The organism is Nocardioides sp. CCNWLW216, assembly GCF_037120545.1.
Taxonomy (GTDB): Bacteria; Actinomycetota; Actinomycetes; order Propionibacteriales; family Nocardioidaceae; genus Nocardioides; species Nocardioides lianchengensis.
The window spans coordinates 108693-221500 of record NZ_JBBBBJ010000009.1 but is presented as its reverse complement, the minus strand read 5'-3'; the positions used below and the strand labels follow the sequence as shown (position 1 = coordinate 221500).

Annotated in this window: 112 protein-coding genes and 3 tRNA genes (1 of these 115 only partly in view); 61 read left to right on the top strand and 54 right to left on the bottom strand. The window is 71.9% G+C overall.

From position 1 onward, the window contains the following. Positions 1–262, top strand: partial view of an NAD-dependent protein deacetylase gene (locus V7S47_RS19680; protein WP_336563149.1) — the final stretch only. Its footprint begins 557 nt before the window's first position; the window shows 262 of its 819 coding nt (coding positions 558–819); the start codon falls outside the window, past its left edge; the stop codon is at positions 260–262. A gap of 133 nt (positions 263–395) precedes the next feature. On the opposite strand, the gene V7S47_RS19675 is transcribed toward V7S47_RS19680, so the two are convergent. Further along, positions 396–1082 (bottom strand): metal-dependent transcriptional regulator, encoded by a 687-nt coding sequence (locus tag V7S47_RS19675; RefSeq protein ID WP_336563148.1) that lies wholly within the window; start codon positions 1080–1082, stop codon positions 396–398. 60 nt (positions 1083–1142) lie between these two features. Here V7S47_RS19675 and V7S47_RS19670 point away from each other — a divergent pair, with 60 nt between their 5' ends. From V7S47_RS19670 to V7S47_RS19660, 3 genes are read left to right on the top strand one after another with little or no spacing between them, the layout of a single operon-like run. Next, a complete protein-coding gene (locus tag V7S47_RS19670) occupies positions 1143–2486 on the top strand; it encodes a cryptochrome/photolyase family protein (RefSeq protein ID WP_336563147.1) in 1344 nt (447 codons plus the stop codon). Further along, on the top strand, positions 2486–3169 hold the full coding sequence (locus tag V7S47_RS19665) for a hypothetical protein (RefSeq protein ID WP_336563146.1): 684 nt from the start codon (positions 2486–2488) through the stop codon (positions 3167–3169). Before V7S47_RS19670 ends, V7S47_RS19665 begins: the two co-directional genes overlap by 1 nt. A gap of 24 nt (positions 3170–3193) precedes the next feature. Beyond that, entirely contained in the window at positions 3194–4771 is a 1578-nt protein-coding gene (locus V7S47_RS19660) for a glycoside hydrolase family 13 protein (RefSeq protein ID WP_336563145.1), read from the top strand. Between the two features lie 164 nt (positions 4772–4935). Here V7S47_RS19660 and V7S47_RS19655 read toward each other — a convergent pair whose 3' ends face one another. The 7 genes from V7S47_RS19655 to flgN form a co-directional block, all read right to left on the bottom strand. Then, entirely contained in the window at positions 4936–5397 is a 462-nt protein-coding gene (locus tag V7S47_RS19655; protein WP_090857465.1) for a MarR family winged helix-turn-helix transcriptional regulator, read from the bottom strand. Beyond that, the gene (locus tag V7S47_RS19650) at positions 5394–6986 is read right to left on the bottom strand and encodes an MDR family MFS transporter (protein ID WP_336563144.1); all 1593 of its coding nucleotides are present in this window, start codon (positions 6984–6986) and stop codon (positions 5394–5396) included. Before V7S47_RS19650 ends, V7S47_RS19655 begins: the two co-directional genes overlap by 4 nt. A gap of 137 nt (positions 6987–7123) precedes the next feature. Then, complete coding sequence (csrA, locus tag V7S47_RS19645) at positions 7124–7366, bottom strand: carbon storage regulator CsrA (protein WP_090857458.1); 243 nt, start codon at positions 7364–7366, stop codon at positions 7124–7126. A 10-nt stretch (positions 7367–7376) separates the two neighbouring features. Next, positions 7377–7778 carry a flagellar assembly protein FliW gene (fliW, locus tag V7S47_RS19640; protein ID WP_211752966.1) on the bottom strand — a complete coding sequence of 134 codons (402 nt, stop codon included), beginning with the start codon at positions 7776–7778 and terminating at the stop codon, positions 7377–7379. Positions 7779–7798: 20 nt separating this feature from the next. Further along, positions 7799–8692 (bottom strand): flagellar hook-associated protein FlgL, encoded by an 894-nt coding sequence (flgL, locus tag V7S47_RS19635; RefSeq protein WP_090857451.1) that lies wholly within the window; start codon positions 8690–8692, stop codon positions 7799–7801. Then, positions 8692–10011, bottom strand: a complete 1320-nt coding sequence (gene flgK / locus V7S47_RS19630) for a flagellar hook-associated protein FlgK (RefSeq protein ID WP_336563143.1) — start codon at positions 10009–10011, stop codon at positions 8692–8694. Before flgK ends, flgL begins: the two co-directional genes overlap by 1 nt. Beyond that, a complete protein-coding gene (gene flgN, locus V7S47_RS19625) occupies positions 10011–10487 on the bottom strand; it encodes a flagellar export chaperone FlgN (protein ID WP_090857445.1) in 477 nt (158 codons plus the stop codon). The genes flgK and flgN overlap by 1 nt, the downstream gene beginning before the upstream one ends. A 417-nt stretch (positions 10488–10904) precedes the next feature. On the opposite strand from flgN, the gene V7S47_RS19620 reads away from it, so the two are divergent. From V7S47_RS19620 to V7S47_RS19450, 35 genes are all read left to right on the top strand, one after another. Continuing rightward, positions 10905–11825: a sigma-70 family RNA polymerase sigma factor gene (locus V7S47_RS19620; RefSeq protein ID WP_336563142.1), complete on the top strand. Its 921-nt coding sequence runs from the start codon at positions 10905–10907 to the stop codon at positions 11823–11825. Positions 11826–11943: 118 nt separating this feature from the next. Beyond that, entirely contained in the window at positions 11944–13137 is a 1194-nt protein-coding gene (locus V7S47_RS19615; protein WP_090857439.1) for a flagellin N-terminal helical domain-containing protein, read from the top strand. 73 nt (positions 13138–13210) lie between these two features. Further along, positions 13211–14563: a flagellar filament capping protein FliD gene (fliD, locus tag V7S47_RS19610; RefSeq protein ID WP_336563141.1), complete on the top strand. Its 1353-nt coding sequence runs from the start codon at positions 13211–13213 to the stop codon at positions 14561–14563. Positions 14564–14637: 74 nt separating this feature from the next. Next, positions 14638–15024 carry a flagellar export chaperone FliS gene (gene fliS / locus V7S47_RS19605; protein WP_090857589.1) on the top strand — a complete coding sequence of 129 codons (387 nt, stop codon included), beginning with the start codon at positions 14638–14640 and terminating at the stop codon, positions 15022–15024. 1 nt (position 15025) lies between these two features. Continuing rightward, entirely contained in the window at positions 15026–15376 is a 351-nt protein-coding gene (locus tag V7S47_RS19600; RefSeq protein ID WP_090857432.1) for a hypothetical protein, read from the top strand. 206 nt (positions 15377–15582) lie between these two features. Next, a complete protein-coding gene (locus V7S47_RS19595) occupies positions 15583–15966 on the top strand; it encodes a response regulator (protein WP_090857429.1) in 384 nt (127 codons plus the stop codon). Continuing rightward, the gene (locus V7S47_RS19590; RefSeq protein WP_090857425.1) at positions 15963–16445 is read left to right on the top strand and encodes a chemotaxis protein CheX; all 483 of its coding nucleotides are present in this window, start codon (positions 15963–15965) and stop codon (positions 16443–16445) included. The genes V7S47_RS19595 and V7S47_RS19590 overlap by 4 nt, the downstream gene beginning before the upstream one ends. A 25-nt stretch (positions 16446–16470) precedes the next feature. Next, positions 16471–16839 (top strand): response regulator, encoded by a 369-nt coding sequence (locus V7S47_RS19585; RefSeq protein WP_090857422.1) that lies wholly within the window; start codon positions 16471–16473, stop codon positions 16837–16839. After that, entirely contained in the window at positions 16836–17333 is a 498-nt protein-coding gene (locus tag V7S47_RS19580) for a hypothetical protein (protein ID WP_336563140.1), read from the top strand. Before V7S47_RS19585 ends, V7S47_RS19580 begins: the two co-directional genes overlap by 4 nt. Before the next feature lie 218 nt (positions 17334–17551). Then, a complete protein-coding gene (flgB, locus tag V7S47_RS19575; RefSeq protein WP_090857419.1) occupies positions 17552–17926 on the top strand; it encodes a flagellar basal body rod protein FlgB in 375 nt (124 codons plus the stop codon). Further along, on the top strand, positions 17926–18318 hold the full coding sequence (locus V7S47_RS19570) for a flagellar basal body rod protein FlgC (RefSeq protein WP_336563139.1): 393 nt from the start codon (positions 17926–17928) through the stop codon (positions 18316–18318). The genes flgB and V7S47_RS19570 overlap by 1 nt, the downstream gene beginning before the upstream one ends. After that, on the top strand, positions 18318–18671 hold the full coding sequence (gene fliE / locus V7S47_RS19565) for a flagellar hook-basal body complex protein FliE (protein ID WP_090857413.1): 354 nt from the start codon (positions 18318–18320) through the stop codon (positions 18669–18671). The genes V7S47_RS19570 and fliE overlap by 1 nt, the downstream gene beginning before the upstream one ends. Positions 18672–18673: 2 nt before the next feature. Continuing rightward, complete coding sequence (gene fliF / locus V7S47_RS19560; protein WP_336563137.1) at positions 18674–20242, top strand: flagellar basal-body MS-ring/collar protein FliF; 1569 nt, start codon at positions 18674–18676, stop codon at positions 20240–20242. Beyond that, positions 20239–21255, top strand: a complete 1017-nt coding sequence (gene fliG, locus V7S47_RS19555; RefSeq protein ID WP_090857408.1) for a flagellar motor switch protein FliG — start codon at positions 20239–20241, stop codon at positions 21253–21255. Before fliF ends, fliG begins: the two co-directional genes overlap by 4 nt. Further along, entirely contained in the window at positions 21239–21937 is a 699-nt protein-coding gene (locus V7S47_RS19550; protein WP_336563136.1) for a FliH/SctL family protein, read from the top strand. Before fliG ends, V7S47_RS19550 begins: the two co-directional genes overlap by 17 nt. Continuing rightward, positions 21934–23271 (top strand): FliI/YscN family ATPase, encoded by a 1338-nt coding sequence (locus V7S47_RS19545; protein WP_336563135.1) that lies wholly within the window; start codon positions 21934–21936, stop codon positions 23269–23271. The genes V7S47_RS19550 and V7S47_RS19545 overlap by 4 nt, the downstream gene beginning before the upstream one ends. Continuing rightward, entirely contained in the window at positions 23268–23735 is a 468-nt protein-coding gene (locus tag V7S47_RS19540; protein ID WP_336563134.1) for a flagellar FliJ family protein, read from the top strand. Before V7S47_RS19545 ends, V7S47_RS19540 begins: the two co-directional genes overlap by 4 nt. Beyond that, positions 23732–24721 (top strand): transglycosylase SLT domain-containing protein, encoded by a 990-nt coding sequence (locus V7S47_RS19535; protein ID WP_336563133.1) that lies wholly within the window; start codon positions 23732–23734, stop codon positions 24719–24721. The genes V7S47_RS19540 and V7S47_RS19535 overlap by 4 nt, the downstream gene beginning before the upstream one ends. Beyond that, positions 24721–25947, top strand: a complete 1227-nt coding sequence (locus V7S47_RS19530; RefSeq protein ID WP_336563132.1) for a flagellar hook-length control protein FliK — start codon at positions 24721–24723, stop codon at positions 25945–25947. The genes V7S47_RS19535 and V7S47_RS19530 overlap by 1 nt, the downstream gene beginning before the upstream one ends. Positions 25948–26000: 53 nt before the next feature. Further along, positions 26001–26450 (top strand): flagellar hook capping FlgD N-terminal domain-containing protein, encoded by a 450-nt coding sequence (locus V7S47_RS19525; protein ID WP_336563130.1) that lies wholly within the window; start codon positions 26001–26003, stop codon positions 26448–26450. Positions 26451–26503: 53 nt separating this feature from the next. Further along, positions 26504–27358, top strand: coding sequence for a flagellar hook-basal body complex protein (locus V7S47_RS19520; protein ID WP_090857386.1), 855 nt, complete (start codon positions 26504–26506; stop codon positions 27356–27358). Positions 27359–27505: 147 nt separating this feature from the next. After that, positions 27506–27808, top strand: coding sequence for a flagellar FlbD family protein (locus V7S47_RS19515; RefSeq protein WP_336563129.1), 303 nt, complete (start codon positions 27506–27508; stop codon positions 27806–27808). Continuing rightward, entirely contained in the window at positions 27808–28581 is a 774-nt protein-coding gene (locus V7S47_RS19510) for a motility protein A (protein ID WP_336563128.1), read from the top strand. Before V7S47_RS19515 ends, V7S47_RS19510 begins: the two co-directional genes overlap by 1 nt. Position 28582: 1 nt before the next feature. After that, the gene (locus tag V7S47_RS19505) at positions 28583–29575 is read left to right on the top strand and encodes a flagellar motor protein MotB (RefSeq protein WP_336563127.1); all 993 of its coding nucleotides are present in this window, start codon (positions 28583–28585) and stop codon (positions 29573–29575) included. After that, positions 29575–30018: a flagellar basal body-associated FliL family protein gene (locus tag V7S47_RS19500; protein ID WP_090857375.1), complete on the top strand. Its 444-nt coding sequence runs from the start codon at positions 29575–29577 to the stop codon at positions 30016–30018. The genes V7S47_RS19505 and V7S47_RS19500 overlap by 1 nt, the downstream gene beginning before the upstream one ends. A gap of 80 nt (positions 30019–30098) precedes the next feature. After that, positions 30099–31061, top strand: a complete 963-nt coding sequence (locus V7S47_RS19495; RefSeq protein WP_090857372.1) for a flagellar motor switch protein FliM — start codon at positions 30099–30101, stop codon at positions 31059–31061. A gap of 5 nt (positions 31062–31066) precedes the next feature. After that, on the top strand, positions 31067–32017 hold the full coding sequence (fliN, locus tag V7S47_RS19490) for a flagellar motor switch protein FliN (RefSeq protein WP_336563157.1): 951 nt from the start codon (positions 31067–31069) through the stop codon (positions 32015–32017). Positions 32018–32023: 6 nt separating this feature from the next. Beyond that, positions 32024–32749 carry a flagellar biosynthetic protein FliO gene (locus V7S47_RS19485; protein WP_336563126.1) on the top strand — a complete coding sequence of 242 codons (726 nt, stop codon included), beginning with the start codon at positions 32024–32026 and terminating at the stop codon, positions 32747–32749. Continuing rightward, positions 32746–33633: a flagellar type III secretion system pore protein FliP gene (fliP, locus tag V7S47_RS19480; protein ID WP_336563125.1), complete on the top strand. Its 888-nt coding sequence runs from the start codon at positions 32746–32748 to the stop codon at positions 33631–33633. The genes V7S47_RS19485 and fliP overlap by 4 nt, the downstream gene beginning before the upstream one ends. A 9-nt stretch (positions 33634–33642) precedes the next feature. Then, complete coding sequence (fliQ, locus tag V7S47_RS19475) at positions 33643–33912, top strand: flagellar biosynthesis protein FliQ (protein ID WP_090857364.1); 270 nt, start codon at positions 33643–33645, stop codon at positions 33910–33912. A 25-nt stretch (positions 33913–33937) separates the two neighbouring features. Further along, positions 33938–34705 carry a flagellar biosynthetic protein FliR gene (locus V7S47_RS19470; RefSeq protein ID WP_090857362.1) on the top strand — a complete coding sequence of 256 codons (768 nt, stop codon included), beginning with the start codon at positions 33938–33940 and terminating at the stop codon, positions 34703–34705. Between the two features lie 6 nt (positions 34706–34711). After that, positions 34712–35872, top strand: coding sequence for an EscU/YscU/HrcU family type III secretion system export apparatus switch protein (locus V7S47_RS19465; RefSeq protein WP_336563124.1), 1161 nt, complete (start codon positions 34712–34714; stop codon positions 35870–35872). Between the two features lie 78 nt (positions 35873–35950). Then, a complete protein-coding gene (flhA, locus tag V7S47_RS19460; RefSeq protein ID WP_090857356.1) occupies positions 35951–38017 on the top strand; it encodes a flagellar biosynthesis protein FlhA in 2067 nt (688 codons plus the stop codon). After that, on the top strand, positions 38014–38283 hold the full coding sequence (locus V7S47_RS19455) for a hypothetical protein (RefSeq protein ID WP_336563123.1): 270 nt from the start codon (positions 38014–38016) through the stop codon (positions 38281–38283). Before flhA ends, V7S47_RS19455 begins: the two co-directional genes overlap by 4 nt. A 10-nt stretch (positions 38284–38293) precedes the next feature. Further along, entirely contained in the window at positions 38294–39058 is a 765-nt protein-coding gene (locus V7S47_RS19450) for a class I SAM-dependent methyltransferase (RefSeq protein WP_336563122.1), read from the top strand. Between the two features lie 281 nt (positions 39059–39339). Here V7S47_RS19450 and V7S47_RS19445 read toward each other — a convergent pair whose 3' ends face one another. Genes V7S47_RS19445 through V7S47_RS19435 form a run of 3 tightly spaced genes read right to left on the bottom strand, consistent with a single transcriptional unit; the run spans position 39340 to position 43620 of the window. Beyond that, entirely contained in the window at positions 39340–41274 is a 1935-nt protein-coding gene (locus V7S47_RS19445) for an ABC transporter ATP-binding protein (RefSeq protein WP_336563121.1), read from the bottom strand. Next, positions 41271–43007 (bottom strand): ABC transporter ATP-binding protein, encoded by a 1737-nt coding sequence (locus tag V7S47_RS19440; protein WP_336563120.1) that lies wholly within the window; start codon positions 43005–43007, stop codon positions 41271–41273. Before V7S47_RS19440 ends, V7S47_RS19445 begins: the two co-directional genes overlap by 4 nt. Before the next feature lies 1 nt (position 43008). Beyond that, positions 43009–43620 carry a TetR/AcrR family transcriptional regulator gene (locus tag V7S47_RS19435; RefSeq protein ID WP_336563119.1) on the bottom strand — a complete coding sequence of 204 codons (612 nt, stop codon included), beginning with the start codon at positions 43618–43620 and terminating at the stop codon, positions 43009–43011. A gap of 74 nt (positions 43621–43694) precedes the next feature. On the opposite strand from V7S47_RS19435, the gene V7S47_RS19430 reads away from it, so the two are divergent. Then, positions 43695–44399 (top strand): hypothetical protein, encoded by a 705-nt coding sequence (locus tag V7S47_RS19430; protein WP_336563118.1) that lies wholly within the window; start codon positions 43695–43697, stop codon positions 44397–44399. Here the strand turns inward: V7S47_RS19430 and V7S47_RS19425 are convergent. Next, positions 44386–45321, bottom strand: coding sequence for a DMT family transporter (locus tag V7S47_RS19425; RefSeq protein ID WP_336563117.1), 936 nt, complete (start codon positions 45319–45321; stop codon positions 44386–44388). The two genes, V7S47_RS19430 and V7S47_RS19425, sit on opposite strands and share 14 nt — an antisense overlap. Between V7S47_RS19425 and V7S47_RS19420 the strand changes: the two genes are divergently transcribed. Beyond that, complete coding sequence (locus tag V7S47_RS19420; protein WP_336563116.1) at positions 45320–46711, top strand: aminotransferase-like domain-containing protein; 1392 nt, start codon at positions 45320–45322, stop codon at positions 46709–46711. The genes V7S47_RS19425 and V7S47_RS19420 overlap by 2 nt on opposite strands. Positions 46712–46714: 3 nt before the next feature. Here the strand turns inward: V7S47_RS19420 and pdxH are convergent, their stop codons facing one another. Beyond that, the gene (pdxH, locus tag V7S47_RS19415; protein ID WP_336563115.1) at positions 46715–47377 is read right to left on the bottom strand and encodes a pyridoxamine 5'-phosphate oxidase; all 663 of its coding nucleotides are present in this window, start codon (positions 47375–47377) and stop codon (positions 46715–46717) included. 75 nt (positions 47378–47452) lie between these two features. Between pdxH and V7S47_RS19410 the strand changes: the two genes are divergently transcribed. Next, entirely contained in the window at positions 47453–48556 is a 1104-nt protein-coding gene (locus tag V7S47_RS19410; protein WP_336563114.1) for a citrate synthase 2, read from the top strand. A 15-nt stretch (positions 48557–48571) separates the two neighbouring features. Here the strand turns inward: V7S47_RS19410 and V7S47_RS19405 are convergent, their stop codons facing one another. The 3 genes from V7S47_RS19405 to V7S47_RS19395 are packed head-to-tail and all read right to left on the bottom strand — an operon-like array spanning position 48572 to position 50242. Continuing rightward, positions 48572–49129, bottom strand: coding sequence for a hypothetical protein (locus V7S47_RS19405; protein ID WP_336563113.1), 558 nt, complete (start codon positions 49127–49129; stop codon positions 48572–48574). Positions 49130–49166: 37 nt separating this feature from the next. Further along, positions 49167–49760, bottom strand: coding sequence for a hypothetical protein (locus tag V7S47_RS19400; protein WP_336563112.1), 594 nt, complete (start codon positions 49758–49760; stop codon positions 49167–49169). Continuing rightward, the gene (locus V7S47_RS19395; RefSeq protein ID WP_336563111.1) at positions 49760–50242 is read right to left on the bottom strand and encodes a GNAT family N-acetyltransferase; all 483 of its coding nucleotides are present in this window, start codon (positions 50240–50242) and stop codon (positions 49760–49762) included. The genes V7S47_RS19400 and V7S47_RS19395 overlap by 1 nt, the downstream gene beginning before the upstream one ends. A gap of 113 nt (positions 50243–50355) precedes the next feature. On the opposite strand from V7S47_RS19395, the gene serC reads away from it, so the two are divergent. Then, positions 50356–51474 carry a phosphoserine transaminase gene (serC, locus tag V7S47_RS19390; RefSeq protein ID WP_336563110.1) on the top strand — a complete coding sequence of 373 codons (1119 nt, stop codon included), beginning with the start codon at positions 50356–50358 and terminating at the stop codon, positions 51472–51474. A 57-nt stretch (positions 51475–51531) separates the two neighbouring features. Here the strand turns inward: serC and V7S47_RS19385 are convergent, their stop codons facing one another. Genes V7S47_RS19385 through V7S47_RS19370 form a run of 4 tightly spaced genes read right to left on the bottom strand, consistent with a single transcriptional unit; the run spans position 51532 to position 55265 of the window. Continuing rightward, positions 51532–52032 carry an O-acetyl-ADP-ribose deacetylase gene (locus V7S47_RS19385; RefSeq protein WP_442945366.1) on the bottom strand — a complete coding sequence of 167 codons (501 nt, stop codon included), beginning with the start codon at positions 52030–52032 and terminating at the stop codon, positions 51532–51534. Beyond that, on the bottom strand, positions 52029–53033 hold the full coding sequence (locus V7S47_RS19380) for a DNA topoisomerase IB (protein ID WP_336563107.1): 1005 nt from the start codon (positions 53031–53033) through the stop codon (positions 52029–52031). Before V7S47_RS19380 ends, V7S47_RS19385 begins: the two co-directional genes overlap by 4 nt. A gap of 35 nt (positions 53034–53068) precedes the next feature. Then, complete coding sequence (locus tag V7S47_RS19375) at positions 53069–54064, bottom strand: hypothetical protein (RefSeq protein WP_336563106.1); 996 nt, start codon at positions 54062–54064, stop codon at positions 53069–53071. Beyond that, positions 54057–55265: a class I SAM-dependent methyltransferase gene (locus V7S47_RS19370; RefSeq protein ID WP_336563105.1), complete on the bottom strand. Its 1209-nt coding sequence runs from the start codon at positions 55263–55265 to the stop codon at positions 54057–54059. Before V7S47_RS19370 ends, V7S47_RS19375 begins: the two co-directional genes overlap by 8 nt. 165 nt (positions 55266–55430) lie before the next feature. On the opposite strand from V7S47_RS19370, the gene V7S47_RS19365 reads away from it, so the two are divergent. The 8 genes from V7S47_RS19365 (at position 55431) to V7S47_RS19330 (ending at position 65624) form a co-directional block, all read left to right on the top strand. After that, complete coding sequence (locus V7S47_RS19365; RefSeq protein ID WP_336563104.1) at positions 55431–56672, top strand: glycoside hydrolase family 5 protein; 1242 nt, start codon at positions 55431–55433, stop codon at positions 56670–56672. A 162-nt stretch (positions 56673–56834) separates the two neighbouring features. Further along, the gene (locus V7S47_RS19360) at positions 56835–57080 is read left to right on the top strand and encodes a hypothetical protein (protein WP_336563103.1); all 246 of its coding nucleotides are present in this window, start codon (positions 56835–56837) and stop codon (positions 57078–57080) included. Beyond that, on the top strand, positions 57077–59200 hold the full coding sequence (locus V7S47_RS19355; RefSeq protein ID WP_170867069.1) for a glycosyltransferase: 2124 nt from the start codon (positions 57077–57079) through the stop codon (positions 59198–59200). The genes V7S47_RS19360 and V7S47_RS19355 overlap by 4 nt, the downstream gene beginning before the upstream one ends. Beyond that, positions 59200–60927 (top strand): hypothetical protein, encoded by a 1728-nt coding sequence (locus tag V7S47_RS19350; protein WP_336563102.1) that lies wholly within the window; start codon positions 59200–59202, stop codon positions 60925–60927. Before V7S47_RS19355 ends, V7S47_RS19350 begins: the two co-directional genes overlap by 1 nt. Further along, positions 60924–61919: a hypothetical protein gene (locus V7S47_RS19345; protein ID WP_336563101.1), complete on the top strand. Its 996-nt coding sequence runs from the start codon at positions 60924–60926 to the stop codon at positions 61917–61919. The genes V7S47_RS19350 and V7S47_RS19345 overlap by 4 nt, the downstream gene beginning before the upstream one ends. Next, complete coding sequence (locus V7S47_RS19340) at positions 61916–63064, top strand: hypothetical protein (RefSeq protein ID WP_336563100.1); 1149 nt, start codon at positions 61916–61918, stop codon at positions 63062–63064. Before V7S47_RS19345 ends, V7S47_RS19340 begins: the two co-directional genes overlap by 4 nt. Further along, positions 63064–64515, top strand: a complete 1452-nt coding sequence (locus tag V7S47_RS19335) for a substrate-binding domain-containing protein (protein ID WP_336563099.1) — start codon at positions 63064–63066, stop codon at positions 64513–64515. The genes V7S47_RS19340 and V7S47_RS19335 overlap by 1 nt, the downstream gene beginning before the upstream one ends. Beyond that, positions 64515–65624, top strand: coding sequence for a hypothetical protein (locus V7S47_RS19330; protein ID WP_336563098.1), 1110 nt, complete (start codon positions 64515–64517; stop codon positions 65622–65624). Before V7S47_RS19335 ends, V7S47_RS19330 begins: the two co-directional genes overlap by 1 nt. A gap of 6 nt (positions 65625–65630) precedes the next feature. On the opposite strand, the gene V7S47_RS19325 is transcribed toward V7S47_RS19330, so the two are convergent. Together V7S47_RS19325 and V7S47_RS19320 are read right to left on the bottom strand one after the other, a co-directional pair. Then, positions 65631–66521 carry an NUDIX hydrolase gene (locus tag V7S47_RS19325; RefSeq protein ID WP_336563097.1) on the bottom strand — a complete coding sequence of 297 codons (891 nt, stop codon included), beginning with the start codon at positions 66519–66521 and terminating at the stop codon, positions 65631–65633. Continuing rightward, on the bottom strand, positions 66521–67756 hold the full coding sequence (locus V7S47_RS19320) for a geranylgeranyl reductase family protein (RefSeq protein ID WP_336563096.1): 1236 nt from the start codon (positions 67754–67756) through the stop codon (positions 66521–66523). Before V7S47_RS19320 ends, V7S47_RS19325 begins: the two co-directional genes overlap by 1 nt. Positions 67757–67835: 79 nt before the next feature. On the opposite strand from V7S47_RS19320, the gene V7S47_RS19315 reads away from it, so the two are divergent. Beyond that, complete coding sequence (locus tag V7S47_RS19315) at positions 67836–69833, top strand: GAF domain-containing sensor histidine kinase (protein WP_336563095.1); 1998 nt, start codon at positions 67836–67838, stop codon at positions 69831–69833. 139 nt (positions 69834–69972) lie between these two features. Here V7S47_RS19315 and V7S47_RS19310 read toward each other — a convergent pair whose 3' ends face one another. The 18 genes from V7S47_RS19310 to V7S47_RS19225 form a co-directional block, all read right to left on the bottom strand. Continuing rightward, positions 69973–73851: a DNA-directed RNA polymerase subunit beta' gene (locus V7S47_RS19310; RefSeq protein ID WP_090857271.1), complete on the bottom strand. Its 3879-nt coding sequence runs from the start codon at positions 73849–73851 to the stop codon at positions 69973–69975. A 76-nt stretch (positions 73852–73927) separates the two neighbouring features. Further along, positions 73928–77392, bottom strand: a complete 3465-nt coding sequence (gene rpoB, locus V7S47_RS19305; protein ID WP_336563094.1) for a DNA-directed RNA polymerase subunit beta — start codon at positions 77390–77392, stop codon at positions 73928–73930. A 237-nt stretch (positions 77393–77629) separates the two neighbouring features. Next, on the bottom strand, positions 77630–78415 hold the full coding sequence (locus V7S47_RS19300; RefSeq protein ID WP_336563093.1) for a J domain-containing protein: 786 nt from the start codon (positions 78413–78415) through the stop codon (positions 77630–77632). Continuing rightward, complete coding sequence (locus V7S47_RS19295) at positions 78412–79077, bottom strand: hypothetical protein (RefSeq protein ID WP_336563092.1); 666 nt, start codon at positions 79075–79077, stop codon at positions 78412–78414. The genes V7S47_RS19300 and V7S47_RS19295 overlap by 4 nt, the downstream gene beginning before the upstream one ends. Then, complete coding sequence (locus V7S47_RS19290) at positions 79074–80357, bottom strand: MCE family protein (protein ID WP_090857261.1); 1284 nt, start codon at positions 80355–80357, stop codon at positions 79074–79076. The genes V7S47_RS19295 and V7S47_RS19290 overlap by 4 nt, the downstream gene beginning before the upstream one ends. Beyond that, entirely contained in the window at positions 80354–81766 is a 1413-nt protein-coding gene (locus V7S47_RS19285) for an MCE family protein (RefSeq protein WP_336563091.1), read from the bottom strand. The genes V7S47_RS19290 and V7S47_RS19285 overlap by 4 nt, the downstream gene beginning before the upstream one ends. Continuing rightward, positions 81763–82902 carry an MCE family protein gene (locus V7S47_RS19280; protein ID WP_336563090.1) on the bottom strand — a complete coding sequence of 380 codons (1140 nt, stop codon included), beginning with the start codon at positions 82900–82902 and terminating at the stop codon, positions 81763–81765. Before V7S47_RS19280 ends, V7S47_RS19285 begins: the two co-directional genes overlap by 4 nt. Continuing rightward, complete coding sequence (locus V7S47_RS19275; protein WP_336563089.1) at positions 82899–83891, bottom strand: MCE family protein; 993 nt, start codon at positions 83889–83891, stop codon at positions 82899–82901. Before V7S47_RS19275 ends, V7S47_RS19280 begins: the two co-directional genes overlap by 4 nt. Next, on the bottom strand, positions 83888–84928 hold the full coding sequence (locus V7S47_RS19270; protein WP_090857251.1) for an MCE family protein: 1041 nt from the start codon (positions 84926–84928) through the stop codon (positions 83888–83890). The genes V7S47_RS19275 and V7S47_RS19270 overlap by 4 nt, the downstream gene beginning before the upstream one ends. Further along, positions 84925–86196, bottom strand: a complete 1272-nt coding sequence (locus tag V7S47_RS19265; protein ID WP_336563088.1) for an MCE family protein — start codon at positions 86194–86196, stop codon at positions 84925–84927. The genes V7S47_RS19270 and V7S47_RS19265 overlap by 4 nt, the downstream gene beginning before the upstream one ends. Before the next feature lie 5 nt (positions 86197–86201). Beyond that, a complete protein-coding gene (locus V7S47_RS19260) occupies positions 86202–87029 on the bottom strand; it encodes an MlaE family ABC transporter permease (RefSeq protein WP_090857245.1) in 828 nt (275 codons plus the stop codon). 4 nt (positions 87030–87033) lie between these two features. Continuing rightward, positions 87034–87819: an MlaE family ABC transporter permease gene (locus tag V7S47_RS19255; RefSeq protein WP_090857242.1), complete on the bottom strand. Its 786-nt coding sequence runs from the start codon at positions 87817–87819 to the stop codon at positions 87034–87036. 8 nt (positions 87820–87827) lie between these two features. After that, positions 87828–88781, bottom strand: coding sequence for an ABC transporter ATP-binding protein (locus V7S47_RS19250; protein ID WP_336563087.1), 954 nt, complete (start codon positions 88779–88781; stop codon positions 87828–87830). A 363-nt stretch (positions 88782–89144) separates the two neighbouring features. Then, on the bottom strand, positions 89145–89537 hold the full coding sequence (rplL, locus tag V7S47_RS19245; protein ID WP_090857237.1) for a 50S ribosomal protein L7/L12: 393 nt from the start codon (positions 89535–89537) through the stop codon (positions 89145–89147). Between the two features lie 80 nt (positions 89538–89617). Next, positions 89618–90259 carry a 50S ribosomal protein L10 gene (gene rplJ / locus V7S47_RS19240; protein WP_090857234.1) on the bottom strand — a complete coding sequence of 214 codons (642 nt, stop codon included), beginning with the start codon at positions 90257–90259 and terminating at the stop codon, positions 89618–89620. Positions 90260–90498: 239 nt separating this feature from the next. Beyond that, entirely contained in the window at positions 90499–91437 is a 939-nt protein-coding gene (locus V7S47_RS19235) for a D-2-hydroxyacid dehydrogenase family protein (RefSeq protein WP_336563086.1), read from the bottom strand. Between the two features lie 58 nt (positions 91438–91495). Next, a complete protein-coding gene (locus V7S47_RS19230; RefSeq protein WP_336563085.1) occupies positions 91496–92077 on the bottom strand; it encodes a hypothetical protein in 582 nt (193 codons plus the stop codon). 79 nt (positions 92078–92156) lie between these two features. Beyond that, the gene (locus tag V7S47_RS19225; protein WP_336563084.1) at positions 92157–94715 is read right to left on the bottom strand and encodes a LuxR C-terminal-related transcriptional regulator; all 2559 of its coding nucleotides are present in this window, start codon (positions 94713–94715) and stop codon (positions 92157–92159) included. A 93-nt stretch (positions 94716–94808) separates the two neighbouring features. Between V7S47_RS19225 and V7S47_RS19220 the strand changes: the two genes are divergently transcribed. Beyond that, entirely contained in the window at positions 94809–96515 is a 1707-nt protein-coding gene (locus V7S47_RS19220; protein WP_336563083.1) for a hypothetical protein, read from the top strand. A 231-nt stretch (positions 96516–96746) separates the two neighbouring features. Further along, a complete protein-coding gene (locus V7S47_RS19215; protein ID WP_336563082.1) occupies positions 96747–98255 on the top strand; it encodes a LuxR C-terminal-related transcriptional regulator in 1509 nt (502 codons plus the stop codon). Between the two features lie 130 nt (positions 98256–98385). Here the strand turns inward: V7S47_RS19215 and rplA are convergent, their stop codons facing one another. From rplA to V7S47_RS19190, 5 genes are all read right to left on the bottom strand, one after another. Next, positions 98386–99099 (bottom strand): 50S ribosomal protein L1, encoded by a 714-nt coding sequence (gene rplA, locus V7S47_RS19210; protein WP_090857228.1) that lies wholly within the window; start codon positions 99097–99099, stop codon positions 98386–98388. A gap of 93 nt (positions 99100–99192) precedes the next feature. Then, complete coding sequence (rplK, locus tag V7S47_RS19205; RefSeq protein WP_336563081.1) at positions 99193–99621, bottom strand: 50S ribosomal protein L11; 429 nt, start codon at positions 99619–99621, stop codon at positions 99193–99195. Positions 99622–99889: 268 nt separating this feature from the next. Beyond that, positions 99890–100768: a transcription termination/antitermination protein NusG gene (nusG, locus tag V7S47_RS19200; protein ID WP_336563080.1), complete on the bottom strand. Its 879-nt coding sequence runs from the start codon at positions 100766–100768 to the stop codon at positions 99890–99892. Between the two features lie 79 nt (positions 100769–100847). Further along, positions 100848–101108 carry a preprotein translocase subunit SecE gene (secE, locus tag V7S47_RS19195; RefSeq protein ID WP_170867066.1) on the bottom strand — a complete coding sequence of 87 codons (261 nt, stop codon included), beginning with the start codon at positions 101106–101108 and terminating at the stop codon, positions 100848–100850. Between the two features lie 53 nt (positions 101109–101161). Beyond that, positions 101162–101234 (bottom strand) — tRNA-Trp (locus V7S47_RS19190). Between the two features lie 262 nt (positions 101235–101496). Between V7S47_RS19190 and V7S47_RS19185 the strand changes: the two genes are divergently transcribed. The 6 genes from V7S47_RS19185 (at position 101497) to V7S47_RS19160 (ending at position 106953) form a co-directional block, all read left to right on the top strand. After that, positions 101497–102408: a MetQ/NlpA family ABC transporter substrate-binding protein gene (locus V7S47_RS19185; RefSeq protein WP_336563079.1), complete on the top strand. Its 912-nt coding sequence runs from the start codon at positions 101497–101499 to the stop codon at positions 102406–102408. Between the two features lie 102 nt (positions 102409–102510). After that, positions 102511–103542, top strand: a complete 1032-nt coding sequence (locus V7S47_RS19180; RefSeq protein WP_336563078.1) for a methionine ABC transporter ATP-binding protein — start codon at positions 102511–102513, stop codon at positions 103540–103542. Then, the gene (locus V7S47_RS19175; RefSeq protein WP_090857212.1) at positions 103542–104210 is read left to right on the top strand and encodes a methionine ABC transporter permease; all 669 of its coding nucleotides are present in this window, start codon (positions 103542–103544) and stop codon (positions 104208–104210) included. The genes V7S47_RS19180 and V7S47_RS19175 overlap by 1 nt, the downstream gene beginning before the upstream one ends. Before the next feature lie 26 nt (positions 104211–104236). Next, a complete protein-coding gene (locus V7S47_RS19170) occupies positions 104237–105451 on the top strand; it encodes a pyridoxal phosphate-dependent aminotransferase (protein WP_090857564.1) in 1215 nt (404 codons plus the stop codon). Further along, complete coding sequence (locus tag V7S47_RS19165) at positions 105452–106483, top strand: adenosine deaminase (RefSeq protein WP_336563077.1); 1032 nt, start codon at positions 105452–105454, stop codon at positions 106481–106483. It begins immediately after the preceding gene. Next, entirely contained in the window at positions 106480–106953 is a 474-nt protein-coding gene (locus V7S47_RS19160) for a DUF4190 domain-containing protein (protein ID WP_336563076.1), read from the top strand. Before V7S47_RS19165 ends, V7S47_RS19160 begins: the two co-directional genes overlap by 4 nt. A gap of 7 nt (positions 106954–106960) precedes the next feature. Here the strand turns inward: V7S47_RS19160 and V7S47_RS19155 are convergent, their stop codons facing one another. The 7 genes from V7S47_RS19155 to V7S47_RS19125 form a co-directional block, all read right to left on the bottom strand. Then, positions 106961–107989: a UDP-N-acetylmuramate dehydrogenase gene (locus V7S47_RS19155; protein ID WP_336563075.1), complete on the bottom strand. Its 1029-nt coding sequence runs from the start codon at positions 107987–107989 to the stop codon at positions 106961–106963. Further along, the gene (locus tag V7S47_RS19150; RefSeq protein WP_336563074.1) at positions 107982–108365 is read right to left on the bottom strand and encodes a MaoC/PaaZ C-terminal domain-containing protein; all 384 of its coding nucleotides are present in this window, start codon (positions 108363–108365) and stop codon (positions 107982–107984) included. Before V7S47_RS19150 ends, V7S47_RS19155 begins: the two co-directional genes overlap by 8 nt. Then, positions 108362–108763, bottom strand: a complete 402-nt coding sequence (locus tag V7S47_RS19145; RefSeq protein ID WP_090857197.1) for an FAS1-like dehydratase domain-containing protein — start codon at positions 108761–108763, stop codon at positions 108362–108364. Before V7S47_RS19145 ends, V7S47_RS19150 begins: the two co-directional genes overlap by 4 nt. 91 nt (positions 108764–108854) lie before the next feature. Continuing rightward, a complete protein-coding gene (gene rpmG, locus V7S47_RS19140; RefSeq protein ID WP_017932999.1) occupies positions 108855–109025 on the bottom strand; it encodes a 50S ribosomal protein L33 in 171 nt (56 codons plus the stop codon). Between the two features lie 47 nt (positions 109026–109072). Beyond that, positions 109073–109146 (bottom strand) — tRNA-Met (locus V7S47_RS19135). Between the two features lie 52 nt (positions 109147–109198). Then, positions 109199–109271, bottom strand: a tRNA-Thr gene (locus tag V7S47_RS19130). 58 nt (positions 109272–109329) lie between these two features. After that, a complete protein-coding gene (locus V7S47_RS19125; protein WP_336563073.1) occupies positions 109330–110742 on the bottom strand; it encodes an amidase in 1413 nt (470 codons plus the stop codon). Between the two features lie 17 nt (positions 110743–110759). Here V7S47_RS19125 and V7S47_RS19120 point away from each other — a divergent pair, with 17 nt between their 5' ends. Then, complete coding sequence (locus V7S47_RS19120; RefSeq protein WP_336563072.1) at positions 110760–111650, top strand: alpha/beta hydrolase; 891 nt, start codon at positions 110760–110762, stop codon at positions 111648–111650. On the opposite strand, the gene V7S47_RS19115 is transcribed toward V7S47_RS19120, so the two are convergent. Further along, complete coding sequence (locus V7S47_RS19115) at positions 111639–112331, bottom strand: LrgB family protein (RefSeq protein WP_336563071.1); 693 nt, start codon at positions 112329–112331, stop codon at positions 111639–111641. The two genes, V7S47_RS19120 and V7S47_RS19115, sit on opposite strands and share 12 nt — an antisense overlap. Continuing rightward, entirely contained in the window at positions 112328–112672 is a 345-nt protein-coding gene (locus V7S47_RS19110) for a CidA/LrgA family protein (protein ID WP_336563070.1), read from the bottom strand. The genes V7S47_RS19115 and V7S47_RS19110 overlap by 4 nt, the downstream gene beginning before the upstream one ends. Positions 112673–112808 lie beyond the last annotated feature (136 nt).

Genomic DNA, 112808 nt, shown 5'->3' with positions numbered 1-112808 from the left:
GGTGTTCTTCGGCGAGAACGTCCCCGCCCCGCGGGTCGAGCGCTGCTACGCGGCAGTCGACGCGCTGGTCGACGCGGGCGGCGCGCTGCTGGTGGCGGGATCCAGCCTGACGGTGATGAGCGGGTTCCGGTTCGTCCGCCGCGCGGCCAAGGCGGGGACGCCGGTGGTGATCGTCAACCGCGGCGCGACCCGCGGCGACGAGCTGGCGACGTACCGCATCGACGTGGGGTGCAGCGAGTTCCTCAGCGCGTTGGCGCCATGACCGCGGCGAGCTCGCGGAGCAGCTCGACGACGTCGTCGACCTCGAGCGGGCGGGCGGCGGGGGCGTTCTCGACCAGGTGCATGCCGTCTCAACGACGGCCCGTCCCGGAGGTCATCCGAGGCCCTGGAGAGGTCTAGACCCGCTTCACGAAGATGTGGTCGGCGGCCTCGGGCACGATCTCGGCGGTCTCGCCGCCGGAGCCCACCAGCACGCCGGCCGCCGTGGAGACCACGGTGACGGTCTTGTCGGGCAGCGCGCCGACCCGGCGCATGGCGCTCATCAGCACCTCGTCCTTCTGCATCTCCTCGGAGATCCGGCGGACCAGGACCCGTCCCTCCATCGACCCGGCCGCCTTCGACAGCGGCTCGACGTCGGCCATGAACTCCTCGCCGATCTCGCTCTGGCCCAGCTCGGCCAGCCCCGGGATCGGGTTGCCGTACGGCGACTCGGTCGGGTGGTCGAGCAGCTCCAGCAGACGCCGCTCGACGGTCTCGGACATCACGTGCTCCCAGCGGCAGGCCTCCTCGTGGACCAGCTCCCACTCGAGGCCGATGACGTCGGTGAGCAGCCGCTCGGCCAGGCGGTGCTTGCGCATCACGCGCATCGCGAGCCGGTGGCCCTCGTCGGTCAGCTCGAGGTGGCGGTCGCCCTCGATGGTGAGCAGGCCGTCGCGCTCCATCCGGGCCACGGTCTGCGACACCGTCGGTCCGCTCTGGTGCAGCCGCTCGGCGATCCGGGCCCGCAGCGGGACGATGCCCTCCTCGACGAGCTCATAGATCGTCCGCAGGTACATCTCGGTGGTGTCGATCAGGTCGCTCACGCTGGTCATTGTGTCCCATGACAGGTGAGCGCTCCCAGTCCGATGGGAACCTGGACGGCGATGCCTTCCGTGATGTGGTTCCGCCGTGACCTGAGACTCGCCGACAACCCCGCCCTGCTCGACGCGGCCGAGGGCGGCGAGGTGCTCCCCCTGTTCGTGCTCGACCCCGCGCTCTGGGGTCCGGCCGGGCCCAGCCGGCGCGCCTACCTCGGCGCCTCGCTCCGCTCCCTCGACGCCTCGCTGCGGCAGCGGCGGGCCGGACTGTCGGTGGTCCGGGGCGACCCGGTGCGCCGCGTCGTCCTCGCCGCGAAGGCGGTCGGCGCGAGCCGCGTGCACGTCGCGGCCGACTACGGCCCCTACGGGCGCGAGCGCGACGCGCAGGTCGAGGAGGCGCTGGCCGGGGCCGGGATCGAGCTGGTCCGCACCGGCTCGCCGTACGCCGTGGCGCCGGCGCGGGTCACCAACGGCAGCGGCGAGCCGTACAAGGTCTTCACGCCGTTCTCGCGGGCCTGGGCCGAGCACGGCTGGCGCGACCCGGTCGACGCCCCGACCGGGGTCTCGTGGCTCGCGCTCGACCAGGACACGACCGAGATCCCCGACCCGGCGCTGCCGTCGGGGCTCACCCTGCCCGAGGCCGGCGAGGCGGCGGCGCGGCGCGCCTGGTCCGACTTCCTCGACGGCCCGGTCGAGACGTACGCCGAGGACCGCGACCGCCCCGGGGTCGAGGGGACGTCGCGGATGTCGCACCACCTGAAGTACGGCGAGATCCACCCGCGCACGATCCTGAAGGACCTCGCCGGCCTGCGCAGCCGGGGCGCGCAGGTCTACCGCACCGAGATCGCCTGGCGGGAGTTCTACGCCGACGTGCTCTTCCGGCGGCCCGACTCGGCCCGTGACTACTACAAGCCCGAGTTCGCCCGGATGACCTACGACGAACCCGCCGACCAGTTGGTCGACTGGCAGGAGGGCCGCACCGGCTTCCCCATCGTCGACGCAGGCATGCGCCAGCTGCGCGAGACGGGCTGGATGCACAACCGGCTGCGGATGATCGTCGCCAGCTTCCTGGTCAAGGACCTGCACGTCGAGTGGCAGCACGGCGCCCGGCACTTCCTGCACTGGCTGGTCGACGGCGACCTGGCCTCCAACAACCACGGCTGGCAGTGGACCGCCGGAAGCGGCACCGACGCCTCGCCGTTCTTCCGGGTCTTCAACCCGACCTCCCAGGGCCGCAAGTTCGACCCCGACGGCGCCTACGTCCGCCGGTTCGTACCCGAGCTCGCCGACGTCGCCGACCCGCACGATCCGTCCGCCGACGACCGCGACCGGGTCGGCTACCCGCACCCGATCGTCGACCACGGCGACGAGCGCAAGGAGGCGCTGGAGCGCTGGGAGCGGATCCGGTGATGGGCGACCTGGTGATCCCGGCCCGCTTCCGCGGACCCGCCCGCTCCGGCAACGGGGGCTGGTCGGCGGGCGCGCTGGCGTCGTACGTCGACGCGCCGGTCGTGACGGTCCGCCTCCGGCGGCCGCCGCCGCTGGACAGCCCGTTGACGGTCGGTGAGCAGGACGGGTGGACCGTCGCCACCGCCGGGGCCGACCTCGTCCTCCAGGCCCGACCCGGGGGCGCGCTCACCCCTGTCGCGCCCGTGGAGCCGAGCACCGCCCGGGCCGCGGAGGCGTCGTTCCCGGGGCTGAGCAGCCACCCGTTCCCGGGCTGCTTCTCCTGCGGCACCGAGCGCGGGGTGGGTGACGGGCTCCGGATCTTCCCCGGGCCGGTCGGCCCCGATCGCGTGGCCGCGACCTGGACCCCGGACCACGACGTGGACCTGCCGGTCACCTGGGCCGCCCTCGACTGCGCGGGCGCGTGGGCGGCGGGCATGGCCGAGCGCGCCATGGTGCTCGGCGAGTTCACCGCCCGGGTCGACCGGCTTCCCGTGGCGGGCGAGGAGCACGTGGTGCTCGGGGAGCACCGGGCCACCGACGGCCGCAAGGTGTTCACCGCGACCTCGGCGTACTCCTCGGATGGGGAGCTCGTCGGGACGACGGAGGCGACCTGGTTCCTGGTCGACCCCGACGCCTTCAACTGAGGGTCGCCTGGTTACCTGGGGACCATGACTTCCCCCGAGTGGTGGCGCCACGCCGTCACCTACCAGGTCTACGTCCGCAGCTTCGCCGACCACACCGGAGACGGCATCGGCGACCTCGAGGGCATCGCCGACCGGCTCCCCCACCTGCGCGACCTTGGCGTCGACGCCCTGTGGATCACGCCGTTCTACACCTCGCCCCAGAAGGACCACGGGTACGACGTCGCCGACTACACCGACGTCGACCCGCTGTTCGGCAGCCTGGCGGACGCCGACGCGCTGACGACCCGGGCGCACGAGCTCGGCCTGAAGGTGATCGTCGACCTGGTCCCGAACCACACCTCCTCGGCCCACACCTGGTTCCAGCAGGCGCTCGAGGCCGGGGCGGGGAGCCCCGAGCGGGCGCGCTACCTCTTCCGGGACGGCCGCGGCACCGAGGGCGTCGAGCCGCCGAACAACTGGCAGTCGGTCTTCGGCGGGCCGGCCTGGACCCGGGTCGCCGACGGCCAGTGGTACCTCCACCTCTTCGACTCCTCCCAGCCCGACCTGGACTGGCGCAACCCCGAGGTCGGGGACATGTTCGAGGACGTCCTGCGCTTCTGGCTCGACCGCGGGGTCGACGGCTTCCGCATCGACGTCGCGCACGGCCTCGTGAAGGAGGAGTCCCTGCGCGACCAGGTCGTCCCCGAGGGCGAGGCGCTCGGCAGCGGCGCCCCCACCGGTGAGTCGATGGTCGAGCGCACGCTGCGCGACGAGCCGATGTGGGACCAGCCCGAGGTGCACGACGTCTACCGGCGCTGGCGCCGCGTCCTCGAGGAGTACGACGGGGACCGGATGCTCGTCGCCGAGGCCTGGACCCAGACGCCCGAGTCGATGGCCCGGTTCGTGCGGCCCGACGAGATGCACCAGGCCTTCAACTTCTCCTGGCTGCTCGCGCCCTGGTCGGCGACGTCGTTCGCCGACGTGATCACCGGGACGCTCGAGGCCGTCGCCCCGGTCGGCGCCTCGCCGACCTGGGTGCTGTCCAACCACGACGTCGTCCGTCACCCCACCCGCTACGGCGGCGGCGCCGTCGGGCTGGCCCGGGCCCGCGCCGCGACGCTGACCATGCTGGCGCTGCCCGGGTCGTCGTACCTCTACCAGGGCGAGGAGCTCGGCCTGGAGCAGGTCGACGTGGCGGAGGAGAACCGGTCGGACCCGAGCTGGTTCCGCACCGGCGAGGTCGGCCGCGACGGCTGCCGGGTGCCGATCCCGTGGTCGGGCGACGCGTCGCCGTACGGGTTCGGGCCGAGCGGGCAGCCGTGGATCCCGCAGCCCGACGACTGGGGTCCGCTGACCGTGGCCGCCCAGACCGGCGACCCGGGCTCGACGCTCGAGTTCTACCGTGCGGCGCTGGCGGCCCGCCGTACCTTCGCGACGACGGCGGGCGACGACGTCGAGCTGCTCGACGCCGGCGACGACCTGCTCGTCGTACGACGGGGGCCGGTGACGGCCGTCCTCAACTGCGGGGCCGAGACCGTGCCGCTGCCGGAGGGCGAGGTGCTGGTCGCCAGCGGCCCGCTCGAGGGCGGGCTGCCGCCCGACACCGCGGTCTGGCTGCAGTAGCGCAAGTGTCCCGAATCGGAAGTTCGCAGGCAGCCTCCGCGCCCTGAGCACGCACCTCGCTGCGTTGTCGTCACTCGGAGTGACCCGTCACGCCGTCGCTCCTCCGCCTGGCGAGGCACACACTCAGAGCACGGTTGCTGCGAGCGAACTTCCGACTCAGGACACTAGGCGTTGAGGGTCGCGTTGTAGCGCCCCAGCACCAGGGCGAACTGCTCCAGCTCGTCCTCGGACCAGTCGCCCAGCTTCTCGTCGAGCCAGCGGCGCCGGTCGGCCGAGACCGCCTCGAGCCGGCGGACGGCGTCCTCGCTGGCCGAGACCAGCGAGGCCCGGCCGTCGGCCGGGTCGGGCGTCCGGTCGACCAGCCCGAGCTCCTCGAGGTGGCCGACCTGACGGCTGATCGCGCCCTTGTCGATGTCGAACGCCTCGGCCATCGCCGAGGAGCGCATCGGCCCCTGGGAGGCGAGGTAGCCGAGCATCAGGTACGACGCGGGCTGCAGCTGGGGGTGCACGGCCTGGGAGCGCTCGCCGATCACCCGGCGCACCCGGCGGATGAGGACGCCGACCTCCTCCTCGAGGGTGCGCAGGTGCTCGGCTCGCCGGGTGTCCTGCTCGGTGGAGACGGTCATCGGGTCTGCAGCTCCTCCGTCGCCTCGGGGGCGACCTCGTCGGCCAGGGCGACCGAGGTCCGCAGCGGGACCTCCTTGATGAACATGATGCACACCAGGGCCACGAGGGCGCAGGGCATCGCGATCAGGAACAGCTCGCCGATCGAGGCGCCGAAGGCGTGCTCGAAGACGCCACGGACCGGAGCGGGCAGCGTGCTCAGGTCGGGGATGTCGTGGCTCGAGTGCCCGTCCGAGGCGATGCCGAGGCCGGTGAGGCCGCTGGTCACCTTGTCGGCGACCTGCACGCTGAGCAGCGCGCCGAGCGCGGAGACGCCGATCGAGCCGCCCATCGAGCGGAAGAACGCCACCACCGAGCTGGCCGCGCCGAGGTCGCTGGCCGCCACGTTGTTCTGCACCGACAGCACCAGGTTCTGCATGGTGGCGCCGAGGCCGATGCCGAGCACGGCCATGAACAGGCCGACCAGGGCGAGGTGGGTCGTCTCGTCGACGGTGCCCAGCAGGCCGAGGCCCACGACGACCAGGACCATGCCGCCGACCAGCCAGCGCTTCCACAGACCGGTGGCGCTGATGATCCGACCGCTCACGATGCTGGAGACCAGCAGGCCGCCGACCATCGCGATGGTCATCAGGCCGGCCTTGGTGGGCGACATGCCGCGGGCGAGCTGGAAGTACTGGCTGAGGTAGACCGTCGAGCCGAACATCGCGACGCCGATGAACACCGACGCGAGGGTGGCCAGGCTGATGGTGCGGTCGGCGAACAGCCGCATCGGGATGATCGGCTCGGTCGCGACGCGGAGCTCGACGTACACGGCGGCGGCGAGGATGGCCAGACCGAGGACGACCAGCAGGATGCTGGTGCCGGAGGTCCAGGCGTACTCGTTGCCGGCGAGCGAGACCCAGACGAGCAGCAGCGAGACGCCGCTGATGATCAGGCTCGCGCCGAGGTAGTCGATGCTGACCGGGCGCTTCACGACCGGCAGGTGCAGCGTCTTCTGCAGCAGGACGAAGGCGCCCAGGGCGAAGGGCAGGCCGACGAAGAAGCAGCCGCGCCAGCCCAGCGGGCTGTCCACGATCAGACCGCCGATGAGCGGGCCGCTGACGGTCGCCACCGCGAAGACGGCGCCGATGTAGCCGGAGTAGCGGCCGCGCTCGCGCGGGCTCACCATCGAGGCGATGACCACCTGGACCAGCGCGGTCAGGCCGCCGACGCCGAGCCCCTGGATGACCCGGGCGCCGATCAGCACCGACATGCTCGGCGCGAGCGCGGCGACCAGCGAGCCGGCGGAGTAGATCACCAGCGCCGACTGGACCAGCAGCTTCTTGCTGAACAGGTCGGCGAGCTTGCCCCAGATGGGCGTGGTCGCGGTCATCGAGAGCAGGGTCGCCACGACCACCCAGGTGTAGCCGGTCTGGCTGCCGTCCAGGTCGGTCACGATCTTCGGCAGCGCGTTGGTGACGACGGTGCTGGAGAGCATCGCGACGAACATCGCGAGCAGCAGGCCGCTGAGGGCCTCCATGATCTCGCGGTGGCTCATCTGCCCCGGCACGGAGACGTGCGGGGCGATGACGGGGTCGACCGGGTGGGTCACGGAGGAAGCTCGATTCATGCTGAGTAAAAGGTTGACGATCTCAACTTTATTCCTCAGCGGTTGCCCCCGTCAACAAATGGGTCGTCCCCGGCCCCGGCAGATGCCGACGACCGGGGACGACCGGAGGTACGACGGGCTCAGTCCTCGCTGGAGCGGTCCTTCAGAGCCTGCGTGAGCGAGGCCACCGTCTCCTCGCTGGGCGAGGCCGCGGTGCGGTTGCTCTCCTCGAGCTCCTGCAGGAGCTCGGCCCGGTTGACGGCGACGGACCGGGGCGCGTCGATGCCGATGCGGACGACGTCGCCACGGACCTCCAGCACCGTGATCGTGACGTCGTCGCCGATCACGACGCTCTCGCCGACACGGCGACTGAGGACCAACATGGGGTCAACGCTACGCGACGAGCGGCGCGCTCACCGAAAGACTGGGGTCATCGAGGATCACCTGGGCCGCACGGCGGGTCCGCCGGTTGACCACGACGGGGGCCAGCAGGTTGGCCGTCGTCTCAGCGAGCGATGTCCCGGCCCGCAGCACCAGGAGGACCAGGGCGTCGTCCGCGGAGTCGATCCCGAGGTCCGACACGACCGAGTCGTCGACCTCCGGCGCGTAGTCCGGGAAGAACGGTCCCGGTGGGACCACCAGGAAGCGCAGGTCGGGCTCCTCCAGCGAGCGCAGGGCGCAGAGGACGCCGTCCTCGTCCAGCGACACCAACGCGAACCGGCTGCGGTCCGGGAACCCCGGCATGGGGTGCACCAGCTCGATGACCGGGAGGTCGGCGCTGTCGGTCGTGCTCATCACGGGCTCCATCATCAGGGTCATCGCAGGAAGTCCACCAGGCTCGGCTGCATGACGCGCGACGTCGCAGCCAGGGCCGCCTGGTAGGCGACCTCCTGGAGCTGCAGGTCGACGATCGTCGAGGGCAGGTCGGCGTTCTCGATCTCGGAGAGCTGCGAGGTCAGGGTCAGCAGCGCGTCGGCACCGGCGTCGACGGCCCCCTCGACCCGCAGGTAGCGCGTGCCGACGTCGGCCTGCACGTTGCTGATCGTCTCCAGCCGGCCGGACAGCTGCGTGATCGCGGTGTCCACCCCGGCCTCGTCCCCGGACCGCAGCGCGGTCGAGAGCGCGGCCAGGTGGTCGAAGAGCGAGTTGCCGTTCGGGCCGACCACGTCGGTCCCGGTCACGTCGACCCGGATCTCGACCCCGGTGGCGATGGTCCGGCTCACGGTGCCCGCGTCGCCGGAGTAGGCCCCGGTGTCCGGGTCGAACGCCTGGCCGTCGGAGGTCACCCCGCCGAACAGCGGGCGCCCGAGGTACGACGCGTTGCCGCGCGCGATCAGCCCGTCGCGGATCTGGTCGATCTCGGTCGCCAGCGCCTCGCGGGACGTCGCCGACATGCTGCCGGTGTTGGCGCCCTGGAGGGCCAGGTCCCGCGCCCGCCGTACGTCGGTGGTCATGCTCGAGAGCGTCGTGTCGATGCTGCCGAGCCAGGCCAGCCCGTCCTGCGCGTTGCGGGCGTACTGCTTCTGGTCGGCCATCTGCTCGCGCAGCCGCATCGCGATGGTGCTGTCGGTCGGCGAGTCGGAGGGCCGGTTGAGCACCCGACCGGTGGTCAGGTGCTCCTGGGTCGCGGCGAGCCGCGCCAGGCCGGTCTGCACACCCAGCAGCGAACGCTGGCTGAGCATGCTCTGGGTCACGCGTACGGAAGTCATCAGCGCAGCAGTCCTGTCCGGTTGATGAGGGTGTCGAGCACCGAGTCGACGACGGTCATGACTCGCGAGGCGGCCTCGTAGGCACGCTGGGACGCGAGCATCCCGACCATCTCCTCGTCGAGGCTGACGCCCGAGACCTGGTCACGGGCGCCGTCGACCTGGCTGGTGAGCAGCCGCTGGGTCCCGGCGAGACCCTTGGCCGAGTTGACCTGCGAGCCGAAGTTGTTGACCAGGCTCTGGTAGGCCGTGCCGCCGTCGTCGGCCGCGGCGAGCTGGGTGGCGATCGAGCCGTCCAGGTTGCCGGTGCCGGTCGACGAGACCGCCAGCTTCCGCGGGTCGGTGATCGCCACCGCCAGCGAGCCGGCCGGGTCGGCGGCGTCGTACGAGAAGAACGGCTGGCCGGCGGTGCCGTCGAGGTCGAAGCCGGTGCCGTGCAGGGTGTTGACCTGGTCGGCCAGCTTGGTGACGACGTCGTCGAGACCGGACTTGTACGCCGGCAGCGTCGTGGTCAGCAGCTCCTGGACCGCCCCGAGCTGGCCGCCGAGCCCGGTGGGCAGGTCGGCCGGGTCGAGCGGGTTGCTCGCGTCGAGGGTGACCAGGTCGTGCCCGCCCACGCTGACGTCGGCGACGCCGTTCTGGTGGATGGTCACGGTGCCGCCGGACAGCTCGGCGAGCTTCATGGCGAGCTGGTCGCGCTGGTCCAGCAGCGCGGTGGTGTCGACGCCGTTGAGGGTCGCGGAGACCACGTTCTTGTTGGTCGCGGCCAGCTGCTCGGAGACGTTGTTGATCTCCGTGACCGTGCTCTCGAGGCGGGTCTGCTGGTCGGCCATCTCGCCGTTCACGTTCGCGACCTGCGCCGAGATCGCGCCGATCAGCGTCTGGGCCTTGGCGACCACCTGGGTGCGCGCGGCCTCGCTGCTCGGGTTGTTCTTCACGTCCGACCAGCTGGTCCGGAAGGCGGACATCGCGGCGGCGACGCCGGTGTCGCTGGGCTCGCCGATGCCGGCCTCGACCCGGGCCAGCGAGGTGGCGCGCATGTCGAGGTAGGACTGCGAGGCGTGCTCGCGCCGGGCGCGGGCGTCGAGGATGACGTCGGTCATCCGCTCGATGTTGCTGGCCTTCACGCCCGAGCCGGTCTGGCTCTGCCGCGACCACAGGGCCGGGGTGGACGAGGGGCCGAGCGTCTCGCCGTTGACCCGACGACGGGTGTAGCCGTCGGTGGTCGCGTTCGCGACGTTCGACGCCGCGACGTCCATGGCGCTGCGCTGGTACTGCAGCGCCGTCAGGGCGGTGTTGAGCGAGGAGAGCGATCCGGACATCACAGGCTCCGATCCAGGAGCCGCTGCCCGGGGTTGCCGACGACGGCGGATCCGTCGTGGCTGTAGCTGTCCACCGGCCCGCCCAGGGAGAGCAGGGCCTCCCGCGCGGAGCGGTAGCCGCTGGTGATCAGGTGACGGTTGGCGTCCGCGAGGGCGGAGACCTGCTCGGTCACGGCGACGAAGGCGTCGCGGTGGTCGACCAGGATCGAGCGCCACGGCTCGTCGACGGAGTCGGCGAGCGCGCGCAGCGACGGGTTCGTCGACAGCCCGACGGAGGCCGCGGCCTCGTCGGCGGCGACGGCGCGCAGCAGCTCGGTCTCGCGCAGCTGCTGGAGGATGCTCTCGACGTCCTTCGCCGATCGCATCAGCCAACGGGAACGTCCTCCGGCGAGGACGAGCTGCTCCACCTCGAGTCGGTAGAGCAGCGTCTCGAGGAGCTCGCGCTCGCGCCAGAGGATGAGGGACAGCTTCTCCACGAAAAGCCTCCTAGCCCAGTGGTCTGGATGGGTGTGATGTGCACTCGACACATCGCCCGCCCCCACCCCGACCTGAGCGGTTCGTGAGGCGACCTTCACACGGGCCCCGGCCGTCGTACGCCGACCGCTGCGGAGGCGTCTCGACCGGGTGGACCGGGGGCTCCGTGAGGGGTGCCGCACGCTGGTCCAGCAACGAACCTTCGTGCAGCAGGACGGCGACCTAAACACTTCGCCGCACTTCTTGATTCGTTCTTGATTCAACGACACCGATCGGTCTAGTCCGAGCGGGTGAATGCGCCGGCACGCCTAGGTGAAACGTGAAAAGAGTGCCCATCCTGGTGGGGCAAGGCCTGGCGATCTCGCCCGGGCCGGGACGGTCCAGGGGGGAGCGTTCCGCGAAGAGAAGACCGAGGGACGATGAACTACGAAGACGACGTGCCCGAGCACGACGCCCATGAGGACACCATCTCCACCGAGGGCTCGACCGTGGGCTCGACCGAGGAACAGCCCCGGACCCAGCAGGAGCGTGACGACCTGGTCGTCCAGCACATGGGCCTGGTGGGCCACATCGTGCGGGAGACGATGAGCCGGGTGCCGTCCCACGTCAACCGCGACGATCTGCACTCCGCCGGCCTCACCGCGCTGGTCAAGGCCGGCCGCTCCTTCCAGGGCGACCGCGGCGTCCCGTTCGTGCGGTACGCCGCCAGCCGGATCCGCGGCGCGATCCTCGACGAGCTGCGCAGCATCGACTGGGCCTCCCGCTCGGTGCGCCGCCGCGGCCGCGAGCTCGACCAGGCCCGCACCCGGCTGGCCACCAGCCTCGGCCGCAGCCCCGACAACGCGGAGGTCGCCGCCGAGCTCGGCATCAGCGTCGCCGAGGTCGCCGGCAACGACGAGGACGTGGCCCGCGCCAACGTGCTCTCGCTGCAGGGGTCGACCACGGAGAACTCCTTCGCGGAGATCCTCCCCAGCGCCGACCCGAGTCCCGAGGACCTGATCGAGCACCGCGAGCGCCTCGAGTACCTCGTCGCCGCGATCGCCGAGCTGCCCGAGCGGCTGCAGGCGGTCGTCCAGGGCTACTTCCTCGAGGAGCGCCCGATGGCCGACATCGCCGACGAGCTCGGGGTGTCGGAGTCGCGCATCTCGCAGATGCGCGCCGAGGCCCTGGTGCTGCTGCGCGACGCGATGAACTCGGCGCTCGACCCGGAGCTCGTCGCCGAGCACCCGCGTCCCGACGGCTGCGCCGCGCAGCGTCGCGACGCCTACTTCCGTGCCGTCGCCGCCCGCCACGCGTCCGGCCGTCGCAGCCTGTCCGTCAGCTTCGAAGCTGCAGGCTGAAAAAACCACCCAAGAAACTTCACCCATTGCCTCAGGTGGTCCCACCCGGGACCGATGAGCAGGGTGTCGGAGCCCACGGACGGGCTCCAAGAACTCACACCCCAGGAAGGGAATCACCATGAGTCTCCGCATCAACCAGAACATCGACGCCCAGAACGCGTACCGGAACCTCTCCACCACGCAGGGTCAGATGTCGAAGTCGCTCGAGAAGCTCTCCAGCGGCTTCCGGATCAACCGCGCTGCCGACGACGCCGCCGGCCTCGCGATCTCCGAGGGCCTGCGCTCGCAGGTCTCCGGCATCAAGGTCGCCGTCCGCAACGCCCAGGACGGCGTCTCCGTCGTGCAGACCGCTGAGGGTGCGCTGACCGAGACCCACTCCATCCTGCAGCGGATGCGCGACCTGTCCGTCCAGGCCTCCAACGACGGTGGTCTGAACGACGACGCCAAGAAGAACATCCAGGACGAGGTGGACCAGCTCAAGACCGAGCTGACCCGCATCGCCGACACCACCGAGTTCAACGGCACCAAGCTGCTGGACGGCTCCTACAAGGGCACGTTCCAGGTCGGCGCGAACAACACCGCGCAGGACAAGATCTCCGTGGACCTGATCCGCACCGGTGGCCTCTCCACCGCCGGCCTGGGTCTGTCGGGCCTGGACGTCACCGCCGTCGCCGCCAACGCGACGACGGGCACCAACACCACCGACGCCGAGTCGGGCACCGCCGGTGTCCTCACCGTCGGTGCGGCCACGGACTACTCGGACGACACCACCGCCGTCGCCGAGTACAAGAAGCTCAACGGCACGATCACCATCGGCAACAAGAGCCTCGACCTGTCCTCGGTCAAGTACGACACCGCCACCGACGCCGCCACCGCCCAGGCCGCCCTCCAGGCGAAGCTGGACGAGGCGTTCGGCGCGGGCGCCGCCACCGCCGACGCCTCCGGCGGCGCGGGCATCGAGATCACCACCGCCTCCGTGACCGGCACCGCTGCCGAGGTCGCGAAGGCCGAGGCCAGCTTCAAGCAGGCCTCGGGTGCGTCGGCGGGCATCGACCTGCTCGACGCGGCGATCAAGGACGTCTCGTCGGTCCGTTCGCAGCTCGGTGCTGTTCAGAACCGGTTCGAGCACACCATCAACAACCTGAACGTCACCGGTGAGAACCTCTCGGCCTCCGAGAGCCGCATCCGCGACACCGACATGGCCCAGGAGATGCTGAGCTACACCCGGTCGAACATCCTCTCGCAGGCCGGTACGGCCATGCTCGCGCAGGCCAAGTCGGCCCCGCAGAGCGTGCTGCAGCTGCTGCAGTGATCCAGATGACGGGGGCGAAGGAGCAGCTGCTCCCTCGCCCCCGTCACCGACCCCGACCATCTGAGGAGGAGCCGTGGCCAGCAGCACCAGCAGCATCGGCGGCCTCGCGAGCGGCCTGAACACCGCGGACATCATCGACCAGCTCATGAAGCTGGAGGCGGTGCCGCAGTCCAAGCTCAAGACCCGCGTCACGACCGAGCAGTCGGTCATCACCGCCCTGCAGACCCTCAACACGAAGGTCTCGGTGCTGGGGAGCAAGGCCGAGGCGCTCGCCAAGTCGACCGCCTGGGCCCCCGTCACCGCCACGTCGTCGAACGCGGCCGTCACGGTCAAGGCCGACACGGGCGCTGCCCAGTCGACCCTGAACGTCACCGTCATCGACACCGCGAAGACCCACCAGCTCGGGTACGCGACGCCGGCCAAGCTGACCGATGACGTCACCGGCGGCTCGACCTCGATCAAGCTGGACCGCTTCGACGGCTCCCCCGTCACGCTGACCACCGACGGCACCCTCAAGGGCGTCGTCGACGCCATCAACAGCACCACGAACGACACCGGCCTGCGCGCCAGCGCGATCCGGGTCGGCAAGGACGCCAACGGCGACGCGCAGTACCAGCTGTTCGTGGAGTCCAAGGAGACCGGGGTCGCCCAGGACTTCGAGCTGACGGCCGCCGACGGCTCCGCGCTCCTCGGCGGCTACACCGCGCGGGCCGGCACCGACGCCAAGGTCACCCTCGGCACCGGCATCACGCTGACCTCCGCGACGAACACCTTCGAGGACGTCGTCGACGGCGTCGACATCACCCTCGGCGCGGCCGCCACCAACGCCACCACGGCGACGGTCACGGTCGCCCGCGACTCGAACTCGCTGTCGAGCCAGGTCAGCGCGCTCGTCGACGCGCTCAACGCCGCGCTCGACGAGATCGGCACGCAGACGGCGTACAACGCCGAGACCAACACCGCCGGCAAGCTGCTCGGCGACGCCGGCATCCGCAGCCTGCGCAACTCGCTGCTGAACTCGGTCTACCCGACCGACGGCACGTCGCTGGCCTCGCTCGGCATCCAGACCACCCGCGAGGGCAAGCTCACCTTCGACGCGACGAAGTTCAAGGAGGCCTACGCCGCCAACCCGACCGCGGTCGCCGAGAAGTTCACGACCGAGGGCGGCGGCTTCGCCGCGCGGCTCGAGAAGGCGGCGAAGGCCGCGAGCAGCAGCACCAACGGCACCGTGACGCAGGCGATCACCGGCCGCAAGCAGGAGGTCAAGCGTCTCGAGGGCAGCATCGAGGCCTGGGACCTGCGCCTGGAGCTGCGCCGGACCACCCTTGAGCGGCAGTACACCGCCCTCGAGACCGCCATGTCGACGATGTCGAACCAGTCGAACTGGCTCACCACGCAGCTGGCTGCGCTCACCAAGTCCGACTGAGCACCGCCGGACCTGAACGACCGCGGCCCCCGCCGTACCCAGGAATCTCGGAAGCCAAGGAAGGCACCCTCATGATGAGCAACCCCCGCGCCGCCTACATGGGCGCCTCGGTCTCGACGGCCAGCCCCGCCCGGCTGCTGACGATGCTGTGCGAGCGCCTGGTCCTCGACGTGACCCGCGGCCGCAACGCGCAGGCCGACGGCGACCACGCCGAGGCCCACCGGCAGCTCGTCCACGCCCAGGAGATCGTCCTGGAGCTGCGGATGAGCCTGCAGGTCGACGCCTGGGACGGCGGGCCGCAGCTGGCCTCCATCTACGACTTCCTGCACTCCGAGCTCATCCGGGCCAACATCTCGAAGGACCTCGCACGGACCGAGGGCTGCCTCCGGCTCGTGACGGACCTGTGCGACACCTGGCGCGAGGCGGCTCTCCAGGCCGCGTCCGTCCCGTCGGTGGCCTGAGATGACCGTCTTCGTCGACCGCGGCGGCCTCGAGCTGGTCTCCAGCGACCCGCACCACGACGCCTGGCAGGTCGACCTCGACCGCATCGAGTTGGACGTCATCCGGGCCGAGCGCGCCCTGGAGAACGGCTCCGAGCTGCGCACCGACGCCTGGGACCTGCCCGGCAACCACGGCACCATCCCCGCCGAGCTGCGCGAGCGGGCCGAAGGCATCCTCGCCCGGCAGCACAGCGTGATGGAGCGGATCGCCGAGCAGCTCGGCATCACGCTGCGCCACCAGGGCCTCCTGGACCGGGTCGGGCTCAGCTCCAGCCTGTCCAACGTGCCCGTCTACCTCGACGTGTCGGCCTAGCGCCTCGCGCTGGCCGCCTCGGCCGGACCCGGGTCCGGCATCCCCCCACCACCGCGACCCCCTGCCCGTCCGGCAGGGGGTCGAGGTGATTTGGACCCATCCCCCTTGACAGACCCGGCGAAAACGCCCCTGGACACCTCAGGATCGGCCCTCCGGGACCGATGAGTTCTCCAGACCACCCGACCCTGGGACAGGAGCCCCTATCCATGCACGCGCTGATCATCGACGACTCGCGCACGATGCGTTCCATCCTGCGCCGCATCGTGACCGAGCTCGGCTTCGAGACCACCGAGGCCGGCAACGGCCAGGAGGCCCTTGACGCCCTCGAGGCCGGGCTCGTCCCGTCCATCTGCCTCATCGACTGGAACATGCCGCTGATGGACGGCTACACCTTCGTCACCCGGGTCCGCGCCGACCCGCGCTGGCGCGACGTCACCTTGATGATGGTGACCACGGAGAGCGAGCACGGCCAGATCGTCAAGGCCCTCGCCGCCGGCGCGCACGAGTACGTCATCAAGCCCTTCACCGCCGACGCGATCGTCGACAAGCTCGAGCTGCTCGGCCTGACCGTCAGCGAGGTCCCGGTATGACCATCACCCACGAGCCCGCCCTGGCCGACCTGGAGTCGATCGTCAACGACTGCTGGTCGACCTTCCTGAGCAACGTCGAGCCGCTCGAGCCGGTCGCGCCGAGCGACCGCTCGGCGTACGCCTGGAGCGCGGCGATCACCGTCTCCGGCGGCTGGCAGGCGCTGGTCCTCATGCAGTTCAGCGACACCGCCGCGAAGGCCGTCGCCCAGCAGATGCTGGGCATGGGCGCCGACGAGGAGCCCGTGCTCGAGGACCTCAACGACGCCCTCGGCGAGCTCGTGAACGTCATCGGCGGCAACGTCAAGAGCCTGATGCCCGGCCCGAGCCAGCTGTCGCTGCCGCTCGTCGCCCAGGGCACCGTCTCCACCTCCCTGCCCGGACGCACCGAGCTCGTCGAGGCCACCAGCCTCGACGTCCGCTGGCTCGACGAGCCCGTCCGGCTGTCCATCTCGGTCGCGTCGTCCGACGCCTCCGTCTGATCGCTGTCCCCCCGAAGGAGAGATCGTGAAGATCGTCGTCGTCGACGACAGCCGTGTGATGCGGCAGATCGTCATCCGCACCATGCGCCAGGCCGGCTACGGCGGCCACGACATCGTCGAGGCCGAGAACGGCAAGGAGGGCCTCGACGTCGTCCAGGCCCAGAACCCCGACCTGGTCCTCTCGGACTGGAACATGCCCGAGATGACCGGCATCGACATGCTGTGCGCGCTGCGCGCGGCCGGCAACCAGGTCAAGTTCGGCTTCGTGACCTCGGAGGGCTCCGAGGAGATGCGGACCCGGGCCACCCAGTCGGGCGCCGCCTTCCTCATCGCCAAGCCGTTCACGCCGGAGGCGTTCGAGGAGGCCCTGACCTCGGTCGGCGTCCCGGCATGAGCGCCGCGACCATGCCGGCGATGACCTACCTGCCGGCCAACAAGGAGATCCGGGACCTGCTCGGCGACCTGCTCGACAAGGAGGTCGAGGTCCGACCCGGACCGCCGTTCGCGATCACCGACCGCAACCCCGCGAGCGTCGCCGTGTACGTCGACGACTCGATCGTCGTGCGCGCGGTCATCTGCTTCGACCTGGCCCTGTCGGCGTACGCCGGTGCCGCCCTGGCCCTGGTGCCACCGGCCGCGGCCGAGCTGGCGGTCGAGGAGCGCCAGCTCTCCGACCAGCTGACCGAGCCCCTGCATGAGGTGCTCAACATCGCGGCCGCGCTCTTCAACGTCGAGGGCGCGCCGCACATGAAGCTGTACGGGATGCACGCCGTCGGCGCGACGCCGCCCGACGTCCGCGCCCGCAGCCAGGTGCTCGGCCGGCGCATCGACCTCTGGGTCGACGTGGCCGGCTACGGCACCGGACGCCTGGCGGTCGTCCTCACCTGAGGCGAACCACCCTCCGCTCCCCCGCCCCCCGGCTCCCTGGCCGGGGGGCGCGGGTGCTTGAGAGGCAGGTCACGCCTCTCCTCTAGACAACTTCGGAACTTCGCTCAGGTCCCCCGGGGACGGACCGAAGGACCACGTGAGCAAGGAACGCTCAACAGCTGCCGACGGACCGGCACCCACACCCACGGGGCTCGACCACGAGCCCAGGAGGTCTGACCGTGTCCGTTCCTGCCTACGCGGCGTCCGACGCCGTCTCGGCGGCTCTCGGCTTCGCGCTCGACGGGCTCTCGCTCCGTCAGCGCACGATCGCCGACAACATCGCCAACATCGACACTCCCGACTTCCGCGCCTCGACGATCGACTTCGAGAGCGCGTTGAGCTCGGCGATCGGCTCGGGCGACACCGCCGCGCTCCGCGGCGGCGACGGCATCACCAGCCTCGCGGTGGACACTCCCGTCGGGGCCAACGGCAACAACGTCGACCTCCGCAAGGAGACCCTCGCCGCGATGCAGTCGCAGTTCCAGTACCAGATGGTGACCCGGGCCGTGACCGACCGGTTCGACCTGGTCAAGTCCGTGGCGGGTGCTGTCTGATGGGCGCCTTCGACTTGCTGAACATCGCCAGCTCCGGCCTGGGCATGCACCAGACCTGGCTCGACGCGCTCGGCCGCAACATCGCCAACGCGAACACGATCCGCTCCACCGACGAGACGGCCTTCCAGGCCCAGATGGTCGTCGCGGAGTCCGACCCGAACGGCGGCGTCGACGTCGCCGGCATCGCGGTCACCGACCCCGAGGGCACCCTCGTCCACAACCCGGAGCACCCGCTCGCCGATGCGGAGGGCTACGTCCGCGCCCCGGCGATGGACATGTCCAAGCAGATGACCGAGCTGGTCATGGCGCAGCGCGGCTTCCAGGCTTCCGCCCAGGTGACCAAGTACGCCCAGGACACCTACTCCAGCGCGATCCAGATCGGGGCCCGCTGATGAGCGTCCCCGGCATCGAGGCCCTGGAGGGCCTCGGCAACGTCTCCGGCTCCGGCTTCACGCCGTACGTCGCGCCCAGCGTCCCGTCCTCGTCGGTCACCGCCGGCACCGGCTCGGCCGCCGCCGCGTCCGGCCCGGACTTCGGCAACCTCGTGATGGAGGGCCTCGACAAGCTCGACGGCGTGCAGCGCAATGCGGACTCCCTCGCGGTCCAGGCCGCCACCGGCAAGCTCGAGAACCTCCACGACTACACGATCGCGGCCACCCAGGCCCAGGTCACCACCCAGATGACCGTCGCGCTCCGCAACAAGGCGGTCGAGGCGTTCACCGAGATCATGCGGATGCAGGTCTGAGGATGAAGGACACCATCACCCGCACGCTCGACCGGTACCGCCGGACGTTCGTCGACTTCACCGCCGGCCAGAAGGTCGTCGCCGTGCTGGGCACCCTCGCCCTGCTGCTCGGCGGCTTCATGATCTTCCGCTGGGCGTCGGCGCCGACGTACTCGCCGCTGTTCTCGAACCTCTCCCCCGAGGACGCGTCCGCGGTCGTCGAGCAGCTCGACACCTCCGGCGTGCCCTACGAGCTCGCCGGCGACGGCAGCACCGTGATGGTGCCGCGAGACCTGGTCTACGAGACCCGCATCGACCTGAGCGGTGAGGGCCTGCCCTCCAGCTCCGACAGCGGCTACTCCATCCTCGACGACACCGGCCTGTCGACCTCGCAGGACCAGTGGGACACCAGCTTCAAGCGCGCGATGGAGGGCGAGCTCGCCTCGACCATCGAGGGCATCGACGACGTCGAGTCCGCCGTCGTCCACCTCGCGCTGCCCGAGAAGCAGGTCTTCTCCGAGGAGCAGGAGCCGTCGACGGCCTCCGTCCTCGTCAAGACCCGTCCGGGCTCCACGCTCGCCAGCGAGCAGGTCCAGGCCGTCGTCCACCTGGTCGCCTCCAGCATCGACGGCATGGACCCCGCCAACGTCACCGTCGCCGACTCGACCGGCAAGGTGCTCACCACGCCCGACGGCCAGGGCGGTGCCTCGTCGGCCCGGACCGAGCAGACCGCGGCCGTGCAGGGCGACATGCAGAAGCGCCTCCAGACGATGCTCGACCGGGTCGTGGGCAACGGCAACTCCACCGTCCAGGTGACCGCCGACCTCGACTTCGACCAGACCGTCACCGAGACCACCGCCTACGACAAGGAGGGCGACCCCATCCCGCTCTCCCAGACCACCACCGAGGAGACCTACACCGGTCCGGCCGCCAGCGGCGCCGCCGGCGGCGTGGTCGGCGTGGACGGTCAGATGGACACCGGCACCGGCACCGGCACCGGCGCGGACTCGTCGTACAGCAAGAAGGGGTCGACCAGCGACAACGGCGTCGGCAAGACTGTCACCCAGCGCCAGAGCGCGCCCGGTGCCGTGACCGCCTACAACGTCGGCGTCATGCTCGACTCGGACACCACCGGCAACATCGACCCGGCGATGATCCAGGCGCAGGTCGCCGCGATCACCGGCGGCACCGGCAAGATCGAGGTCTCCTCGATGCCCTTCGACCGCAGCGCCGAGGACGCCGCGGCCGCCGAGCTGGAGGCCGCCGAGGCCGCGGAGGCGGCCGGCGCCCGCGCCGACCTGATCCGCAAGGCCGGCATCGCCGGCGGCGTGCTGCTGATGCTGCTGCTCGCCTGGTTCCGGGCACGTCGCCGGGCCAAGGCCCGCGACCAGGCCACGTCGTACGTCGTCGAGCAGCTGAAGGCCGAGCAGGCCCGGGCCGCCGCCCTGGAGCAGGCTCCCGCCGCGATGGCGCTGGAGCAGGCCGAGGAGACCGAGGAGGACGCCATGCAGAAGGAGCTGGACGCGCTCGTCGAGCGTCAGCCCGAGGACGTCGCGGCCCTGCTGCGCGGCTGGCTGGTGGAGCCGCGATGAGCGCCGCCGCCCTCGCCTCCCTCGGCACCCGCAAGGCCGCCATCCTGCTGATGCGGCTGGGCAAGGAGAAGTCCGGCGAGATCCTCAGCCACCTCAGCGAGACCGAGGTCGAGGCCATCATGGGCGAGGTCGCCCGGCTCGAGACCGTGAGCTTCGCCGAGACCCAGCAGGTCGTCAAGGAGGCCGCCGACCTCATCACGGCCCGCAGCGCGATCAGCCGCGGCGGCCTGCACTACGCCCAGCAGCTGCTGGAGCAGTCGCTCGGCAAGGAGCGTGCGGCCGAGATCATGGAGCGGCTGCATGCCGCCGCCGTGCAGATGCCGTTCCAGTTCCTGCACCAGGCCGACCCGGCGCAGCTGCGGTCGTTCATCGTCGACGAGCACCCGCAGGTCATCGCGCTGGTGCTCGCCCACATGACGGCCGACAAGGCCTCGCTCCTGCTCTCGGGCCTCCCGTCCGACCAGCAGGCGCAGGTCGCGCACCGCATCGCCGTCATGGACCGCACCTCCCCCGACATCGTCCGCGCCGTCGAGGCCACCCTCGAGCGCAAGCTGTCGTCGATGCTCCAGCCGATGGAGCACTCCAAGGTCGGTGGCCTGGACCCGCTGGTCAACATCATCAACCGGTCCGACCGCTCCACCGAGCGCCAGATCGTCGAGGGCCTCGAGGCGCTCGACCAGGCGCTGGCCGACGAGGTCAAGAGCCGGATGTTCATGTTCGAGGACGTCGTGCAGCTCGACGACCGCTCGATCCAGCAGATCCTGCGCCAGGTCGACACCGCCACCCTGGCCCTCGCCCTCAAGGGCGTCCCGGACAAGGTGCGCGACAAGATCACCAGCAACCTGTCGTCGCGTGCCGGCGAGAGCCTGGTCGAGGAGATCGAGCTCATGGGCGCGGTCCGCCTGACCCAGGTGGAGGAGGCCCAGCAAGGCATCATCCGCACCATCCGCCAGCTGGAGGAGCAGGGCCAGATCATGGTCCGCCGAGGAGGCGACGATGAGTTCGTCGACTGACACCCCCGGTCTGTGGGCCACGGACGCCGACGTCACCGGCGTCCTGGACACCCCGGAGCTGCGCGAAGGCACCTGGACCCGGCTCGGCGACCGTGCCGTGCTGGGCGACCAGATCACCGAGCGCGCGCTGACCCGGCTCGCCCAGAGCACCGTCGAGGCCGCCCGCTCCCAGGGGTACGCCGTCGGCTGGGCCCAGGGTCGCCGCGAGGCGGCGGCCCGGGCCGCCACCGAGGCCGCCGAGACCGCCGCGCGCAACGCCGAGTCCGAGGAGCGTCGCGACACCGCGCACGCCCTGACGCTCAGCGCCCTCGAGCAGGCCGCCGCCGCGTTCGCCGACTCGGTCGCCGAGGTCGCCGGCCGGCTCGAGGAGCAGGCGCTCCACCTGGCCCGCGAGCTCACCACGGTGCTGCTCGGTCGCGAGCTCGCCCTGGCCACCGACCCGGCGGGCGACGTCGTACGCCGGGCGCTGGACGTGCTGCCCGACGGCGGCGTGCCGGTGACGGTGCGCGTGCACCCCGACGTCCGCAGCGCGGCCGCCTCGGAGGCGCTCACCGCCCGCGGCGTCACCGTCGTCGCCGACGCCGACCTCGACGTCCACGACGCCGTGGTCGAGACCGACACGTCGTACGTCGACCGCGGCGTGGCCGCGGCCCTGACCCGCGTGCTGGAGGTCCTGTCGTGACCGCCCAGCTCCTCGAGTCGGTGCTCGCCCCCGTGGCCGGGTCCCGCGACGCCGCCCTGGCGGCCGCCGTGCCGCAGCGCCTGGGCCGCGTGTCCCAGCTGCTCGGCCTGAACCTGAAGGTCGTCGGCGTGCGCGCCGCGGTCGGTGACCTGCTGGAGATCCACGGCCCGACGCCGCTGCTCGCCGAGGTCGTGGCCAGCAGCACCGACAGCCTCACCTGCCTGCCGCTCGGGCGCACCGACGGCGTCCTCGTCGGCGCCCCGGTCCGCAGCACCGGCGGTCCGCTGACCATCAAGGTCGGCGACGCCCTGCAGGGCCGGGTCCTGGACGGCCTGGGCCGACCGGTCGACGGCGGCGCACCGCTCGAGTCGCTGCCCGGGATGGTCAACGTCGTCGTCGAGAACTCCGCGCCCGACGCCTTCACCCGGCCCCGGATCACCCAGCAGCTCGGCCTCGGCGTCCGGGCCCTGGACTCGCTGGTGCCCTGCGGCACCGGCCAGCGGATCGGCATCATGGCGGGCTCCGGCGTCGGCAAGTCCAGCCTGCTCTCCATGATCGCCCGCGGCACCGAGGCCGAGGTCTGCGTCCTCGCCCTGGTCGGCGAGCGCGGCCGTGAGGTGCGCGAGTTCCTCGAGAACGACCTCGGCCCCGAGGGCCTGGCCCGCTCGGTCGTCGTCGTCGCCACCTCCGACGCGCCTCCCGTGGAGCGGCTGCGCGCGGCGTTCGTCGCGACCCGGATCGCCGAGTCGTTCCGCGACGCCGGCAAGCACGTCGTGCTGATGATGGACAGCCTCACCCGCGTCGCCATGGCGCAGCGCGAGATCGGCCTGTCCGCCGGCGAGCCCCCCGCGACCCGCGGCTACCCGCCCAGCGTCTTCGCCCTGCTCCCCCGCCTGCTCGAGCGGGCCGGCACCTCGCCGACCGGCTCGATCACCGGGCTCTACACCGTGCTCGTCGAGGGCGACGACATGCAGGACCCGATCGGTGACACCGCCCGCTCGATCCTCGACGGCCACGTCGTGCTGTCGCGGCGGCTGGCCACCTCGGGCCACTTCCCCAGCATCGACGTCCTGGAGTCCATCTCGCGGGTGAACTCGGCGGTGACGACCCCGGAGCAGCGCGGCGACGCCGGCCTGCTGCGGCGGATGCTCGCCGCGCACCGCAACGTCCGCGAGCTCGTCGAGATCGGCGCGTACGTCGCCGGCAGCGACCCGGACGCCGACGCGGCCATCGCCCGGCGCACCGACATCGACGACTTCCTGCGCCAGGACATGGACGACTCCACGTCGACCGAGGACACCTGGTCGCGCCTCGCCGGGCTGGTGGCCTCGTGAGCGCCCGTCACGACCGCGGCCTCCGGGCCGTCTCGCGGGTGCGCGACGTCCGCGAGCGCGACAGCCGGATCGGCCTCCAGCAGGCGCTGCGCGAGGAGGCCTCGCTGCAGTCGCGCCTCGATGTCCTGGAGGAGGCGATGCGCACCCACGGGGCCTTCGTCTCCGGCGACATGCGCCAGTTCGTCGCCCTGCAGCACTCGCTGGAGGCGCTGCGCGGCGCGGCCAAGGAGGCCCGCGAGGCCGCCGACGCGGCCGCCGTGATCAGCGCCAGCGCCCGCTCGCACTGGCACCACGACAAGACCCGACTCTCCGCCGTCGAGGGGCTCCTCGAGCGCCGCGCCGACGAGCGCCGCGCCGAGGTGGAGAAGAAGGAGTCCCACGAGCTCGACGACGTCGCCGGCCGCCTGTGGCTGCGCGCGAAGACCCAGCACACCCAGAACGCCCGGAAGGAGGCCGCCTCATGAGCGTCACCGAGATCACCTCGCGCATCTCCCAGATCCAGTCGCAGCTCGCGCTGCTGGCTCCGCGCACGTCCTCGACGAGCGCCACCGCGTTCTCGCGGTCCCTGGCCACCGCCACCGCCGCCACCTCGGCGACCGGCAGCACCCTGCCGACCGCCGGCACGTCGAGCACCGCCGGCACCGCCGGCACGACCGGTGAGGACATCGTCGCGGAGGCCAGGAAGTACCTCGGCGTCCCCTACGTCTGGGGCGGCACCAGCCCCGACGGCATGGACTGCTCCGGCCTGGTCAAGCTGGTCTACGAGAAGTTCGGCATCGACCTGCCCCGCGTCTCCTACCAGCAGGCCGAGGCCGGCCGGCCGGTCGCCAGCATGGCCGAGGCGCAGCCCGGCGACCTGATCGCCTGGGACAACTCCAGCCGCAACAACGGCGTCGACCACATCGCCATCTACATCGGCGACGGCAAGATGATCGAGGCGCCCCGCACCGGCCTCGACGTCCGGATCATCGACGTCCCCTCGACCCCGGACGTGATCCGCCGGGTGCTGCCCGAGGGCGGCGCCACCGGCGTGACCCGCACCGCCGCCACCGGCGCCGGCGCGATCTCCCCCGACGTCCCCTACGCGAACCTGTTCACCGCCGCCGCGCAGAAGTACGGCGTGCAGGCGGACCTGCTCGCCGCCGTGGCCAAGCAGGAGTCGGGCTTCAACCCGAAGGCCGTCTCCCCGGCCGGCGCGCAGGGCCTGATGCAGCTGATGCCCGCCACCGCCAAGGGGCTCGGCGTCACCGACTCGTTCGACCCCGCGCAGGCCGTCGACGGCGCCGCCCGGCTGCTGAGCGATCTGCTCGACCGCTTCGGCCGCACCGACCTGGCCCTGGCCGGCTACAACGCCGGTCCCGGCGCGGTGCTCCGCTACGACGGCATCCCGCCGTACCCCGAGACCCAGAACTACGTGCGCTCGATCCTGGCGAACGTGGGAGGCAGCTGATGTCCACCATGACCACCACCCCGGCCGGAGCCGCCCGCACCGCGGGCGCGAGCTCCGGCCCGACCGCCGGCGGCGCGACCGCCGGCGACGCCACCGGCTTCGGCGACCTGCTCGCCGCGCTGGTCCCCGGCAGCCCTGCCGGCCTCGCCCTCGCCTCGTCGACGCCCGCCGGCGTCTGCGGCGCGGGACCCGAGGTGATCGTCTCCCAGGAGGACGTGGTCGTGGGGGCCACCGACTCCGCCCAGGTGGTCGTGGGGGCCGCCGGAGACGACACCGCCGGGTCCCGCACCGGAGACCCCGGCGCCGTCGTACCGGCGGACGAGGCGGAGCCGGCCACCGACCCGGGGGCGGTCGTGGACGCGGCCCTGCTCGCGCAGGCCCAGCTGGCGGCCCTGCCGCTGCTGGCGCCCGCGACCGCGGCGCCGGTCCCTGTCGTGGCGGGCGCCACCGCCGACGTCCCGGTCGAGGGGGTCGAGGGGGCGACCCCGGCGGGCGACGTCGCCCTGCCGGGCGAGGCGGTCGTCGAGCCCGGTCCCTCGACCTCGGCCGACGCCGGCAGCAGCGACCCGGGCTCGGACCCGGACCGCTCCGCCCCGCAGCCCGCTGCCCCGGCGGCCGCGACCACCGGCACCGCCCCGAGCCCGACGCCGACGCCGAGTGCGCCGGCCGTGGACGCGACCGCCGCGGTCGCCCTCGCTCCGACGGTCGGCACCACGGCTCCCGCACCCACGCTCACCCGCGGCGAGGCCCGGCCCGCCGACGCGGTGCCCGGCCAGGTCTTCCCCGAGGTCGTCCGGCTCTCGCAGTCCGGCCCCGGCACCCACCGGGTCACGCTGCGGCTCGACCCCGGCACCCTCGGCGAGGTCCGGGTCACCCTGACCGTCCGCGACGGCGAGGTGCAGGTCCGGCTCGCCGCCCAGCACGACGCCCGCGAGGTGCTGGCCCAGGCGGCCCCCGACCTGCGCCGCCTGCTCGAGCAGTCCGGCAGCGTCGACGCCCGGGTGGCCGTGGCCGACCTGACCACCGGCACCACCACCGACACCTCCGGCGACCGCCCGTACGGCGGCGACCGGGGAGCCGGCACGGACGCCGACGGCGAGCGGCCCGCGTCGTACGACGGCCGCGAGCGGGAGTCGTCCCGCGCCCGGGTCGACGCCGAGCGGCTCGCCGCGTCCGAGCGGATCCGCGAGGCCCGGCCCCGCTCCGGACTCGACCTGGCCCTCTGACGCCCCGCTGACCACCACCCCGTCCCGCACCACCCCGAGAAGGGAAATCGTCGATGCCCGTCGACAGCACCCAGGCCGCCGCGAGCGCCGGCCTCAGCAACCTGATCACCAACCAGTCGGCCGCGAGCTCGTCGACCGACAAGGACATGTTCCTGCAGCTCATGGTCGCGCAGCTGCGCTACCAGGACCCGATGAACCCCGCCGACTCGGGCGAGTTCCTCGCCCAGAACGCCCAGTTCACGGCCCTCGAGAAGATGCAGGCGGTCGCCGACCAGACCTCGCTCGTCCTCGGCGCCCAGATGGCCTTCGGCGCCAGCAGCCTGGTCGGCAAGCAGGTCGGCTACACCGACGCGACCGGCAAGGACGTCACCGGCACGGTCCAGGGCGTCACCTTCGACGTCAGCGGCCCGATGCTCGACGTCGACGGCAAGCAGGTGCCGCTCGTGAACGTGCTCTCGGTCAAGGGCGGCGCCGCGTCGACCACCCCGACCTCCGCCACCTGATCCTCCACTCTCCCGCACCCCACCCTCGCTCCACCTCACCTAAGGACTGACCTGTGCTCCGTTCGCTCTTCGCCGGCATCAGCGGCCTCCGCGTGAACCAGACCATGCTCGACGTCACCGGCAACAACATCGCCAACGCCAACACCACCGGCTACAAGGCCAGCACCACCGTCTTCCAGGACACCCTGAGCCAGATGCTGACCAACGCCTCCGCCGCCGGCGACGCCCGCGGTGGCACCAACCCGATGCAGGTCGGGCTCGGTGTCCAGGTCGGCGGCATCGCCACCAACTTCGGCCAGGGCTCCAGCCAGCTCACCGGCCGCGGCACCGACCTGATGCTGCAGGGCGACGGCTTCTTCGTCGTCCGCCAGGGCGCGGAGACCCTCTACACCCGCGCCGGCGCCTTCAACTTCGACGAGAGCGGCGCGCTGGTCACCCCCTCGGGCAACCGGGTCCAGGGCTACGCCCTCGACGCCGCCGGCGAGCCGACCGGCGGCCTGGTCGACGTCACGCAGGACACCGCCAGCCTGACCCCGGCCGTGCCGGCCGGCGTCGAGCTGACGTCGTACGGCATCGGCGCGGACGGCATCCTGCGCGGTGTCTTCTCGGACGGCGTGCAGCGCGACATGGCCCGCATCGCGGTCGCCGACTTCACGAACCCGATGGGTCTGGAGAAGGTCGGCGAGACGTCGTTCCGCGTCTCCGCCAACTCCGGCGACCCGCAGCTGGGCGTGCCCGGTGAGAACGGCAACGGCAAGATCGTCGCCGGCGCCCTGGAGATGTCGAACGTCGACCTCGCGGCCGAGTTCACCAACCTGATCCTCGCGCAGCGCGGCTTCCAGGCCAGCTCGCGCGTCATCACGACCTCGGACTCCGTGCTCGAGGACCTCGTCAACATCAAGCGCTGATAGCGGTCGCCGACCGCCCCCCTCGGGGGCGGTCGGCTCTCGGACATCTCGGACCTCGGGGGACGTCTCAGGTCGGGCCCGGCCCGGCCGATGAACCTCGTACGGCCATGGACGGCCGTGCCCCCCACGCACTAAGGATGGTGCCCCATGATCTTGCTGACCCGTCTCTCGGGTTCGCCGTTCGTCCTGAACTCGGACCTCATCGAGCGCATCGACAGCGCTCCGGACACCATCGTCACGTTGGTCGACGGCTCGAAGTACGTCGTCTCGGAGGACATGCGCGACGTCGTCGACGCCGTACGCCGCCACCGCGCCGAGGTGATCGCCCTCAGCGAGGCCGTGCAGATCGCCGCCGAGGCCGTGCACGCCCCGCCGCCGCCCCCGGCCCGCGAGCGCCCCAGCCTGAGCGTCGTCACCCCCGAAGAGCACCGCTCGGAGGTGAACCGCTGATGAAGGACTTCGCCACCGTGATCGGCATCGTCGGCGCCCTGGTCATCATCGTCCTCTCCAACATCCTCGAGGGCGGTACGCCGTCCCACCTGATCCTGCTCCCGCCCATGCTGCTGGTCTTCGGCGGCACCATCTTCGCCACCCTCGCCAGCGGCACCCTGGGCGACGCCAAGGCGGCCGTGGTCTCCGCGAAGTCCGCCTTCGTCGGCGGCCCGAAGTCGGCCGCCGAGGTGGTCCCCTCGATCGTCTCCCTGGCGGAGAAGGCCCGCCGCGAGGGCCTGCTCGCGCTGGAGGACCAGGTCAAGGAGCTCGACGACCCGTTCCTGGCCAAGGGCGTCACGATGGCCATCGACGGCACCGACCCCGAGGAGGTCCGCGAGATCCTCGAGGCCGAGGTGCACGCGCGGAAGAAGGCGGACAAGCAGTCCGCGAAGTTCTTCGCCGACGCCGGCGCCTACGCGCCGACGATCGGCATCGTCGGCACCGTGATGAGCCTCGTGCACGTGCTGGGCAACCTCGACAAGCCCGACGAGCTCGGCCACATGATCGCCGCCGCGTTCCTCGCGACCCTGTGGGGCGTGCTGTCCGCCAACGTCATGTGGCTGCCGATCTCGAGCAAGCTCAAGCGGATCAGCGAGCTCGAGGCGACCCAGATGGAGGTCGTCATTGAGGGCGTCGCGGCCATCCAGGCCGGCGCCAACCCGCGGATCATCGCGCAGAAGCTGACCTCCCTGCTCCCCGCCGGGCAGCAGCCCGCCGAGGAGGCGGCGTGAGATGAGCAAGCGGAAGAAGCACGAGGAGCACGAGGAGCACGAGAACCACGAGCGCTGGCTCGTCTCGTACGCCGACATGGTCACCGTGCTCATGGCGCTCTTCATCGTCATGTACGCGATGAGCACGGTCGACCAGGCGAAGTTCGACGCCCTGAAGAGCGGCCTGGCCGAGGGCTTCGGCCAGAAGTCGATCCTGTCCGGCCACGACTCGGTCCTCTCCGAGGCCAACGCCCCGATGGGCGGGATCACCCCGGAGCTGGCCACCCAGGAGCTCAACGACCGGGAGAGCCAGGCGGTCCAGGCCGCGCTGCGGACCCAGAACACGATGGCCGCCGGGCGGGCCCGGGCCGACGCCGAGGCGGAGGTCGACCGGCTCAACGGCGTCTACTCGCGGCTGCAGGCGGCGCTGAAGAAGCACGGCCTGCAGGACGACGTCCAGGCGACGTACGACGACCGCGGCCTGGTCGTCAGCCTGGTCTCGCGGCACGTGGTGTTCGCCGCCGACCTGGCGACGCTCACCGAGCGGGGCCGCGAGATCGTCGACACCCTGGCCCCGGTGCTGCGCGAGATCCCCGACCCGCTGCAGATCGACGGCCACACCAACCAGGCGTCAGGGAAGCCCCGCTACTACCCCAGCGACTGGGACCTCGCCTCGGCGCGCGCCATCACCGTGCTGCGCCGGCTCAGCGAGGAGCAGCGGATCCCCGGCGAGCGGCTGACGGCGGCGTCGTACGGGCACGAGCGTCCGCTGATCGATCCCCGCAAGCCCGGCTCGCAGGAGATCAACAAGCGCGTCGACATCGTGCTCGTCTCCGGCGAGTCTGCCTCGACGCGAGCCCTGCTCGCCGAGGTCGCGAAGGAGAAGCAGCAGCTGGCCGCGGCGGCGAAGGCCGCCGAGGCCGCCGAGACCGAGCCCACCACCGACACGACCGACACCCCGGACGAGCACGACACCACCACTGACCACGAGACGACCGCGGAAGGAGCGCACTGATGAGCGTCGCGACGATGCCCCCGAGCACGGAGGGCGGGGCAGCCGCCCCCGAGAAGAAGAGCAAGAAGAAGCTGATCATCGCGGTCGTGCTGGTCCTGGTGATCGCCGGCGCGGCGTACTGGTTCTTCCTGAAGCCGAAGGGTCCCGAGCCGGCACCCGAGCCCGGCGACGTGGTCGCCCTCGAGCCGGTGCAGGTCAACCTGGCCGAGGGCCACTACCTGCGCCTGAGCCTCGCCCTGCAGGCGACGACCACCGTCGCCCACGAGGTCGAGGGGAGCAAGGCGCTCGACCTGGCGATCGAGACCTTCACCGGCCAGAAGGTCGGCGCGCTGGCCAACAAGGAGAACCTCGCCCTGCTCAAGGAGGAGCTGCTGAAGGAGATCGAGCACGCCTACCACGGCGACGTCATGGACGTGTACTACACGGAGTTCGTCACGCAGTGACCGGAGCCCGCCGGGGAGCCGGGAAAAGTCTCCCCCTCGGATCCACTCAGGTCACCTGACGCTGCGCCGATGCAGCGAGCGTGAGCCAGACGAACCCCACGTTCTCCGGCAGCTCCCCCGGGCGCCCGGCCAGCCGGTCGCGACGTCGTGCCCGGACCAGCGAGCCTGTCCCCTACGACTTCAAGCGACCCGTCCAGCTGTCCCGTGAGCACCAGCGCATCCTGCAGCTGGGGTTCGACACCTTCGCCCGCCAGGCGATGACCGTGTTCACCTCGGCGCTGCGCAGCGTCTGCCACGTCGAGGTCACCAAGGTCGAGCAGTCGACCTACCACGAGTACGTCGACTCGCTGGGCGGCATGACCTACATGACGCTGTTCACCAACGAGCCGATGCCCGGCTCCGGCGTCCTGGAGATCCCGCTCAACGCGGTGATGTCCTGCATCGACCACATGCTCGGCGGCCCCGGCTCCGGCCGCCAGCCCGAGCGCCCGCTGACCGACATCGAGAGCGGCGTCATCAAGGGCGTCGTCGCCCGGCTGCTCGGCGAGATGCGCTACTCGCTGGCCGACATCGTCTCCGTCGAGCCCGAGATCACCGGCGTCGAGTACAGCCCGCAGTTCGCCCAGGTCGCCGGCCCCGCCGACATCGTCGTCGTGGTCCGCCTGGAGCTCCGCATCGCCGACCGGGCCCACCGGATGACCGTGTGCCTGCCGTTCAACGGCCTGCTGCCGCACCTCACCGCCGCCGCCGCTCCCGCTCCCGTCTCCAACCGCGAGCGCGCCGAGCGCGAGCGCGCCGCCGGGATGCTCCAGGGCAAGTTCCAGACCGTGCCGGTGGACGTCTCCGTCCGCTTCCGCAGCACCGGGCTGGACTCCGCCACGCTCTCGACGCTGCAGCTCGGCGACGTGCTCCGCCTGGCCCACCCGGCCTCGGCGCCACTCGACGTCACCGTCGACGACACCGTCTTCGCACACGCGACGGCCGGGGCTCAGGGACCCCGGCTCGCCGCCCTCATCGTCGCGACCCCTGAGGAGAGCAAGTGACTGCCATGACCCCCGACCTCGACCCTCGCCTGTCGAGCCTGCTCGCAGCTGCGGCGGACGCCGTCGCGCCGCTGCTGCCGGCCGCCGACGAGCTGGCGCCGGGTGATCCGCAGCCGGCCACCGAGCACATCACCGACCTGTTCGCCGGCGCCGCGGTCGCCGGGCTCACCGGCCCGCTGCGCGGCATGATCGGCGTCCTCGTCGGCCGCGACCTGGTCGACGCGCTGAAGGACACCCCGCTCGGCTCCCTCGACCTGGCCGCCGCCGCCCAGCCGGCGCTCGACGCCGCCGCCGAGGTCCTCGGCTGCAGCGTCAACAAGGCCCGCCAGGTCACCCTCGACACCGTCGACGCCGAGCTCGGCGACGACCTGTGGGCGGTGCCGCTCATCGGGATGACCATCTCCGGCGCGCTGCTGGTCCCGACCTCGGTGCTGGCCGCCGCGGCGGGTGTCGAGCTGCCCGAGTCCGAGGTCCTCGACGTCGTGGACGCGGTCGAGGTGGAGACCTCGGACAGCCCCGAGGCCGTCGCCACGACCACCGCCACCTCCGAGGCGCCGGCCGCCGCCGGCCCGGTGGCCGACCTCGGCGACGCCGCCCCCTACGACACCGCGGACCACGAGGCGTACGACGAGCCCACCGCCCTCCCGCCCGGCCGCCCGGCCCTCGCGCTGCCCCCGACCGCCCGGCTCCGGCCGATCGCCGGCGGCCGCGGCATCGAGATGCTGCACGGCGTCGAGATGGAGGTCACCGTCGAGCTGGGCCGGACCCGGATGCCCGTCCGCGAGCTGCTCGCGCTGGCGCCCGGCGCCGTCCTCGAGCTCGACCGGGCCGCGGGCAGCCCCGCCGACCTGCTGGTCAACGGCCGGCTGATCGCCCGCGGCGAGGTCGTCGTCGTGGACGAGGACTTCGGCCTGCGGGTCACCGAGATCATCAACGACGAGAGCGCGGCGAGCTGACCCATGATGGAGCTCGCCGTTCGGATGGTCGTCTCGCTGGCCGTCGTCGTGGGTCTGCTGCTGCTGTGCGTCCGCTTCGGCGGGAAGAAGTTCAAGGGCCGTTCCGGCTCACCCCTGCAGGTCCTGCACCGCCAGTCGCTGAGCCGCAGCTCGGGCGTCGCCCTGGTCTCGGTCGGTGGCCGGATGCTGCTCCTCGGCACCACCGACCAGCAGGTCCAGATGCTGACCGAGATCGACCCGGCCGAGGTCGAGGCGCCGGCCGAGCCCGTCGCCGAGGCCCCGGTCGCCGAGGCCCCGGTCGTCGTACCCGCCGTGTCCCCGGCCGCGACGCCCGTCCCCGTGGCCCTCGCGGCCCCGGACAGCCTGCTGGGCTCGATGGCCGGCCAGGTCGACGAGCCCACCCGCTGGCTGCAGCCCAAGGGTGCCCAGAAGCGCGGACAGAAGCGCGGCCTGGCCGCCGCCGCCACCGCCACCCCCGTGTACGTCGCTCCTGCCGTCACCGCTCCGCTGCCCGCCCTCGCGCCGGTCGAGGAGGCCCAGGTGGCCTCGTTCGCCGCCACCCTGGAGGCCGAGCTGGAGGCCGAGCTGAAGGCCGCTGTCGCGGCTCCGCAGCTCTCCCCCGCCCAGGTCCTGCTCCAGGAGGAGCAGGACCAGAGCCCCCTCGCCGGCTCGCTGCTCTCCCCGGACACCTGGCGCCTCGCGGCGCGTGCGGTCTCCCGGCGCGCCTCGTGACCCGCCTGCTCCAGCGCCTCGGACTCGTCCTGGGCGCTCTCCTCGGCATGCTCGTGATCGGGGGCCTCGGGGTGCTCGCGCAGCCCGCGGCCGCCGCGCAGCCCGTGGCCCAGTCCGTCCTGCAGCCGGTCGCCGCGGCGCCCGCCGGCGCGATCCTGGCCACGGTCGAGGAGGGCCCGGAAGGACCTGCCGGTCCGGACGGTCCGGACACCGCCGGTGGCGACTCGGTCATCGTCGAGCTGGACGGGCTGACCGACAAGCCCAGCTCGTCGATCACCCTGCTGCTGACCCTCACCCTGCTCTCGCTGGCCCCGGCCCTGCTGCTGACCTGCACCTGCTTCACCAAGATCCTGGTGGTGCTGGGCCTGACCCGCAACGCGCTCGGGCTCCAGCAGACGCCGAACAACCAGGTCCTCGCCGGTCTGGCGCTCTTCCTGAGCCTGTTCATCATGGCGCCGGTGCTCTCCGAGATGAACGACGTCGGCGTGCAGCCCTACCTGGACGGCGAGCTGACCAGCGCCCAGGCCTGGGACTCCGGCATCGAGCCGCTGCGCACCTTCATGCTGAAGCAGGCGGGCGACGAGGAGATCGAGCTGCTCGCCAACGTCGCCGAGCGCGACCTGCCGGCCGAGCGCGCCGACACCCCGATGACGATGCTCGTCCCGGCCTTCATCCTCAGCGAGCTGAAGCAGGCCTTCATCATCGGCTTCATCATCTTCATCCCCTTCCTGGTCATCGACCTGGTCGTGAGCGGGGCGCTGATGGCGCTCGGCATGATGATGATGCCGCCGGTGATGGTCTCCCTGCCCTTCAAGCTGCTGCTCTTCGTCCTCGTCAACGGGTGGGGACTCGTGATCACGTCCCTGGTCGCCAGCTACCAGTAGGGATCCGTCATGTCCGACACCGACATCATCGACATCGCCATGCAGACCATGATGGTCGCGCTGAAGCTGTCCGCCCCGATCCTGGTCACCGCCCTCGCGGTCGGCTTCCTGGTCTCGCTGTTCCAGTCGATGACCCAGATCCAGGAGTTCACCCTCGCCTTCGTGCCGAAGGTGGTCGCCGTCGGCGGCGCCATCGTGCTCAGCGGCAACTGGATGCTGCACACCCTGATGACCTTCACCGAGCAGCTCTTCGAGCGCATCCCCTCGCTCCTCGGCTGACCCGGGAACCCGGAGACCTGATCCCATGACCGTCTCGGTGGCCGGTGAGCCCGCGATCGCGTTCCTGCTCGCGTCGCTGCGCATCATCGCGTGGGTGGCCGTGGTGCCGCCCTTCGCCTCACGTGGCATCCCGGCCGGCGCCAAGGTGGTGCTCAGCCTGGGGCTGGCCCTCACCGTCGCCCCGGCGATGGCGCAGACCGAGATCCCGGTCGAGACCTTCCCGCTGATCGTGACCGCGCTGACCCAGGTGCTGATCGGCCTGGCGATGGGCTTCCTGACCATGCTGCTGTTCACGGCGATCGCGGCGGCGGGCAGCATGATCGACGTCTTCGGCGGCTTCGCCCTCGCCCAGGGCTTCGACCCGCTGTCGATGAACAGCTCGACCATCTTCGGCAAGTTCCACCAGATGCTCGCCACGATGATGCTCTTCGCCAGCGGCGGCCACCTGGTGGTCATCGGTGGCCTGCTCACCACCTTCCGGCTGCTCCCGATCGGCACCTCCCCCGACCTCGACGGCGGCGCCGCGCTGTTCACGAAGGCCTTCGAGGTGTTCTTCGTGACCGCGGTGCAGATCGCGATGCCGATGATCGCGGTGCTCTTCATCGCCGACCTTGGCCTCGCCCTGATGACCAAGGTCGCGCCCGCCCTCAACGCCCTGAACGTCATGTTCCCGGCCAAGATCGGGCTGACCCTGCTGCTCGTCGGGCTCTCCTTCCCGGTGCTCCCGGGCGTCACCGACCACCTCGTCGACCTGGCTCTCGAGGCCATGGCGGCCCTCGCCGGAACGGGATAGCAGGCCATGAGCGATGAGAAGACCGAGAAGCCCACTCCCAAGCGCCTGAAGGAGGCGCGCAAGGAGGGGCAGGTCGCCCGGACCCAGGAGCTGGGTGCCTGGTCGGCGCTGCTGCTCGCCTCCCTGGCCGTCCCGACGCTGGTCGGCTGGGAGCTGACGGCGCTGCAGGAGCTGCTCGCCCACAGCCTGCGCACCCTCGAGGACCCCACTGTCCCGCACGCGATGCGGCTGCTCGCCGAGGGCGGCAAGCACGTCTTCGTCGCCGTGATGGCCCTGTCGGTCGGGATGCTGCTGGTCAGCGTGGCCGGCACCATCGCCCAGGGCGGCTTCTACGTCGCCACCAAGGCGGCCAAGCCCTCGGCCAAGAACCTCAACCTGCTCTCGGGCGCCAAGCGCGTCTTCGGCCCGCACGCCCTCTGGGAGGGCATCAAGATGCTGGTCAAGTGCTCGATCGTGGCCGTGATGGTCTACGGCTCGGTCCGCAGCATGATGCCGCTGCTCGGCGGCATGGTGCCCTTCGGCACGGTGTTCGAGGCCGCCGGGGACCACGCCGTCTCGCTGCTGCGCAGCGTCGCCGTGGCGGGGGTGGTCATGGCCGCCGTCGACTACGCCGTCATGCGCCGTCGTACCGGGAAGCAGACCCGGATGAGCAAGCACGACATCAAGCAGGAGCACAAGCAGAGCGAGGGCGACCCGCTGATCAAGAGCGCCATCCGCGGCCGCCAGCTCGCCGCCGCGCGCAACCGGATGATGGCCGACGTCCCGCAGTCCGACGTGGTGCTGGTCAACCCGACCCACGTCGCCGTGGCGCTGCGCTACCAGCCCGACAAGAACGCCCCGATCGTGGTCGCCCGCGGCGCCGGCGCGATCGCCGCCAAGATCCGCGAGACCGCCACCGGTGCCGGGGTGCCGCTGGTCCAGGACGTGCCGCTGGCCCGTGCCCTCTACTCCTCCACCGAGGTCGGCCAGCAGATCCCGGCCGAGCTGTTCGCCGCGGTCGCCCAGGTGCTGGCCTTCGTCATCGGCCGCCGCAACTCCGGCCGCCCCGGTGGCCGCCACGACAGCCCGCGCCGCGTCGAGGTTCCCCAGGTCGCGCCGGCCGGCCACCGCAAGCGTCGTACGCCGACTCCCGCGATCTCCTCAGCACCGGCCCTCGGCGGCCGATAGGGCGTCTGACGCCAGGACGGCGTCACCACGTGGGCCAGGGACGGCGACCGCATCCGAACGCAGGAGACGACGCGCCCCATGGGCCTCAAGCGACTCACACAGCTCGGCGTACCCGTCGGCATCGTCATGATCGTGGTGATGCTGGTCGTCCCGCTGCCGGCCGTCCTGCTCGACCTGCTGATCGCCGCCAACATCACCGGCGGCCTGCTGGTGCTGCTGACCGCCATGTTCGTGGTCCGGCCGCTGGACTTCGCGTCCTTCCCCGCCGTGCTGCTGGTGATGACCCTGTTCCGCCTGGCGCTCAACGTGAGCGCCACCCGGCTGGTGCTGGTCGACGGCTACGCCGGCAAGGTGATCGAGACCTTCGGCCACTTCGTGGTCGGCGGCTCGCTCATCGTCGGCCTGATCATCTTCGCGATCCTGCTGGTCATCCAGTTCATGGTGATCACCAAGGGCGCCGAGCGGGTCGCCGAGGTCGGCGCCCGCTTCACCCTCGACGCGATGCCCGGCAAGCAGATGGCCATCGACGCCGACCTGAACTCCGGCCTGATCGACGAGGACGAGGCCCGCCGCCGGCGCGCCGAGGTGCACGCCGAGGCCGACTTCTACGGCGCGATGGACGGTGCGTCCAAGTTCGTCAAGGGCGACGCGATCGCGGCCATCATCATCACGGTGGTCAACCTGCTCGGCGGCTTCGCGATCGGCATGACCCAGATGGGCCTGTCCCCCGCCGACGCGATCTCGACCTACAGCCTGCTCTCCGTCGGCGACGGCCTGGTCTCGCAGATCCCGGCCCTGCTGATGTCGGTCGCCACCGGCCTCATCGTCACCCGCAGCGCGGGCGAGGGCGACATGGGCTCCGACATCATCCGGCAGATGACCGCCCGCAAGCTGCCCCTCCAGGTGGCCGGCTTCGCCGCGATGACGATCTGCCTGATCCCGGGCCTGCCCAAGATCCCCTTCCTCCTCACCGGCGGTGTGTTGCTGCTGATCTCGACACGGGCCGAGTCCGAGAAGCCGACGAAGTCCGCCGCCGAGGCCGCGGTCGCCGAGGTCACCTCCCGCACCGACGACTCGCCCGAGGGCCTGGCCGCCGAGATCCAGGTCGACCCGCTCGGCCTCGAGCTCTCCGCGGACCTGATCGACCTGGTCGACACCACCAGCGGCGGCGACCTGCTCGAGCGGGTCAAGGCGCTGCGCCGGAAGGTCGCCGCCGAGATCGGCGTCGTCGTGCCCCCGGTGCGCACCCGCGACAACCTCGAGCTGCCCGCCCGGACCTACGCCATCAAGCTCTTCGACGTCGAGGTCGCCCGTGGCGAGGCGCCGCACGGCTGCGTCCTGGCGATCGGGGACATGCTCGGCTCGCTGCCGGGCGAGCCGACCCGGGAGCCGGTCTTCGGCCTCGAGGCCAAGTGGATCCCCAGCGAGCTGCGCAGCCAGGCCGAGCTCAGCGGCGCCACCGTCGTGGACCGCGCGGCCGTCATCACCACCCACCTCGCCGAGGTCGTCTCGACGCACGCCGGCCGGCTGCTCGGCCGCGAGGACGTCAAGATGCTCACCGAGGTCGTCAAGCGCAGCCACCCCAACGTGGTCGAGGAGCTCACCCCGGCGATGCTCAGCCTGGGCGAGGTGCAGCGGGTCCTGCAGACCCTGCTCGACGAGGGTGTCTCGATCCGCGACCTGGTCCGGATCTTCGAGTCCCTCTCGCTGCGGGCCCAGGCCACCAAGGACCTCGACTCGCTCGTCGAGGCCGCCCGCGGCGCCCTCGGCCCGGCCATCGTGGCCCCGCACGTCACCGACGGCACCGTGCACGTCATCAGCTTCGAGCCGCAGTTCGAGCAGCGGATGCTCGAGTCGCTGCGCCCCTCGGACCAGGGCTCGATGATCGTCCTCGACCCGCTGACCGCCCAGGCCGCGGTCGGCAGCGTCGCCCAGCTGATGGTCGACGCGGAGAACCGCGGCATCCGGCCGGTGCTGGTGTGCGCGCCCCAGCTGCGCACCGCCGTACGACGGCTCGTCCACACGGCCGTCGACCGCCTGCCCGTACTCGCCTACACCGAGCTCACCGGGACCGCTCAGGTCCGCTCCGCCGGCGTCGTGTCCACCGACGCCGCCCACAACCAGTTGATGGAGGCCACCGCATGAGGATGCTGTCCGCTCCGGTCCTGCTCGGCGCCGTGCTCGCGTCGTCGCCCGCGCTCTACCAGGGTCTGGTCACCCGGACCGTCCCGCTCGAGGAGGCCGGCGGCCGGTTCGCCGTCGCGCTGGTGCTCGCCTGGGTCGCGATCTCCGCCGTCGCGATGATGGTCGGCGAGCCGCCGAAGCCGGTGGTCGAGTCCGACGAGGACGGCGACGCCGACGTCACCGCGCTTGGTGACGCCGTACCGGGAGAGGCGCCGCAGGCGGCGTAGCCTCCACGTCGTGGGCGGGCGCGCGCTGAGCTTCGGGGCGGTGGCGGCGGCCTACGAGCGCTTCCGGCCGGGCTACCCCGACCGCCTCGTCGACGAGATCGAGGCGTACGCCGCCCGCCCCGTCCGTACCGCCCTCGAGATCGGGGCCGGCACCGGGAAGGCCACCCGCGTCCTCTCGGCCCGCGGCGTCGCGGTGACCGCCACCGACCCGGACGCCGCGATGCTCGCCGAGCTGCGCCGGCACGTCCCGGGCACCGTCACGACCGTGCACGCCTCCTTCGAGGAGCTGCCGCTCAACCGCACCCACGACCTGGTCCTGGCCGCGGCCGCCCTGCACTGGACCCGACCCCCCGGCCGCTGGCCCCGCGTCGCGGCGCTGCTCGCCCCCGGCGGCGTGCTCGCGTCCTGCGGCGGCCCGGTCGAGCTCGCCGACCCCGACGTCGACGCGGCCGTCCGCGCGGCCCGCGGGACGCTGCTCCCCGACGACGGCATCGTCGCCCCCGACGGCACGCCCCCGGACAGCGCCCTGCAGTGGCCGGGCACCGAGCTGGTCGCCTCGCCGCTGTTCACCGACGTCCGCCAGCTGCGGATCGAGCGCCGGCTGACCCTCTCGGCCGACGACTACGTCGGCCACCTCACGACGATCTCCGCCTACCGGCAGCTCCCGGCGGCGGACCTGGCGACGGTCCTCGAACGGATCCGCGCGGTGCTGCCGGCGGAGGTGACCCTCGACGCCGACCTCGTGCTGCACCTGGCCCGGTCGGCCAGGACATGAAGCGACCCGCAGGCGTGGCGCCGGACCGGGGTCCGGACCGCACCGGGGGACGTGGTCCCGGTTCGCCTGCGGGTCGGGTAGCTGCTTCGTATTCGCCAGCAGCGTCAGGGGCGCTTCCGCCCCGTCGTCCTGCTGGGGCTGCTAGCGGGCAGCCACCTCACGCGTCCTGAAAGAACTCATTCTTCGGACCACCTCCTTTCCCGTGTACGAAAAGGCTAGGTCGACCGCTCAGGCCGCTCAAGGCCTTTTTCGGCGGGGTCGGCCCCGCGTGACAGCGGGGCCTACCCCGCCTCCGCCGCGGCGAACTGCGACGCGTGCAGCCGGGCGTAGGCCCCGTCGGCGGCGAGCAGGTCGACGTGCGTGCCCTGCTCGACGATGGCGCCGCCCTCCATCACCAGGATCAGGTCGGCGTCGCGAATGGTGGAGAGCCGGTGGGCGATGACGAACGACGTCCGGTCGGTGCGCAGCGCGGCCATCGCGTGCTGCAGCAGCAGCTCGGTGCGGGTGTCGACCGAGCTGGTGGCCTCGTCGAGGATCAGCAGCGCGGGGTCGGTGAGGAAGGCGCGGGCGATGGTGACCAGCTGCCGCTCCCCCGCCGACAGGTTCGACCCCGACTCGTCGACGACCGTGTCGTAGCCGTCGGGCAGCGAGTGCACGAAGCGGTCCACGAACGTCGCCCGCGCGGCCTCGAGCACCTCCTCCTCGGTGACACCGGGGCGGCCGTAGGCGATGTTGTCGCGGATCGAGCCCTCGAACAGCCAGGTGTCCTGCAGCACCATCCCGACCTGGCCCCGCAGCTGCGCCCGGGGTACGGCGGCGATGTCGACGCCGTCGATCGTGATCCGGCCGGCGTCGACGTCGTAGAAGCGCATCACCAGGTTGACCAGGGTCGTCTTGCCCGCGCCGGTCGGGCCGACGATGGCGACGGTCTGGCCGGGCCGGGCCACCAGCGAGAGGTCGGTGATGAGCGGACGCTCGGCGTCGTACGAGAAGGAGACGTGCTCGAAGGCCACCTCCCCGCGACGCGCGGCCGGGACCCCGGAGTCCGCCGACTCGACCGGCTCCTCGTCGGCGTCGAGCAGCTCGAAGACCCGCTCGGCCGAGGCCACGCCGGACTGCAGCAGGTTGGTCATCGACGCCACCGTCGTGAGCGGCTGGGTGAACTGCCGCGTGTACTGCACGAAGGCCTGCACCTCGCCGAGCGTCAGCGCGCCGCTGGAGACCCGGAGGGCGCCCACGACGGCCACCATCACGTAGTTGAGGTTGCCGACGAACATCATCGCCGGCATCACCAGGCCGCTGATGAACTGCGCCTTGAAGGAGACGTCGTACAGGCCCTCGTTGTGCTGCTCGAAGGCCTCCTCGACCTCGCGGGTGCGGCCGAACACCTTCACCAGCGCGTGCCCGGAGAAGGACTCCTCGATGTGCGCGTTGAGCTGTCCGGTACGACGCCACTGCGCGACGAACTGGCCCTGCGACTGCTTCATGATGGCCCGGGTCACCAGCAGCGAGACCGGCACGCTGACCAGCGCGACCAGGGCCAGCAGCGGCGAGATCCACAGCATCATGGCCAGCACCGCGAGCACGGTCAGCACCGACTGGAGCAGCTGGCTCATGGTCTGCTGCAGGGTCTGGCTGACGTTGTCGATGTCGTTGGTGACGCGCGAGAGCAGCTCGCCGCGGGGCGAGCGGTCGAAGTAGCCGAGCGGCAGCCGGTGGATCTTGTCCTCGACGTCCTGACGCATCCGCCGCACGGTGCGCTGGACGACGCTGTTGAGGACGTAGCCGGCCAGCCAGGACAGCAGCGACGCGACCACGTAGACGGCCAGCACGATCAGCAGCCAGCGACCGACGGCGTCGAAGTCGACGCCCTCGCCGGGGACGACGCCCTGCCCCTGGACCGCCTCGGGCAGCTCGGAGTCGGGCGTGCCCGCGGGCAGCCGGCCGCCGACGAACCCGCGGAAGACCAGGTCGGTGGCGTGCCCGAGCAGTCGCGGGCCGATCGACATCAGCACGACCGACACCACGACCAGGGCGACCACCAGCGAGGCCGCCCAGCGGTCGGGCCGCATCCCGGCGACCAGCCGGCGCGCGGACGGCCCGAAGGTCATCGCCTTCTGGCCGACCTGACCGCCGCCCATCGGACCCCGGCCGGGGCCGCCCTGGGGCGCCTCGATCCGCTCGGTGGCCTTGAACTCCTGCTTCTGGGTGGTCATGCGGCGTCCTCGGTGGTGAGCTGGGAGGCGACGATCTCCTGGTAGGTCCCGCAGTCGGCCAGCAGCTCGTCGTGGGTGCCGCGGCCGACCACCCGGCCGTCCTCCAGCACCACGATCAGGTCGGCGTCGCGGATCGTGGAGATCCGCTGGGCGACGACCACGACGGTCGCGTCGGTGGTCACCGGCCGCAGCGCGGCGCGGAGCCGGGCGTCGGTGGCCAGGTCGAGGGCCGAGAAGGAGTCGTCGAACAGGTAGATCGCCGGACGTCGTACGACGGCGCGGGCGATGGCCAGGCGCTGCCGCTGGCCGCCCGACAGGTTGGTGCCGCCCTGCGCGACCGGGGCGTCGAGGCCCTCGGGCAGCGCCGTCACGAAGTCGCGCGCCTGGGCGACCTCGAGCGCCGCCCACATGTCCTCCTCGGTCGCGTCGGGGCGGCCGTGCTGGAGGTTGCTGCGGACGGTGCCGGAGAAGAGGTACGCCTGCTGCGGCACCAGGCCGATCGCCCCCCACAGCACGTCGGGGTCGAGGTCGCGCACGTCGACGCCGCCGACCCGGACCACGCCCCCGGTCGCGTCGAAGAGCCGCGGCACCAGGTTGACCAGCGTGGTCTTGCCGGCACCGGTCGAGCCGACGACGGCCGTCGTGGTCCCGGGCCGGGCCGACAGGGAGATCCCGTCCAGCACCGGGTCGGCCGCGCCCGGGTAGGCGAAGGTGACCTCGTCGAGGTCGAGCCGCCCCCGGTCGGCCGGGTCGGGAGTGACCGGCCGGGCCGGCGGCCGCACGGACGTCTCGGTGTCGAGCACCTCGGCGATCCGTTCGCCGCAGACCGCCGAGCGCGGGACCTGCATGAGCATGAACGTCCCCATCATCACCGACATCAGGATCTGCATCAGGTAGGAGAGGAAGGCGGTCAGCGCGCCGACCTGCATCTGGCCGCTGTCGACCCGGTGGCCGCCGAACCAGATGACGGCGACGCTGGACACGTTCACGACGAGCATGGCCAGCGGGAACATCGTGGCCATCCAGCGGCCGGCCGTCACGGCCACGTCGGTGAGCCGGTCGTTGGCCTCGCCGAAGCGCTCCCGCTCGTGCGGCTCGCGGACGAAGGCCCGGACCACGCGGATGCCGCTGATCTGCTCGCGGAGCACCCGGTTGACCTCGTCGATGCGCTCCTGCATGACCCGGAAGCTCGGCACCATCCGCGAGATCACGAAGCCCACGCTCACGAACAGCGCCGGCACCACGACCGCGAGGATCCAGCCCAGCCCGACGTCCTCGCGCAGCGCCATCACCACGCCGCCGACCATCATGATCGGCGCCGACACCGCGATCAGGCAGGTCATCACGACCAGCATCTGCACCTGCTGGACGTCGTTGGTGGTGCGGGTGATCAGCGACGGCGCCCCGAAGTCCTGGACCTCGCGGGCCGAGAACGTCCCGACCCGCTGGAAGAGGTCGCGCCGGACGTCGCGCCCGAAGGACGTCGCCGTGCGGGCGCCGTACCAGGACGCCCCGACGGAGCAGAGGATCTGCACCACCGAGACGGCGAGCATCAGCCCGCCGAGGCGCCAGATGGTGGCGGTGTCCCCGGTGACGATCCCCTCGTCGATGATCCGGGCGTTGAGGCTGGGCAGGTAGAGCATCGCCAGCACCCCGACGAGCTGGAGCAGCACGACGGCGGTGAGCCAGGTGCGGTACGGCGCGAGGCGGGTGCGGAGCAGGCGGACGAGCATGTCAGTCCCTCCTCAGGGTGCCGTGGAGCACGACGTCGACGATCTGGTCGGGGGTGAGCAGCCGCCCGTCGGCGACCTTCTGGTGACTGCCGGCGAAGGTCAGCAGGCGCAGCACGTGCACGAACTCCTCGACGGGTACGGCGAGCCGCGCGGAGTCGTCGCCGACCACCCCGACCAGCAGCGTCTCGAGCCGGGCCCGCCAGGCGTCGGCCCGGGCGGAGTCGTGCAGGTGGTCGGGCGGGCCGACCAGGCCGACCTTCTGCATCAGCCCGAAGGTGGCGCGGAAGCGCTGCTGGAGGATCGAGACCAGCCGCACGAGCCGGTCCTCCAGCGGCAGCTGACCGTCGATCTCCTCGATCCGGGCCACCACGTTGCCGGGGTCGAAGGCCCGAGCGATGGCCGCGTCGACCAGCTCCTCCTTGGTCGCGAAGACCCGGAAGATGGTGCCCTCCGCGATCCCCGCGGCCTCGGCGATCAGCCGACTCGTCACGGCCCGGCCGTGGACGTGCAGCAGCGGCACGGTCGCCGAGAGGATCACCTCGCGCCGTTCGTCCGGCGAGAGCGGCCGGGCCCGGGTCCGGGCGGTGCGCGGTCCGCGCAGGTCCTCGTTCACGTCGCGAAGCCTAAGTGAGTGAGTGCTCACTCACAAACGGGTTATCGGATACCCCCGAGGGAAGGGAGCGAGGCATGCGCCGCCACCTCCTCCTGGTCACCGCCCTCGTCACCTCAGTCGCCCTCGCCGTCGCAACGACCGTGCTGGCCGTGCTGTGGGCCGGCGCCGGAGCGGACCGCGAGATCGCCGACCATGTGCGGGCCAACCGTGCGGTCTGGGACGCCCGCCTCGCCGACCTGCGGACCTTCGAGGACTCCGTCGGACCACTGTGGACGACCGGCTCGCTGCGGGTCGCCGCGTACGGCGGGGTGGCTGTCACCCGACACACCGGAGTCCGCGGCGGCGAGCCCGTGCCCGACGTCTACACGCTGCCCGACGGCCAGCGGGAGGCCTGCCGTCCCGGCGTCGGGGAGGCCGGCGAGCGCACCGTCCTCCAGGTGTGCCGTGAGAGCTCTCGCGGCGAGATGGCGGCGGCGGAGGACCTGCCCGCCGACCAGATGGACGACACGGCCACGATCACCGTCACCGAGTGGCGCACCATGCCGGGTGCCACCGACGCCCGCGTCTTCGTCGACGTCGAGGCGCCGGTCGTCACCGGACCCGGCGAGGCGGCGCTCCGCACCCAGCTCGAGCGGGCGATGGACCTCGCCGAGTCTCGGTTCGCGGCGATCGAGATCCAGCAGCTCGACCTCGACTCGCCCACGTGGACCGACTACGACTTCCAGCTCGGCGCCGCCGTCTGGGGCACGCAGCCGGCCCCGGTCATCAGCGGCGAGTGAGCCGCGCCCGCTGGGCCAGCCAGACCAGCAGCCCCACCGCGACGCCGACCGCGACGGTCCGGGCGTCGACCTCGCCGGCGAACAGCAGGGCCGACCAGGCGATGGTGAGCAGCGGCTGCAGCTGCTGGACCTGGCTGACCCTCGCGGTGCCTCCGCGCGCGAGGCCGGCGTACCAGGCGAAGAACCCGAGCAGCTGCGAGACCAGCACCAGGTAGGCGAACCCGCCGAGCACCGTGGGCGACCAGCTCACCTCGCTCACGAACAGCGAGACCACGCCGAGCGGGAGGGTCAGCGGCAGCAGCACGACCAGGCTCCAGCAGATGCTCTGCGGGCCGCCGAGAGTGCGTGCCTGATCGGCGCCGATCGCGTAGCCGACCGACGCGCAGACCACCGCGCCCAGCATCTCCAGGTCGCCGGTCCCGAACCCGTCGCCGCCCGCCCCCGGCCGCGAGAGCAGGTACGCCGTCAGCACCGCGACCCCGGCGCCGCTCGCAAGCCAGAACGACCCGGGCAGCCGCTCGCTACCGAGCACCGCCGCGACGACCGCGGTGCAGGCGGGCAGCAGGCCGAGGATAACCGCACCCCGACCGGGGTCGATGGAGGTGACCGCGGCCGAGGAGAGCAGCTGGAAGGCCAGGCCGACCATGAGTCCGCCGACCGCCAGCGCCGGCAGCGCCCGCCGGTCCGGACGCGGTGCGCGCGCCGCGCGCAGGATCGCCAGGGCCAGGATCCCGGCGGCGAGCGAGCGCCACACCGTGATGGTCCACGGGTCGGCCCCGGCGACGGCCCAGACGTTCGCCGGCAGCGAGAAGCTGAAGCCCACCACGCCGACCAGCCCCAGGAACCAACCACGGGACGCTTCTTGCGGTGGAGCGTTACCCGATGGTGCGGCCAAGCCGATAACGCTACTCTGATCCTTCATGAAGGACGATAACAGTCGCGGCGCCCTGCTGTCCGCGCTCCGCGACCTCGTCGCTGCCGGCCCGGTCGGCGCGCGACTGCCATCGGTCCGCGAGCTGCAGCGTCACTTCCAGGTCTCCCCGCTCACCGTGCAGCAGGCCGTGCGCCAGCTGCACGGCGAGGGCCTGGTCGACGTCCGCCCGGGCGCTGGGACCTTCGTCGCGGCGGCCCCGCCGACCACGCGCTCGGCCGACCTCGGCTGGCAGCACGTGGCCCTCGGCGGGCACGCACCACCCGACGCCTCCCGCACCCTCGCCCTGCACGCCGAACCCGGGGCTGGGGTGGTCCGGCTCGCCGGCGGCTACCTCGACCAGACGCTCGTGCCCGAGAAGCCGCTCAGCGCCGCGCTGGCCCGCGCGGTGCGCCGGACCGGCGCCTGGGGGCGGGCGCCCGTCGAGGGCATCGAGTCGCTGCGGCAGCTCTTCGCCCGCGAGATCGGGGGCGTCGACGCCGCCGACGTGCTGATCACCTCCGGAGGGCAGAGCGCACTGTCGATCGCCATCCGCGCCCTCACCCGGCCGGGCGACGCGGTGGTGCTGGAGACTCCGACGTACGCCGGGTTCATCTCCATCGCCCGCAGCCACGCGCTCGAGGTGCACCCGGTGCCGACCGACGCGGACGGACTGCGCACCGACGTCCTGGACCGGGTGCTCGCGTCCAGCGGCGCGCGGCTGGTCGTCGTCCAGCCGCTGCACGCCAACCCGACCGGCAGCACCCTGGCCGCCGGCCGTCGCCGGGAGCTGCTCGCGCTCGCCCGCTCGTACGGCGCGTTCGTGCTGGAGGACGACTACGCCCGCGACCTGACCATCGATGGACCCGCCCCGCCGACGCTGGTGTCCCAGGACGTCGACGGCCACGTCGTCCACGTCCGCTCGCTGTCGAAGCCGGTCGCACCCGCCCTCCGGGTGGCCGCGCTGGTCGCCCGCGGCCCCGCCCTCAACCGGCTGCGCGCCGCCAAGACCCTCGACGACTTCTACGTCTCCCGCCCGCTGCAGGAGGCCGCGGTCGACTTCCTGTCCTCGCCGGCCGCCGGCCGGCACCGCCGTACCGTCGCTCGCGAGCTCGGCGCCCGCCGCGACACCTTGCTCTCCGAGGTTCGCGCCCGGCTGGCCGGCGCCTCGGTCGACACGGTCCCGGGCGGCGGCATGCACCTGTGGGTCCGGCTCCCCGACGGCGTCGACGACGTCGACCTGGCCGCCCGTGCCCGCGGCGCCGGAGTGCTGGTCTCCGCCGGCTCGGCATGGTTCCCGACCGAGCCCGACGCGTCGTACCTGCGCCTGACCTACGGTGAGACGCCGGTCCCGCTCCTCGTCGAGGGGGTTCGTCGGCTGGCCACCGTGCTGGTGGGGTAGTCCCTAGGGAGCCAGCCGCTCGGTCGTCCAGCCCTCTCCCGCTCGCCGGTAGACCAGCCGGTCGTGCATCCGGCCGGGGCGGCCCTGCCAGAACTCGACCGCCTCGGGGCGGACGAGATAGCCGCCCCACTCCTCCGGGACGGGGACGTCGGCGCCGTCGTAGCGCTCCTCGACCTCGGCGTACGACGCCGCGAGCTCCTCGCGGTCGGCGACCACCCGCGACTGGTGGGACGCCCAGGCGCCGAGCTGGGAGCCGCGCGGCCGGACGGCGAAGTAGTCGGCCACGTCGGCGGCCGGGAGGGGGGTCGCGACCCCGTCGACGCGGACCTGCCGCTCGAGCGGGTGCCACGGGAAGAGCAGCGCGCAGCGCGGGTTCGCGGCCAGCTCGGAGCCCTTGCGCGAGCGGGTGTTGGTGAAGAAGACGAAGCCCGCGTCCGAGAGCCCCTTCAACAGCACCATCCGCGAGGACGGGACGCCGTCGGCGTCGGCGGTCGCCACCACGAGGGCGTTCGGCTCGTGCACGCCGGCGGCCTGCGCCTCGTCGAACCAGCGGCGGAACATGGTGATCGGGTCCGGAGCGAGGTCGCTCTCCTCCAGCCCGGCGGCGGCGTACTCGTGCCGCAGCGCCCGCAGGTCCAGTCCGGTGTCCGGTGTGGGGTCGGCCATACCGCCAGCCTAGGGATGGGTACACAATGCCGGGGGCGCTGCCGCCTGCGCCCACGAGACGAAGGAGTCGCGCCGATGACCGAGGTACACCACGGGCTGGAGGGCGTCGTCGCCTTCGAGACGCAGATCGCGGAGCCCGACAAGGAGGGTTCGGCGCTGCGCTACCGCGGCGTGGACATCGAGGACATCGTCGGCCGGGTGCCGTTCGAGAACGTCTGGGGCCTGCTGATCGACGGCAAGTACTCCCCCGGTCTCGCCCCCGCGGAGCCCTACAACCTCCCGGTCCACACCGGCGACGTGCGCGTCGACGTCCAGGCCGCGGTCGCGATGCTCGCGCCGGCCTTCGGCTTCGGCCAGACCTACGACATCAGCGACGAGCAGGCCCGCGAGGACATCGGCCGGCTCGCCGTCATGGTGCTCTCGTACGCCGCCCAGTCGGCCCGCGGCCTGAACCAGCCCGTGGTCCCGCAGAAGGCCGTCGACGAGGGGAAGACCCTCGCCGAGAAGTTCCTGATCCGTTGGAAGGGCGAGGCCGACCCGAAGCACGCCCACGCGATCGACGCCTACTGGTCCTCCGCGGCCGAGCACGGCATGAACGCCTCCACCTTCACCGCCCGCGTCATCACCTCCACCGGCGCCGACGTCGCGGCCGCCTTCTCCGGCGCCATCGGCGCGATGAGCGGCCCGCTGCACGGCGGTGCCCCGGCCCGCGTGCTGACCATGATCGAGGAGGTCGAGAAGTCCGGCGACGCCACCGCCTACGTCAAGGGCCTGCTCGACTCCGGCGAGCGGCTGATGGGCTTCGGCCACCGTGTCTACCGCGCCGAGGACCCGCGCGCCCGCGTGCTCCGCCGTACGGCGAAGGAGCTCGACGCCCCGCGGTACGCCGTCGCCGAGGCCCTCGAGCAGGCGGCCCTGAAGGAGCTGCGCGAGCGCCGCCCCGATCGGGTGCTGGAGACCAACGTCGAGTTCTGGGCCGCGATCGTCCTCGACTTCGCCGAGGTCCCGGCCCACATGTTCACCTCGATGTTCACCTGTGCCCGCACCGGCGGCTGGTCGGCGCACATCCTGGAGCAGAAGACCACCGGCCGGCTGATCCGTCCCTCGGCCATCTACACCGGCCCCGCCGCCCGCAAGGCCGACGAGGTCGACGGCTGGGAGGCGGAGTGGCACGGCTGATCCGGCCCTGACCGGCTAGTCCAGGCGCCCCTCGAACCACGACGTCCGGCCGCGCGCGGCGGCGCGGGTGAGCGAGAGGTGCACGTGGTCGCGGTGCCGCAGGGTCGTCGAGCAGCGCCGCACGGTGCGGCAGGACGAGCTGAGGTAGCGCTCGGGCGCGAAGCCGTTCCAGGCGGAGTAGATCCGGTCGTCCCAGATGACGTACATGACGCCCATCCGCCGGGCGCGGGCGTCGGGGTTGCCGGCCCGGTCGGTGGCGAACAGGTCGCGCATCATCCGCCGCGCCGCGCGCCGGTCGCGGCCGCGCCGCACGTCGAGGGTCCAGTCGAAGGCGCGGCCCTCGGCGTGCTCCGACGTCGAGCCCTTCGCACAGGCGCGGGACACCCCGCCGTACGCGCCGCCGTACCTCCGGACGAGCCAGCGGCCGAGCACCACGGTGCCGGGCTTGGGCTTCGGCGCGCAGCGGGTCTGCGGCTGGTACGGCGCGTAGTCCTCGATCGGCGGCGCCGCGCCGGCCGGAGCAGCGGTCAGCAGGGTCGCCAGCAGGACCAGGAGGCAGACGGTACGGCGCACGGGATCGACCATCGACCGCCTCGCGGCCGACCTGAGGTCAGCTGACGGTCCGGGTGGTCCGCGCCAGGTAGGCCCGACCGCGCGGCGACAGGTCGTAGCCGACGTCGAAGCTCTGGGTCAGCCCGAGGTTCTTCAGCTTGCGCACGTCGATCTTGAACGGATCGCGCTCGCGCCCCATCTCGGCGGCCAGGTCCGGCGCGCGCACGTGCGGTCGCCGACCGATCAGGGCGAGGGTCGACATCGTCCACGGCCCGTGGCTGCTGGCCCGGTCCAGCCGCTCCAGCCGTACGTCGATGGCGCGCACGTCGTCCGCGCTGAGCTCGGCGCTCTCGCGCAGGGCGACCCGGGGGTCCGGGCCGGCGTACGCCAGCACCACGCGGTACGTCGGCAGCCCGCCCTCGACCTTGTCCAGCTGGCGACGGAGCCGGGCGGCGTCGGGCCAGCCCGCGGCGACCGCGTCCGCGTCGCTGATCGCCTCGGCGTCGACCACCTCGACCCCGTCGACCCGGATGACCCCCGCCACCGTGCGGAACTGCGAGCCGACCTTCACCCCCGGCTTCGCCCAGCGGCGGAAGGCCAGCGTCACCGAGCCGTCGGCGACGCCGTGGGCGACCTTGGGGGGCAGCAGCATCAGAGCAGCCGGCCGAAGCAGCGGTTCTCGGGGGAATCCTTGTAGTGCCCGAACGACGGGATCGGCTCGTAGCCCGCGGAGGTGTAGAGGGTGATCGCCTCGGGCTGCTTGTCGCCGGTCTCCAGGACCAGCGCGGCGAACCCGGCGTCGCGGGCGGTGGCCTCCAAGTGGGCGAGCATCCGGCGCGCGTGCCCGGCCCGCTGGGCGCGGGGGACGACGTACATGCGCTTGATCTCGGCGGTGCGGTCGGTGCCGAGCGCGGAGATGCCGCTGCTGCGCCAGGCAGCGGTCGCGACCGCGTCATCGCCCCGGTAGCCCACGAAGAAGCTGCCGGCGGGTGGGACGAACATCAGCGGGTCCAGCGGGGTCTCGTCGGGGCCGCCGTAGCGGACGACGTACTCGGCCTGCACCTCGTCGATCAGCCGCATCGCGTCGGGGTGGCCGTACTCGACCGGGACGATCCGGAGCTCCTGCACCTGCACGGGTCCATGATCCACGATCCGGCGATTTATCTCGCCGCAACGCGGCTGCAACAATGGCGGGGCTGACAGCGTGGTCAGGGAAGTCACACTCCTCGCCCTTCGGAAGGCAGCTCATGACCGACCTGCAGATCCCCGCCGACCTGCTCCCCGCCGACGGCCGCTTCGGTGCCGGACCGTCGAAGATCCAGACCAGCCACCTCGACGCGCTCGCCGCGACCGGCTCCTCGCTGATGGGCACGTCCCACCGCCAGGCGCCGGTGAAGAACACCGTCGGCCGGGTCCGCGAGGGCCTCGCCCAGCTGTTCTCGCTGCCCGAGGGCTACGAGGTCGTGCTCGGCAACGGCGGCGCGACGGCGTTCTGGGACATCGCGACGTTCGGCCTGATCGAGAAGAAGAGCCAGCACCTCTCCTTCGGCGAGTTCTCCTCGAAGTTCGCCAAGGCCGCGGCCGACGCCCCGTGGCTGGACGCCCCCACCGTCATCAAGAGCGAGCCGGGCTCCGCGCCGGTCGCCGCGGCCGAGGCCGGCGTCGACGTCTACGCCTGGGCCCACAACGAGACCTCCACCGCGGTGATGACCCCGGTCATCCGCCCGGCCGGCGCCGACGAGGGCTCGCTGGTCCTGGTCGACGCCACCTCCGGTGCCGGCGGCCTGCCCGTCGACCTCGCCGAGGTCGACGCCTACTACTTCGCCCCGCAGAAGTGCTTCGCCTCCGACGGCGGCCTGTGGATCGCGCTGATGTCGCCGGCCGCCCTCGAGCGGGCCGCCTCGATCGCCGCGTCCGACCGGCACGTCCCGGCCTTCTTCGACCTGCCGACCGCGATCGACAACTCCTCGAAGAACCAGACCTACAACACCCCGTCGGTCGCCACGCTGTTCCTGATGGCCGAGCAGCTGGACTGGATGAACGCCCAGGGCGGCCTCGCCGGCATGGTCGAGCGCACCACCCGCTCCTCCGACGCGCTCTACGGCTGGGCCGAGAAGACGTCGTACACCTTCCCGTACGTCGAGAACCCCGCCCACCGCTCGCTGGTCATCGGCACCGTCGACTTCACCGACGAGGTCGACGCCGCAGCCGTGGCCAAGGTGCTGCGCGCCAACGGCGTCGTCGACACCGAGCCCTACCGCAAGCTCGGCCGCAACCAGCTGCGGATCGCGATGTACCCCGCCGTCGACCCCGCCGACGTCGAGGCCCTCACCGGCTGCATCGACTGGGTCGTCGAGCGCCTCTGATCGTGGCGCGATAGTCCCTGACGTTCGGCATCCCTCGGACCTGCCGGACGTCAGGGACTATCCGGCCAGCGCCGCCCGGACCAGGTCGTACGACGCCCGGTCGAACGCGACGATCCGCGCCTCGGCGACCGACGTCGAGGCCGAGCGGAGGACCTCCAACGCGCAGGCGATCGCGTCGTCCTTCGGCCAGCCGTAGGCGCCGGCGCTGATCAGCGGGAAGGCGATCGACCGGGCGCCCAGCTCGTCGGCCACCTCCAGCGCCCGGGCGTAGCAGGACGTGAGAAGGGCGCGGTCGGTCTCTCCCCGAGTGCGGTTGGGCCCGACCACGTGGACCACCCACCGCGCCGGGAGCAGGCCGGCCGTCGTCCACCCGGCGTCGCCGGTGTCGAGGCCGCGGGGGAAGCGTCGCCGGCAGTCCTCCAGCACCGCCGGCCCGCCCGCGCGGTGGATCGCGCCGTCCACGCCCGCGCCGCCCCGCATCGCCCGGTTGGCGGCGTTGACCACCACGTCGACCTCCTGGGCGGTGATGTCACCCTGCACCGCGGTGATCTCCATCAGGCCTCCTTGATCAACCTCAGCGTCGCACGCTCCAGCGCCGCCTGCCGCAGGTCCGGGGTGTCGTAGGTGCGCCGGGTCGTGCCGCGGATGGTCCGGCCGTCCTCGTAGGCCTCGACCACCCGCGGGTCGACGTACGACGACCGCGCGAGCGTCGGCGTGTTCCCCAGGAACGACGAGACCTCCTTCATCGCGCCGGCCACCGCCCGCTTCTGCGAGGCCTGCGACTCCCCCGGCTCGGGCGACTCCGCGAGCGCGGCGGCCGCGAGCACGGTCGCGTGCCAGGTCCGGAAGTCCTTGGCCGTGGCCTCGATCCCGGTCGACTCGCGCACGTAGGCGTTGACCAGGTCGGGCAGCATCGAGCGCCACGACCGGCCGTCCTTGTAGGACAGCAGCCGCAGGTCTCCCCCGCGGCGTCGCCGCATCACCTCGATCGCCTCGATCACGACCACGTCGTCGATCTCGATCTCGTGCTCCACGCCGGACTTGCCGACGAAGGCGAAGACCAGCCGGTCCTGGCGCCGTCGTACGTGTCGACGCTCCAGGGTCGTCAGCCCGAAGCTGCCGTTGGTGTCGGCGTAGATGTCGTTGCCGATCCGGAAGTACCCCAGGTCCAGCAGCCGTACGGCGGCCGCGCAGGCCCGCTCCAACGGCATCCCCTCGCGCCCGAGGTCGGTCAGCACCAGCTCGCGGGCCCGCGTCAGCGCCTTGCCGAACTCCAGCATCCGGTCGAACTTCTCGGCGTCGCGCCGGACCCGCCATTCGGGGTGGTAGAGGTACTGCCGCCGCCCCGCGTCGTCGGTCCCGACCGCCTGCAGGTGACCGTTCTCGTACGGCGTCACCCACACGTCCTGCCAGGCCGGCGGGATCACCAGCTCGCGCACCCGCTGGGCGTCCGCGTCGGGCAGCCGAGCACCGGTCTCGTCGAGGTAGACGAAGCCCTTCCCGGCGCGCCGCCGGGTCCAGCCCGGTTGGTCCGGAGAGGTACGACGCAGCCGCGGCATGAGTGGTCAGTTGCCGCGAGCCGGGGCGGGCAAACTCACCCGCCCGGGCGGCGCCAGGTCCAGCGCAGCAGGAGCACCAGCAGGCCCAGACCGGCACCGGTGCCCAGCAGCCACGGCCAGACCGACCGGTCGACGACGACCTCCTCGGGGGGCGCGGGGTCGCCCTGCGGGTCGGGCGAGGCCGAGCCCGACGGTGCGGCGGGGGTCGGCGTGGGCGTCGGGGGCGCCAGGGCCGCCCGGACCTCCCGCGGCAGGCCCACTCGCAGCACGTCCGAGGAGGCGCCCTCGGTGCTGATCAGGATCCGCCCCGCCTCGTCGACCGCGAGCCCCTCGCCCTGGTCCTGGTCGGGGAGCTCGAACGAGCCGACCTCCTCCAGCCCGGGCCAGGTCAGCACCTCGGCGGCGCCGTAGTTGCGGATCAGGACGTGCCGGCCGTCGGGCAGGAACGAGCCGTCGGTGGCGATCGGGAGCGCGGTGCCCACGGCCTCCAGCCGGTTGGGACGGTCGGCGCGGAGCCGGGCCGGGGCCCGGTAGACGACGCCGCCGAGGATCCCCTTGCTGACGACGACCAGGCGACCGGAGCCGGGCTCGGTCATCAGGGTCTCCGCGTCGGTGGCGCCGTCGGGGTAGACGAGCTCGAACCGCTCCGGCGCCACGGTCCGGTCCTCCCGGCCCACCGGCACCCGCAGCACCTCGACCGTGTCGCGCACGGCCCGGTTGTCGCCGATGTCGCCGACCCACACCTCGCCCGGCCCGGCCGGCGCGAGCGCCTCGACGTCGCGCGGGTCGTCGTCCCAGCGGGTCACGCCGACGGTCTCGCCGCTGGCCGGATCCACGACGAGGACCCGGCCGGAGTCGCCCGAGTCGTTCACGGTCACGACCAGCCCGTCGCGGGCGACCAGCCCGCTGGACTCGACGATCTCGGGGTCGCGGAAGGTGAAGGCCACCTGCCCGTCGAGCGGGGCCGGCGCGGCGGCGGCGCCGAGCAGGAACGGGACGGCGACCAGGACGGCCAGCGCCCGGTCAGGCACGCGTGGCATCCAGCAGCTCGGCCAGCCGGGGGCGGACCGCCCAGGCGGCCACGAGGTCGTCGTACTCCGCGCGGACGTCGTCGCCGGGAACGCCGGTGCGGATCGCGCGGAGCATCGTGTTGCGGGGGGTGTGCTGGCTCTCGACGAACTGCACGACGTCGACGCGGTAGCCCTCGATGCGCAGCAGCCCGGCGCGCAGGCCGTCGGTGAGGGTGTCGGCGAGCCGCTCGCGGAGGATGCCGTGCCGGGTCAGCAGCGCGTACGGCGCCGGGGTGGGCGCCTTCCGCAGCTGCGCGGCGACGTCGTGGTGGCAGCAGGGCGCGGCCAGCACCACCTGGGCGCCCCAGCCGACCGCCTGGGCCAGCGCCTCGTCGGTGGCGGTGTCGCAGGCGTGCAGCGCCAGCACCACCTCCGGGGCCGGATCGAGCGAGACCCCGCCGATGGTGCCGACGACGAACTCCGCGTCGACGCCCAACGAGGCGGCCACCGCGCTGTTGTGCTCGCGCGACTGCTCCTTGACGTCGACACCGGTGACCACGACCGGCAGGCCGCGCACCGCGGTCAGGTAGCGCTGCGCGGCGAAGGTCAGGTAGGCGTTCCCGCAGCCCAGGTCGACGATCCGCAACGGCTCCTCGGCGGTCGGCTGCCGCAGGTGGCCCTTCTCCAGCGCCTCGCTGAGGGTCCCGTCAAGCAGCCGGAGGAACTCCTCCACCTGCCGGTACTTCGCCTGCCGGCTCGGCTTGAGTCGCCCCTGGGCGTCGCTCAGCCCGAGCGCCCGGAACACCGGGTCGTCCTCGGACAGCAGCCGGTCCTTGGCCCGGTCGTGACCGCGCTCGGCGGCCAGCGGCGCCGTGCGGTCGCTCGTGTGCCGGACCGCCTCGAGCTTCTTGGTCACCCGGACCTGGTGGCTCTGGGTCGTGGTGTCCACGTGCCAGTTGCCGAAGGGCAGGGCGAGCAGGTCGTCGACGGCAGCGCGGGCGCCGTCGCCGACGGCGTGGTTGGCGGTGTGCGCCTGGGTTTCGTCGTACGACGTCACCTGGAGGTGCCGACCGGCCTTCAGGTCGACGTAGCGCAGCTCGACCCGTCGCCACGGCGGCTGGTTGCCGCGCTGGCGGCCGCTGGCCACCGCCCGGACCAGCACGTCCGGGTCGAGCAGGTGCCCGCGCACCTGCGCCAGCGCCTGCGACAGCGGCTCGGCCACCTCAGCTCACCACCGCGGCGATCACCACGATCACCAGCAGCGCCACCAGGGCGGCCGGGATGATGAGGCGGCGATAGCGAGGGTTCACCTGACGAGTCTAGGAGCGGGCACCACGGACGGGCGCGCGCCCCCGTACGATTCGTGCCCGACGGAGAGGGGGCCTTCGTGCACCGACGCGTGCGTGTCCTGCTGATCGTGGCGATCGCCCTGCTGCTGACGACGGCCGGCGTCCTCGCCGTCCGGCAGTCCGGCGTCCTCGACGACGGGACGGGCCCGGCGGCCGAGACGACCGGCGCCGCACAGCCCCGGGTCGAGGAGAACCGCCTGGTCGACGCCCGCACCGGCCGCGACTTCGTCCCCCGGGGCGTGAACTGGTCGAGCTTCGAGTACGCCTGCGCCCAGGGCTGGGGCCTCAGCGCCCTCGACACCACGGCGGGCGCGGCCGACCCGCACGACGCCCAGGCGGCCGCGATCGCCTCGTGGGGCGCGAACACCGTCCGGCTCCCGCTCAACCAGGACTGCTGGCTCGGGAGCCGCGGTGCGCCGGTGAGCGACCAGTACGAGGAGCGCACCTACGAGGCCTACCGGGACGAGGTCGCGCGCTTCGTCACCGCCCTGAACCGGCACGGGCTGGTCGTCATCCTCGACCTGCACAGTCGCAAGCGCGCCGAGGCGCCCGAGTTCGGCAACCTGGCCATGCCGGACGCCGAGTCGCTGGTCTTCTGGCGCAGCGTGGCGACGGCGTACCGGCACCGCCCCTCGGTGATGTTCGACGCCTTCAACGAGCCCTACTCCCGCTACGACGCCACCGACGAGCTGGTCTTCGACCTGACCTGGGCCTGCTGGCGCGACGGCGGCTGCGAGGCCCCGGCCGAGGACGACCAGACGACCACCGACGGGACCCGCACCTACCCCGTCCAGGGCATGGCGGCGGTCGTCGGCGAGATCCGGGACAGCGGGGCCGAGCAGCCGATCCTCCTGGGCGGCCTCGACTACGCCAACGACCTGAGCCGGTGGCTCGAGTTCGCCCCCGACGACGACCAGCTGGTCGCGGCCTTCCACAGCTACGACTTCAAGGCCTGCTCGACCCGCGAGTGCTGGGACTCCGTCCTCGGCCCGCTGGCCGACAGCGTGCCGGTCCTGACCTCCGAGCTCGGTGCCGAGGACCCCCTCGGCGGGTACGTCGACCGCTACCTCGAGTGGGCCGACGACCGCGGGATCGGAGCCGTCTTCTGGGTCTGGGCCGCGCACGCCAGCGACCCGATGTCGCTCCTGGTCGAGCAGGGCGGAACGCCCACCGAGTACGGCGTACGCACCCGGGCCTGGCTCTCGGGCGAGCCGGTCCCGGCGGTCGGGGCCAGGTCCGGAATCACCCCGGAGATCACCCCGGAGACGCCCTCCGGATGAGCGCGGGTGTGCCCGCGTGACGGGGGGCACAGGCGGCGACCCCGAATTTTTACAAGCTGTTACTGGCCTGAGGAAGTTCAGTGGGAGCCCGCCCGACAGGATTGACCCCGTTATCCCTGGGGTCCTGAGACGGGCCGGGGGTCATCAGTGGGGGGATGAGTCATGACGGTCCAAGCAGCTGCGTCGCGCCCGGTCGGGAAGACCTCGGGTGCCGCAGGCCTCGGTGCCTTGCTGCAGCTCGGTGTGTTCGTGGTCGTCGTCGTCACCTTCCTGGTGGCGCCGCTCCTCGCCCTCGCCGTCGCGTTCCTGGTCTACACGGTGATGCGCGGTCGCGGCGAGGCCAACCGCCCCGCGGCCGGCTCGACCACCCAGGGTCCCGCCTTCGGCTTCGGCTCGGGCGCCCGGTGACCGCCACGATCGTCGCGTCCGCGACCCGGCTCACCGACGGCATCGACCCCGAGCTCGGCCTGCTCCTGCCGGAGGGCTTCTGCCGGACCTTCCGGGTGATGCCGTACGCCGAGGTCGACGGGCAGCTGCTCGTCGCCGCCGCCGACGTCGCCGACCCGATCGTGGAGCGGGTCGTCGACGAGTTGATCACCCGGCCGTTCGTGCTCGTCCGGCACACCGTCAACGAGATCAACGGCGCCATCGACGCGGTCTACCCGCCGCTCGAGGAGAACCTGGAGTCGCCCGAGGCCCGTCGGGCCCGGACCCAGATGGCCCAGATGCTGACCCGCAGCGGCCTGGTCACCGAGGACCAGCTGCGGACCGCGACCCTGGAGTACTCCCGCACCGGCGACCCGCTGGGCGACATCCTGGTCTCCCACGGTGCCATCTCCGAGGACGTGCTGGTCGCCGCCCTCTCCGAGCTGCACCAGCTGCAGCGGGTCGGCCTGACCGACTTCGAGCCCGACACCGACGTCGCCCGGGCGCTGCCCGAGGCGCTCGCCCAGGAGCTGCAGGTCGTCCCGGTCGCCCGCACCGGCACGGAGTTCCTGCTGGCCGTCGCCCGCCCGCTGGGCCGCGAGGACCTCGCCCGGGTCGAGTCGGCCCTCGGCAAGCCGGTGCGCCAGCTGCTCGCGAACCGCACCGACCTCGACCAGCTCGTCCAGCGCGTGCACGCGCACCACTACGCCGAGATCGCCACCCGCCTGGTCATGGAGACCCGGCCGGAGGAGTCGGCCCACGTGGTCGTCTCGCCGACCCAGAAGGCCTTCTTCGTCTGCGCCCTCATCGTCACCGTGCTGGTCGGCGTGGTCTGGCCGACCAAGACCATGATCGGCCTGGTCGCGCTGTGCAGCCTGGCGTACCTGTCGGTCTCGATCTACAAGTTCCGGCTGACCCTGCGGGCCCTCGGCACCCACCTCGAGTACGACGTCACCGACGAGGAGCTCGCCGACCTCGACGAGCGGATCCTGCCGATCTACACGATCCTGGTCCCGCTCTACAAGGAGGCCGGCATCGTCCCGCGGCTGGTCCGCGACATGAACGCGCTGGACTACCCGAAGACCCGCCTCGACGTGAAGCTCCTCTGCGAGGAGGACGACGTCGAGACGATCGCCAAGATCCAGTCGATGAACCTGCCCCCGCACTTCCACCTCGTGGTCGTGCCGGACAGCCTGCCGAAGACCAAGCCGAAGGCCTGCAACTACGGCCTGCAGCTGTCCAAGGGCAAGTACTGCGTCATCTTCGACGCCGAGGACCGCCCGGACCCGGACCAGCTGAAGAAGGCGTTCGTCACCTTCACCCGCGTCGACCGCAACGTCGCCTGCGTCCAGGCCAAGCTGAACCACTTCAACCAGGACCAGAACATGCTGACGGCCTGGTTCGCCAACGAGTACTCGATGCACTTCGAGCTGATCCTGCCCGCCATGGGCGCCTCGGAGTCCCCGATCCCGCTCGGCGGCACCTCGAACCACTTCGTCACCTCGACGCTGCGCGAGCTCGGCGCCTGGGACCCGTTCAACGTCACGGAGGACGCCGACCTCGGCATCCGCCTGCACCGCGAGGGCTACCGCACCGCGATGATCGACTCCACCACGCTGGAGGAGGCCAACTCGGTCGTCCCGAACTGGATCCGGCAGCGCAGCCGCTGGAACAAGGGCTACTACCAGACCTGGCTCGTGCACATGCGCAACCCGTTCCAGCTGCTCTCGCAGGTCGGCCTGAAGGGCTTCCTGAGCTTCAACCTGACCATGGGCAGCGCCTTCGTGCTGCTGCTCAACCCGATCTTCTGGGCCCTCACCACGCTCTACGTCTTCACCCAGGCCGGCTTCATCGAGCAGCTCTTCCCGGGCATCGTCTTCTACGTCGCCAGCGCGATGCTGTTCGTCGGCAACTTCATCTTCATCTACCTCAACGTCGCGGGCAGCCTGCAACGCGGCGAGTTCGGGATCACCGGCACCGCCCTGCTCTCCCCGCTCTACTGGGGCCTGATGAGCCTGGCGGCCTGGAAGGGCTTCATCCAGCTCTTCACCAACCCGTTCTACTGGGAGAAGACCGAGCACGGCCTGGACGAGGAGCACTGATGAGCGCCCCTGTCATCGAGCCGACCCCGGCTCCCTCCGAGCCGGTCATCAAGCGCACCCGGGAGCGCCTGGCCGGGACCGTCCAGGCGGTCGGCCACCGGCCGCACGACATCCCGCGCCGCCGGTGGGAGAGCCTCGCGATCTTCGCGTTCTTCGCCGTCGCCTACATCTGGTTCGGCTACTGGCTCGTCGTCGAGATGCACGTCGTGAGCTTCGAGACCCTCGACCGGCTGAACCGGTCGCTCATGGTCTGGCACAACGACCCCGCCAAGCTCTCGGCCATCGGCTTCGACTACCCGCCGCTGACCACGCTGCTGATCTCGCCGCTGACCCTGGTGCCCGCGCTGGCCCGCTCGCTGGCCATCGTGCCGGTCGCGTCGGCGCTGTTCGCCGCGGGGACGATGGTGATCCTCAACAGCATGCTGCGCCGGGCCCAGGTCCTCACGGCCCTGCGCTACGCCGTGCTGCTCGCGGTCGGCGCCAACCCGCTCGTGCTCCTGTACGGCGCCGGCGGCTCGCGCCAGTTCATCTGGATCTCGCTGGTCATGGTGGCCGTGGGCGCGCTCTTCGCCTGGTACGTCACCGCCGACATCCGCTTCATCATGATCTCCGGCCTGGCCTTCTCGGTCGCGACGCTCGCCGGCTACTCCAGCCTGATCTGGTTCGCCATCGGCGCGCTGATGATCGGCTCGGTGCTCAGCCGTCTCGGCGCCCGCGGCGAGGAGATCGAGGGCACCACGGTCGGCTTCGCCGCGCCCACGGCGTACGTCATCGCCCTGTGGACGGCGTTCAACCTGATCCTGCTCTCGAACCCGTTCGCCTGGATCACCGACAGCAGCGACGCGGCCTCCTCGATCGGCGTGGAGCACTTCACGTTCCTCGAGCTCGCCCAGTACACCGGCCAGCTGGTCCTGTACGGCGCGCCGCTGGCGATCGTCGTGCTGCCCGCCCTGATCTTCACCGGCTTCCGCAGCAACGGCTTCGCGCTGTGGCTCGCGGTGATGCTGGCTGCGGCGATCCTGGCCCCGGCCGCGTCGGTGGCGCTCGGCCTGACCGACGCGCCGATGCTGATGCGCAACGCCCTGCTGATCCTGCTCTTCGCCGTGATCGGCGCGATCTGGGTCGCCCGCTCCTCCGGCACCCAGAACGCCGTGGTGAGCGCGATCCTGGTCGCCCTGCTCGTCGGCAGCATCCCGTGGACGTTCCACGCGATGAAGACCTACCGCTATCAGAACCTGGAGTCCTCCTTCGCCGCCGCGATCAGCACGCGGGAGAGCCAGGAGGGGGCGCGCACGCCCACCGGCGGCACCGTCGGCACGGCGTCGGAGCAGGCGATGGCCGACTTCATCCGCGCCAACATCTCCGGCAAGAGCACGATCCTCACCGACAACGCCCAGACCTACGCCGTGATGCTGCTGACCGGCGACCCGGCGCTGTTCTTCGACCGGGTCGACCGCTCGGACGGGCCGTGGCAGGAGGCGGCGAAGGACCCGGCCGGGTACGACGTCCGCTACCTGCTGCTGTCGACCGACACCAGCGAGGACCTGCTCAGCCAGCTCTACAGCGACGCGGTCGACGGGACCGACACGCTCCTGCCCGAGGTCTTCTCCACGCCGCGCTACACGCTCGTCGGGGTCACGCCGGACTACCAGCGACCCGACTCGAGCAGCCCCGCCACCCCGACCCCGGCCCTCGACGACACCACCTCTGGAGGTTCGGTCCAGTGATCGACCACGACAGCATCGCCCCGCCGCCGTCGCTCGCCGACATCCTGTCGGGTGGTGAGGACCTGATCGGTCGCGTCGACTTCGGCTCCCGCCTGGTCCCCGAGGCCCGCGACGACGCGGCCGACAGCACCGACAGCACCCGTGGCACCGGGGGCACCGCCACGGCCACCCGGACCCGCACGCCCCAGGTCGCCGCGAAGCCCGCCCCCAAGCCGGCTCCGAAGGCCCCCGAGGCCCCGAAGCCCGCCGAGACGTCCGCCGCCGAGAGCGAGACCGAGACCGGGACTGCCGCGAAGCCCGGCCGCAGCCCGAGGTCGAAGACCAAGCCCCGCGGCAGCGCCCGGGCCACCCTGCGCCCGGCCCTGAAGCGGGTCACCGAGGAGCCGGTCGCCGAGGCGCCGGTGCTCGCGCCGGTCGTGAAAGAGGAGCCCGACGCGGTCGAGATCGAGATGGAGCTCGACGACGAGCCCACCGTCGCGCCGCAGTCGTTCCTCGACGAGGAGCCCGACGAGCCGCCGTTCGGGCACTCCTACGTCGACCCCTACGCCACCTCGTTCGCCGACCCGTACGCCGGCCGCGTCGGCGCGCCCCGCGAGCTGCCGAGCATGACGGCGCCGTCGACGGTGCCCCAGGACGACGTCGCCTACCTCGGCCTGTCGGTCGAGGAGGTCGCCGACTCCGCCCGCGCCCGGATGCGGGCCGCCGAGGTCGCGCACCTGCGCCACCTGGAGGCCATCGAGAACGAGGCCGCCCGGCGCCTGGAGCTGCTCACGGCCCAGGCCGAGCTCGACGCCGAGCTGATCCGCCTACACGCGCGCCGCGAGGCGCACGCCATCATCACCGCCGCCCGCACCCGCACCGGCTCCGCCGGTGGCGCCACCCGCGCCGAGCGCCGGCTCGCCGACGTCGGCGGGTCGTTCTCCCGCTTCGCCGAGTCCCTGGAGTCCAGCATCGAGTCGTCCTCGGCCCCCGACCACCGGTACCGGCCGTGATCGCCCGCCGCCGCCACGGCCTCGTCGCCCTGGCCACCGCCACCGTCCTCGTCCTCGCCGGCTGCGGCGGTGGGGACGACGAGGCGAAGGCCGACCCGGACCTGCAGATCGCCGCGTCCGGCGCCGACGCCGCCGACACCCTCGACTCCGCGGAGACCCGGTTCTTCTCCGACTCCTCACCGTGGAACACCCGTGCGGACGACCTCGACGTGGACCCCGCGTCGAACTCGATGATGAGGCTGGCCCGCGAGCGGGTCGGCGTCGTCGAGGACGGCAACGACATCACGGTCGAGCCGCGCCAGATCACCGACCCGGTCTACATCAACACCGAGGCCTGGACGACGCCCGTCGTCGCGGGCGGCGAGCCGACCAAGGTCGTGTGCCGGCAGATCATCTGCGGCGACGGCGCGGACAGCATGGTCCTCAACGTCCCGACCGACATCGACCCGGACCCGCGCTACGACGGCTGGTACACCATCTTCGACACCAGCAAGTCGATCGCCTACGACCTGTGGCGCGCGCGCCGCGAGGACGACGGCAGCATCTCCTACCACTTCATGCGGATCTGGGAGCTCGACGGACCGGGCTTCAGCGCCCCCCAGGTCGTCGGCGCCCGCGGCTCCGGCCTCCCGCTCTTCGCCGGGCTGATCCGGCCGGGCGAGCTCAACGCCGGCAAGATCGACCACGCGCTGGCGATCAGCGTCCCCGGACCCGCCCAGAGCAGCTTCGTCCAGCCCGCCTCGTCGACCGACGGCAACGGCCAGCCGAAGTCGCTTCCCGAGGGTGCGCGGATCCGCCTCAAGGCTGACGTCACCTTGTCCGAGCCGGTCGACCCGGTCACCGGCAAGCCGATCCCGATGACCGCCCAGCAGCGCCGGTACGCCGACGCGATCACCCTCGCGCTGCGCACCTACGGCGCCATCGTCGTCGACCGCGCCGCGGTCCCCACGCTCTACGCCCAGCGCGACGTCACCGGCGACATGCTCCGCGGCAACGAGCTGCAGGGCCTGCACCTCGAGGACTTCGAGGTCGTCGAGCTCGGCAAGCGCTACGAGTACCCGCCGGACGAGGTGGACGCGGGCGACGCCGCCACGCCGTCCTCGGACCCGTCCGCCACCGCCACCCCGACCCAGGGAGCCTCCTGATGCCCACCCCGAGCGCCGCCCGCCGCGGACTGGCCGTCGGTGCGGGCCTCCTGCTCGCCGCCGGCCTGCTCACCTCGTGCAGCTCCGACGAGGGTGACGGCACCGACCTGGTGGCCCAGGCCCAGGAGGTGCAGTACCGCACCGAGCTGGCCCAGCAGCAGGAGATCGAGCGCCGCGCGGCCAACCTGCCGACCCGGCCCGCCGGCACCGTCGTCATCGACGGCAACACCGACAGCTCGCTGACCCGCGACCTCACCTCGGCGTACGTCGCCGACGGCACGGTCACCACCGTCGACGTCGGTCACAGCGGCGAGGACGAGGCCTTCCAGCGGCTCTGCGCCGGCGAGATCGACCTGGTCGACTCGAGCCGCGCGATCAGCCGCTCGGAGTGGGAGGCCTGCCGCGCCGTCGGCCTCGACGTCGTGCAGTTCCAGGTCGCGGCCGACGCGGTCGTGGTCGCCATCAAGTCCGAGTCCGACGTGGGCGGCGACTGCCTGAGCACCCAGCAGGTCCAGGACATCTACCGGGCCGGCTCGCCGGTCACCAACTGGGCCCAGGTCGGCCTGGACGAGGTGCCGCTCAGCGTCGCCGGGCCCGACACCCAGAACAAGGCGTTCGACTTCTTCGGCCGTACCGTCCTCGACGCGCCGCAGCCCTCGCTGGTCAATCTCCGCTCCGACTACCGCGCCCTCGACAGCGACCGCGGCTCGCGGACCTTCGTCGTCGGCAGCGCCCGCGACGAGCGGATCGCCGGCACCAACGCCGACCGCCAGCGGGTCCGCGAGCAGCTGCGCAGCGAGGTCGCCGCGCAGCGCCAGGTCGTCGACGACGCCCGCGACGAGGTCGAGGCCGCCACCGCCGAGGTCACCAAGGGCGTCCGCGACCAGCGGCCGGCCGCCGACCAGGCCCGCGACCAGCAGCGCCTCGACAAGGCGAACGCCGCCTACCAGGCGGCTCGGACCAAGCTGGTCGCCCTGAAGGCGAGCTGGACCCGGGCCAAGCGGGCCGCCGACGGCTCCGCCGCGGCGCTGAAGCGCTACGAGGCCACCCGGGGTCACCTGTCGTACTTCCGGTTCAGCTACTACGAGCTCTTCGAGGAGCAGCTCCGGCCGTTCGAGATCACCCTGCCCGACGGCCAGCGCAACTGCGTGTTCCCGAGCCAGCGGACCATTGTCTCGGGGCAGTACCCGCTCTCCCAGCAGCTGCTGCTCACCACGACCACCCGCTCGCTCGACCGCGACGACGTCTCGGGCCTGCTGGAGTTCACGCTCTCCCACGCGGTCCAGGAGGCCGAGGACGCCCGCCTGGTCCCGCTCCCGGACGCCCAGGTGAACCAGCAGCTCGCGGTGGTCCGCGGCGAGCAGGCGCCGACGCTGGTCGTGCCCGAGGAGGACAAGGCCGCGGTCGAGTCCACGAAGGACGCCGAGCCGGTCGACGAGCCGGCCCAGTGATGCACGCGGGTTCTCGGGGCCACTGGCTCGTCACTCCCCTGCTCCTGGCGCTCGCCGTCGGAGGGAGCGTCGTCCCCCTGTCGGCGGCGGCCGCCGCCGACGGCGCACGGGTCGTCACGCTCGACTCCGCGCGGGTCGGCACCAGCACGAGCGCGCCCGCGACGATGCGGGTCGCGCGCAAGAAGGACACCACCCGGGTCGTCCGGAAGGTGACCGTCTCCTGGAAGGGCACCAAGCGCAAGCGGGTCTACAGCAAGTCGGCCGTGGTCCCCGGCATCGGCCGGCTCACCCTGACCTGCCGCCCCAACGCCACCTACGTCCGGCTCACCGTCTCCGACCGCTCCGCCGAGACCCAGATGTGGATGGCGAAGTACGAGACCAAGAACAACCGCGCCGTCGTGGCCACCAAGACCGCCCGGGTCTACCGCTACGCGCACGCCCTCGACGACGGCACCGGCGGCACCGGGAAGTCCACGACCGAGGGCCTCAACCAGCGCTCTCAGATCGAGAACTACTCCAGCGGCTACCTCGACGGCATCATCAGCCAGCGACCGGGCCGCAACCGGCCGGTCACCGGCACCGCCCCCGTCCCGGTGACCTCGCTGAAGCTCAACTGGTGGTGGACCGGCTTCCGCAACCCGATGTCGTGGCGCTCCTGCAAGATCGACGCGGTCCTCACGACCCGGCTGAACCAGCGGATGGGCGTCAACTGGCACGGTGTCGCCGACTCCCCGACCACCCAGCTCGCGCAGTACGCCGTGGCCGGCCTCGGCACCCTGCAGCTGCGCTGCGAGCCCGACGTCGGCAACGACGACGGACGGCGCACCCTGTCGCTGGCCCCGGCGGTGCGCGGCCGCAGCTCGCGGGTGTGGGTCGAGACGATCTCGGGCGAGGGCCAGGTCGAGGACCACGTCGACGGCGAGACGGTCGACTACGACCCGGAGACCAAGCTGGTCGGGCCGATCGACCTGCCCCGCAACGGCATGCTGCGGCTCTTCTTCACCGTCGGTGGCGTGAAGCGCAGCTTCATCGTCTCGTCGTACCTGCTCACCAACGACCGGATCCGCCCCGAGCTCAACGTCTGCGAGACGGCGATCGCCGCCAGCTGACCCGCCTCAGGCGGTACGGCGCGCCGCGGCCGCGAGCCCGGCCCGCACTACGTCGAGCGCGTCGACCGCGCCCGACGAGACGTCGGCGACCGGCACCCAGGCGACCGCGTCGGTGGTGCCGTCGACCTCGGTGACCCGGGGCTCGGCGTCCACGGGGACCGTGGCGGCGAAGACCAGGTGGACCGCGTGGAAGTCCTCGTGCCGGCCGGAGGGCGCCGTCCCCTCGAAGTGCTCGTCGTGGACGTCCAGCACCTCGCCGACCGTGCACGCGACGCCGCACTCCTCGCCGACCTCGCGGACCAGCGCGTCGCGGGGCGCCTCGCCGTGGTCGACGCCGCCGCCGGGCAGCGTCCAGCGGCCGGAGTGGAAGCCCCGGGCGGAGATCCGGGTCAGCAGCACGTCGTCGCCGCGCAGGATCACGGCGTACGCCGCCAGGCGCTGCAGCCGGAACGGCTCGTGGCGGTGCAGCGCCTGGCGGACCAGCGGCACGGTCGGCAGCGTGCCGTCCAGCACCGCGGAGACCGGGTGCCAGGCGGCGTCGACCGTCGAGCCGTCAACCTCGACGACCCGCGGTGCCGGGGCGTCGCGCGGCACCCAGCCCTCGTAGACCAGGCGCACGGAGTGCACGTCCACCCGCCGGCCCTCGCGCCAGGCCGAGCCCTGGTGGAAGGAGTCGACCCGGATCTCCTCCCCCACCCGGACGTCGAGTCCCGTCTCCTCGTGCAGCTCGCGGACCACGGCGTCGCGCGGGTCCTCACCGTGCTCGACCCCGCCGCCGGGCAGCGTCCAGACCTCGCTCTCGCTGACCCGCGGGGCGAGCCGGCTCAGCAGGATCCGGTCGTCGCGCAGCACGACGGCGTAGGCCGCGAGCCGCCGCTCGCGTGGCAGCGAGCGCATCAGGAGAACGGCGGTCGGTGGTCGCGGGCGATCGAGCGGCGACCGGCCCAGCGCCAGACCCGGGCCGCCCGGTCGCGGTCCTCGTCGGTCACCAGGTTGCCCATCCAGCGCAGGGCCAGGGTCATCAGCCAGTCCGAGCGCATGCCCACGGGACCGAGCGCCGGCAGCAGCCGCGGAACGGTCACCAGGCCGGCGAGCCGGCGGGCGATCGAGAACGACTCGCCGTAGTGCTCGCTCAGCAGCGCGGGCCAGGCCCGCTCGAGCGCGGCCCCGTCGGCGATCAGCTCGGCGACCAGCCGGCCGGTCTCCAGGCCGTAGTCGATGCCCTCGCCGTTGAGCGGGTTCACGCAGCCCGCCGCGTCGCCGATCAGCGCCCAGTTGGCGCCGGCGACGTGGGAGACCGCGCCGCCCATGGGCAGCAGCGCCGAGGTCGGCGCGCGCAGGTCGTCGCCCAGCTGGAACTCGCTGCGCCGCTGCTCGGCGTAGTGGGCCATCAGCGGCCGGACGGCGATGTCGGTGGGCCGCTTGGCGGTCGCGAGGGTGCCGACGCCGAGGTTCACCTCGCCGGTCCCGAGCGGGAAGATCCAGCCGTAGCCGCTGAGGATGTCGCCGTCCTGGCCGCGCAGCTCCAGGTGCGAGCTGATCCACGGGTCGTCGCTCATCCCGGACGTCACGTAGGAGCGACCCGCCACGCCGTACACGGTGTCGCGGTGCCACTCGCGGCCCAGCACCTTGCCGAGCGGGGAGCGGACGCCGTCGGCCACCACGAGGGTGTCGCAGGCGATCTCGTAGGTCTCGGCTCCGTCCTTGAACACGACGGCGGCGACCCGACCGCCGTCACGTCGTACGTCGACCGCCCGGGCCCCGTCGATCCCGGTGGCACCGGACTTCAGCGCGGTGGTGCGCAGGTGGTCGTCGAGCTCGGTGCGGGCGACCGCCGAGCCCCAGTCGGGCAGGGTGCCGCCCGGCCAGGGCAGCAGCAGGGTCTGGCCGAAGCCGTGCGCGCGCAGACCCTGGTTGACCGTGTGGGCCCGCAGCCAGTCCTCGAGGCCGAGGCGCTGGAGCTCGCCGATGGCGCGCGGGGTCAGTCCGTCACCGCAGGTCTTGTCGCGCGGGAAGACCGCCGCGTCGGCGAGGACGACGTCGGCGCCACCGCGGGCCGCCCAGGCCGCGGCCGCGGATCCGGCGGGGCCGGCGCCGACGACCAGGACGTCGGTCCTCGCGGGAGTGCTCACCCCCTGATTCTCCCACCGGCCCGGTCGTTCGGGTCATCCGGCCCTCACCACCGGGACTCCTGCGGCAGGATGATGGACCGTGCCCGCCGCTGCCCGCTCCCCCGGTGTGGTGCGCGGCGGCGCGGTGGCCGTCGGCGGACTCTCCACCGCCGTCTCCGTGGCCGCGGTCGTGCTGGCCCTGGCCAACGTCGGTACGCCGGACCCGCCGTTCGAGGTGCACCGCGAGTTCTTCGTCTCCGACGTCCTCCTCGCCCTGCTCTACAGCGCGCTGGGAGCCCTGGTCGTCGCTCGCGGCCACGTCATCGGGTGGGCGCTGCTGGGCGTCGGGACCGGCTTCGCGCTGACCAGCTTCGCCATCCAGTACGCCGTCCTCGGCGTCGCCCAGCCCGACCCGCCGGCCTACGCCGTGCTCTCCCAGCTGGTGGTCGCGGGCTGGGTCGCCGGCACCCTGTCCGGCCTCCTGGTCCTGCCGTGGCTGGTCGAGCGCGACCCGCCCACCGGGCTGCGGCTCTCCGCGGCCGTGGCCGGCGCCGTGCTGGCGCTCGGGGCCGGGGTGAGCCGCTACCTGGTCCAGCTCGACGGCGCCCCCGACCTCCCGCTCGTGACCGGGAGGGTCTCCGACGTCGCGGCCCGGTACGACGACTGGATCGTCCCGGTCTACGTGCTGGCCGGCCTGGTGGGCGCCCTGCACCTCGCCCTGCGGGCCCGCCGGGCCGCGCCGTCCGAGCGCCGGGCCCTGCGCTGGGTGATGGCCAGTCTGCTCGCCCTGTCGCTGTCCTACCTGGCCTTCGAGGCCGGGCTCGCCTCCGACGGGCCGGCGGTCGCGGTCGGCGCCTCCCTGCTGTCCGCGGCCATGGTGGCACTGCCCGCCGCGGTGTTCGTGCTGGTCCTGCGTGAGCCGTCGTACCGGGTCGACCTGGCGGTGTCCCGCGCGCTGGTCGGCGCGCTGCTCACGATCCTGGTCGTCGGCGCCTACCTGGTGCTGGTCTGGTTCGGCGGCCGCTACCTGCCCTGGAGCCGCGAGTCCGCCGGACTGGTCGCAGTCGCCGGGCTGGCCCTCGCGGTGATGCCGCTGCGCACCTGGCTGCAGACCCGGGTCGACCGGCTGGTCTTCGGCTCCAGCGCGGACGCCGGCCGGCTGCTGGACCGGCTCGGCGCCGACATCGAGGGCGGCCACGGCGAGATGTCGATCCTCGAGGGCCTGGTCGACGGCCTGCGCCGGGGCCTGCGCCTGCGGGCCGTCGTGGTCGAGGACGTCACCGGCACCCTCCGCGTCGGGGCCGGCCCGGCCAGCCTATCGGTCCCGGTCGAGGTACCGCTGCGCAGCCGGGGTCAGGATGTCGGCCGGCTGGTCCTGGAGGCCCCGCTCGGCGAACGGCTGGACCTGCGGACCCTGGAGCTGGTCGAGCAGCTGGCGGCGCTGGTGGCCGTCGCGCTCGACCTGGCCCTGGTCAACACCGAGCTGGAGTCCGCGCGCACGCGGCTGGTCGACGTACGCCAGGAGGAGCGGCGGCTGCTGCGCCGCGAGCTGCACGACAGTCTCGGCCCCTCGCTGGCCGGCACGTCACTGGCCCTCGCCGCGATCAGCCGCTCCGCCGGCCTCGAGCCGGGCCAGGCCGCGATGATCACCGAGCTCCAGGCCGAGCTCGCCCAGCGCTCCGAGGACGTCCGCCAGATGTCGCGGCACCTGCTCCCGCCGCCCCTGGAGGACGGCCGGCTGGCCGAGGCGCTCGGCCAGCTGGTCGAGCGCTTCGACCAGGGCCGGTTCGCGGTGACCGTGCACGCCGCCGACGCCGACCGGATCGACAGCCGGCGCCAGATCGCGCTCTACCACGTCGCCGCCGAGGCGCTCCTGAACGCCTACCGGCACGCCGGGGCCACCCGCTGCCGGGTCGCTCTCGCCCTGGATCCGGACGGCGCCCGCCTGGTCGTCGAGGACGACGGCGCCGGGGTGAGCACCGGCACCCGGCCGGGCATCGGCCTGCGCTCGATGCAGGAGCGGGCCGCCGAGCTCGGAGGCACGTTCAGCATCGAGCCCATCCGGCCGGGGACGCGGGTGACGGTGCTGCTGCCCTGAGCCGTTTCCGAGTCAGCGCCAGCAGGTCCTCCTTGCGGAACCTGGATGGATCTCGACACGACAACGCCCGCCCCACGCAAGCGTGGGGCGGGCGTTGTCTGCTCGATCTGGGTCGTGCTTTACCAGAGCTTCACTTCGTTCAGCTCTGGTACGACCCAAAGTCGAAGTCGTCCAGGGCGACGGCCTGACCACTCGCGGCGTTGCCGAACTCGTAGTCGTAGGAGTCGTAGCCGGTGACGGAGTACGCCGCGGCGCGGGCCTCCTCGGTGGGCTCCACCCGGATGTTGCGGTACCGCTCGAGGCCGGTGCCCGCCGGGATCAGCTTGCCGATGATCACGTTCTCCTTCAGACCGCGCAGCGAGTCCGAGCGACCGTGGATGGCAGCGTCGGTGAGGACGCGGGTCGTCTCCTGGAAGGAGGCGGCCGACAGCCACGACTCGGTCGCCAGCGAGGCCTTGGTGATGCCCATGAGGACCGGGCGACCCGAGGCCGGCTTGCCGCCCTCGGAGACCACGCGGCGGTTCTCCTCCTCGAACAGCACCCGGTCGACCAGGTCGGACGGCAGCAGGTTGGTCTCACCGGACTCGATCACCGTGACCCGGCGCAGCATCTGCCGCACGATGATCTCGATGTGCTTGTCGTGGATCGACACGCCCTGCGAGCGGTAGACCTGCTGGACCTCGTCCACCAGGTGCTCCTGGGCCCGGCGCACGCCGAGGATGCGGAGCACGTCCTGCGGGTCCGGCGTACCGGACGTCAGGTGGTGACCGACCTCGATGTGCTCGCCGTCGGCGACGTTGAGGCGCGAGCGCTTCGAGACCGGGTACTCCTGGACCTCGGAGCCGTCGTCGGGCGTGACCAGGACCTTGCGGGCCTTGTCGGTCTCGTCGATCTCCACGCGGCCGGCGGCCTCGGAGATCGGCGTACGGCCCTTGGGCGAGCGGGCCTCGAACAGCTCGACCACGCGGGGCAGACCCTGCGTGATGTCGTCCGCGGAGGCCACACCACCGGTGTGGAAGGTACGCATGGTCAGCTGCGTGCCGGGCTCACCGATCGACTGGGCCGCGATGATGCCGACGGCCTCGCCGATGTCGACGAGCTTGCCGGTGGCCAGCGAGCGGCCGTAGCACTTGGCGCAGGTGCCGGTGCGGGCGTCGCAGGTCAGCACGGAGCGGACCTTGACCTCCTCGATCCCGGCCGCGACCAGCTCGCCGATCTTGACGTCACCGAGGTCGCCGCCCGCCTCGACCAGCGTCTCGCCGGTCTCGGGGTGGGTGACCTCGACGGCCGCCGACCGGGCGTACGCCGCGGTCTCGGCGTTCTCGTGCTTGACGACCGAGCCGTCCTCGCGACGCTCGCCGATCCGCTTGGGCAGACCGCGCTCGGTGCCGCAGTCGTCCTCACGGATGATGACGTCCTGCGACACGTCGACCAGACGACGGGTCAGGTACCCCGAGTCGGCCGTGCGCAGGGCGGTGTCGGCGAGGCCCTTGCGGGCACCGTGCGTCGAGATGAAGTACTCGAGGACCGACAGACCCTCACGGAAGTTGGCCTTGATCGGCCGCGGGATGATGTCGCCCTTCGGGTTGGCCACCAGACCACGCATGGCCGCCACCTGACGGATCTGCATCATGTTTCCGGAGGCACCCGAGTCGACCATCATGTAGATCGGGTTCGCTCGGTCGAAGTTGCCCTCCATGGCCTTGGCCACGTCGTTCGACGCCTGGGTCCAGATCTCGATGAGCTCCTGACGGCGCTCCTCGTCGGTGACCAGACCGCGCTCGAACTGCTTCTGGACCTTGGCCGCCTGCGCCTCGTAGGCCGAGAGGATCTCGATCTTGTTGGCGGGGGTGGTCACGTCGTCGATCGAGACCGTGACGCCCGAGCGGGTGGCCCAGTGGAAGCCGGTGTCCTTCAGGGCGTCCAGCGACGCCGCGACCTCGACCTTGGTGTAGCGCTCGGCCAGGTCGTTGACGATCGCGCCCAGGGCCTTCTTGCCCACTTCGTAGTTCACGAAGGGGTAGTCGGCCGGCAGGGTGTCGTTGAAGATCGAGCGGCCCAGCGTGGTGTCCAGGATCAGCGAGCGACCCTGCTCCCAGTCGGCGACCTCGGCCTCCAGCGGGGGCACGATGTCGTCGAAGCGGATCTTGATCGGGGACTGCATCGAGATCTCGCCGCGGTCGAAGGCCATGATCGCCTCGGCCTGCGACGCGAACGCGCGGCCCTCGCCCGGCTGGTTCGGCCGGTCGGTGGTCAGGAAGAACAGGCCGATGATCATGTCCTGGGTCGGCATGGTCACCGGACGGCCGTCCGACGGCTTGAGGATGTTGTTGGTCGACAGCATCAGGATCCGCGCCTCGGCCTGGGCCTCGGCGGACAGCGGCAGGTGCACCGCCATCTGGTCACCGTCGAAGTCGGCGTTGAACGCCGAGCAGACGAGCGGGTGGATCTGGATGGCCTTGCCCTCGATCAGCTGCGGCTCGAAGGCCTGGATGCCGAGGCGGTGCAGCGTGGGCGCACGGTTGAGCAGCACGGGGTGCTCGGTGATGACCTCTTCGAGGACGTCCCACACGACCGGGCGCGCCCGCTCGACCATCCGCTTGGCGGACTTGATGTTCTGCGCGTGCGACAGGTCGACGAGGCGCTTCATCACGAACGGCTTGAAGAGCTCGAGCGCCATCTGCTTGGGCAGACCGCACTGGTGCAGCTTCAGCTGGGGGCCGGAGACGATGACCGAACGGCCCGAGTAGTCGACGCGCTTGCCGAGCAGGTTCTGCCGGAAGCGACCCTGCTTGCCCTTGAGCATGTCGGACAGCGACTTCAGCGGCCGGTTGCCCGGGCCGGTGACGGGACGCCCGCGGCGGCCGTTGTCGAACAGCGAGTCGACGGCCTCCTGCAGCATCCGCTTCTCGTTGTTGACGATGATCTCGGGCGCGCCGAGGTCGAGCAGCCGCTTGAGCCGGTTGTTCCGGTTGATCACGCGGCGGTACAGGTCGTTGAGGTCGGAGGTCGCGAACCGGCCACCGTCGAGCTGCACCATCGGGCGCAGGTCCGGCGGGATGACCGGGACGGCGTCGAGGACCATGCCCTGGGGCTTGTTGCCGGTCTTGCGGAACGCGTCGACGACCTTGAGCCGCTTGAGCGCCCGGACCTTCTTCTGGCCCTTGCCGTTGGCGATCGTGTCGCGCAGCGACTCGACCTCGGCCGGGATGTCGAAGTCCTCGAGGCGCTTCTGGATCGCCGTGGCGCCCATGTGCCCCTCGAAGTACTTGCCGAACCAGTTCTTCATCTCGCGGTAGAGCATCTCGTCGCCCATCAGGTCCTGGACCTTGAGGGACTTGAAGGTGTTCCACACCTCGTCGAGGCGAGCGATCTCGGCCTCGCCGCGGCGGCGGATCTGGGTCTTCTCACGCTCCGCGCCGTCGCGGACCTTGCGCTTGGCGTCGGCCTTGGCGCCCTCGGCCTCCAGCTCGGCGAGGTCGGTCTCCTCCTTCTTGGACCGGTCGTCCAGGGCGAGGTTCATCCGGTTCTCGAGGCGCTCGCGCTCCAGGCCGACCTTGCCCTCGAGCGAGGACAGGTCGCGGTGCCGCGCGTCCTCGTCGACGGAGGTGATCATGTAGGCCGCGAAGTAGATGACCTTCTCGAGGTCCTTCGGGGCCAGGTCGAGCAGGTAGCCGAGGCGGCTCGGGACACCCTTGAAGTACCAGATGTGGGTCACCGGCGCGGCGAGCTCGATGTGGCCCATCCGCTCGCGGCGGACCTTGGAACGGGTCACCTCGACGCCGCAGCGCTCGCAGATGATGCCCTTGAAGCGCACGCGCTTGTACTTGCCGCAGTAGCACTCCCAGTCCCGGGTGGGACCGAAGATCTTCTCGCAGAAGAGGCCGTCACGCTCCGGCTTGAGCGTGCGGTAGTTGATGGTCTCCGGCTTCTTCACCTCGCCGTGGCTCCACGTGCGGATGTCGTCCGCGGTGGCCAGGCCGATCTGAAGCTGGTCGAAGAAGTTCACGTCGAGCACGATGGCTGCAACCCTTCGGTAGTTCTAAGAAAGAGAAGTAGGGGGCGGAGGCAGGGGCCCTTGCGGGCCCCCGCCGTCACACCTCTTCGACCGAGCTGGGCTCGCGACGGGACAGGTCGATGCCGAGCTCCTCGGCGGCGCGGAAGACGTCTTCCTCCGCGTCGCGCAGCTCGATGCTCGAACCGTCCTGCGAGAGGACCTCCACGTTCAGGCAGAGCGACTGCATCTCCTTGACGAGCACCTTGAACGACTCCGGGATGCCGGAGTCCGGGATGTTCTCGCCCTTCACGATCGCCTCGTAGACCTTGACGCGCCCGGGGACGTCGTCGGACTTGATCGTGAGCAGCTCCTGCAGGGCGTAGGCGGCGCCGTACGCCTCCATCGCCCAGACCTCCATCTCGCCGAACCGCTGGCCACCGAACTGGGCCTTACCGCCCAGGGGCTGCTGCGTGATCATCGAGTAGGGGCCGGTGCTGCGCGCGTGGATCTTGTCGTCCACGAGGTGGTGCAGCTTGAGGATGTACATGTAGCCGACCGACACGGGCTCGGGGAACGGCTCGCCGGAGCGGCCGTCGAAGAGCGACGCCTTGCCGTTGGACTTCACGGTCCGCACGCCGTCGCGGTTCGGGATCGTCGAGCCGAGCAGGCCGGTGATCTCGTCCTCGCGCGCGCCGTCGAACACCGGGGTCGCGACCTTGGTGTTCGGGTCGGCCTTGTCGGCGTGGATCTTGATCAGGCGCTGCTTCCACTCGGCGTCGGACTCGTCCTCGGCCAGCTTGATGTCCCAGCCCTGCTTGGCGAGCCAGCCCAGGTGGAGCTCGAGGATCTGGCCGATGTTCATCCGGCGCGGCACACCCAGCGGGTTCAGCACGACGTCGACCGGGGTGCCGTCCTCCATGAACGGCATGTCCTCGATCGGCAGGATCTTCGCGATGACGCCCTTGTTGCCGTGGCGGCCGGCGAGCTTGTCACCGACGGAGATCTTGCGCTTCTGCGCGACGTAGACGCGGACCAGCTGGTTCACGCCCGGGGGCAGCTCGTCGCCCTCCTCGCGGTCGAAGACGCGGACGCCGATGACCGTGCCGGACTCACCGTGCGGCACCTTCATCGAGGTGTCGCGCACCTCGCGCGCCTTCTCACCGAAGATCGCGCGGAGCAGCCGCTCCTCGGGGGTCAGCTCGGTCTCGCCCTTGGGCGTGACCTTGCCGACGAGGATGTCACCGGTGGTGACCTCGGCGCCGATGCGGATGATGCCCCGCTCGTCGAGGTCGGCCAGCATCTCCTCGGAGACGTTCGGGATGTCCCGGGTGATCTCCTCCGGACCCAGCTTGGTGTCGCGGGCGTCGACCTCGTGCTCCTCGATGTGGATCGAGGTGAGGACGTCCTCCTGCACCAGGCGCTGGCTGAGGATGATCGCGTCCTCGTAGTTGTGGCCCTGCCACGGCATGAACGCCACGAGCAGGTTGGTGCCGAGCGCCATCTCCGCGTCGTCGGTGCAGGGACCGTCGGCGACGGGGCTGCCGACCTCGAGCCGGTCGCCCTCGCTGACCAGCGGGCGCTGGTTGATGCAGGTGCCCTGGTTGGAGCGCTTGAACTTGGCCAGCTTGTACGTGGAGTACGTGCCGTCGTCGTTCATGGTCTCGACCAGGTCGGCGGAGACGTCCTTGACCACACCGGCCTTCTCGGCCACGACCACGTCACCGGCGTCGACGGCGGCGCGGAACTCGATGCCGGTGCCGACGATCGGCGAGTCGCTGCGGATGAGCGGCACGGCCTGACGCTGCATGTTGGCGCCCATGAGCGCGCGGTTGGCGTCGTCGTGCTCGAGGAACGGGATCAGGGCGGTCGCGACCGACACCATCTGGCGCGGCGAGACGTCCATGTAGTCGACCTCGTCGGCCAGGATCTCGGACACCTCGCCGTCGCGCTGGCGGACCAGCACGCGCTCCTCGGTGAACCGGCCCTGCTCGTCGATGACGGCGTTGGCCTGCGCGATGACGTAGCGGTCCTCGTCGTCGGCGGTGAGGTAGTCGATCTGGTCGGTGACCCGACCGGCCTCGACCTTGCGGTACGGCGTCTCGACGAAGCCGAACGGGTTGATCCGACCGAAGGAGGCCAGCGAGCCGATCAGACCGATGTTCGGGCCTTCCGGCGTCTCGATCGGGCACATGCGGCCGTAGTGCGACGGGTGGACGTCGCGGACCTCCATGCCGGCGCGGTCACGGGAGAGACCACCGGGTCCGAGCGCGGACAGACGACGCTTGTGCGTCAGGCCGGCGATCGGGTTGGTCTGGTCCATGAACTGCGAGAGCTGCGAGGTGCCGAAGAACTCCTTCAGCGCCGCGACCACGGGACGGATGTTGATCAGCGACTGCGGCGTGATCGCCTCGACGTCCTGGGTCGTCATCCGCTCGCGGACCACCCGCTCCATGCGCGCCAGGCCGGTGCGGAGCTGGTTCTGGATCAGCTCGCCCACGGTGCGCATGCGGCGGTTGCCGAAGTGGTCGATGTCGTCGGGCGCGATGACGAGCTCGCCCTGGGGCGCCTCGGTCTGCTCGCGGCCGTCGTGCAGCGCGACGATGTACTTGATCGCGGCGACGATGTCGTCCACGGTCAGCGTCTGCTGGTCGAACGCCTCGGTCAGCCCCAGCTTCTTGTTGATCTTGTAGCGACCGACCTTGGCCAGGTCGTAGCGCTTGGGGTTGAAGTAGTAGTTGTTCAGCAGCGTCTGCGCGGCCTCCTCCGTGGGCGGCTCGCCCGGACGGAGCTTGCGGTAGATGTCGAGCAGCGCGTCCTTCTGCGTCTCCGTGTGATCCTTCTCGAGGGTCAGCATCACGGACTCGTACTCGCCGAACTCCTCGCGGATCTGCTCGTTGGTCCAGCCGAGGGCCTTGAGCAGCACGGTGACGTTCTGCTTGCGCTTGCGGTCGAGGCGCACGCCGACCAGGTCGCGCTTGTCGATCTCGAACTCGAGCCAGGCGCCACGCGAGGGGATGAGCTTCGCGGTGTAGATGTCCTTGTCGGACGTCTTGTCGGCGGTGCGCTCGAAGTAGACGCCCGGCGAGCGGACGAGCTGCGAGACGACGACGCGCTCGGTGCCGTTGATGACGAAGGTGCCCTTGGGGGTCATCAGGGGGAAGTCGCCCATGAAGACCGTCTGGCCCTTGATCTCACCGGTGTCGTTGTTGGTGAACTCCGCCGAGACGTAGAGCGGAGCGGAGTAGGTGAAGTCCTTCTCCTTGCACTCGTCCACGGTGTACTTCGGGTCGTAGAAGACCGGGTTCTCGAACGAGAGCGACATCGTCTCGGAGAAGTCCTCGATCGGGGAGATCTCCTCGAAGATCTCCTGCAGACCGGACTTGCTGGAGACGTCCTCACCCTCGGAGCGGCGCCGCTCGACGGCGGCGTCCCACTTCTCGTTGCCGACCAGCCAGTCGAAGCTGTCGGTCTGGAGAGAGAGGAGCTGAGGGACCTCGATCGGGTCCTGGATCTTGTTGAACGAGATGCGGCGGGGGTTACCGGAGGTGCTGCGCGCGGCCAAGAGTTGTCCTTCGACAGTTCGCACTGGATCGCGTCCAGGCCCACCACAAAGTCAACCACCGGGCAGGAGACTCGCATTTGAGGGCAGACGCAAAGCGCTACGATACCCCGCGGCAGGGCGCAACACAATCTCTGCGTGCGCCAGAACTGACGAGCTTGGCGTCGATCATGCGGTGCCCCGGGCCCCAGGTCAAGCGGATCTCCCCAACCAGGCCCCGCGTGTCGCACCGGGGACCGGTCAGTCGATGACCCGCATGTCGCCGACCAACCACTCGTCGTCGACCTTCTCCATCGTCATGGTGACCCAGGTCCTGAGGATCTGCGGCTCCGGCTGCTCCTTGTTCGTGGTGGCCTGGTCGACGAAGAGGAAGACCTCGACCCGGTCGTCACCGGTCGCGCGCACGGAGGACTCGTTGACGGACGTGACGACCTTGGTCCCGGTGTTGGGGGCGTTGGGGTCGATGACGTCGTCGAACAGCTTGTCGCGCTCCTTCTCGTACGACGAGGTGAGGTACGACGCCGCCGCGGACCGCGAGCCCTCCAGGTCCGCCGCGTCGTAGGAGAGGACCGGGGTGACGGCCCGCTCGGCCGCCGCCTGCGCGGCCCGGACGTCGTCGGCGGCCGTCTCGTCCGAGGACTGGCCCGCCAGCAGGACGGCCGCGACGACCAGGGCCGCGGCCAGGAGGGCCACCGGCGCGAGGACCCAGGCGGGGACCACTCGCGCAGCGCGCGTGGACGGGGACACGGGCGCGGGGTCCGTCTCGTCGGATCCGGCCGGCGCGGGACCCGGTTCGAGATCCGGCTCGTCGACCGGCTCGTCGATCGGCTCGGCCTGCTGAGCCAGCTCGCGGTCGTACGCCGCCCGCCGGGTGGGGTCGAGGAGCACCTCGGCGGCCTGGTTGAGGGTGCGGAACCGTCGGTCGCCCGGGTCCAGGTCGGCGATCGACGTCTTCCAGGCCGCGCGGATCTCGTCCGCGGTGGCGTCGGGCTCGACGTCGAGGACGTCGTACCAGGTGGGGGTCATCGGCTGCCTCCGGTGCTGCTCGGCGACGGCTCGGTGGACGGGCTCGGCGAGGTCGACGACGACGGCTGGCCGGACGCCTGGCCGGACGCCTGGTCGGCGATGTTGGCCTCGTCGACCAGCCAGTCGCCGTCGACCTTGACCAGGTCGATGACCTGGCGGAAGGTCTGGGTCCGTGGCGCCTGCTCCTCGCCCTGGTCGTCGGCGAGGGTGAACGTCGACTCGCCGCCGACGAGCACCCGGGCCGAGTCGTCGTCGAGATACTGGACCCCGATGCCGAGGACCTTCGTCGTCTGCCCGACCCCCCGCTCCGCGACCGCCTGCTCGAGGAACGGGAGCGACTCGTCGTAGGCGGCGTCGAACTTGTCCGAGGTGACCTCCTCGACGGACTCGCGGTGCTCGGTGAGCTTCTTGTCCGCGTCGAGGTCGTCGGGGCCGTAGGTCTGGCTGCGCAGCACGAACTGGCGGGTCTGGCTCATCACCGTGTCACGCTCGGGCCCGAGGTCGTCGGCGTCGCCGCCGCCCGCGCGACCGTCGACGAGCAGCCAGACGACGGTGCCGGCGGCACCGAGCAGCACCACGACGAGGACGAGCAGCAGGGCGAGCCGGAACCGCGCGGAGCGCGGGGTGGTGCTGGGGTCCGGGTCGGGCGGGCTGCTCGTCACTCCTGGCGCTGCAGGGGCTGGAGGTACAGCCACTTCCACGACTCCTCTCCGAGGGACGGCGGGGCCACGCTACCGGTGCCGCCCAGGTCGGCCCCGCTCCCCGGCAACCAGGTCACCTCGCCGCTGTCCTCGTCGTACGACGCCACCACGGGCGCGTCGTAGTCGGCGGGGGCGCGGGGCGCGAGGTTCTGGGGGCCGCGGGCGTTGCTCTTCGACGCGGGCTCGGTGCAGCCGGCCTTGGTGTTCATCGGCCGGTTGGACCCGTCCTGCGGGATCCGCTTGTCGGTGCTTTCGTAGCCGCCGGTGCACGCGGCCTGGGTGGTGAGGACCAGGCCGAAGTGGGCGTCGTAGTTGCCGTCGCTGGACTTCGAGACGACGGTGAAGCCGCCCTCGACGATGTAGGGGTAGATCACCAGCAGCTGCTCGATGCCGGGCAGGTTCTTGACGGTGACCTCGCCGGTGGTGACCAGGTTGTTGATCAGGTCGCCGAGCTCGACGCCGTTCTGCTCCAGGAAGGTGCGCAGCTCGGTGGCCGCGAGCGACCCGGTGTCGATGAGGCGACGCAGGTCGGGGTCGGACGCGGCGAGGGTGCCGCTGAACAGCTTCAGCTGACTGGCGAAGGTCCGCAGCGAGCTGGCGCTGTCGACCTGCCCCTGCAGCACGGTGTTGCTGTCGCGGATCAGCGCCCGGGTGACGTCGAAGTTGTCGTTGGCGGTCTCGATGAACGAGTTGCCGGTGTCGATGATGCGCTGCAGGTCCGGCCCGGTGCCCTCGAAGGCGTCACCGAGCTCGGCGACGGTCGTGCGCAGCGCCTCCTGGTCCACGGACCCCACGGTGGTCGAGAGGTCGGTGAGGAACTTGTCGGTGGCGATCGGGATCCGGGTGTCGTCCTGGGCGATCTCGGAGCTCTCGGCGAGGTAGGGACCGTCGTCGACCTGCGGCTGCAGCTCGACGTACTGCTCGCCGACGGCGGAGCGGTTGCCGACGACGGCGAGGGTCTTGGCCGGGATCTCGTCCTGGTCCTTGTCAATGGACAGGTGGACGTCGACGCCGTCCTCGGTGAGCTCCAGCTCGCTGACCTCGCCGATCTTCACCCCGCGGTAGGACACCTCGCCGCCGGCGAAGATGCCGCCGGAGTCGGCGAAGTGGGCGACGACGGTGTAGCTGTCGTCGACGAAGATCCGGTCGAGGCGGGCGTAGCGGGCGCCGACGAAGCTGACGCCGACGAGCGTGATGACCACGAAGATCAGCAGCTGGACCTTGGTACGGCGGGTGATCATCGGCTCACCATCCCCGGGACGAGCAGGCTGACCAGACCCGGGTCGTAGGCCTCCGCGAGCTGGCCGAGGGTCGGCCCTCGCCCGGCGGCGGCTGTGGCCTCGCCGGTCGCCGGGCGGCTCAGGCCGAGCTCCCCGGTGATGTCGCCGAGGACGTCGCCGAGACCCGGCACGGGCAGCGACGGCAGACCCGGCACCTGGTTGAGCAGCTTGCAGACCACCGTGTCGCGGTTGGCCGGCTTCTGGCACTCGGCCTTCAGCTTCAGCAGTGCCTCCACGTTCTTGAGCACGTCCTTGCAGGCCTGGCTGTCGAGCCGGCCGCTCTGCAGGCAGCGGGTCACCAGACCGACGATCACCCCGGGGTCGGCGGGACTCGGCAGCAGGGTCGGCGTCGCGCCCGGGGTGAGGCCTCCGGAGAGGTCGAGGTCCAGGCTGATCGAGAGGTTGGTGTAGTCGCCCATGTGCAGGTTGCGTGCCACCTGGGGGTCGCGGCCGACGACCTCGTCGACGAACGGGTAGGTCAGGAAGACGTGGAACGCCTTGACGAAGGAGTCGCCGGAGTTGGCCAGCTGACGGAGCACCGGCTCCAGCTGGGTGACGGTCGAGATGGTGGCGTCCTTGGTCGCCTTGATGACCCGGACCCCGACGTCCCCGAGCCGGTTGAGGCTCTGCAGCATCGTGACCAGGTCCTCGCGCTGGCGGTCCAGGGACTCCAGAGCCGTGGGCAGCTCGGCCAGGGCGGCGTCGATGGTGTCCTGCTGGCCGCGGGCGGTCTTGGCGAGGCGGTCGAGGGACTCGATGGCGTTGACGATGTCGGCCTTGCCGTCGTCGAGGTTCGACATCAGCGTGTCGACCTGGGTGAGCACCGACTTCGCAGCACCCTCGCGCCCCTCGAGCGCCTGGTTGAGCTCGCTCGCGATGGTCTTGAGCTGGGCGATGCCGCCGCCGTTGAGCACCAGGCTCAGGGCACCGAGCACCTCCTCGACCTCCGGGTTGCGACCCGTGCGGTCGAGCGGGATGGTCTCGCCGTCGCTCAGCTCGCCCGTCGCCCCGGTCTCGGGCGCACTCAGGGAGACGAACTTCTCCCCGAGCAGGCTGGTCTGGCGGATCTCGGCCGTGGTGTTCTCGGGCAGCTTGGTGTCGGACCGGAGCTCGACGGTGACCCGGGCGGTGTAGCCGTCCAGGTCGACCGCGGTGACCTGGCCGACCGAGACGTCGTTGACCTTCACCGTCGACTTCGGCACCAGGTCGAGGACGTCGCGGAACTCCACGGTCAGCTCGATCGCGTCGCTGCCGGCGTCGGTGCCGCCGGGCAGCGGCAGCTGGTAGACGTCGAAGTCGCAGCCGGCCAGCCCGACCGAGCCGAGCAGTACGCCGAGCAGCGCCGTCGTACCCCTGCGCAGGCGGCTCATCGCTTCGCCTCCAGGAGTCCGCCGAGCGTCGGATCGAGGACGGTCGACCGGTCGGCCGCCGGGCCGGAGAGCGCCCCCGCCCGCGGGAGGATGCCCTGCACGAGCTGGCACAGAGCGCCGGTGGGGTCGTTCTGGGCCAGGATGCTGCAGACGACGATGCTCGGGTCCGAGGTGATCTCGTGGGCGAGGTTGCCGATGTTGGCGTTGGTGTCGAGCGTCCCGGCCTCCGGGTTGTAGGCCAGGAACAGGTTGTTCAGCGCGAGCGGGCCGGCCTTCAGGATCTCGTCGAGCGCACCGCGCTGCTTGACCAGCACCTTGGCGACCCGGTTGAGGCCGGCGATGTCGCGGCCGAGGACCTCGCGGTTGTCCTTCACGAAGGTCGAGACCTCGCCGAGGGCGACCGACAGGTTCTCCAGGGAGGCCGAGAGCTCCTCCCGCTCCCCCGCCAGCATCGTGGACACCCCGGCCAGCGACTGGTTGAACTGGCGCACCGTCGTGTCGTTCTCGGCCAGCGTGCTGATGAACGCCTCCAGCTGGCGGGCCGATCCGAACAGCTCGTCCTTGTTGTCGTCGAGGGTGGCGCTGAGCTTGCCGAAGTCCTTGATCGTCCGGTTGAGCTGCGCGCCCTGGCCGCCGAAGTTCTGGGCGGTCGTCTCCAGCAGGTCGGTGAGCGCCCCGTCCTTGTTGGCCCCGTTCGGGCCGAGGGCGACGGTGAGGTCGTCGATGCTGGAGTAGATCTGGTCGAGCTCGAGCGGCACGGACGTGCGCTCCACCGGCAGCGTCGCGGAGGTCGCGAGCACCTTCTGGCCCTGCTCGTAGACCGGGGTCAGCTGGATGAACCGGTCGCCGACGATGGACGGAGCGACGATGACCGCCTGCGCGTCCGCGGGGACCTTCACCTCGGCGTCGTACTCCATCTCGACGGCCACGTCGGTGCCGGTGGGGGTCACGCTGACCACCTTGCCGATCGGGACGCCGAGGACCCGGACGTCGCTGCCCTCGTAGATCGAGACGGTGCGCGGGAAGTGGGCCGTGAGCTTCTTGGGCTCATCGGAGCCGAACATGGTCAGCGCGGCCGCCACCACCAGGGCCGCGACGACGAGCAGGGGGAGGACCCGCTTCAGGGTGGCGTTCATCCGAGACCTCCGACGCCGCCGCCGTTGGCCAGGTCGGGCACCGGCGGCAGGTTCTGGATGTAGGTGTCGAACCAGGGGCCGCCACCGAGCGTGCTGGCGAAGACGCGGTAGAACGGCGCCATCAGCCGCAGGCTGTTGTCGAGGTTGTCCTCGTTCTTGTTGAGCACGCGCAGCACGTTCTCCAGCTCGGCGAGGGCGGGCTTCAGGTCGTCGCGGGACTCGCGGACCAGCGCGGTGAGCGACTTCGACAGCGTCGAGGTCGACACCAGCAGCCGGTGCACGGCATCGCGCCGCGCCACCAGCGAGCGGAAGAGGACGTCGGAGTCCTTCATCAGCTGGACGATGTCGGTGTCACGCTCGTCGAGGACCTTGGTGACCCGGGTGAGGTTCTGCAGCAGGGTGCCGATCTGCTCGTTCTTCTCGGCGATGTTCGTCGAGAGGGCGGAGACGCCGGTGAGCGCGTCGCGGAACTCCTCCGGGGTGTTGCGGGTCAGGTCGGCGAGCGTGGAGAGCGAGTCGGCCAGCTGGTCGGTGTCGATCTCCTCCGACGTCGTCGCGAGCCCCTCGAAGGCCTCGACGACGTCGTACGGCGAGCTGGTCCGCTCGACCGGGATCTCGCTGTCCTCGGCGAGCTGGCCCGAGCCGGCCGGCTCCAGGGCGAGGTACATGGCGCCGAGCAGCGTCTTGACCCGGATCGCCGCCCGGGTGTCGCCGCCGAAGCCGGAGTCGGTCTTGACCTTGAAGGTGACCTGGACGTGGTCGCCGTCGAGCTCGACGGACTCGACCTTGCCGACCCGGACGCCGGCGATCCGGACCTCGTCGTTGGCCTTGAGGCCTCCGGACTCGGCGAAGGCAGCGGTGTAGGTGTCGCCGCCGCCGATCAGCGGCAGGTCCTGGGCCCGGAAGGCGGCCAGTAGCAGGCCGAGCAGCACGGCCAGGCTGACCGCGCCGATGATCACGGGGTTGCGCTCGCGGAAGGGAACCATCATCCGAGATCACACCTCTTGCCGCCGGTCTTGAAGGCGTCGTCGAGCGGCACCTCGATGCCGGCCGGCAGCTTGACCTTGCCCTCGAAGTGGCAGAGGTAGAAGTTGAACCAGGAGCCGTAGATGGCGGTGCGGCCGACCTTCTCCAGCTTGATCGGCAGCACCTGCAGGGCCCGGTCGAGCTCGCCCTTGTTGTCGTCGATGTTGGTGGCCAGGCGGCGCAGCTGCTTCACGTCGTCGACGAACGGCTCCTTGATGCCGGTCACGAGGTCGGCGGTCTGCTCGGAGAGCAGCGAGATCTGGTCGAGCGAGGAGAGGATCGCCTCGCGGTCGTCCTTCAGCCCGCCGACCAGCGTCTTGAAGTTGACGATCAGCTGGGACAGCTGGTCGTCGCGGTCGCCGAGGTGGTCGAGCACGTCGTTGAGGTTGGTGATGAGCGACGAGATCACCTCGTCGCGATCGGCGAGGGTGCTGGTGACCGAGGCGGTGTGGCCGAGCAGGCTCTCCAGCGTGCCGCCCTCGCCCTGGAACACCTGGACGATCTCGTAGGAGAGCTGGTTGATGTCGGACGGCGACAGCGCCTGGAAGAGCGGCTTGAAGCCGTTGAACAGGACCGTCAGGTCGAGCGCCGGCTTGGTCCGCCCCACCGGGATGGTGTCCCCCTCGTCGAGCGGCTCCGTGTCGCCGACCCCCTCGGCCAGCGAGATGTAGCGCTGCCCGACGAGGTTGCGGTAGCGGATCGACGCGGTCGTCGACTCGCGGACCGCGGACCCCTCGGCCACGCTGAAGGTGACCAGGGCCCGGGTCCGGTCGCGGATCTCGATGTCCTTGACCGTGCCGACCTTGACGCCGGCGATCCGGACGTCGTCGCCCTTGACGACGCCGGTGGCGTCGACGAACTCGGCGCGGTACTCGCGGGAGGCGCCGAAGGTCAGGTTGCCGATGGTGATGACCAGGACCCCGGTGGCCAGGGTCGTGACGACGATGAAGACCAGGAGCTTGGCCAGGTCGCCGGCGGTGCGCTTGTCGAGGACGCTCATCGCAGCGACACCTCCGCGCCCCGGGCCATCGGGCCGAGCAGCAGCACCCCGAGGTCGCTGACGTCGCCGGCCTGCTGGCCGGTCCCGTCGGCGACCAGGGAGCGGAGCAGGTCGGCCTCGGCGGCGGTGCCGGCGTGCGCGTCGCGCTGGCCGTAGCCGGTCGCGACCCGGGAGGTGCCCTTGCCGGTGGGCTCGTCCACGCCGTCGTTCATGTTCGGCTGACGACGCAGGGGGTTCTCCTGGCTGGAGTTGGGCTTGGGCAGGTGCAGGCAGGTCGGCCCGCGGTCCTCGCCGAAGCGCGGCTTGTCCTCGGGGCCGTAGGCGCGCGGCTGGTTCGGCAGCGTCTCCAGCACGATGTGGAGGGTGTAGTCGCGGAACGCCTCGGCCTGCAGCTCGCCGGCGCCGACGATGCCCTTGAGGAGGCAGGGGTACTCCGGGGCGTACTTGGCCAGCAGGCCGACGAACGGCTCGCTCACCTCGCCGAGGCGGATCAGGTTGGCCTCGTTGTCGGAGAGGAACCCGCGGGCCGTGCCCGAGAAGGCGGTGACGTCGGTGAACAGCCCGTTCAGGTCCTTCTCGCGCTCCTCCAGCGTGCTGGTGGTGGTGATCGTGTCCTCCAGGATCTCGCCCACCTCGGGCAGGATCTCGTCGTACACGTCGGCGACCTGGGCGGTGAGCCGGAGGTCCTCGACCAGGGCGGGGATCTGCGGGTTGAGCCGCTTGAGGTAGCTGTCGACGGTCTCGAGGTTGTCGCCGAGCCGGTCGCCCCGACCCTCCAGCGCGGTCGCCAGGGCGGTCAGCGTGAGGTTGAGGTCGGCGGGCTGGACGGTGCGCAGCAGCGGGTAGAGGTCGGAGAGGACGTCCTCCACCTCCGTCGGCAGCTGGGTACGACGGATGGTCGCGCCCGCCCGGAGCGAGCCCTCGGTGGCCTCGTCGGGGACGACCAGCGAGACGTACTTCTCACCGAAGAGGGTCTTGGGCACGATCGAGCCGGTGACTCCCGCGGGGATGATGTCGCGCTTCTCCGGGAAGATGCCGAGCTCGATCTCGGCCCCGTCGGTGTCGGAGCGCACGTCGAGCACCTCGCCGACGATCACGCCGCGGACCTTCACGTCCGCGCGGCGCGGCAGCTGGAGGCCGATCTTCGAGGTCTCCAGGGTGACCCGGTCGTAGTCGGTGAACTTCTGCGTGAACACGCCGTAGGTGAGGTAGACCGCCAGCACGACCAGGGCGAGGAAGGCGACGCCGAGCAGCTTGGTGCGCACCATCGCCCTCACCCCGCCAATCGCACGGTGGTGGACGTGCCCCAGATCGCCATGGACAGGAACAGGTCGATGACGTTGATGGCGACGATGCTGGTGCGCACCGCGCGACCGACGGCGACGCCGACTCCCGCAGGACCGCCGGAGGCGGTGTAGCCGTGGTAGCAGTGGATCAGGATCACCACGACCGCGAAGACCAGCACCTTGCCGAACGACCACAGCACGTCGCCGGGTGGCAGGAACTGGTTGAAGTAGTGGTCGTAGGTGCCCGAGGACTGGCCGTAGAACTGCGTGACCACCAGTCGGCTGGCGAAGTACGACGACAGCAGCCCCACGACGTACAGCGGGATGATCGCGATCAGCCCGCCGATGACCCGGGTCGCGACCAGGAAGGGCATCGAGGGGATGGCCATCACCTCGAGGGCGTCGACCTCCTCGGAGATCCGCATCGCGCCGAGCTGGGCGGTGAAGCCGCAGCCGACCGTGGCGGCCAGGGCGATGCCGGCGACCAGCGGGGCGATCTCGCGGGTGTTGAAGTAGGCCGACACGAAGCCGGAGAACGCGGCCGTGCCGAGCTGGTTGAGTGCGGCGTACCCGGACAGGCCGACCTGGGCGCCGGTGAAGAAGGTCATGCCGATGATGACGCCGATGGTGCCGCCGATGACGGCGAGCGCGCCGGAGCCCAGGGTGACCTCGGCGAGGATCCGGAGGATCTCGCGCGGGTAGCGGGCGACCGAGCGCGGCAGGGCGCGCAGGACGCGCAGGTAGAACCGGAGCTGCTCCCCGAGGGTGTCGAGGGCGCCCAGCGGCCGCTGGTAGACGCTGCGGATGTTGGCCATCGCGTCAGCCTGTCTTCGGGGGGACGATTTGGAGGTAGAGCGCGCTCAGCACGAAGTTGACGACGAACAGCAACAGGAAGGTGATGACCACCGACTCGTTGACGGCGTCGCCGACGCCCTTCGGTCCGCCGGCCGCGTTCATGCCCTTGTAGGCCGCCACGACGGCGGCGATCATCCCGAAGATCAGCGCCTTCAGCAGGCCGATCCACAGGTCGGGGAGCTGGGCGAGCGCCGTGAAGCTCGCGATGTAGGCGCCCGGGGTGCCGTCCTGGAGGATCACGTTGAAGACGTAGCCGCCGGACACGCCGACCACGCTGACCATGCCGTTGAGGAAGAACGCGACGAGCATGCACGCCAGCACGCGAGGTACGACGAGCCGCTGGATCGGGTCGATGCCCAGCACCATCATCGCGTCGAGCTCCTCGCGGATCCGGCGCGCGCCGAGGTCGGCGGCGATGGCCGAGCCGCCGGCACCGGCGATCAGCAGGGCGGTCGCGATCGGGCCGGCCTGCTGGATCACCGCGAGGACCGAGGCCGAGCCGGTGAACGACTGGGCCCCGAACTGCCGGATCAGGCCGCCGACCTGCAGCGCGATGACCGCGCCGAACGGGATCGCGACCAACGCCGTCGGGATGATCGTGACCGAGGCGATGAACCAGGCCTGCTGCAGGAACTCCCGCAGCTGGAACGGACGCCGGAACAGGGCGCGGCCGACGTCGAGGGCGAAGGCGAAGAGCTTGCCTGCCGTCCCGACCGGCGCGAGGAACCGGGTCGCGGTGATCGATGCCATCGAGCGGATCAGCCGCCCGTGACCATGGACATGTTCTCCTCGAACGAGCCGGGCGGCGGGGTGATGCCGTTCTCCCGGCACCACGAGCCGGGCTCGCGCTGCGAGCGCCGGGCGATGCCGTTGGACGGCTCCAGCTGCATCGGGATCGGCGGCAGCGGCGGGAGCTCCTGCCCCTCCTCGGCCGCGAGCTCGTCGGCGTCCTTCTCCTCCGACATGCCGATCGGGCCGACCCGCTGGGCGTTGAGGAACTGGCGCACGACCGGCTCCTCGGAACTGAGCAGCATCTCGCGCGGGCCGAACATGGCCAGGTGCCGGTGGTAGAGCAGCCCGATGTTGTCGGGCACGGTGCGCGCGGTGTTGATGTCGTGGGTGACGATCAGGAACGTCGCGTCGATCTGGGCGTTCAGGTCGACGATCAGCTGGTTGAGGAAGGCCGTGCGGACAGGGTCGAGACCGGAGTCGGGCTCGTCGAAGAGCACGATCTCCGGGTCGAGGACCAGGGCCCGGGCCAGGCCGGCGCGCTTGCGCATGCCGCCCGAGATCTCGCCGGGGAGCTTGTCCTCCGCGCCGACGAGGCCGACCAGGTCCATCTTCTCCATGACGATGTCGCGGACCTCGGACTCGGACTTCTTGGTGTGCTCGCGCAGCGGGAAGGCGACGTTGTCGTAGAGGTTCATCGAGCCGAACATGGCGCCGTCCTGGAACAGCACGCCGAACAGTTTGCGGATCTCGTAGAGGTCCTTCTCGGAGCAGGTCGCGATGTCGGTGCCCTCGATGATGATCGAGCCCTTGTCGGGCTTCAGCAGGCCGATCAGCGTCTTGAGGAAGACCGACTTGCCCGTGCCCGAGGGACCGAGCATCACGCAGATCTCGCCCGCCGGGACGGTGAGGGTGACGTCCCCCCAGATCAGCTGCTTGCCGAACGACTTGCTCAGGTCGTCGACCTTGATCTCCACACCCATGCCCGTGACACCCTTCTGCGACCGTCGGTCCGAGAAAACCGGCCACTGCTCCCGACGCACGTTCGGTGAACGCGCGTCCCACTGACCGGTAACAACGGAAGTACGGCGGCGAGGTTACGCCGCCCTGTGCCGGACGTCACGGGCTTGACACGAGCCGAGATCTCGGTCGGCACCCATCACGACCTGCGAAAACTTCCGCTGGGACCGGACCAACGATGCGTGTGTGCCCGCGTGGCGTAGGTCTCAAACTCGAGCGGTCGAAGGCTGGAACGCAGCAGGGGCGGCCACCCGTTCGAACGGGTGGCCGCCCCTGGCGGCGATGCGGCTGGATCAGCCGATCAGGTGGTGCTCAGTGGTGCAAGGTCACTTCAGGGTGACGCTGGCCCCGGCGCCCTCGAGGGCCTCCTTGGCCTTGTCCGCGGTGGCCTTGTCGACCTTCTCGAGGATCGCCTTGGGGGCGGACTCGACGAGGTCCTTGGCCTCCTTCAGGCCGAGGGACGTGAGCGCGCGCACCTCCTTGATGACGTTGATCTTCTTGTCACCAGCGGCCTCGAGGACGACGTCGAACTCGTCCTGCGCGGCGGCCTCGTCGGCACCGCCAGCGGCACCGCCGGCGGCGGGAGCGGCGGCCACGGCGACCGGGGCGGCGGCGGTGACGCCGAAGGTCTCCTCGAACTGCTTCACGAACTCGGAGAGCTCGATCAGGGTCATCTCCTTGAAGGCGTCAAGGAGCTCGTCGGTGCTGAGCTTCGCCATGGTGGCGTTCCTTCCATTCGGTGGCCGGGGCCGCGGTCGCGGTCCGGCCGGGTTTCAGGTGGTGGTGTGGACACCGAGGCTCACGCCTCGGCGGTCTCCTCGTCAGAGGCGGCCTCGGCGGCGGGCTCCTCGGCGGGAGCCTCCTCCTCGGCGGGAGCCTCGTCAGCGGCGGCCGGCGTACCAGCACCACCTGCGAGGATCGAGGGGTCCTCCTCGGCCTTCGCCTGCAGGGCGCCGGCGAGCCGGGCAGCCTGTGCGAGCGGGGCGTTGAGGAGGTAGACGGCCTGGCTCAGCGAGGCGAGCATCGCGCCCGCCAGCTTGCCCAGGAGCACCTCGCGCGACTCCAGATCGGCCAGCTTGGCGATCTGCGAGGCGTCGAGGATGTTGCCGTCCAGGACTCCACCCTTGATGACCAGGGTGGGGTTGGCCTTGGCAAAGTCACGCAGACCCTTGGCCGCCTCGACGACGTCGCCCTGGATGAAGGCGATCGCGGTCGGGCCGGTCAGCAGGTCGTCGAAGCCGGAGATGCCCACCTGGTTGGCGGCGATCTTGGCCAGCGTGTTCTTGACCACGGCGTAGTTGGCGTTCTCACCGAGGGAGCGTCGGAGGTCCTGCAGCTCCTTGACGGTGAGACCGCGGTACTCGGTCAGCACGGCGCCAGCGGCGTCGTTGAAGGACTCAACGATCTCCGCGACGGCGGCGTTCCTGTCTGCCCGCGCCATGGGTCTCCTTCCGGACTGGGAGACCACCGCACAGCGCCTGAGAAATGACGAACGCCCCGAGCGCAGGCTCAGGGCGTGGACACGACGGATCGTGCAACTTGCTCTGTCCCCTGCGCAGGCCGTCCGCGTCTCGCGGAACCTTCGGTCACCCTGCATGCACAGGTCGACCACCGGCGGTCTCTGGTTTCAACAGGGAACTGTACGGCGGTCGCGGACGATCGGCCAAATCCGCCGGACGCTCAGGTCAACAGCCGAACCGGCTCGCCGCCCAGCCACGCGGCCACGTCCTCGACGGCCTGCGTGAAGAAGCGGCGGTAGTTGTCCTGCGTCACGTAGCCGAGGTGCGGGGTGGCCAGCACACGCGGGTGGTCCCGGAAGGGGTCGCCGGCCGGCAGCGGCTCGACGTCGTACACGTCGAGGGCGGCGCCGGCGAGCGTCCCGGCGTCGAGGGCCCGCCGCAGCGCGGCGGTGTCGACCAGCCCGGCACGCGACGTGTTCACGAGGTACGCCGACGCCCGCAGCAGCCCGAGCTCGCGCTCGCCGACGATCCCGCGGGTGGCCTCGGCGAGCACCAGGTGGATCGACAGGACGTCGGCCGTCGCGAACAGCTCGTCGCGCCCGACCGGTCGGGCGCCCCCGGCGGCGGCCCGCTCCCTGGTGAGGTGCGGGCTCCAGGCCACGACGTCCATCTCGAAGGCGGTCGCGACGCGCGCCACCCGGGAGCCGATGGCGCCCAGCCCGAGCAGGCCGAGGGTGCGGCCGGCGAGGTCGGCGCCGACGGTGGTCTGCCAGCCGCCGGCGGCGAGCGAGCGGCTCTCGGGTCCGACCTGGCGGAGCAGGCCGAGCAGCAGCGCCCAGGTCAGCTCGGCGGTCGAGGTCTTCGACGAGGCGGTGCCGCACACGGGGATCCCCCGCTCGCGGCAGGCGTCGAGGTCGATCGAGGCGTTGCGCATCCCGGTCGTGACGACCAGCCGCAGGTCGGGCAGCCGGTCGAGCAGGTCGCGGCCGAGCGGGGTCCGCTCGCGCATCAGCACGACCACCTCGGCCCCCGCGAGCGCGGCGGCGGTGGCGTCGGGATCGAGGTGCTCGCGCACCACCTGGATCGTCACGGGCAGCGTCGACCAGTCGGCGTACGACGCCGCCACGCCCTGGTAGTCGTCGAGGATGACGCACAGCATGGCGCCATCCTCCCCCGTCGAGCTACCAGGGCGCGGGCGCCCCAGGGGGGTCGGTGGGTCAGCAGGTCACGGCGAGGAAGAACGTGTCCTGGATCGAGGTGCCGGTGTCCCAGTGGAAGACGTTGACCACGAGGGTCCGCGGTCCCTGGGTGGAGCGGGCGACGCCGATCATGGCCGGGATGACGTACTCGTTGGACCCGAGCGCGGCGCCGTCGCCGGACGTGGCCTGGTAGCCGCACCCGGACACGTCGCGCGGGAAGGTCACGCGGTACTGCCAGAACCCGCCGTTGAGCTGGGCCTCCGAGCTGACCCCGGCACTGCCGCGCCCGAGGGCACCGCCCTGGGTGACGTAGGCCCAGTACGTCGGGGTCGCCCTGAGCGCGTTCACCGTGGCCGGGGCCAGGTCGGCGGCCGTGATCGAGCGGTCCTGGATCCGGCTGCCGTTGACGGCGTTGGGGGCGATCTTCGGCGCCGTGACGGCACCGTTCCTGATCTTGGCGGCCGTGATCGCGCCGTTCTTGATCTGGCCGGTCGAGATCTTCGCGGCGGCGTACGCCGAGCCGGCGCTGGTGGCGATCACCAGGGCGAGGACCGAGACGAGCAGGGCAGCCGGGCTCATCGCCCGATCGAACCGAGACATGGAGGCTCCTGGAGCTGGGGGGAGGGATCTCCTCGCAGGTTAGGGATGGCTCTTGCCCGAGCGCCTGAGTGGCGACTACTCAAACGTGCGCGGGTCGGACCGCGCCGGCGAGCTCCGAGCGGGACTCGATGCCGAGCTTCGCGTAGGCGCGGGCCAGGTGGTTCTCCACCGTCCGGACCGACAGGTGCAGGTCGGCGGCGATCTCGGCGTTGCTCTGGCCGGTCGCGGCCCGCTCGGCGACCAGCCGCTCGCGCCGGGTCAGCGGATCCTCGGGGACGCCGAGGAGCAGCGGGGTGCGCGGTACGCAGCCGAGCCGGTCCACGAGCTCGCGAGCCCGCCGTACGGCGCGGGCGGCGTCGCGGCCGGTCGACGTGCGACCGAGCTCGGCGTGGGCCTCGGCGGCGTACAGGAGCGCGCCGAGGTCCTCGAACCGGGCGGCCGCATCGGCGAGCGCGGCGGCGTCGCGCCGCTCGATGCCGGTCGCCAGGGCGACCCGGGCCCGCGCGACGGGTGAGTCGGCCGGGAGCGCCCGGAGCCGGTCCAGGACGCCGGCGCGCTCGCCGAGCCGCAGCTGCTCGTGGAGGATCCAGCCCTCGGTGACGACCGCGCCGCTGTCGGCGGCGTCGCGCAGTCCGGACGCCAGGTGCTCGTGCGCCAGGCCGGTCCGCCCCCGCGCGACGGCGTGCCAGGCCCGGGCGATCGGGACGTGCTGGCGCAGGAAGCCGACGCCGTCCGGCAGCTCGTCCAGGCGGCGCAGCGACGCGTCGTCGGCGACGCCGCACATCCCCTGCGCGGTGATCAGCACCCCGAGGGCGAGGCGCTGGCAGTCGACCATCGCGGCCGGGGCGGCCGCGAGCAGGCTGCGCCGGGCCCAGGTCGTGGCCGACGTCAGGTCGCCGGTCTGCAGGTGGGCGGCCCCGGCGTTGAGCGCCGCCCAGGCCCGCTCCAGCACCCGGCCGTCCGCGAGGGCGATGCGGTGGGCCTGCTCCGCGCTGGCGGCGGCGTCGGTCAGCCGACCGTGCTCGCGCTGCGCGTTGGCGAGGTTGGTCAGGTGCTTGACCCGGACCGTCGCGTCCACCCCGTCCGGGTCGGCCGCCGCCCCGGCCAGCGCCGACTCGGCGACCGCGATCGCCTCCGCCGTACGGCCCAGCCGGGTGTGGGCGTGGGTGAGGGTGCCGAGGTGGAAGTAACGCAGGTCCGGCGGCAGCTGCGCACCGTCGACGTCCGCCACGAGTGCGAGCGCCTGCTCGGCGTGGCCGGCGTACACGAGCGCGTCGGCGCGGGCGACGGCGAAGACCTCGCCGATCAGGGGCGTGCCCGCGGGGTAGCGCTCGATCTCGGCCGCCAGCACCTCGGCGGCCCCCTCGACGTCGAAGCTGGTCCACACGACCAGGCTGTGCAGGGCGACGGCGAGCGCGGCGGCCATCGGCCCGATCGGCTGCTGGACCAGCACCCGGCGGAGCAGGTCGACGGCGTCGTCGAGGCGGCCCAGCTCGGCCTGCGCGGTCGCGGCGACCAGCGCGGCCTCGGCGGCCACGTCGAGGTCGGCGGCGTCGACCGCCCCGAGCGCCAGCCGTACGGCGGTGCGGGCGCTCCCGCCCGCCATCGCGAGCCGGGCCGCCGCGAGCAGGCCGGGCTCGTCGGGGACCTCGCCGGCCTCCAGGGCGAGGACGGCCGCGCGGACCACGTCGTACCCGGGGACCGCCCGGGCCAGGGCGGCGTGGTCGCGGTGCAGCGCCTGGCGCCGGGGCGGTGTGAGGTCGTCCCAGACCACCTCGGCGAGCAGCGGGTGGGCGAACCGCACGACGTCGCCGACCCACTCGACCAGCCCGTGCTCCTCCAGCTCATCGAACCAGTCGCCACGACCCGACAGCGTCACCTCGGCCAGCGGCATCCGCTCCACGACCGCGAGCAGGTGCGCGGCCTCGACCGCCTCGTCGGAGAGCCCGTCGAGGCGGGAGAGCAGCAGCCGTCGCGGCTCCGCAGGCACCCGCAGCCGGCCCCGGGCGACCCATCCGGCGTCGCCGCGCACCAGGTCACCCCGCAGCCGGGCCTCCCCCACCAGCTGACTGACCAGCAGCGCGTTGCCGCGGCAGCGGCGCCAGACCTCGTCGACGACCGCGGCGTCCACCACGTCGCCTAGCAGCTGCTCCACGAACTGCTCGGTCTCGGCCGGGTCGAACGCGCGGACCTCGTGCACCGCCACGCCCCCGTCGTACGACGCCGCCGCGACCGCGGCGGGCAGCTCGCCGCCCTCCGTGCGTACCGACGCCAGCAGCACCCGGTCGCGGTCGCGGGCGACCCGGAGCGCCACCGCGAGCGACACCTCGTCGAGCTGGTCGAGGTCGTCGACCACGAGCACCCCGCCCGCCGGGACCGCGGCGAGCACCTCCACCACCATCTCGGTCAGCGACTCCCCGGTGACGACCAGGTGGGCCAGGGCCCCGAGCGGGACCGCCGAGAGACCGCGGACGCCCCAGGCCCGCACGGCCGCGCGCTCCTGCGCCAGCACGTCGAGGAGGTGGGACTTGCCGACCCCGGCCTCACCGGTGACCAGCACGACGCGGGCCGCCCGGTCGGCCAGCAGCGCGCGCACGAGACCGAGGTCGCGTGCCCTTCCCACCGTGCCGGCGGCCATGCCCCGAATCCTAGGGTCGGACGGGCCCTCGGGACTGGGGTTTGAGTAGTCCGCACTCAGGCGCACGGGCCCGGCCGTTCCTACGCTCCTCCCGTGCGTCCCCTCCGCGCCCTCCTCGGGGCCCTCCTCCTCGTCACGCTCCTGACCGTCACCGCGCCACCCGCCGGGGCGGTCCCCGGCCCCGGCTCCCTCAGCGGCGTCGTCACCGTGCCGGTCGGGTACGACGTCCGCGACGTGCGGGTCACCGCGCACCCGGTCGCGGGCGGAGCCGGTGGCGCGGCCTGGACCGCCCTGGACGGGTCCTTCACGATCTCGGACCTCGCGCCCGGGGAGTACCGGATCTCGTTCGGCACCTACGAGCGCGACATGAACGTGTGGGCCGGCAGCACGGCCTGGTGGACGTCCCCAGGAGTGGTCGCAGGCCGCTGGACCGGCGCGGCCTTCGTGGACGCCGGCACGGTCACGGTCGAGTCGTGGACCGACGGGGCCCTCGGGACCTCGCCCCTGCTGACGCACCTGCCGGTCGAGACGGTCTCGGGCCGGCTGGAGGCTCCGCCCGGGCGGGACCCGGCGGGCGCCCGCGTCGAGCTGTGGCTGGAGGCAGGTGGCATCTACGGCAACCGTCCCGGGGGCTGGAACCGGGTGCCCGGCGTCGCGCCCGTCGTCGTCGACAGCGGCGGGACGTTCGCGATCGACGTCTCGTGGAGCTACTGGGCGGCCGGCTACTACGGCCTGCGGGTCGTCGACCCGTCCGGGCAGTACGCGTTCTCCTTCGCGAACGGAGGCCTCGACGCCACCACGCCCGGCACCTCCGGTGACTTCGCCGCGGGTGCGGTCGGCCTGGTCCGGGTCCCGGGCGAGCTCGCGGGGCTCGCGCTCGGCGTACGACGGCTGAAGCTGCCGGTCGCCGGCTCCGGCACCGTGTCCATCGCCGGGACGACGGCCGCGGACCCGGCCCGGGCCGAGTGGGGTCGCACGCTCACCGCGGTCGCGGACGTCACCTGGTCGGAGCCGACGGTCGCCACCGACTTCCAGTGGTACCGCAACGGGGTGGCCGTTGACGACGCCACCGGTCCGTCGTACGAACTGGACGGCTTCGAGAACGGCTGGGAGGCCGAGATCTCCGTGCGGGCCGTGCCCGCCGGCTTCTGGGCCACCGCCGACGTCCTCCACTCCCCCACGGTCGTCGTCGAGAACACCACTCCCCTGAACCGCCGGGCGCCGGTCGTCACCGGGGCCCCGGTCGTCGCGCGACGCCTCACCGCCGACGCCGGCACCTGGACCCCGGTGCTCCGCGACGGACCCACGACGCACGCCTACGCCCACACCTACCAGTGGTTCCGCGGGAGCAAGCCGATCGCCGGCGCGACCGGGTCGTCGTACGTCGCCTCGGCGGCCGACTTCGGCACGCGGCTGCGGGTCCAAGTGACGGCCGACCGGGCCAACACCGGCAGCCCGATCTTCCTCGGCCCGGGCGTGGCGTGGTCGGCGCCGAGCTCGGAGGTCCGCGCCCCGGCCGAGCTCGGCCTGCGCGTCCGCCTCGCGCCGGGGCACCGCCGGAAGAAGCGTCCGCGCACCCAGGTCACCGTCGTCGGGCGGGTCGCCGGCAGGCCCGCGACCGGCCTGGTCCGGGTGCTCGACGGCGACCGCGTCCTGCGCACCCTCCGGCTCCGGGACGGTCGGGCGGTCCTCACCGTCCGGCTCGCGCGCGGCCGGCACCGGATCAGCGCCAGGTCCCTGCCCGGCGGCCTGGTCCTCGCCGGGCCACCGGCCGTCCGCCCGTGGCGGGTCCGCCGCTGAGCGGGTGCCGCACCCGCCCCCATGAGCGAGTACGGCGCCACCCGGGTCGACCGAGCCGCCGACGCCTCGCACGTGCTCCTCCCCACGGGACACGGGCCAGGACCCAGCGCGGGGTCCAGGTTTCCCGACCCGGTCGGCCCGAACGCCCGCGGACGGTAGATTTCACCCCCGCCGGGCCGCGTCTCACCCCGGCCTCACCCCACCAGCCGCGGGAAGGACCCGGAGCGACCGATGGCCGAGGACGAGTTCCTGGCGGCCTGCGCCGCCCAGGACTGGCCGCGGGCGCTCACGCTGGTCGACCAGGGCTGGACCCGGCTGGTCTTTGCGGAGGCCACCTACCGCGCGGTCTTCGCGCTGCTCGCCGAGGCGCCGGAGGACGAGGTACGCCGGCACCCGCGCGCCACGCTGATGGCCGAGAGCATCGGCCGCCTCGCGCCCGGTGCCGCCCGGGTGCTGCTGCCCGCCGACGCCCAGGTGGACGCGACCCTGCGCGCCGGCCGCGCGCGCGAGCACGTCGAGCTGGCGATCCTCGGCATGGTCGCCCGCCGCGCGGCCGGTCTCCCCCAGGAGGCCCTGGAGCTCGCGCAGGCCTCGCTCCCGCTGCTGCGGGCGGCCACCCGCACCCGGTTCTCGCCGGCGGCCGACCTGGCGTCGTACTGGCACCTGCAGGCGGCCCAGGCCGCCCTGCACGTCGGGGAGCTCGACCAGGCCCGCCGGCACGTCGAGCAGTGCTGGGCCTTCCGCGCCGACGACGTGACGGGGTACGCCGCCACCTCGGGCGCCCCGTTCGGCGTCCTGCTCGCGGCCCTGGCCGGGGACGCGGCCGGGCAGGCCCGCTGGCAGCACGAGGTCGACGCGCTCGCCGAGCGCGGCCGCACCCTCATCGAGTGGGAGACCATGGAGCGCCCGGCCCTGGTCGCGGCCCTGCTGAGCGCCGTGGACCGGCTCGACGCCACCACCGCGACACCGCTCGCCGAAGCCCTGGTCCCGCAGCTGGCCTTCGACGAGCTGTGGCCGATCACCCTGGTCGCGATCGTGCGGCACCTGGTCGACACCGGCGCGACCGAGCGGGCCGCCGACCTGGTCGCCACCACGGCCGGGCGGCACCCTGCGCCGGCGGTCGACGGGTCGATCCACACGTCGTTCGCCGCACTCGCCCGCGCCGAGGTCGCCCGGGCGCGGGGCCGGTCCGGCCCGCTGTCCCGGCTGCTCGCCGAGACCCCGATGCCCGCCCTGGGTGCCCTGCAGCCGGTCCACCTCGCCCTGCTGGGCGACGACCGGCCCTCGGCGCGCCGACTGGCCGCGGAGGCCGAGCACGGCGCGACCGACCAGCGGGTACGCCGGGAGAGCCGGCTGGTCGGGATGGCGCTCGCGGACGAGCCCCCTCCGGCCGACCGCGCCGCGCTGCCGGACGAGCTGCGGCGGACCGCCGCACTGCTCCCGGCCGCGCTGAACGGCCGGCTGCGGTTGTCGTACGACGGGGTGCCGGAGGCGCACGCGGTGCCGGTGTCGGCGGACCCGGTGGTCCGGCTCACGCCGGCGGAGGCGCGGGTGCTCGCGGCGCTCGACGGACCCGCCTCCCTGCCCGAGGTCGCGGAGCGGCTCTACGTCAGCCGCAACACCCTGAAGACCCACCTGCGCAGCCTCTACGCGAAGCTCGGTGCCTCGTCCCGTCCCGAGGCGCTCGCCCGGGCCGGCCGGCTGGGACTGCTCGGGAACGGCGAAAGCCCGCCACCCTGAGGGTGACGGGCCTTCGACCTTGCTGTTCTCGGTGAGCCCACCGGGTCTCGACGCGCTCCGTTCCGACCTCGCAAGCTCGGTCGGAGTCGCTACTCGACCACCGATGATCGCAACCGCTGCGCGGCTGCGATCAGGCCTCGTCCTCGACCGCGACGTTCTTGGTGCGGTTGGGGTCGACCTGGACGCCGGGGCCCATGGTCGTGGAGACGGTGACCTTCTTGATGTAGCGGCCCTTGGAGCTGGCGGGCTTGAGCCGCAGCACCTCCTCGAGCGCCGCGGCGTAGTTCTCCGCGAGCTGGACCTCGGCGAACGAGGCCTTGCCGATGATGAAGTGCAGGTTCGCGTGCCGGTCGACCCGGAACTCGATCTTGCCGCCCTTGATGTCGGTCACGGCCTTGGCCGGGTCCGGGGTGACGGTGCCGGTCTTCGGGTTCGGCATCAGGCCACGGGGACCGAGCACGCGGCCGAGGCGGCCGACCTTGCCCATCAGGTCCGGGGTCGCGACGACGGCGTCGAAGTCGAGGTAGCCACCGGCCACCTTGTCGATCAGCTCGTCGCCACCGACCTCGTCGGCACCGGCGTCGAGGGCGGCCTGCGCCTTGTCGCCGACGGCGAACACGAGGACGCGGGCGGTCTTGCCCGTGCCGTGCGGGAGGTTGACCGTGCCGCGGACCATCTGGTCGGCCTTGCGCGGGTCGACACCGAGGCGCATGACGACGTCGACGGTCTCGTCGAACTTCTTCTTGCTGGCGGTCTTGGCGATCTTGATCGCGGACAGCGGGGCGTAGAGCTCGTCCTTGTCGAACTGCTCCGCGGCCGCGCGGTAGGTCTTGCTGCGCTGCATGTCTGGTTCTCTCGTTTCTTCAGTGCCAGTCGTGGTCTAGGTGAGCCAGCGCGGCTCTGCCACAGGGGGCCGGATGGGTGAGCCCGGGGGCTCTCAGTCGGTGGTGACGCCCATGGAGCGGGCGGTGCCCTCGACGATCTTCATCGCGGCGTCGATGTCGTTGGCGTTGAGGTCGGGCAGCTTGGTCTGCGCGATCTCGCGGATCTGGTCCTTGGTCAGCTTGCCGACCTTCTCCTTGTGCGGGACGCCCGAGCCCTTCTGGAGGCCGGCGGCCTTCTTGATCAGCTCGGCGGCCGGCGGGGTCTTCGTGATGAAGGTGAAGGACCGGTCCTCGTAGATGGTGATCTCGACGGGGATCACGTTGCCGCGCATGGCCTCGGTCTGGGCGTTGTACGCCTTGCAGAAGTCCATGATGTTCACGCCGTGCGGACCGAGAGCGGTACCGACCGGCGGGGCCGGCGTCGCGGCACCGGCCTGCAGCTGCACCTTGACCAGCGCAGCGATCTTCTTCTTGGGAGGCATGTTGCTTCTCTTTCTGTTCCGTGGTCATGACGAGGGCGTCGTACGACGGCCTCTGCCACCTGCTGTTGCTCGGTCGCGCCGGGCAACCGATCTATTGTGCGAGCCCGAGTCGCGTGGTGGCGAATCGAGCCGGAGGTGCTTGCGCGAACTGGATCAGGGTCTCGATACGCGCCACGCGTTCCTTCGCTTCGCTCAGGTCCGCGTCGGCGCTACTCGACCTCCTCGGCTGTCCTGCCCCTCGCAAGCTCGGGGCAGGGCCTCGGACCTCTCAGACTCGCTGAATTTGCGAGAACGAGAGCTCGACCGGGGTCTCGCGGCCGAAGATCTCGACGAGTGCCTTGACCCGCTGCGACTCCGCGTTGATCTCGGTGATCGTGGCGTGCAGCGTGGCGAACGGGCCGTCGACGACCATGACCGAGTCGGACACGTCGAAGTCGGCGACCTCGACCGGGCGCTTGGTCGTCGTGCCGGCGGGCGCCGGGGTGCCGGCGGCGGAGGCGGCCGCAGCGGCCTCGGCCTCGGCCTGCGCGACCACGGCGGGCGCGAGCATGCTCTCGACCTCGCTCATGCTCAGCGGCACCGGCTGGTGGCTGTGGCCGACGAAGCCGGTCACCGACGGCGTGTGGCGCACGGCGGACCAGGACTCGTCGGTGAGGTCCATGCGGACCAGGACGTAGCCGGGGAGCACGGTGCGCTTGACCATCTTGCGCTGACCGTTCTTGATCTCCGCGACCTCCTCGGTGGGGACCACGATCTCGTGGATGTAGTCCTCCATGTTGAGGGAGATGATGCGGTTCTCCAGGTTCGACTTCACCCGGTTCTCCATGCCGGAGTAGGTGTGCACGACGAACCAGTCGCCCGGCTTGGCCCACAGCTCGCGGCGGAACGCCTCCAGCGGGTCCTCGTCGGCGGCCTCGTCGTCGGCGGCCTCCGGCTCCTCGTCACCCTCGGCGAGGCTGAGGTCGTGGCTGGTCGCGCCCTCGGCGTCGGTGTCGTCGAGACCCAGGGCCTCGTCGGTGTCCTCGTCGGTGACCTCGGCGTCCAGGCGCGGGTCGTCGTCGAGGATCTCCGGGCCGTCGTTCGGCTCGCCGTACTGGTCCTCGAGGGTGACCTCGGGCTCCTGCTGCTCCGACACGTGCTGCTCCATCACTTCGCTGTGCTCGTCGGTCCGGCAGGTCGCCGGTACCGGTGGACCGAGGCCCGCGGTCAGCCCGCGGGCGGCTCGATCACGTCTGGCCGGGCCCCGTGAAGATCGAGAACACGAGCTTTCCGAAGGCCAGGTCGAGCACCGAGACCAGCGCGATCATCACGACCACGAACACCATGACCACGAAGAAGTACGTGACCAGCTGTTCCTGGGTCGGGTACACGACCTTGCGGAGCTCCGCGACGACCTGTCGGTAGAACGTGGGGAGGCTGGTGCGCTTGTCGGCCTTGCTGTCGCGTGGACCGCGGACCGCCTTGCTGTCCGGCGTGCTGTCCGACACCGACGCCACCTCTCCTCGTTCATTTCCGTCCGGCCGGTTGACCAGTTGTCCTGCAGGGCACGAGGGACTTGAACCCCCAACCTTCGGTTTTGGAGACCGATGCTCTGCCAGTTGAGCTAGTGCCCTCCGATGGGCTTTCCGGGCACGCCGAAGCATGTGGGAAATCCACCAGCACGGAAGTCTACGGGGTGGACCTCGACACAGTCCAAACCACCCGGGAATCCCGCCGGGTGGTCCGCCGTTGGGGCGGGTGCACCGGACCGACCGTCCGGCCCCTGGTGTCGAATCAATTGTTAGTTGATCGACTTTAGGTACTAATCTCTTACGACGCGGGCCACCGCCCGCACGTGAGTCATCCGGCCACCAGCCGGAACGGAAAGGATCCACCATGTCTGACCAGCTCGTCGAAGCACCCCGCTCGCGCACCGGCCTCTACGTCGTCGTCGGGGTCGTCGTCCTCGCGGTCGTCGCGGCCGTCGCGTTCTTCGCCCTCCGGGGCGGTGACGACGAGGACACCGTCGTGATCGGCGTCGTCGACGCCAGCGAGCCGTACTGGGACACCTATGTCGACGCCGCTGCCGACGAGGGCATCACGGTCGAGCTGAAGAACTTCGCCGACTACACCCAGCCCAACCCCGCGCTGACCGAGGGCGACCTCGACCTCAACCAGTTCCAGCACATCGTCTACCTGGCCGGATACAACGTCGACGCCGACGAGGACCTGGTGCCGATCGGCGCGACCGCGATCTACCCGCTGGCGCTCTACTCGACCCAGTTCGACTCCGTCGAGGACATCCCGGACGGCTCGACCGTCGCCGTGCCCAACGACGACAGCAACCTGGCCCGCGGCCTGCTCGTGCTGCAGTCGGCCGGCCTGATCACCCTGGAGGGTGGCGGCTCGATCTACTCCACGCTCGACGAGATCGACGAGGACGCCTCGCGCGTCAAGGTCACCGCCCTCGACGCCAACCTCACGCCGACCTCGCTGCCGGACGTCGCCGCGGCGATCATCAACAACGACTTCGTCGAGGACGCCGGCCTGACGTTCGAGGACGCCATCGCCCAGGACGACCCCGAGGACCCGAACGCGCTGCCCTACGTCAACATCTTCGCCGCCCGCGCGGAGGACCAGGACAACGAGACCTACCGCAAGCTGGTCGAGATCTACCAGACCAACGAGAAGGTCCAGGCGGGCGTGCAGGAGGCCTCCGGCAACACGGCCGTGCTGCTGAAGACCCCCGTCAGCGACCTCGAGGAGTCGCTGGCGCAGGTCGAGGAGGACACCCGCGCCCAGCAGTGATGCGCTGATCGCAGGACACCGGGTACGACGGGGGTGGGGCGCACCCTGCCCCCGTCGTACCGCTCCCGGACCATCCACCGCCCCACCCGAAGGACCCGCAGCATGCCCCTCGTCGAGATCCGCGACGTCCGCAAAGAGTTCCCCGCCCGCTCCCGAGGAGGCTCGCCGACGGTGGCCGTCGACGGCGTCGACCTCGACGTCGAGGCGGGTGAGATCTTCGGCATCGTCGGCTACTCCGGCGCCGGCAAGTCCACGCTCGTCCGACTGGTGAACGCGCTCGAGCCCGCGACGTCGGGCTCGATCCGGGTCGACGGCACCGAGGTCGTCGGACTGGGCGAGCGCAGCCTGCAGCGGGTCCGCCGCGACATCGGCATGATCTTCCAGCAGTTCAACCTGATGAACTCGCGCACCGTCTACGGCAACATCGCCTTCCCGCTCCAGGTCGCCGGCGTCCCGAAGTCGGAGCACCGCAAGCGGATCTCCGAGCTGCTGCACTTCGTCGGTCTCGCCGACAAGGCGCTCGCCTACCCAGACCAGCTCTCGGGCGGCCAGAAGCAGCGGGTCGGCATCGCCCGCGCGCTGGCCACCTCGCCGAAGCTGCTGCTGGCCGACGAGGCGACCAGCGCCCTCGACCCGGAGACCACCCAGGAGGTGCTGGCCCTGCTGAAGCAGGTCAACACCGAGCTCGGCATCACCATCGTGCTGATCACCCACGAGATGGAGGTGATCAAGACGATCGCCGACAAGGTCGCGGTGATGGAGGACGGCAAGGTCATCGAGCAGGGACCGGTCTTCGACCTCTTCTCCCGTCCGCAGCACCCCGCGACCCGCCGCTTCGTCTCCACGCTCGTCGCCGACCAGCCGCCCGAGCGGGCGCTGCAGGTGCTGCGGGAGCGGCACGACGGCCGGTTCGTGACGCTCGCCTTCCGCGACCCCGCCGTCCGCCAGTCGCAGGTGTTCGCCGAGCTGATCTCCCGCGACGTGGCGTTCGAGCTCGTCTACGGCGGCATCGAGGACATCCAGGGCGAGACCTTCGGCAACCTCACGCTCTCGCTGACCGGCGACCCGACCCAGGTCGAGGCGGCGCTGGGCGCCGTACGGGCCCTGGTCGACGTGCGGGAGGTGGCGGCCTGATGTTCGACGACACCCGTCTCCTCGACCTCACCGACCTGCTCCGCGAGGAGTTCTTCACCACCCTCTACATCGTCGGGCTGACGCTGCTGGTCGGCGGCCTGCTCGGCCTGGCGCTGGGACTGGCGCTCTCGACGACCCGGCGCGGCGGGCTGCTGGCCAACCGGCCGGTCTTCGTGGTGCTCAACCTGCTGGTCAACTTCTTCCGGCCGATCCCGTTCGTCATCTTCATCGGCGCCGTGCAGCCCTTCGCCCGGGTGGTGGTCGGCACGGGCATCGGCGAGAAGGCGATCATCTTCGCGATGACCCTGGCCGCGACGTTCGGCATCAGCCGGATCGTCGAGCAGAACCTGGTCAGCGTCGACCCCGGCGTGATCGAGGCGGCCCGCTCCATGGGCGCCGGGCGGCTGCGGATCGTGCTCACCGTGCTGCTGCCCGAGGCGCTCGGCCCGCTCATCCTGGGCTACACCTTCGTCGTGGTCGCGATCATCGACATGTCCGCGATCGCCGGCGCGATCGGGGCCGGCGGGCTGGGCGCCTTCGCCCTCCAGTACGGCTGGCGGCAGTTCGACACGGTGGTCACCTGGACGACCGTGCTGATCATCGTGGCGCTCGTCCAGATCGCCCAGTTCGCCGGCAACGGCCTGGCGCGAAAGGTGATGCGTCGGTGACGAGGGCGGCCTCTACGATGGGCGCCATGACCTCTCCCGGAAGCCCTCGTGACCGTCGCGTGTCCCAGCGGATCGGCGCCATCGCCGAGTCCGCGACGCTCAAGGTGGATGCCAAGGCCAAGGCGCTGAAGGCGGAGGGCCGCCCGGTCGTCGGGTTCGGCGCCGGCGAGCCCGACTTCCCGACGCCCGGCTACATCGTCGAGGCGGCCGTCGAGGCGGCCCGCGACGCCAAGAACCACCGCTACACCCCGGCCGGCGGACTGCCCGAGCTGAAGAAGGCCATCGTAGAGAAGACCCGCCGCGACAGCGGGCTCGTGATCGAGCCGGCCCAGGTGCTGGTGACGAACGGCGGCAAGCAGGCCATCTACGGCGCCTTCGCCGCGATGCTCGACCCGGGCGACGAGGTGATCGTGCCGGCGCCGTACTGGACCACCTACCCCGAGTCGATCGCGCTGGCCGGCGGCGTCCCGGTCGAGGTGCTGGCCGACGAGACCCAGGACTACAAGGTCACCGTCGAGCAGCTCGAGGCCGCGCGCACCGAGAAGACCAAGGTGCTGCTGTTCGTCTCGCCCTCGAACCCGACCGGCGCGGTCTACACCGCCGACGAGATCCGGGCCATCGGCGCCTGGGTCGAGGAGCACCAGCTGTGGGTGCTGACCGACGAGATCTACGAGCACCTCGTCTACGACGGCATCGAGACCGGCTCGCTGCCGGTGCTCTGCCCCGAGCTGGCCGACCACACCGTGATCGTCAACGGCGTCGCCAAGACCTACGCGATGACCGGCTGGCGGGTCGGCTGGGTCATCGGCCCGAAGGACATCGTCAAGGCCGCCACGAACCTGCAGTCGCACGCCACCTCCAACGTCGCCAACGTCTCCCAGCGCGCCGCCATCGCCGCGCTCGAGGGCGACCTGTCCGCGGTCGACGAGATGAAGGTCGCCTTCGACCGGCGCCGGCGCACGATCGTGTCGATGCTCAACGAGATCGACGGCGTCGTCTGCCCGCTGCCCGGCGGCGCGTTCTACGCCTACCCGTCGGTCAAGGGCCTGCTCGGCAAGGAGTACGGCGGCCGCGTGATCGAGACCTCCGCCGAGCTGTCCGAGTACATCCTCGACGAGGCCGAGGTGGCGATCGTGCCGGGCGAGGCGTTCGGGTCGCCGGGCTACCTGCGACTGTCCTACGCCCTCGGGGACGACGACATCGTCGAGGGGATCACCCGGCTGCAGAAGCTCTTCGGCTGAGTGAGGGACCTGCACGCACTGCCCAAGGCGCACCTGCACCTGCACTTCACAGGGTCGATGCGGCACCAGACCCTGCTCGAGCTCGCGGAGCGGGACGGCATCTCGCTGCCGGACCAGCTGGTGTCCGAGTGGCCGCCGACGCTCTCGGCGGCCGACGAGAAGGGCTGGTTCCGCTTCCAGCGGCTCTACGACGTCGCGCGCTCGGTGCTGCGCACCGAGGACGACGTACGACGGCTGGTGCTCGAGGCCGCCGAGGACGACGTGCGCGACGGCGGGCGGTGGCTGGAGATCCAGGTCGACCCGAGCGGGTACGGCGCCCGCTTCGGTGGGATCACCGCCTTCACCGACCTGGTGCTCGACGCCGTCCGGGAGGCGTCGGCGACGACCGGGCTCGGGATGGCGGTCGTCATCGCCGCGAACCGCACCCGGCACCCGCTCGACGCCCGCACCCTCGCCCGGCTCGCCGTCCAGTACGCCGGGCGCGGCGTGGTGGGCTTCGGGCTGTCCAACGACGAGCGCCGGGGCACCACGGCCGACTTCGCGGGCGCGTTCGCGATCGCCGAGCGGGCCGGCCTGGCCCTGGTGCCGCACGGCGGCGAGCTGCGGGGCCCCGAGCACGTCAGCACCTGCCTGGACACCCTGCACGCCGACCGGCTCGGCCACGGCGTCCGCTCGGCCGAGGACCCGGCGCTCCTCGACCGGATCGTCGCGGCCGGCGTGGCGCTCGAGGTCTGCCCGGTCTCCAACGTCGCGCTGGGCGTCTACTCCGACCTGACCTCGGTGCCGCTGCCGACCCTGCTGGCCGCCGGGGCCACGGTCGCGCTCGGCGCCGACGACCCGCTGCTGTTCGGCTCCCGGCTGGCCGGCCAGTACGCCACCATGCGGGCCGCGCACGACCTCTCCGATGCGACTCTGGCCGAGCTGGCCCGGATGTCGGTGCGGGCCTCGCGGGCCCCCGACGACGTCCGCGCCGGCGTGCTCCGCGAGATCGATGCCTGGGTCGCCGCTCCCTCGGGCACGATGTCCCCATGACCATCGGTCCCGAGCACCCCGACCACCCCGGGTACCAGCGCCGTCCCGACGAGCCCGCCCCGCAGCAGCCCGGCCAGCCCGGGCAGCCCGGGCAGCCGCAGTGGCCCCAGTACAGCCAGCAGCAGCCCGGCTACGCCTACGGCTACACCCCGCCGATGGCGGCGCCCATCCACCCGCAGGCCAACACCGCGCTGATCCTCGGCATCGTCGGCCTCGCCGGCACGTTCCTGTGCGGCGTCCTGGTCGTCCTCGGGCCGTTCGCGTGGTCGATGGGCGCGAAGGTCAAGCGCGAGATCGCCGCGAGCGGCGGGGCCTACCGCGGCGAGAGCGAGGCCAACACCGGCATGATCCTCGGGATCGTCACGACGGTGCTGCTCGTCCTGGCGATCCTGGCGATCATCGCGTTCGTGGTGCTGGTGCTCGCCGTCGACTCGTCGCCGGACTACTCGACCGACTACTCCGGGACCTAGTGCTCGGCTAGAGCACGCAGCCGACCAGCACCGGCTCGTTGACGAGCCGGATGCCGAACCGCTCCTCGACCCCGTCGCGGACCTCGCGGGCCAGGGCGAGGAGGTCGTCGGCGCTCGCCGAGCCGCGGTTGGTCAGGGCCAGCGGGTGCTTGGTGGAGAGCCGGGCCGGGCCCTCGCCGTACCCCTTGGCGAAGCCGGCGTGGTCGATCAGCCAGGCGGCGCTGGTCTTCACCGAGCCGTCGGGCTGGGGCCACGCCGGCGCCCCCTCGGGTACGGCGCCCGCCCCGACGACCGGGTTGGTGAAGAAGGAGCCCGCGCTCCAGGTGTCGTGGTCGGCCGGGTCGAGCACCATGCCCTTGCCCCGGCGCAGGCCGAGGACCGCCGCGCGGACGTCGGCCAGCGGCGCCCGGGCACCGACCTCGACGCCGAGGGTCCGGGCGAGCTCGGCGTACGCGACGGGTGCGCCGAGGGTGCCCTGGCGGAGCTGGAAGGTGACGCTCAGGACGACGTGCCGCCCGGGGTCGGCCTTGAACCGGCTGTGCCGGTAGCCGAAGCCGCAGTCGGCGGCCGCGAAGGTGCGCACGCCCCGCAGACGGCGGTCCCACACCCGCACGGAGGCGATGGTCTGGGCGACCTCCTGGCCGTAGGCGCCGACGTTCTGGATCGGGGTGGCACCGACCGACCCGGGAATGCCGGAGAGGGCCTCCACGCCCACCCAGCCGCGCTCGACGGCGAGCGCCACCAGGTCGTCCCAGGTCTCGCCGGCGGCGACCGTCGCGAGCACCCCGCCGCAGGTCGGGTCGTCGTCCTCGACGTCGAGCTCGAGCCCGGTGGTCGCGACCTCCACCACGGTGCCGGGGAAGCCCTCGTCGGCGACCAGGAGGTTGCTGCCGCCCCCGAGCACCAGCACCGGCTCGCCGGCCATCTCCGCGGCCGTGACGGCCTCGGTGAGCTCGTCCTCGGTGGCGGCCCGGACGTAGCTGCCGGCCGCTCCCCCGACGCGCAGCGTGGTGTGGTCGGCGAGCAGCTCAGCCATCGGTGCGCACGACCGCCTTGGGCATGCCGAGGACCTTCTGGCCGGCGCTCGTGACGGTGAGGGCCACGGTGGTGAGCCCGTCCTCGCTGCTCTTCACCTCGCCCGCGACGACGACGTCGACGGCGCCCTCGGCGGGCACCACGACCGGGCTGGTGAACTTGCAGCCGAGACTGACCACCTCGGCACCCGGGAACCAGGTCGCGACCGCGCGGGCGGCCAGCGCCATCGTGTACATGCCGTGGGCGATCACGCCGGGCAGGCCGACGCTGCGGGCGACGTCCTCGTCCTGGTGGATCGGGTTGTGGTCGCCGCTGGCCTCGGCGTACGCCACGAGGTCGGCGCGGGTGACGGCGTAGGTCTGGGTGTCGAGCGTCATGCGGCCGCCCCCCGGTGGACCAGGGTCGCGCTGGTCGCGCACACCAGGGTGCCGTCGGCGTCGGTGACCTCGGACGTGGTGCCGATGATGTCGTTGCCGGCGATCTGGCGCAGCGACGCGACGGTGAGCGTCGCGGTCAGCACGTCGCCCGGGACGACCGGCCGCTCGTAGGCGAACCGCTGCTCGCCGTGGACGATGCGGAACAGGTCGATGGCCTCGGCCTCGAGGAAGGCGTTCATCGCGTCGAAGGCCAGCACGATCGGGAAGGTGGCCGGCGCCGGGCCCCCGTCGTACGACGAGCCGGTGGCCGCGGCGAAGGCGCGGACCCGCTCCTCGGAGACGGTGAGCGGGGCGGTCGGCGGGAAGACCCGTCCGACGAGCGAGGCATCGACTGGCATGCCGGTCAGCCTAGCGACGGAGCCGGGAACGCCGACGACCCGCCCGAGCCAAGCTCGGACGGGTCGTCGGGGAAGCAGAGACGCTGACGGGTCAGCGGGTCTCGCGGTGCGCCTGGTGCTTGCGGCACCGCGGGCAGAACTTCGCCAGCTCGAGACGATCGGGGTCGTTGCGGCGGTTCTTCTTGGTGATGTAGTTGCGCTCCTTGCACTCAACGCACGCGAGAGTGATCTTGGGGCGAACGTCGGAGCTCTTGCTGGCCACGGGAAGTCCTTGGGGTCGAGGGTGGTGCGGTGCTGCTCGGTGGTGAGTAGCGGGGGCGGGACTCGAACCCGCGACACCACGATTATGAGCCGTGTGCTCTAACCACCTGAGCTACCCCGCCACGAGGGCATGGGAGTACGGCCAGGTTAACCGGCCGCACAACCCTCACCCAGAGCCCCTTTACGGAATCGAACCGTAGACCTTCTCCTTACCATGGAGACGCTCTGCCGACTGAGCTAAAGGGGCAACGACGGAGAACGATACACAGCCCTCCCGGGAACGAGAAATCGGCTCGATCCTCGCCCTACGGAGCCACGATCCGGGCGAACGGGAAGGCCTCCTCGAGCTCGTAGGCGAGCTCCAGGAGGGTGGCCTCGCGGCCCGCTCCGGCGCCGAGCATCATCCCCTGCGGGAGGCCCGCGGCCGTGGTCGCGAGGGGCAGCGAGACGGCCGGGTCGCCGGTCACGTTCTGCCAGGGCGTGAAGGCCACCCAGTCGAGCAGGCGGTCCATGATGACGTCGTACTCCTGGGTGGGGTCGAGGTGACCGACACGCGGCGTCTCGTGCGCGAGCGTGGGGGTCAGCACGACGTCGTACCGCTCGTGGAAGGCGGCCGCGGCGTGCCGGGCACGGGTGAGCCGACGGATCGCCCCGGGGACCCGGTGCAGGTTGCGGAGGGCGTGCCGGGCCAGCCCGCGGGTGAGATTGTCGAGGCGGTCGGGGTCCCAGCTGCGGCCGTTGACGCGGCGGCCGGTGCGGACGATGACCAGGGCCAGGAACGCCCAGTAGAGGACGAAGTCGTCGGGGAAGCCGGGGTCGGCCGGGGCGGGCGCCTCCTCGACGGCGTGGCCGAGCTCCTCCAGCTGCTCGGCCACCCTCCAGGTGAGGGTCGTGACCTCCGGGCTCGCGCCACGGCCGATGCCGGCGGTGTTGACGGCGATCCGGAGCCGGCCGCGACCCGGACGGGTGATGTCGCCGACCGGCGGAAGGTGCAGGGCGCGGTAGACCTTCTCCGCCTCGCGGAGGAACGCCGCGGTGTCGCGGACCGAGCGGGTCACCACGCCGTCGGCGACGATCCGCAGCGGCATCTGGCGGGTCAGCGCGTCCTGGGCCAGCCGGTCGCGGGTCGGCTTGAGCCCGACCAGGCCGTTGACCGCGGCCGGGATCCGGATCGAGCCGCCACCGTCGTTGGCGTGGGCGATCGGGACGGCGCCCGCGGCGACCAGGGCGGCCGAGCCCGCGGACGACGCCCCCGCGCTGTGGTCGGTCGACCAGGGCGAGCGGACCGGGCCCTGCCGCGGGTGCTCGGCGGCGGCACTGAAGCCGTACTCCGAGAGCCGGGTCTTGCCCAGCGGGACCAGCCCGGTGGCGAGGTACATCCGGGCCAGGTCGCCGTCGGCCGGACGCGGTCGCCCCTCGAAGGCGTCGGTGCCGTGCTGGGTCGGCAGGTGCTGGACGTCGACGTTGTCCTTGACGAAGGTCGGCACGCCCGAGAAGAACCCGCCGCGCGGGTCGAGGCTCTCCGCGCGGGCCCGGTCGTAGGCGCGGTAGGCGACCGCGCCCAGTGCGGGGTCGACCTCCTCGGTCCGGGCGACGGCGGCCTCGACGGCCTCGCGGACCGACACCTCGCCGGCGTGGAGGGCGGTCACCAGACCGACGGCGTCGAGGTCGCCGAGGGCGTCGTCACGGAAGGCGTGCACGCGAGTCATGTCCCTCATCCAACTACGCTCCGCACGTGGTGTCCTGGCAGATGAGGGGTGTGGCGGCGCTGATGCGCAGCACCCGCAAGCGACGGTTCCTGACGACCGAGGGTGGCCTCGACATGTTGGCCCGCGCGAAGGGTCCCTCGGACCCCCCGCGCTCGGTGACCCGTCGGATGTCGGTCGAGTCCCGGACAGTGGGCTGCTTCGACGTCCACCAGGTCCGTCGCCCGGACTCCGCCGGGTCGCGGCCGGTCGTCGTCTACCTGCACGGTGGCGCCTACGTGAACGAGATCGTCAGCCAGCACTGGGCGCTCGTGCGGCGGTTGGCCGCCGAGCTCGACGTCGAGGTCTGGGTGCCCGTCTACGGGCTGGCCCCGGACCACTACGCGCAGCAGGCCCACGACCTGGTCGCCGCCCTCCTCGCGGAGCTGTACGACGCGGGCCGCGACTGCTGGCTCGCCGGGGACTCGGCCGGCGGCGGGCTGGCCCTCGCGGCCGCCCAGCGCGCGGTCGCCCTCGGCCGCTCGACCGTCCGCGGCCTGACCCTGATCGCCCCGTGGCTCGACCTCGGCATGCGCAACCCCGAGGTGGACGCGCTGGAGCCGCACGACCCGTGGCTCGCGCGGGCCGCGCTGCGCCCGATCGCCGACGCCTGGGCGGCCGGCCTGTCGCTGGACGACCCGCGGGTCAGCCCGCTCCTCGGCCCGGTCGACGGGCTGCCGCCGGTCGACCTGTGGGTCGGCACCCGCGACATCACGCTGCCGGACGCCCGGATCCTGCGCGACCGGCTGGCCGGCGTGGTGCCGGTCGACTTCCACGAGCTGCCCGGCGGGCTGCACGTCGTACCGCTGCTGCCGGTGCCGGAGGGTGAGCAGGCCCGGCGGCGCATCATCGAGCGGATCGGGGCGGGGCTAGAGGAGTAGGGCCAGCAGGATCGGCAGGACCAGGCTGGTGGCGAGGGCGGTGAGCCCCATGGCCAGGCCGGAGAAGGCGCCCTCGGTGCGGTCCTCGACGAGGGCCCGGGAGGTCCCGATGCCGTGTGAGACCGAGCCCATCGCGATGCCGCGGGCGGTGCGCGAGCGGATGCGCAGCAGGGTGAGCACGGCCGGGCCGGCCACGGCGCCGAGGATGCCGGCGACGATCGTGAGGGCCGCGGTGAGCTGGGGGATGCCGCCGTTCTCGCCCGACAGCGCGATCGAGACCGGCGCGGTCGCCGCCTTCGGCGCCAGGGTGCGCTGGAGCAGCTCGTCGCCGCCGAGGCCGCGCGCGACCAGGACCGCCGACCCGACGCTGACCAGCGCCCCCAGCGGCACGGCGAGCAGCAGCGGGACCAGCAGCCCGCGCAGCCGGTGGGCCTGCCGGTGCAGCGGGACGGCCAGCGCGACCGTCGCCGGACCGAGCAGGAAGGTCAGCAGCGCGGTCCCGGCGCGGTAGTCGGCCACGTCCACGTCGAGCACCAGCAGCACCGTGCCGACCAGCACCACCGCGACCAGGACCGGCTGGGCGAGGGCGTGGCCGGTCCGAGCCTGCAGGGACCGGCCGGTCTGGTAGGCCAGCAGGGTCAGCACCAGCGGGAACAGCGGCGAGTCGGTCAGCCAGCTCATCGGTCCCTCCCGCCCAACAGGGAGACCGTCCAGCCCACGACGGCCAGGCCGAGCACCCACGAGCCGACCAGCGCGACGGTGACCGGCAGGGCGTCCTCGCGCAGCACGGACAGGTAGCCGACCACCCCGGCTCCGGCCGGCACGAACAGCAGCTGGAGGTGGCGCAGCAGGGCGTCGCTCACCCGCACGACGGGGACGTCGTCCGCGGCCCGCCGTACCTGGAGGACGACGAAGAGCACCACCATCCCCACCACCGGCCCCGGCACCGGCGCGTCGGTCAGCCGGACCAGGACCTCCCCCACCAGCTGGCACCCCAGCAGCCACGTCAGTCCGGTGATCACGCCCCCATCCTGGCCGCCCCGCGCCGAGTCAGCAGAAGTGGGGGGGGGGGGGGGGGCCCCGGGGGGGGGCGCCCCCCCCCCCCCGCGGGGGGGCCGGGGGGGGGGGCGGGGGGGGGGGGGGGGGGGGGGGTGTGGG

Coding starts and splice junctions, on each gene's coding strand:
- fliQ (WP_090857364.1), top strand. CDS start 33,643: ATGTCCGACACCGACATCATCGACATCGCCATGCAGACCATGATGGTC.
- V7S47_RS19455 (WP_336563123.1), top strand. CDS start 38,014: ATGAGGATGCTGTCCGCTCCGGTCCTGCTCGGCGCCGTGCTCGCGTCG.
- V7S47_RS19465 (WP_336563124.1), top strand. CDS start 34,712: ATGAGCGATGAGAAGACCGAGAAGCCCACTCCCAAGCGCCTGAAGGAG.
- V7S47_RS19525 (WP_336563130.1), top strand. CDS start 26,001: ATGCCCGTCGACAGCACCCAGGCCGCCGCGAGCGCCGGCCTCAGCAAC.
- V7S47_RS19265 (WP_336563088.1), bottom strand. CDS start 86,196: ATGGTGCGCACCAAGCTGCTCGGCGTCGCCTTCCTCGCCCTGGTCGTG.
- nusG (WP_336563080.1), bottom strand. CDS start 100,768: ATGGAGCAGCACGTGTCGGAGCAGCAGGAGCCCGAGGTCACCCTCGAG.
- V7S47_RS19175 (WP_090857212.1), top strand. CDS start 103,542: ATGTTCGACGACACCCGTCTCCTCGACCTCACCGACCTGCTCCGCGAG.
- V7S47_RS19155 (WP_336563075.1), bottom strand. CDS start 107,989: ATGGCTGAGCTGCTCGCCGACCACACCACGCTGCGCGTCGGGGGAGCG.
- fliF (WP_336563137.1), top strand. CDS start 18,674: ATGAAGGACACCATCACCCGCACGCTCGACCGGTACCGCCGGACGTTC.
- V7S47_RS19350 (WP_336563102.1), top strand. CDS start 59,200: ATGAGCGCCCCTGTCATCGAGCCGACCCCGGCTCCCTCCGAGCCGGTC.
- rplA (WP_090857228.1), bottom strand. CDS start 99,099: ATGCAGCGCAGCAAGACCTACCGCGCGGCCGCGGAGCAGTTCGACAAG.
- V7S47_RS19535 (WP_336563133.1), top strand. CDS start 23,732: ATGAGCGTCACCGAGATCACCTCGCGCATCTCCCAGATCCAGTCGCAG.
- V7S47_RS19180 (WP_336563078.1), top strand. CDS start 102,511: ATGCCCCTCGTCGAGATCCGCGACGTCCGCAAAGAGTTCCCCGCCCGC.
- serC (WP_336563110.1), top strand. CDS start 50,356: ATGACCGACCTGCAGATCCCCGCCGACCTGCTCCCCGCCGACGGCCGC.
- V7S47_RS19125 (WP_336563073.1), bottom strand. CDS start 110,742: ATGAGGGACATGACTCGCGTGCACGCCTTCCGTGACGACGCCCTCGGC.
- V7S47_RS19145 (WP_090857197.1), bottom strand. CDS start 108,763: ATGCCAGTCGATGCCTCGCTCGTCGGACGGGTCTTCCCGCCGACCGCC.
- V7S47_RS19380 (WP_336563107.1), bottom strand. CDS start 53,033: ATGCCGCGGCTGCGTCGTACCTCTCCGGACCAACCGGGCTGGACCCGG.
- V7S47_RS19330 (WP_336563098.1), top strand. CDS start 64,515: ATGCACGCGGGTTCTCGGGGCCACTGGCTCGTCACTCCCCTGCTCCTG.
- V7S47_RS19230 (WP_336563085.1), bottom strand. CDS start 92,077: ATGTCTCGGTTCGATCGGGCGATGAGCCCGGCTGCCCTGCTCGTCTCG.
- V7S47_RS19550 (WP_336563136.1), top strand. CDS start 21,239: ATGAGTTCGTCGACTGACACCCCCGGTCTGTGGGCCACGGACGCCGAC.
- V7S47_RS19430 (WP_336563118.1), top strand. CDS start 43,695: ATGCGCCGCCACCTCCTCCTGGTCACCGCCCTCGTCACCTCAGTCGCC.
- fliS (WP_090857589.1), top strand. CDS start 14,638: ATGAGCAACCCCCGCGCCGCCTACATGGGCGCCTCGGTCTCGACGGCC.
- V7S47_RS19620 (WP_336563142.1), top strand. CDS start 10,905: ATGAACTACGAAGACGACGTGCCCGAGCACGACGCCCATGAGGACACC.
- V7S47_RS19410 (WP_336563114.1), top strand. CDS start 47,453: ATGACCGAGGTACACCACGGGCTGGAGGGCGTCGTCGCCTTCGAGACG.
- rplK (WP_336563081.1), bottom strand. CDS start 99,621: ATGCCTCCCAAGAAGAAGATCGCTGCGCTGGTCAAGGTGCAGCTGCAG.
- V7S47_RS19515 (WP_336563129.1), top strand. CDS start 27,506: ATGATCTTGCTGACCCGTCTCTCGGGTTCGCCGTTCGTCCTGAACTCG.
- V7S47_RS19225 (WP_336563084.1), bottom strand. CDS start 94,715: ATGGCCGCCGGCACGGTGGGAAGGGCACGCGACCTCGGTCTCGTGCGC.
- V7S47_RS19325 (WP_336563097.1), bottom strand. CDS start 66,521: ATGCGCTCGCTGCCACGCGAGCGGCGGCTCGCGGCCTACGCCGTCGTG.
- V7S47_RS19400 (WP_336563112.1), bottom strand. CDS start 49,760: ATGCTGCTGCCCCCCAAGGTCGCCCACGGCGTCGCCGACGGCTCGGTG.
- V7S47_RS19530 (WP_336563132.1), top strand. CDS start 24,721: ATGTCCACCATGACCACCACCCCGGCCGGAGCCGCCCGCACCGCGGGC.
- V7S47_RS19470 (WP_090857362.1), top strand. CDS start 33,938: ATGACCGTCTCGGTGGCCGGTGAGCCCGCGATCGCGTTCCTGCTCGCG.
- V7S47_RS19485 (WP_336563126.1), top strand. CDS start 32,024: ATGGAGCTCGCCGTTCGGATGGTCGTCTCGCTGGCCGTCGTCGTGGGT.
- V7S47_RS19290 (WP_090857261.1), bottom strand. CDS start 80,357: ATGATCACCCGCCGTACCAAGGTCCAGCTGCTGATCTTCGTGGTCATC.
- flhA (WP_090857356.1), top strand. CDS start 35,951: ATGGGCCTCAAGCGACTCACACAGCTCGGCGTACCCGTCGGCATCGTC.
- V7S47_RS19255 (WP_090857242.1), bottom strand. CDS start 87,819: ATGGCATCGATCACCGCGACCCGGTTCCTCGCGCCGGTCGGGACGGCA.
- V7S47_RS19270 (WP_090857251.1), bottom strand. CDS start 84,928: ATGAGCGTCCTCGACAAGCGCACCGCCGGCGACCTGGCCAAGCTCCTG.
- V7S47_RS19580 (WP_336563140.1), top strand. CDS start 16,836: ATGAGCGCCGCGACCATGCCGGCGATGACCTACCTGCCGGCCAACAAG.
- V7S47_RS19160 (WP_336563076.1), top strand. CDS start 106,480: ATGACCATCGGTCCCGAGCACCCCGACCACCCCGGGTACCAGCGCCGT.
- V7S47_RS19590 (WP_090857425.1), top strand. CDS start 15,963: ATGACCATCACCCACGAGCCCGCCCTGGCCGACCTGGAGTCGATCGTC.
- fliG (WP_090857408.1), top strand. CDS start 20,239: ATGAGCGCCGCCGCCCTCGCCTCCCTCGGCACCCGCAAGGCCGCCATC.
- V7S47_RS19285 (WP_336563091.1), bottom strand. CDS start 81,766: ATGAGCCGCCTGCGCAGGGGTACGACGGCGCTGCTCGGCGTACTGCTC.
- V7S47_RS19595 (WP_090857429.1), top strand. CDS start 15,583: ATGCACGCGCTGATCATCGACGACTCGCGCACGATGCGTTCCATCCTG.
- V7S47_RS19280 (WP_336563090.1), bottom strand. CDS start 82,902: ATGAACGCCACCCTGAAGCGGGTCCTCCCCCTGCTCGTCGTCGCGGCC.
- rplL (WP_090857237.1), bottom strand. CDS start 89,537: ATGGCGAAGCTCAGCACCGACGAGCTCCTTGACGCCTTCAAGGAGATG.
- V7S47_RS19570 (WP_336563139.1), top strand. CDS start 17,926: ATGGGCGCCTTCGACTTGCTGAACATCGCCAGCTCCGGCCTGGGCATG.
- V7S47_RS19660 (WP_336563145.1), top strand. CDS start 3,194: ATGACTTCCCCCGAGTGGTGGCGCCACGCCGTCACCTACCAGGTCTAC.
- flgL (WP_090857451.1), bottom strand. CDS start 8,692: ATGACTTCCGTACGCGTGACCCAGAGCATGCTCAGCCAGCGTTCGCTG.
- V7S47_RS19500 (WP_090857375.1), top strand. CDS start 29,575: ATGAGCGTCGCGACGATGCCCCCGAGCACGGAGGGCGGGGCAGCCGCC.
- V7S47_RS19275 (WP_336563089.1), bottom strand. CDS start 83,891: ATGATGGTTCCCTTCCGCGAGCGCAACCCCGTGATCATCGGCGCGGTC.
- fliW (WP_211752966.1), bottom strand. CDS start 7,778: ATGAGCACGACCGACAGCGCCGACCTCCCGGTCATCGAGCTGGTGCAC.
- V7S47_RS19185 (WP_336563079.1), top strand. CDS start 101,497: ATGTCTGACCAGCTCGTCGAAGCACCCCGCTCGCGCACCGGCCTCTAC.
- V7S47_RS19150 (WP_336563074.1), bottom strand. CDS start 108,365: ATGACGCTCGACACCCAGACCTACGCCGTCACCCGCGCCGACCTCGTG.
- flgK (WP_336563143.1), bottom strand. CDS start 10,011: ATGTCCGGATCGCTCTCCTCGCTCAACACCGCCCTGACGGCGCTGCAG.
- V7S47_RS19425 (WP_336563117.1), bottom strand. CDS start 45,321: ATGAAGGATCAGAGTAGCGTTATCGGCTTGGCCGCACCATCGGGTAAC.
- V7S47_RS19655 (WP_090857465.1), bottom strand. CDS start 5,397: ATGACCGTCTCCACCGAGCAGGACACCCGGCGAGCCGAGCACCTGCGC.
- V7S47_RS19665 (WP_336563146.1), top strand. CDS start 2,486: ATGGGCGACCTGGTGATCCCGGCCCGCTTCCGCGGACCCGCCCGCTCC.
- V7S47_RS19670 (WP_336563147.1), top strand. CDS start 1,143: ATGCCTTCCGTGATGTGGTTCCGCCGTGACCTGAGACTCGCCGACAAC.
- V7S47_RS19420 (WP_336563116.1), top strand. CDS start 45,320: ATGAAGGACGATAACAGTCGCGGCGCCCTGCTGTCCGCGCTCCGCGAC.
- V7S47_RS19615 (WP_090857439.1), top strand. CDS start 11,944: ATGAGTCTCCGCATCAACCAGAACATCGACGCCCAGAACGCGTACCGG.
- V7S47_RS19505 (WP_336563127.1), top strand. CDS start 28,583: ATGAGCAAGCGGAAGAAGCACGAGGAGCACGAGGAGCACGAGAACCAC.
- fliE (WP_090857413.1), top strand. CDS start 18,318: ATGAGCGTCCCCGGCATCGAGGCCCTGGAGGGCCTCGGCAACGTCTCC.
- V7S47_RS19445 (WP_336563121.1), bottom strand. CDS start 41,274: ATGACCACCCAGAAGCAGGAGTTCAAGGCCACCGAGCGGATCGAGGCG.
- V7S47_RS19215 (WP_336563082.1), top strand. CDS start 96,747: ATGGCCGAGGACGAGTTCCTGGCGGCCTGCGCCGCCCAGGACTGGCCG.
- V7S47_RS19600 (WP_090857432.1), top strand. CDS start 15,026: ATGACCGTCTTCGTCGACCGCGGCGGCCTCGAGCTGGTCTCCAGCGAC.
- V7S47_RS19510 (WP_336563128.1), top strand. CDS start 27,808: ATGAAGGACTTCGCCACCGTGATCGGCATCGTCGGCGCCCTGGTCATC.
- V7S47_RS19170 (WP_090857564.1), top strand. CDS start 104,237: ATGACCTCTCCCGGAAGCCCTCGTGACCGTCGCGTGTCCCAGCGGATC.
- pdxH (WP_336563115.1), bottom strand. CDS start 47,377: ATGGCCGACCCCACACCGGACACCGGACTGGACCTGCGGGCGCTGCGG.
- V7S47_RS19235 (WP_336563086.1), bottom strand. CDS start 91,437: ATGCTGTGCGTCATCCTCGACGACTACCAGGGCGTGGCGGCGTCGTAC.
- V7S47_RS19115 (WP_336563071.1), bottom strand. CDS start 112,331: ATGAGCTGGCTGACCGACTCGCCGCTGTTCCCGCTGGTGCTGACCCTG.
- V7S47_RS19335 (WP_336563099.1), top strand. CDS start 63,064: ATGCCCACCCCGAGCGCCGCCCGCCGCGGACTGGCCGTCGGTGCGGGC.
- V7S47_RS19360 (WP_336563103.1), top strand. CDS start 56,835: ATGACGGTCCAAGCAGCTGCGTCGCGCCCGGTCGGGAAGACCTCGGGT.
- V7S47_RS19250 (WP_336563087.1), bottom strand. CDS start 88,781: ATGGGTGTGGAGATCAAGGTCGACGACCTGAGCAAGTCGTTCGGCAAG.
- rplJ (WP_090857234.1), bottom strand. CDS start 90,259: ATGGCGCGGGCAGACAGGAACGCCGCCGTCGCGGAGATCGTTGAGTCC.
- V7S47_RS19260 (WP_090857245.1), bottom strand. CDS start 87,029: ATGGCCAACATCCGCAGCGTCTACCAGCGGCCGCTGGGCGCCCTCGAC.
- fliN (WP_336563157.1), top strand. CDS start 31,067: ATGACCCCCGACCTCGACCCTCGCCTGTCGAGCCTGCTCGCAGCTGCG.
- csrA (WP_090857458.1), bottom strand. CDS start 7,366: ATGTTGGTCCTCAGTCGCCGTGTCGGCGAGAGCGTCGTGATCGGCGAC.
- V7S47_RS19440 (WP_336563120.1), bottom strand. CDS start 43,007: ATGCTCGTCCGCCTGCTCCGCACCCGCCTCGCGCCGTACCGCACCTGG.
- V7S47_RS19300 (WP_336563093.1), bottom strand. CDS start 78,415: ATGACCCCCACCTGGTACGACGTCCTCGACGTCGAGCCCGACGCCACC.